This window comes from Nonomuraea sp. NPDC049624, assembly GCF_040675255.1.
Taxonomy (GTDB): domain Bacteria; phylum Actinomycetota; class Actinomycetes; order Streptosporangiales; family Streptosporangiaceae; genus Nonomuraea.
In genome coordinates, this window is record NZ_JBFAOR010000002.1 from 1,069,855 (window position 1) to 1,151,445 (window position 81,591).

Sequence of the window (81,591 nt, forward strand, 5' to 3'; positions counted from 1 at the left end):
CCGACCCGATGACCAGAACGTCGAACGTCACTTGATCCGCAGCTTCCGCATCGCCTTGAGGGTGCCGGCCAGGACGTCGGCCCACGTCTCGTACGTCAGGTCGAAGGGCGGCTCGAAGCCCAGCCAGGACGCCTGCGAGGCCACGGTCTTGGACTCGGTGTAGCGCAGCAGGCCCTCCGCGCCGTGCCGGCGGCCGAGCCCCGAGGCCTTCATGCCGCCCATGGGCGCGTCGTAGGAGGCGTAGGCCGAGCCGTACCCCTCGTTGATGTTGACCGTGCCGGCCTTGACGCGGGCGGCCAGGGCGCGGCCGCGGGCCGGGTCGGTGGTCCAGATGGAGGCGTTCAGGCCGTAGATGGTGTCGTTGGCCAGCTCGATCGCCTCCTCCTCCGAGTCGAAGGGGTAGAGGGCGACCACCGGCCCGAACGTCTCGTTGCGGCACAGGTCCATGTCGTCGCGCACGCCGGTGAGCACGGTCGGCTCGTAGAACAGCGGGCCGAGGTCGGGCCTGGCCCGGCCGCCGGTCAGCACGGTCGCGCCCTTGGCCACGGCGTCGTCCACGTGGGCGCTGACCGCGTCGAGCTGGCGTTGCGAGGTGAGCGAGCCCATCTGGACCGACCAGTCGTGGCCCGCGCCGAGCTTGAGGTTGCCGACCTGCCTGACCAGGCGCGCGGCGAAGTCGTCGAACACGGACGTGTGCACGTACAGCCGCTCGATGGACAGGCAGAGCTGGCCGGCGTTGGTGAAGCAGGCCCGGATCGCCCCCTGGACGGCGAGCGGCACGTCGGCGTCTTCGAGCACCACCATCGGGTTCTTGCCGCCGAGCTCCAGCGAGCAGCCGATGAGCCGCTTGGCCGCCTCCTCGGCGATCTTCCTGCCGCCCCTGGTCGACCCCGTGAACGCGACGTAGTCGGCGTCGTCGAGCAGCGCGTCGCCGATCTCGGCGGGCTCGCCCAGCACGACCTGCCAGATCTCGCGCGGCATGCCCAGCTCGGCCAGCAGGTCGATGGTCCACAACGTGGACATGGCCGTCTGGGTGTCCGGCTTGTGCACCAGCGCGTTGCCGGCCAGCAGCGCGGGCACGGCGTCGGTGACGCCGAGCGAGAGCGGGTAGTTCCACGGGGAGATCAGCGCGACCACGCCCTTGGGCTGGCGCAGCTCGGTCACCCGGGTGGCGCCGGGGAAGATGCCCTTGCGCGTGCGCGGCGCGAGCAGCCCGGAGGCCCGCCGGGCGTAGTAGAGGCTGCACCCGGCGACGTCGAGCACCTCCTCGAAGGCGTGCTTGCGGGCCTTGCCGGTCTCGTTCTGGACGATGTCGAGGATCTCGTCCCTGCGGTCGAGGATGGCGTCGTGCAGCAGCAGGAACGGTCTGGCCCGCGCCGCGGCGGGCCTGGCCGCCCACTCGGCCTGGGCGGCCCTGGCTCGCTCGTAGGCCAGGCGTACGTCGTCGGCCGTGGAAATGGGCAGCTCGGCGAGCGGCTCGCCGGTGAAGGGGGCGGTGATCTCCCGGGTCTTGCCGCTGGACGTGACGTGCATGCCCGAAGGATATTCCGCTTGGCTACCGGCGGGTAGTTTTTGCGGATTCGCGGGGTGGGGTCAGAATCCTCTTATGCCATCGTTCGCTCCGCTACGCCCGGGAGATCCGGCGAGTCTGGCCGGCATGGATCTCCTCGGCCGGCTTGGCGAGGGCGGCCAGGGCGTCGTCTACCTCGCGAAAGATCATTCCGGCGCGCACGTCGCCGTCAAGTGGCTGCGCCCCGACCTGTCCGGCGACGACGTGAGCGTCGAGCGGTTCCTGCGCGAGGTCCAGGTGGCCCAGCAGGTGGCGCCGTTCTGCACCGCGGCCGTCCTCGGCACCGGCGTCGAGCAGGACCGGCCCTACATCGTCAGCGAGTTCATCGAGGGCCCCTCGCTGCAGCGGGTGGTGCAGGAGGAGGGGCCGCGCACCGGGTCCACGCTGCACCGGCTGGCCATCGGCACCGCGACCGCGCTGGCCGCCATCCACCAGGCCGGCATCGTCCACCGCGACTTCAAGCCCGCCAACGTCATCCTGGGCGCGGACGGCCCGCGGGTGATCGACTTCGGCATCGCGCGGGCGCTCAACGCGACCTCGACGATCAGCAGCATGGTCGTGGGCACGCCGTCGTACATGCCGCCCGAGCAGATCATGGGCCACACCGCCGGGCCGGCGGCCGACATGTTCTCGTGGGCCAGCGCGATGGTCTACGCGGCGTCGGGACGGGCGCCGTTCGGCAGCGACACCATGCCGGCGGTGATCAACCGGGTCCTCAACCAGCAGCCCGACCTCGGCGTGCTCGACGGCGCGCTGCGTGACGTCGTGGCCGCGTGCCTGGCCAAGGACCCGGCGCAGCGGCCGACGGCCGAGCAGGTGATCATGCGCCTGCTCCAGCACCCAATGCCGGCGAACTCGCCCATCCTCGCCGCGGCCGCCGCCGAGGCCGTCCCGGCCGGGCCGGTAGTGGGCCCGATGACGGCGCCGCCGCAGCAGCACCCGCAGGGACCGCCCCAGGGAGCGCCCCACGCGCCGCCGCAGGGACCTCCACAGGGGCCTTCACAGGGGCCGCCGCAAGGGCCTCCGCAAGGGCCTCCGCAAGGGCCTCCGCACGGGCCGATGACGGGGCCGGTGCCGGGAGGCCCGCAGCCGTACCCGCAGCAGCAGTGGCACCCGCCCGGCCCGTACGCGCAGCCCACCCACCCGGGCGTGCACCCCCGGCGGCCGGCCGGGAAGAGCAGGGCGCCGCTGGTCATCGGGGCCACGCTGGGCGTCGCGTTACTCGTGCTGGCCGGGCTCGCCGTGCTCATCGCCAACAACAGGACGACCCTGGCCGCCGACGGCGGCGTCACGACGTCGGCGTCCGGCCGGCCGTCCGGGCGCAGCGTGCCGCCCGCCACGCCGTCGGTCACGGCGTCGGTCGCGCCGGTCGCCGTCCCCGAGGAGGGGCCGCGCAAGACGCTGCCCGGCGCCGCGATCGACCTCTACGAGAACACCTCCGACGCCATCGTCCTGACCTCCTACGAGATCTACGACAAGAAGAAGGACGACTGGATCGACCACGCCAGGGACTCGCTGCGCGGCCCGTTCCGCAAGTACGCCGGCAACTGGGAGTCGAACGTCTCCCCCGGCGGCCGCTACCTGGCCACCCGCGGCCGCAAGTACACCGACGACAACTACGACTACATCATCGTCAGCGACCGCCAGACGGGCGGGCGCACCACGATCAAGACCGTCCGCGGCCCGCTGATCGCCAGCATCCGCAGCTGGTCCGAGGACGGCTCCAAGATCCTGCTCAACATCGAGCGGAAGAGCGGCGACACCTGGACCTACCCCGGCTTCGTCATCGTGGACGTCGCCACGATGAAGGCGAAGACCGTCATGGTGGACGACTCCGCCGTCCGCAAGACCGCCTTCGGCTGGGACGGCGAGGGCACCGGCGTGATCAACGTCTTCGGCCCGGAGAAGAACCGCAGCCTGCGCTTCTTCGACGCCGACGGCAAGGCCACCCGCGACCTGCGCTCGATCGGCACGCTGCCCGCCGGCACCCAGGACGTCTTCTCCCCCTCGGGCGAGTCGTTCCTGTCCGACTGCCCCAACGGCAGCGACGGCGACACCTGCGTGTGGGACGTCAAGTCGGGCGACCGCACGCACAAGTTCACCTCCGACTGCGACAAGGTGCTCGGCTGGTACGACGACACCCACCTCTACTGCTGGGAGCAGGACAACAACACCAAGGACGAGATCCAGGTCGTCGACCTCAAGGGCACCCTGCTGCGCAAGATCCTCGACGTGCCCGGCGACGTCGACTTCAGCCCGGTCTTCACCGCCAACCCGGCCAAGGGCTCCTGAACCATCCGGCCCGCGCAGCCGTCATGGAGGTCATGAAGACGCTGTTCCGTACGGCCGTGACCGCCGCGGCCCTCGCCATGGCCGCCACGGCCTGCACCTCGGCGGCCACGGGCCAGGCGCCCGTGCCGAAGGTCACGCTCGACGCCGTCCGCCTGGTCGCCTACGACAGTTGCGACGACATGCTGTCGGGCCTGCGGGAGCACGCCGCGGAGAACGTCGGCCCGTGGGGGTTCGGCGGCCCGCAGATCATGTACATGGAGGACACCGCCGCCACCGCGCGGGCGAAGACCACCTCCAACACCCCGGAGCACTCCACCACGAACGTGCACGAGGCGGGCGTTGACGAGCCCGACCTGGTCAAGACCGACGGCAACCGGATCGTCACGGTCGTGGACGGCACCCTGCGGGTCATCGACACCGCGACCAGGAAGGTCACCGCGTCGCTCAAGCTCACCAAGAAGGACGAGCCGACCTTCACCCCCGCCGACCTGCTGCTGTCCGGCGACCGCGCGCTGGTGCTGTTCCGCGGCGGCGACATCATGGTGAAGTCCTTCGCGCCGCCCGGCGAGACCCGTTACGTCGTGGTCGACCTGGCCGGGCAGCCGAAGGTGCTCAGCACGATCCGGGCGCAGGGCTCGTACGTGGACGCCAGGATGATCGGCTCCACGGTCCGGCTCGTCACCCGCAGCCAGCCCGACATCACCTTCCCCGAGCCCAAGAACCCGGACGCCTCCGAGGCCGACCGCAAGAAGGCCAACCAGGACGTCGTGCGGCGGGCGCCGCTGTCCGCCTGGCTGCCCACGGTCGAGATCACCGGCGGGTCCGGCGCGGTCAAGAAGGACACGGTCAAGTGCGAGCGGGTCAGCCACCCCGCCGACTACACCGGCACCTCGCTGCTCACCGTCCACAGCATCGACCTGACCCAGGACGTCGCCGCGACCGGCACCGAGCCCATCAGCCTGGCCGCCGACGGCGACACCGTCTACGGCAGCGGCACGAGCCTGTACGTCGCCAGCAACCCCCGCTGGTGGTTCCCGGTGGTCACCGAGCCGATGCCGGTCGAGCCCGTGCCGACGGCCACCGACGGCGCCGCCCCGGCCGTCGAGCCCACCCCGAGCGACCCGCCCGTGACGAGCGACCCGCCCGTGACGAGCGACCCGCCCGTGACGAGCGACCCGCCCGTGACGAGCGACCCCGCCGTGACGAGCAGCGCCCCTGCCACGCCCGCCACGCCCACCGCCGAGCCCGTGCCCACTCCGACGGCGCCGCCTGAGGAGACCGAGGTCCACCGGTTCGACATCAGTGCCGCCGGCGCCCCCTCGTACGTGGCCTCCGGCAAGGTCCCCGGCCGCCTGCTCAACCAGTACTCGGTGTCGGAGTACGAGGGCCACCTCCGCGTCGCCACCACCCTCACCTCCCCCGACGGCAGGAACAGCGCCAGCAGCGTCTACGTGCTCGACGCCGCCACCATGGCCAAGGCCGGCGAGGTCGGCGGCCTCGGCAAGGGCGAGCGCATCTACTCGGTCCGGTTCATCGGCCCGGTGGGCTACGTCGTGACGTTCAAGCAGGTGGACCCGCTCTACACGCTCGACCTGCGCGACCCGGCCGCCCCCAAGGTGACCGGCGAGCTGAAGATCACCGGCTACTCGGCCTACCTGCACCCCGGCGCGGACGGCCGGCTGATCGGCATCGGCCAGGAGGCCAGCGACAAGGGCAGGACGCTCGGCACGCAGGTCTCGCTGTTCGACGTCGGCGACCCGGCCGCCCCGCGCAGGCTGTCGCAGCTCTTCCAGAAGGAGTCGGGCTCCGAGGCCGAGTGGGACCCGCACGCGTTCCTGTACTGGCCGAAGACCGGCCTGTCGGTGCTGCCGCTGATGACCCCCAAGGAGTCGGGCGCGCTCGTGCTGAAGATCGACGACTCGGCCGTCAAGAAGCTCGGCATGATCAAGCACCCCACGCACCAGGACAAGGACTACGCCTACCAGCCCGGCATCCAGCGCTCGATCGTCATCGGCGACGCCCTCTGGACGCTGTCCTGGGACGGCCTCCAGGTCAACGACGCCACGACGCTGGCCCGTCAGGCGTGGATCCCGCTGCGCTGACCCCCGTCGGGGCGGGTGGCCGGTCCGGCGGGCCGGTCACCCGCGCTCGGGCGCGACCACGGGCACGATCTCGGGGGCGCCCAGCCGGATGGCGTCGGCCTCCTGGTCGGAGTCCTGCTCCTGGGAGCGCCGTTCGGCCTCGACGCGCTTGGTGTAGTACTCCACCTCGCGTTTCACCTGTTCGGCGTCCCAGCCGAGCGGCCCGGCCAGCAGCTCGGCGGCCTCCTGCGCCACGGCCAGGCCGCGGTGGAAGGTCTCGATGGAGATGTGCGTGCGCCTGGTCAGCACGTCGTTGAGGTGCCTGGCGCCCTCGTGGGTGGCGGCGTAGACGATCTCGGCCCGCAGGTAGTCGTCGGCCCCGGCCAGCGGCCGGCCCAGCGACGGATCGTCCTCGATCAGCTGCAGCACCTCGTCGATGAGCGAGCCGTAGCGCTGGAGCAGGTGCTCGATGCGGGCGACGTGCAGGCCCGAGGTGTGGGCGAGGCGGTAGCGGGAGTTCCACAACGCCTGGTAGCCCTCGGCCCCGGCCAGCGGGATGCGGTCGGTGCACGAGCGCGGCACCCGCTGGTCGAGCCCGTGCGCCACCGCGTCCACCGCGTCGCGGGCCATCACCCGGTACGTCGTGTACTTCCCGCCGGCGATCATCACCAGCCCCGGCACCGGATGCGCCACGACGTGCTCGCGCGACAACTTCGACGTCTCGTCGGACTCCCCCGACAGCAGCGGGCGCAGCCCGGCGTAGACGCCCTCGACGTCGTCGCGGGTCAGCGGCACCGACAACACGGCGTTGACGTGGTCGAGCAGGTAGTCGATGTCGGCCCGGGAGGCCGCCGGATGGCCCTTGTCGAGCGTCCACTCGGTGTCGGTGGTGCCGATGATCCAGTGGCGGCCCCACGGGATCACGAACAGCACCGACTTCTCCGTGCGCAGGATGATGCCGGTGCGGGAGTGGATGCGGTCGCGCGGCACCAGCAGGTGGATGCCCTTGGAGGCCCGTACGTGGATCTGGCCGCGGCCGCCGACCAGCTCCTGGATGTCGTCGGTCCACACACCCGTGGCGTTGACGACCTGCTGGGCGCGTACGTCGAACTCGGCGCCGGTCTCCAGGTCGCGCGCCCGCACGCCGGTGACCCGCTCGCCCTCCCGCAGGAACCCGACCACCTGGGCGCGCGGCGCGACCCGGGCGCCGTACGTGGCGGCGGTGCGCAGCATGGTCATCACGTAACGGGCGTCGTCGACCTGGGCGTCCCAGTACTGGACGGCGCCGGTGAGCGCGCTCTTCTTCAGCGCGGGGGCCAGCCGCAACGCCCGTGACCTGGACAGGTGCCGATGGCCGGGCACCCCGCGGGTGAGCCCGGAGGCGAAGCCGAGCGTGTCGTAGAGCGCCACGCCGGCGCCCACGTAGCCGCGTTCCCAGCCGAAATGGGTCATCGGGAACAGGAACGGCACCGGCCGGACGAGGTGCGGCGCCAGGCGCTGGAGCAGCAGCGCCCGCTCCTGCAGCGCCTCGCGCACCAGGTCGAAGTTGAGCTGCTCCAGATAGCGCAGGCCACCGTGGATGAGCTTGGACGAGCGCGACGAGGTGCCGGAGGCGAAGTCGCGGGCCTCCAGCAGGGCCACGTCGAGGCCCCGGGTCGCGGCGTCGAGCGCGGTGCCCGCCCCCACGACGCCGCCGCCGACCACGACCACGTCGAACTCCTGGGCGGACATGTCCGCCAGCGCCGCCGCGCGCTCGGTGGGCCCGAGCCGGGCCACGCTCCTACCCGCCGTCATCATCTCCCCTTGCGTCGTCTGCGTCAGTACCTACCCGTACGCCCGGTTCCATGTAACGCAGGGACGGCTCAGGCGCGTACGACCTTGACGCCCGCGTCGGTGAGCCGGCCGGTGAGCTCGTCGGACAGCCGCTCGTCGGTGACCAGCGTGTCGATCTGCTCGATCGGGCAGATGCGGGAGAAGGCCCGCCGGCCCACCTTGGAGGAGTCGGCCACCACCACGACCTGGGCGGCCCGGCTGATCAGCAGGTTGTTCACGCTGGCCTCGCCCTCGTGGTGGGCCGAGGCGCCCAGCTCGACGTCGATCGCGTCGACGCCGAGGAAGGCCACGTCGAGGGTGACCTGTTCGAGCACGCCCGAGGCCAGCGGCCCGATCAGCTCGTACGACTGCTGCCTGGCCACCCCGCCGGTGACCACGATCTTGACGTGCTGCCGCACGGTCAGCTCGGCGGCGATGTTCAGGGCGTTGGTGACGATCGTGAATCCGCTCTCCAGCGTGGACAGCGTGGCGAGGGTGCGGGCCAGCTCGGAGGTCGTGGTGCCGCCGTTGAGCCCGACCACGGCGCCCGGGCTCACCAGGTCGGCCGCCGCGGCCGCTATGCGGTGCTTCTCGTCGGCGTGCCTGGCCGTCTTGTAGCGCAGCGGCAGGTCGTAGCTGACGCTCTGGGCGACGGCCCCGCCGCGCGTGCGCATGAGCATCTGCTGCTGGGCGAGCTGGTCGAAGTCACGCCGGATCGTGGCGGTCGAGACGTCGAGCGCCTGGGCGGCCTCCTCCACCGACAGCCTGCCCTCCTGGGCGAGCAGCTCCAGGATGGCGTTCCAGCGATCGTAGCGGGACACGAAGCCTCCAATGAGATCCGGACGGGATCAAGCGTGGCACAGGCAGGCAGGTGAGAGCGACCACTGCACAAAACTGCGCTTTTACTGTATAAAAAAGGCAGAAACAAACACCAACGGGGAGGAACGTGGTGACCACCCATACCGAAGCCGAGATCGAGTCCCAGCCGTCCTGCTGGCGCCGCGCGGTGGCCGACGTGCCTGCGGGCGCGCTGCCCGAGCCAGGCGAGCGGGTGGCCGTCGTCGGCTGCGGCACGTCGTGGTTCATCGCGATGGCCTACGCCACGCTGCGCGAGCGGGCCGGCCTGGGCGAGACCGACGCGTTCGCCGCGTCCGAGGCGCCGGTCGGCCGCTCCTACGACAGGGTGCTCGCGCTGACCCGCTCCGGCACCACCACCGAGGTGCTGGAACTGCTGTCCAGGACGAGCGCCCGCACGACGGCCATCACCGCCGACCCGAAGACGCCGATCATGACGGCCGCCGACGAGGTCATCGTGCTCGACTACGCCGACGAGACGTCCGTCGTGCAGACCCGCTTCGCCACCACCCAGCTCGCCATGCTCCGCGCCAGCCTCGGCGAGGACCTGACCGGCGCGATCGCCGACGCCGAGCGGGCCCTGGCCGAGCCGCTGCCCGCCGGGCTCGTCGAGGCCGAGCAGTTCAGCTTCCTCGGCAGCGGCTGGTCGGTCGGCCTGGCCCAGGAGGCCGCGCTGAAGATGCGCGAGGCGTCCCGGTCGTGGACGGAGGCGTACCCGGCGATGGAGTACCGGCACGGCCCGATCAGCATCGCGGGCCCCGGCCGCGTCACGTGGATGCTCGGCACCGCCCCGGAGGGCCTGCGCGAGCAGGTCGAGGCGACCGGCGGCACGTTCTTCGACAGCGGCCTCGACCCCATGGCCGAGCTGGTGCGCGCCCAGCGGGTGGCGGTCGCGCGGGCCTTCGCCCGTGGGCTGAACCCCGACGAGCCCATGCACCTCACGCGATCTGTGATCCTTTCTTCATGAGCCTTACTCTCGCCGACGCCCGGATCGTGACCCCCGAAGGGGTGCACGAAGGGTGGCTGACCATCGAAGACGGCCGCATCACGCATGTCGGCCACGGATCGGCCCCCAGCCCCGGCCTGAGCCTCGGGGGGCGGCACGTCGTCCCCGGGTTCGTCGACATCCACAACCACGGCGGCGCGGGCGGGTCGTTCCCCACCGGCGACCAGGACAAGGCCCGCGACGCCGTGGCCCTGCACCGGCGGCACGGCACCACCACGATGATGGCCAGCCTGGTCACCGACGCGCTCGACGAGCTGTCCAGGGCCGCCTCCTCGCTGGCCGAGCTGTGCGAGGAGGGGCTGCTGGCGGGCATCCACTTCGAGGGGCCGTACATCGCCAAGGCCCGCTGCGGCGCGCACAACCCCGCCCTGCTGCGCGAGCCGTCGCCGCAGGAGCTGTCGGCGCTGGTCAAGGCCGCGCGCGGGCACGCGCGCATGGTCACCGTCGCCGCCGAGCTGCCCGGCGGCCTCGACACGATCCGCACGGCCGTCGGCGAGGGCCTGATCGCGGCGCTCGGCCACAGCGACGCCGACTACGACCAGGCCATCGCCGCCATCGAGGCGGGCGCCACCGTCGCCACCCACCTCTACAACGCGATGCCGCAGCTCGGCCACCGCGCGCCCGGCCCGATCGCCGCCCTGCTGGAGGACGAGCGCGTCACGGTCGAGCTGGTCAACGACGGCGTCCACGTGCACGCGGCGATGTTGCGCCTGGCCTACGAGGTGGCCGGTCCCGGCCGGACGGTGCTGATCACCGACGCGATGGCGGCCACGGGCCTCGGCGACGGCGACTACGTGCTCGGCCCCATGCGGGTGCGCGTGACCGACGGCGTGGCCAGGCTGGTCGAGGGCGGCTCGATCGCGGGCTCCACCCTCACCATGGACGCCGCCTTCCGCCGCGGCGTGCGCGAGCTGGGCATGTCCCTGCCGGACGCCGTCCAGGTGGCCTCGCTCACCCCCGCCAGGGTGCTCGGCCTGGCCGAGGAGATCGGTTCGATCGCCGTCGGCAAGGCGGCCGACCTGGTGGTGCTCTCCGGCGAGCTGGAGGTCGACGGCGTGATGAAGAACGGCGACTGGATCACGGAGCCCTGATGATCATCACCGTGACGCTCAACGCCGCGCTCGACGTGACCTACGAGGTCCCGTCCGTCGCCTGGGACGGCGTCAACCGGGTCGGCGCCGTCCACCGGCGGGCCGGCGGCAAGGGCGTCAACGTGGCCCGCGTGCTGGCCGCCCTCGGCCAGGAGGTCCTGGTCACGGGGCTGGCGGGCGGGCCCACGGGCCGCGCGATCGAGCACGACCTGCGAGCCGCGGGGCTGCCCGCAGCGCTGACCGGCATCGCCGCCGAGTCCCGCACCACGCTGGTGGTCTCCGAGCCGGGCGCGGCCACGCTGTTCAACGAGCCCGGCCCCGAGGTGACGGCGGCCGAGCTGGCCGCGTTCGTGGAGCGGTACACCTCGCTGCTGGCCGGCGCCGACGCGGTGGTGGTCTCCGGGAGCCTGCCGCGCGGCGTCCCCACCGACTTCTACGCGACGCTGGCCGCCGCCGCCGCCCGCGCGGGCGTGCCGGCCGTCGTCGACGCCGACGGCGACCCCCTGCGGCACGCGCCGGAGGGCCGTCCTGCCGTCGTCAAGCCCAACGCCGAGGAACTGGCCAGGGCGGTTCCCGGCGGCACGCCCGAGGAGGGCGCCCAGGCGCTGCGCGAGCGTGGGGCCGAGGCCGTGGTCGTCTCCATGGGCGCCGACGGGCTGCTCGCGGTGACGGGCGAGGGCACCTTCCGGGCGCGGATGCCCTACACCGTGCGGGGAAACCCGACCGGGGCCGGCGACTCGCTGGTCGCGGGGCTGGCGCTGGGCCTGGTCGAGGGCTCCCCGTGGCCCGACCGGCTGCGGCGGGCCGCGGCGCTGGGCGCGGCCGCCGTGGCCGCGCCGGTCGCCGGCGACTTCGACGGCGAGGTCTACGCCGACATACACCCCCAGATCGTCATCACGTAAGGAGCTCGTCATGGCCCTCGCCGGAATAGGCGACATCGTCCGGCAGTCCCCCGCAGGGGTGGGCGCGTTCAACGTGATCCAGTTGGAGCACGCCACCGCGATCGTGGCCGGCGCCGAGGCGCTCGGCCTGCCGGTCGTGCTGCAGATCAGCGAGAACTGCGTGCGCTACCACGGCGCGCTCGAACCCGTCGCGCTGGCCGCGCTGGCCGTCGCGCGCCGCGCGGAGGTGCCGGTCGCGGTCCACCTCGACCACGCCACCGACCGCGCGCTGGTGGAGGAGGCGGTCGCGCTGGGCCTCGGCTCGGTGATGTACGACGCCTCCGCCCTGCCCGACGAGGAGAACGTGGCGGCCACGGCCGAGGTGGCGGCCTGGTGCCACGAGCGCGGCGTCTGGGTGGAGGCCGAGCTCGGCGAGGTCGGCGGCAAGGACGGCGTGCACGCGCCCGGCGCCCGCACCAAGCCGCACGAGGCCGTCGACTACGTCGCCAGGACCGGCGTCGACGCGCTCGCCGTGGCCGTCGGCACCTCGCACGCCATGACCACCAAGGACGCCGTGCTCGACCTGGAACTCATCGCCGAGCTGCGGGCGGCGGTGCCGGTGCCGCTGGTGCTGCACGGCTCGTCCGGCGTGCCCGACGACGTGCTGCGCGAGGCGGTGGCCAGCGGCATGAAGAAGATCAACATCGCCACCCACCTGAACAAGGCGTTCACCCGGGCCGTACGCGACTACCTGGCCCACGACGAGCGGGTGGTCGACTCCCGCAAGTACCTCAACGCCGGCCGCGACGCCGTGGCCCGCGAGGTGAGTCACCTGCTGGGCGTGCTCACCGGCTGAGCTCCTTGCGCATCACCACGGCCGACCGGCCGTCGAGGTCGGCCCGGCCGATCTCGGCGTAGCCGAGCGAGGTGTAAAGCGCGATGTTCGAGGCCATCCTGACGTTGGTGTAGAGGCGCAGGGCGGGCAGGCCGAGCCGGGCGGCCTCCCGCTCGGCGTAGGCCAGCAGCCCCCGGCCGATGCCCCTGCCGTGCAGGTCGGGCCGCACCGCCACGTTGTCCACCAGCAGCGTGCTTTCCTCGGGGATGAGCACGACCAGCCCTTCCAGGCCGTCGGTGACGTGCACCCGGCCGGCGGCGATGAGGGCCGCGTAGTCGGCCTCCATGGGCAGCGGCCGGGTGCCGATGATCTCGGCCCATGGCTGGTAGGCGTCATGGACGAGTTGCTCGACGGCGGCCCTGTCGGCCTCCTGCGCCAGTCTCATGCCCCCAATGATCGCAGCACCCTGTCGACCTGACGATCGAAGGTGCCGGGTGGGTTGCGCGGGCTGTCGTGCGAGAGCAGGAACAGCCAGATCAGGCTCTGCAGCCTGCGGCAGTCGCGCAGCCGGCGCGCCTGCGGCCCGCTCAGCTCGAACCGGTCGGCGATCTCCACCTCGCCGTCCACCCACATCGAGACGTGCTCGGCCAGCTCGGCCAGCTCGAAGGCCAGGTCGCTGCGCCCGGAGTCCTCGAAGTCGACGATGCGCACGCGTGTGCCGTCCCACAGGAAGTTCGCCAGGTTGCCGTCGCCCGCCCCGAACACCGGCCGGACGCCCGACTCCCCCGGACGCCAGCCCGCCAGCCAGCGCAGGCCCTCCCTGACCGCGTGGTCGGCCCGCGGGCCGCGCGGCCGCCAGGCGCCCAGCCATTCCCTGACCTGCCCCGCGACCGCCTCGGCCTGCCACGGGCGCACCGGGACGGCCGCCAGCACGCCCGGCGGGACGGCCTCGTACAGCTCGGTGAGCGCCGCGGCCATGGCGGCCAGGGGCGCCTGCCCGGCGGCCAGGCCGCGCAGGGGCACGCCGTCGATCCTGGTCATGCGGACGACGCCGTCCTCGAAGGCGATCGGCCGCGGGGACAGGCCCGGGGCGTGCTCGGCCAGCAGGGTGAGCGCCCGCCACTCGCGCTCGGCCGCGCCCGCCTTTCCGTCGATGTAGCGCTTGGTGACGACGTCGCCGTGGATGTCGAGGACGTGGGTGTGTACGAGATCGGCCATGCCACGGCAGGATACGGCCTGCCTCAGAAGCTCGCGCCCGTCACCACGGCAACGGCTCGCCGTCGCGGAAGAAGCCGCCGGCCGGCCCGTCGTCGGGCAGGTCCGCCGCCCACAACACGCTCCGCGCGCCCTCGGCGACCGGCCGCCCGCCGGGGCCGCCCATGTCGGTCGCCACCCATCCCGGGCAGACGGCGTTGACCAGGATGCCGTCCCCGCGCAGCTCGGCCGCGAGCATCCTGGTCAGCGCGTTCAGCGCGGTCTTCGACACCGTGTACGCGGGCGTGCCGCCGCCCATCGAGGCCAGCGAGCCGATCTCGCTGGAGACGTTGACGATCCGGCCGTGCGCGCTGCCGCGCAACAGCGGCAGCAGCGCGAGCGTGACCCGCCAGGCGCCCAGCAGGTTCGTCTCCAGCGCCTCCGACACCACGCCCAGGTCCGCGTCGCTGGCCCGCTGCCAGGTGTCGTAATGGATGGCGGCGTTGTTGACCAGCACGTCGACCCGCCCGTGGGTCTTCTCCAGCTCCCGCGCCAGGTCGGCCGCCGACCGCTCGTCGGCGACGTCGAGCCGCCGCGCCAGCACCTCGCCGCCGATCCCGGCCGCCGCCTCGGCGGCCTTGCGCTCGTCCCTGGCGGTCAGCACCACCGTGTCGCCCGCCGCCGCGAGCTGCCTGGCCACCTCCAGCCCGATCCCCCGGTTGGCCCCCGTGACCACGCACACCCGGTCCATCTCACGTCCCCCTCAACGTCGCGCGCCTGCGGCGCAGGAACTCCCGCTCGACCTCGTTGCCCGCACGGGCGATGGCCTCGCCGTACGCCCGCGCCGCCTCCTCGTCGCGTCCCAGCCGTCGCAGCAGGTCGGCCCGTACGGCGTGGAACAGGTAATAGCCTGTCACCTCCAGCCCCTCCACCAGCGCAAGCCCCGCCTCGGCGCCCTCCGCCTCGGCCACCGCCACCGCCCGGTGCAACGCCACGACCGGCCCCGGCGTGAACGCCAGCAGCAGGTCGTAGAGCTGGACGATCTGCCGCCAGTCGGTCTCCCCCGCGCTCGCCGCGTCGCCGTGCACGGCGTTGATCGCGGCCTGCACCTGGTAGGGCCCCGGCCGCCCCCACCGCAGGCAGCGCCGGACGATCGCCTGCCCCTCCTCGACCAGCGCGCGGTCCCACAGGGCGCGGTCCTGCTCGGGCAGCGGCACCAGCTCGCCGCCGTCCCCGGTGCGCGCCGCCCGGCGCGACCCAACCAGCAGCATCAGCGCCAGCAGGCCCCACACCTCGGGCTCGTCCGGCATCAGCTCGGCGAGCAGGCGGCCGAGCCGGACGGCCTCCGCGCACAGGTCCTCGCGCACCAGCCGCTCGCCCGAACTGGCCGTGTAGCCCTCGTTGAAGATCAGATAAATCACCGCCAGCACCGCGCGCAGCCGGTCGGGCAGGTCCGCCGCCGCCGGCACCCGGTACGGGATCCCCGCCTGCCGGATCCTGCTCTTGGCCCGGACCAGCCGCTGGGCCATGGTCGCCTCGGGCACCAGGAACGCGTGCGCGATCTCGGCCGTGGTCAGCCCGCCGAGCAGCCGCAACGTGAGCGCCACCCGCGCGTGCGGAGCGAGCGCCGGATGGCAGCAGGTGAAGATCAGGCGCAGCCGCTCGTCCCGTACGGGCCCCTCCTCCGCGGGCTCGTCCCGGGCGTGCAGCAGCGCCGCCTGCACGTACTTGTCGTGACGGCCCGACTCCCTGCGCAGCCGGTCGACGGCCCGGTTCCTGGCGGTCGTGATGATCCAGCCGGCCGGGCTCGGCGGCGGGCCGGCCTGCGGCCACTGCCGCAGCGCGATCGCGAACGCCTCCTGCACCGCCTCCTCGGCGACGTCGATGTCGCCGAACACGCGGACGAGCACCGCCACCGCCCGGCCGTACTCCTCCCGGAAGGCCCGTTCGACCTCATCGGACATCCTGCGACCACCTCGCCGGCACGTGCGTCACCCTTGCATGTCCTACACGAACGGCGGTGTCCCGATTCGACACGGCGAGCCGGCAGAGCCCCCGTAAAGCACTCGGTTCCGGCGGGCAGTTGAGGACCCCCGGAAAGCACTCGGCTCCCGGAGGCCGCAACCCCCGGGAGCCGTCGCGGACGTCGGTCGGCCGCCGCCTCAGCGCTGGATCGGCGCGACAACGACCTCGACCCGCTGGAACTCCTTGATGTCGGAGTAGCCGGTGGAGGCCATCGTGCGCTTGAGCGCGCCCATCAGGTTCATCGAGCCGTCGGCCACGCTGGAGGGGCCGTGCAGGATCTGCTCCAGCGTCCCGACCGTGCCGAACTCCACGCGACGGCCGCGCGGCAGGTCGGGGTGGTGGGCCTCGGAGCCCCAGTGGAAGCCGTGGCCGGGGGCCTCGGACGCCCTCGCCAGCGGCGAGCCCACCATGACGGCGTCGGCCCCGCACGCGATGGCCTTGGCGATGTCGCCCGAGGTGCCCATGCCGCCGTCGGCGATCACGTGCACGTACCGGCCGCCGGACTCGTCCATGTAGTCGCGGCGCGCCGCGGCCACGTCGGAGATCGCGGTGGCCATCGGCACGGCCACGCCCAGCACGTTGCGGGTGGTGTGCGAGGCGCCGCCGCCGAAGCCGACCAGCACGCCCGCCGCGCCCGTGCGCATCAGGTGCAGCGCCGCGGTGTAGGTGGCGCAGCCGCCGACGATGACCGGCACGTCGAGCTCGTAGATGAACTGCTTGAGGTTGAGCGGCTCAGCGCGGCCCGAGACGTGCTCGGCCGAGACGGTGGTGCCGCGGATGACGAAGATGTCCACGCCGGCGTCGATCACGGCCTTGTGGTACTGGACCGTGCGCTGCGGCGACAGGCGGACGGCCGTCGTCACCCCGGACGCCCGGATCTCCTCGATCCGGCGCCCGATCAGCTCCTCCTTGATCGGCGCGTTGTAGATCTCCTGGAGCCGCCGGGTCGCGGCCGCGGCGTCAAGGGCGGCGCACTCCTCCAGCAGCGGGGACGGGTCTTCGTAGCGCGTCCAGAGCCCTTCGAGGTCGAGGGGGGCCAGGCCGCCGAGCCGGCCGATCTCGATCGCGGTGGCGGGCGAGACCACGCTGTCCATGGGGGCGACGACGACGGGCAGCTCGAACCGGTAGGCGTCGATCTGCCAGGCGATCGACACCTCCTCCGGGTCACGGGTGCGTCGCGAGGGCACGAGCCCGATCTCGTCGAGCGCGTACGCCCTCCGCCCGGTCTTGCCCCGGCCGATCTCCACCTGCTGAGTCATGAACTTACCTTCTGTGATAGTTCGGAGCTTCCACGGTCATCTGGATGTCGTGGGGGTGGCTCTCCTTGAGGCCCGCTGCCGTGATCGGCATGAGCTCGCAGTCGGTGTGCATCTGCTCGATCGTGCGGCAGCCGGCGTACCACATGCCCTGGCGCAGCCCGCCGATGAGCTGGTGGGCGACGGCCGCGACCGGCCCGCGGTAGGGCACCTGGCCCTCGATGCCCTCGGGGATGTACTTGTCGTCGCCGCCGACGTCGGCCTGGGCGTAGCGGTCCTTGCTGAAGGAGGTGCCGCCGCGCTCGCGGTTGCGCACCGCGCCGAGCGACCCCATGCCCCGGTACGACTTGAACTGCTTGCCGTTGATGAAGATCAGCTCGCCCGGCGACTCCTCGCAGCCGGCGAGCAGCGAGCCCAGCATGACCGTGTCGGCGCCGGCCGCGATGGCCTTGACGATGTCGCCCGAGTACTGGAGGCCGCCGTCGCCGATCACCGGCACCCCGGCCGGGGCGCACGCCTTGGACGCCTCGTGGATGGCTGTGACCTGCGGCGCGCCCACGCCGGCCACCACGCGGGTGGTGCAGATGGAGCCGGGGCCGACGCCGACCTTGACCGCGTCGGCGCCCGCGTCGACCAGCATCTGGGCGCCCGCCCTGGTCGCGATGTTGCCGCCGATGACCTGGACCTTGCTGTTGGCCTTGAGCTTGGCAATCATGTCGGCCAGGCCCTTGGAGTGACCGTGGGCCACGTCGACGACGACGACGTCGACCCCGGCCTCGATCAGCGCCTTGGCCCGCAGCTCCGCGTCGCCGCCGACGCCCACCGCCGCGCCCACCAGCAGGCGGCCGTCGGCGTCCTTGGTGGACAGCGGGTACTGCTCGCTCTTGGTGAAGTCCTTGACCGTGATCAGGCCGCGCAGCCTGCCGTCGGGGTCGACGAGCGGAAGCTTCTCGATCTTGTTCTGCCGCAGCAGCGCGAACGCGTCGTCGCGCGAGACCCCCACCGGCGCGGTGACCAGCGGCATCTTGGTCATGACCTCGCGTACGGGACGGGTCTGGTCGGTCTCGAAGCGCATGTCGCGGTTGGTCACGATGCCGACCAGCGTGCCCGCCACGTCCGTCACCGGCACGCCGGAGATCCGGTACGTCGCGCACAGCCGCTCGACGTCGGCCAGCGTGTCGTCGGGGCTGCAGGTCACCGGGTTGGTCACCATGCCGGCCTCGGACCGCTTGACCAGATCGACCTGCTGGGCCTGCTCCTCGACCGACAGGTTGCGGTGGAGGATGCCGATGCCGCCCTGACGGGCCATGGCGACCGCCATGCGGGCCTCGGTGACGGTGTCCATGGCCGCGGAGATGAGCGGGATGGACAGCGTGATGTCCCGTGACAGACGGGATCTGGTGTCGGCCTCACCTGGTTGGAGATCGGAGTAGCCGGGCACCAGCAGCACGTCGTCGAAGGTCAAACCCATCTCGGTGAACTTGGACATGCCTCGGCCCCCTCCTGACCTCTGCGCTGATTGACCTAAGTCTAGGGCCTGCCTCCAAAACGCAACGAAGCCGGGAGCACGACGGCCCCACGCCCCGTCGTGCGCCCGGCCTCGCCGTCCGGAACGCGCAAAGTGCAGGGGGATGGGACGGTCGGTGATCCGTCCCATCCCCCGGCCACCGGCACCCAGGCCTGGCGGCGTGTTCACGCCACCGAACCCCCCTCCGCGTCCTGATGGCGGCTGCCGCAAGGCCCCGCTTCAGGGTGCCGACGCTAGGTAAAGCCTGCGTCACTCAACGGCACGACGCAATGTGAAAACGTGCAATTGCACGAAGTTGCACGTTCCGCCGACGATTCCGCGGCAAGCCCCGGACACGCAGGCGGTACGGGGTTATCCTCGCGGCACGCCCGTGTCCCCCCGACGGAGCCGCCCATAATGCGTAATCAGCCCAGGCGCGTTGCAGAGCCCTTCGAGACGCTGGGGCTCGACCCGGCGCAGACCGCCCTTTACACGGCGCTGCTACGCCTGCACAGGGCCACGCGCACCGACCTCGCCCAGGCCATGGACGGCCCCGTCGAGAAGGTCGGCCGCCAGCTCGACGACCTGGTCAGGCTGGGGGTGGTCGACGAGCAGTCCGGCGAGTACCTGGCCAGGCACCCGGCGGCGGCGCTCGGCCGGGTCATCGCCGAGCGGCTCGACCGGCTGGCCGAGGAGAGCCGCCGGATCGACTCCGCGCTCGGCTCCATCCGCGGCCTGATCCACGACTACGACGCCGGCCGCGATTATCAGAGCGGCACATTCCCGGTGGAGATGGTGAACGGCGCGGACGTCCTCTACGAGAGCGTCGTCGGCATAGCCGTGCAATCGCCGCCCATGGAGTTGTTGACCGCAATCCCGGACGAGCGCACAATGGCAGATTTTGTTCGTAAATTTGCGGACCCATGGATTGATGCGCAAAAACGGCAACTTCTTACCGTTCAGGCGATCATTCCGGTCTCCACGCTGAGCCTGCCGGGCGTACGCGAGCAGCTCACCCGGCTCCTCGACACCGGCGGCAAGGTACGCACGCTCGACCGGGTGCCGAGCTGGTTCATGACGGCCGGGCCCGAGGTCGCCGGCCTGCCCGCGCTGTGGGGCGGCAACCTGCCCGACCACGCCTACAACTTCTACCTGGTGCGCACGCCGATCGTCGTCGGCATGCTGCGCTCGCTGTTCCAGGAGCTCTGGGGCCGGGCCGTGCCGCTGCCCTGGGGGCGCAGGGGCGACGGCATGGTCCAGGTGCTCCGCCTGGCCGCGCAGGGCGTGTGCGACGACTCCATCGCCCGCCAGCTCGGCGTCTCGGTCCGCACGGTGCGCGCGAGGTTCGCCGACGCCATGGCCGAGCTGGGCGCCCAGTCGCGCTTCCACGCCGGTGTGGAGGCCGCCAGACGGGGATGGCTCAGCTAATACTCTCCGCCGGGGCCGCTTCGGTCATATGGTGGGAAGGTGCTGGAAGACGTCCCCCGCGACCCGTTCGCGGACGACCCGAACGACCCGTCCTCGGCGATGGGCGCTCTCGACGACGCCGAGCCACTCACCGCGGCCGAGCGCGACGAGGCCATCACCGACCTGGCAGACGTCGAGGTCTTTCGCTCCCTGCTCGAACCGCAGGGGGTGCTGGGCCTCGTGCTCGACTGTCCCGAGTGCGGCGAGCAGCACTTCTTCGACTGGGAGCTGCTGCGCGGCAACCTTCGCCAGATGATCGAGAAAGGCCAGCCCCAGGTGCACGAGCCGGCCTTCCACCCCGACCCCGCCGACTACGTCAGCTGGGAGTACGCCCGAGGCTACGTCGACGGCGTCATCGACACGGAGGAGCGCCGCTGATCGACTTCCTCCGAGACATCGTCCAGCAGCGCGCCCAGCAACCGCACCGCAGGGTCGGACGAATCCCGCGCCCGGCCCCGCGCGACCGCGTCGAGCAGCTCGTCGGTCTGGAGAAGCGCATGGAACTCGTCCTCCGGCGTCAAGCCGACTCCAGCTCGGCCATCTGCCGCAACCTGGCCAGCGCCCGATGCTGGGCTACGCGGACCGCACCTGGTGACATGCCGAGTACATTACCGGTCTCCTCGGCCGACAGCCCCGACACCACCCGCAACAGCAGCAACTCCCGCTGGTTGTCGGGCAGCCTGGCCAGCAGCCTGCGCGCGTGCTCGACCTCGATGTAGCGGACCACCGTCTCCTCGGGCCCGGGGCCGTCGTCGGGCCCGTCGGGCAGATCCTGGGTGGGCACGGCCGAGCGCACCGAACTGCGCAGCGCGTCGGCCACCTTGTGCGAGGCGATCCCGAACACGAAGGACGCGAAAGGCCGCCCCATGTCCCGGTATCGCGGCAGCGCGGACAACACCGCGATGCACACCTCCTGGGCTACGTCATCGGCAATGTGATATTGCCCTGAAACCCTGCCCAGCCTGGCGCGGCAATACCGCACCACCATGGGACGCAACTCCCCGAGCAGGGATTCGATCGCACTGCGATCTCCCTGCACGGCGAGGCTCGTCAGTTCCCTAAGGTCGGAGTCATCCGTCCGTGCCGGAAGTCTCGACGCGAGCCTTACCCCAATTTTGGCGTCGGCGACGCTTCCCTCGCTCACGATAGGCATGATGCCCGCACTGATCCGGCCTGTCCCCCTGGCGAACGGCTACGGATTGGTCACATTGAAGCGACGATAACTAGCAGTAATCGACTGACCACACTAAGCCTGATGAGCTGACATAATGTTTCACTCGATAAGCCGAAATGCAAGACAATTGCCAGACCCCGACGCTTAACCCGCACTGCCGGTTTACTCCAATAATCCACCTCTTCCCCCTTTTTCCCCGCCCCCACCCCCTTCCACCCCACAAGCCCCACCCACATTTCCAAGCCCCCAAAACCCATCAGTCCCCCACCGGCGCCCGCCCTGCCCAGCCGACGCCCCGATGAGGGGGCTTCCGGGAGGACCGGGGAACGCGCACAGGGAAGCGGCCCAGCAGCGCCGCCAGAGCACCCCATGGTGGTCGGGCCGCGACGCCGAGAGCATGCACGACGCACATCTTGGGCGCTCCCGAACCTGGCATCAGGGCCCCGAGATGGGCGGCGCCACGAGTTCAACGGTCGCCACCGACATGCCCGTACCTGGGCGATCCGGTCAGCCCACAGCAACGCGGCTCAACGGCCTGCCACCTCAGGACGTCCCCAAGGGCGCCGACCTGTCAGCCCACACTCGCGACCAGCTCGACGCTGTGGCCGCCGAGCTGAACGTCAGCCCCCGCAAGGCGCTCAACAGGGACACCCCGGCAGAGGTGGCTCGCCGAGCCCCTGGCACACCCACCTCGACCCCGCTTTCCGACCCGGGAGGCGGGGGTGTGAGGGATGCTCAGGAGGCCAGATCCGTGGCCAGGCAAGCATGAAGGTGTTCATCATGAAGCCGGCCGTCCCCGAACCTCTTCGCTGATCGCATCACGCCTTCCAGCACGAACCCCGACTTCTGCGCCACCCGGCACGAGGCGTGATTCTCGACGGCATGCGTGAGGACGATCCGGGCGAGCTGCAGCGTGGTCATCGCCCATGTCGTGACTGCCTGGACGGATGCGGTGGCGGCGCCTCGGCCGCGCGCCCAAGGCGCGATCCGGTATCCGATCCGGGCCTGGGCGTTCTCCAGGTCAAGCCCGTGCAACCCGATGTTGCCGACGTAACGCCCGGACTCGGCGTCGAGGATCGAGAATGTGGCGTGCGTTCCGTCTGACCAGTCGGCGCCCTTGAGGCAGTCCGCAACGGCTCCGGCCTCGTCCTCGATGCGGCAGCGGGGGTTCCAGAGAAGCACGTCCGGGTCCCTGGCAAGGCGCAGGACCTCCGGAGCGTCCGCCGTACTGGGCGGCCGGAGGACGAACTGCGCTGTGGACAGCTCGACCAACGCGGGCGGAAACGGTGGCATATCCCGAAAGGATGCCATGAAGATCGCCGAAAGCGCCCGTGCTTGGACATCCTTCGAGCGACCTGGTCGGCATCCGAAGACACCGAAAGTGCACACCATCGCCGGGCCGGCCGCCGACCAGGCCGAATCCACCAGGCCAGGGACGGGCCATGGAAAGCCGACGGCCCGCGCCGGAGGGAACCGGGGCGGGCCGTACGGGCGCGGGGGAAACAGGCGGGTCAGTGGCCGTGGCCGTGGCCGTGGCCCTGGCCGGCGGCCGGAGCCTCCTCCTCGGGCTTGTCCACCACGAGCGCCTCGGTCGTCAGGAGCATTCCCGCGATCGAAGCCGCGTTCTGCACCGCGGACCGGGTCACCTTGACGGGGTCGATGACACCCTGGGCGATCAGGTCGACGTACTCGCCGGTGGCGGCGTTGAGGCCCTGGCCGGCGGGCAGCTCGGCGACCTTGTGGGTCACCACGTAGCCCTCCAGGCCGGCGTTCTCGGCGATCCAGCGGGCCGGCTCGACCAGCGCGCGGCGCACGACGCCGACACCGGTGGCCTCGTCGCCGGTCAGGCCGAGGTCGTCGAGCTCCTTGCCCACGTGGATGAGGGCCGAGCCACCGCCGGAGACGATGCCCTCCTCGATCGCGGCGCGGGTCGCGGAGATCGCGTCCTCGAGGCGGTGCTTCTTCTCCTTCAGCTCCACCTCGGTGGCGGCGCCGACGCGCAGCACGCACACACCGCCGGCGAGCTTGGCCAGGCGCTCCTGCAGCTTCTCGCGGTCCCAGTCGGAGTCGGACTGCTCGATGGCAATCTTGATCTCCTTGACGCGGTCCTCGATCGCCTGCTGGTCGCCGGCGCCGTCGACGATGGTCGTGGCGTCCTTGGTGACGACGACGCGGCGGGCCGTGCCGAGCACCTCGAGACCGACGTGCTCCAGCTTGAGGCCGACCTCTTCGCTGACGACCTGGCCGCCGGTGAGGATCGCCATGTCCTGGAGCATCGCCTTGCGGCGGTCGCCGAAGCCCGGGGCCTTGACGGCCACGGAGGTGAAGGTGCCGCGGATCTTGTTGGTGACCAGGACGGCCAGGGCCTCGCCCTCGACGTCCTCGGCGACCACGAGCAGCGGCTTCTTGGTCTGGGCGACCTTCTCCAGCAGCGGCAGGAAGTCGGCGATGGAGGAGATCTTGCCCTGGGTGAGCAGGATGTACGCGTCCTCGAGGACGGACTCCATGCGCTCGGGGTCGGTCACCATGTAGGCCGACAGGTAGCCCTTGTCGAACTGCATGCCCTCGGTGAACTCGAGCTCCATGCCCATGGCGTTGGACTCTTCGACGGTGAGGACACCGTCCTTGCCCACCTTGTCGAACGCCTCGGCGATCAGCTCGCCGATCTTGGCGTCCTGGGCGGAGATGGTGGCGACGTTGGCGATCTCCTTCTTGTCGCCCACCTCGCGCGCGCTGGCCAGCAGCCGGTCGCTGATCTCCTTGGCGGCCTTGTCGATGCCACGCTTGAGCGACAGCGGCGAGGCGCCGGCCGCCACGTTGCGCAGGCCCTCGCGGACCATGGCCTGGGCCAGCACGGTGGCGGTGGTGGTGCCGTCGCCCGCGATGTCGTTGGTCTTGGTGGCAACTTCCTTGGCGAGCTGGGCGCCGAGATTCTCGTAGCGCTCCTCCAGCTCGATCTCACGAGCGATGGTCACACCGTCGTTCGTGATCGTCGGCGCACCGAACTTCTTGTCGATGACGACGTTACGGCCACGCGGGCCGAGGGTTACCTTCACGGCGTCCGCGAGGGCGTTGACACCGCGCTCAAGCGCGCGACGGGCGTCCTCGTCGAACTGCAGGATCTTCGCCATGCTGAAAGTCCTCTCCTGGCGTCGAAAGCCCCGGGCCCTCAAGAGCGCCCGGGGCTCGACACAACCGGCTTACTTCTCGATGATCGCGAGAACGTCGCGGGCGGAGAGCACGAGGTACTCCTCGCCGCCGTACTTGACCTCGGTGCCGCCGTACTTGCTGTAGAGGACGACGTCGCCCTCGGAGACGTCGAGCGGAATACGCTTGTCGCCGTCCTCATCCCAGTTGCCGGGGCCCACCGCGAGGACCTTGCCCTCCTGCGGCTTCTCCTTGGCGGTGTCCGGGATGACCAGACCGGAAGCGGTGGTCTGCTCTGCCTCAAGCGGCTGAACCACGATGCGGTCGCCGAGCGGCTTAACGGGAACCTTGGTGGCGGTCGTCACGATCGGACCTCCCCTTCAGATTTGAATGATCTAGAAGAGGCGACCAGCGGGGCCTGCCGTCGCGGGTGTCAGACCTGCCTCGTCGCACGTTGGCACTCTCAAGGTGAGAGTGCCAACAGGAAACATATGCAAGAGGGCCTTGACAGTCAACACGAACGCGTCTGCTCACAGCGATCAGACGTAGGAACCCTCGGTCAGATCGGCGACGACGCCGGGCCGGGAGGGGTTCCAGCCGAGTTCGGCGCGCGTGCGTGTCGCGCTGATGCGCTGGCCGAGCGCCAGGGCCTCGGCGAAGCCGGCCCCCAGCACCTGGGCCGCCTCGGCCTGCGGCCAGGGCTCGGCCTGCGGCTTGACGCCCGCGGACCGGGCCGCCGCCTCGGCCACCTCGGCGACCGGCACGGCCTCCTCGCTGATGCCGTGGTAGACGCGGGCGCCGCCCCTCTCCAGGACGGCCACGACGAGGTCGGCCAGGTCGTCGACGTGCACGAACGTCCAGGTGTGCGGCTCGCCGCCGTCGGTGACGTAGACGCCGGCGCCGCGCTCGGCGGCCTGCGCGCGCATCATGGCGGGAATGCCGCCGCCGCGCCCGTGGACGACGGCGGGCCGGATCACCGAGCCGCCGCCGTCGATGACCAGCTGCTCGATCTCGTGCCGGTACGCCACGAGCGGAATCGGGTCGGCCGGGCTTTCCTCGTGCCCGTCGGCGGTGGCGCCGAGCACCCACACGCCGCTGGTGAAGACGACCTTCCGGCCCGACGCGGCGAGCACGCCGATCGCGGCGAGGTCGGCTTCCTTGTCGCCGCCGAGCTGGGCGGCGACCACGATGGCGTCGATGTCCGGGGTGATCGCGGCGGCCAGCCCCGCGACGTCGGCCAGGTCTCCGTGACGCTCGTCCGCCACGCCCGGCACGCGCCGGGACCCGTCGGCGGCGGGCCGCACCAGGACGGCCACCTCGTGCCCCTGCTCGGCCAGCCGCTCGACCACCGCGCCGCCGATGTACCCCGTCGCGCCCAGGACCAGCACCTTCATGATGAACCTACCTCGAAAACTTCTACGTTGAACATTTCGACGTCGTGGACAGTACCGCACGATGCCGAACATTTCAACATCGAAGCTTTGGTAGGGTGATCCCCGTGGATGACGCGGTGGACGTGATTCTCGGACAGTGGGCGCGGACACGGCCCGACGTCGACGTGTCCCCGATGGGCGTGATCGGCCGGGTCTCGCGCGCCTCGCGCCTGCTGGAGCGCGGCGTGAAGGACTTCCTGGCCGAGCACGGGCTGGAGGCGTGGGAGTTCGACATGCTGGCCACGCTGCTGCGCAGCGGCGCCGACGCCATGTGCATGAAGGACCTGTCCGCCTCGGCCATGGTCAGCCCCGGCGCGCTCACCAACCGGATGGACCACCTGGTCCGGCGCGGCCTGGTCCACCGCTGGCCGGCGCCGAACAACCGGCGCATGACGCTGGTCGCCCTCACCGACGAGGGCAGGAGGGTCGCCGACGAGATGCTCGTCCTGCACGCCGCCAACGAGGAGCGGCTGCTCGCCGGGCTGTCCGGGGGCGAGCGCGAGGCCCTGGCCGGGCTGCTGCGCAGCCTGCTGGTCTCCCTGGGCGACACCTCCCTGTGAGCGAGCCCGAGTCGTGAGCGGGCCCCGGATCACGAGCGGTCCGGATCGCGAGTGGCCCCTGGTCGTGAGCGACCCTGAGTTGTGAGCGGAGTGCGTACATGGATCTCGACGCCTTCGGCGAGCTGCTGACCCCGCGCGGGCAGCGGGCGCTCGCCGAGGCCGCGGAGCTGGCCGGGACCGATCCGGTCGCGGCGGCGACCAGGCTGCGCCGCACCTACGACGCGGCGCTCACCTCCGCCGCGCTGACGCAGGCGGCGCTGCGCGAGCGCGCCGCGGCGAAGTTCGGCGCGGACGCCGCGGTCATGTACTTCACCCCGCACGGCCTGGAGCAGTCCACCCGCCGGGAGGTCGCCGACCACCGCGCCCGGCGCATGGGCGCCGGGCGGGTGATCGACGCCTGCTGCGGGGTCGGCGGCGACCTCCTGGCGCTCGCCCGCGCCGGTTGCGAGGTCGACGCCGTCGACCTCGACCCGCTGACGGTCGCCGTGGCGAGCGCCAACGCCGACGCGCTCGGGCTGGCCGACCGGGTGCGGGTGCGGGTGGGCGACGCGGCGCTGGTCCGGCCCGAGGAGTACGACGCGCTGTTCGCCGACCCGGCCCGGCGCAGCGGCAAGGGCCGCACGTTCGACCCCATGGCCTACTCGCCGCCCTGGCCGGTCGTGCTCGACCTGGTCGCGCGGGCGCCGCGGGCCTGCCTCAAGGTCGCCCCCGGCATCCCGTACGAGTTCATCCCCGAGGGGGCGGAGGCCGAATGGGTCTCCTACAAGGGCGAGGTCAAGGAGGCCACCCTCTGGACCGGCCCCCAGGTCGGCCCCGTCCGGCGCGCCACCCTGCTGCCCGGCGGCCACACGCTGGCCGCCACCGGGGTCCAGGCGCCGGTCGGCCCGATGGGCCGCTACGTCTACGAGCCCGACGGCGCCGCGATCCGGGCCCACCTCGTGGGCGAGGTGGCCGAGCTGATCGGCGGACGCCTGCCCGACCCCATGATCGCCTACATCACCACCGACGAGCCCAGCCACACCCCCTGGGCCTCCGGGTACGAAGTGGACGAGGTCATGCCGTTCTCGCTGAAAAAGCTGCGCGCCGCTCTCCGCGAACGCCGGATCGGAAATGTCACCATCAAGAAACGCGCGTCGGCGATCGACATCGAACGCCTGCGCGCCGATCTCCGGCTTTCCGGCGAGAACGCCGTCGTCATTATCCTGACCCGCATTCTCGATAAGCCTTCAGTTATCATCTGCAACCCCCTCCCACCTGCCTGAACAATCCAAAGCGGGCATTCTTCCGCTAAATACGATCTTTCACTTCGACGCCGCCTGACCTTGATCGAAAGGCTAAGGTGGACGGGCGGGAGTTCTCCCCCTTATGCGGTAACCCGCGTACTCGCCCTTTCATCTGCAAACCGGACCTATCCCACCGCTGCGCGGCAGACCGTCGGCGAGCGAAGGAGCCTTTCGGTGGACCATTCCAACCACACCACCCTTCTTCAGGCAGGCGGCCAGTCCGCCATCTCCGAGAGGATGCGAGACCTCCTCGCGCGCGCCGCCCAGGACCATGTCTACGAGCAGCGCACCCAGGGAGCCGTGCTCGACGAGATCCGCCAGCGTCTTGAAGGCATGGAGTGGCTGCTGCGCGAGGTGCGCGAACGCGAGCTCGGCGGCCTGAGCGGCACCCTTGAGGCGGTGAGCGGGCGGCTCGACGACATCACCGCCAAGCCGCCGATGTGGGCGGAGGGCCTGGCCCAGCACGTCGAGGCCGTGCGCGACCACGTCGACGCGGTCGGGGAGAAGATCGGCCACGTCGACGCCCGGGTCGCGCCGGTGGCCGAGCTGCCGAGCCTGTGGGCGGACCTGGGCACCGTGGGCGAGGCGGTCGACGAGGCGCTCAAACGCCTGCAGTCGGTGCTCGACACCACCGACGGCATCACCCAGAACATGTCCGGCTTCGCCGCCAAACTGACGCAGCTCAACTCCAGCATGGAGGCCGCGGCCAGCCGCTTCACCCGGCTGGACAAGTCGGTGGCCGACCTGTCGGGCCGCGCCGAGCGGGTCGAGAGCGTGGTCGGCGAGCTGGCCGAGAGCGTCGCGGCCACGTCGCAGCAGGTCGCCGTCAAGATCGACGCGGCCGAGCAGCGCCTGACCGGCCGCCTCGACGACACCGACCTACACATCGCCGCCCGCCTCGACGAGGCCGACAAACGCCTGGCCGGCCGCCTCGACGAGACCGACGAGCGGCTGACCCGGCGCCTGAACGAACGGCTCGACCGCGCCGACGAGCGCCTGGCCGCCAAGCTCGACGAGGGCGACCAGCGGCTCACGGTCCGGCTGGCCGACGTCGAGCAGCGCCTCACCGCCCGCCTCGACGAGGCCGACCAGCACCTCGCCGTCCAGCTCGGGGAGAGCGAGCTGCGGCTCAGCGGGCGGCTCGACGGCGTCGACTCCCGGCTCGACCGGGTCGAGGGCCGGCTTATGGGGCTCGACACCCGGCTCACCGGGTTCGACAGCCGGCTGGAGTCGGCCGACGAGTGCCTGGCCGACATCGACACCAGGCTCGACGGCGTCGACGGCCGCATCAGCGGCGTCGACAAGCGCCTCACCTCGGTCGACGGCCAGCTCGGCGGCCTCGGCAAGCGCATGGGCACCATCGACGGCCACCTCGTCCGCCACGACGACCGCTTCGACGCCCTCGACGGCCGCCTGAGCGCGCTCGACGACCGCGCCTCGGCCACCGACCAGCGCCTGGCCGAGACCGCCGTGCGCAGCGAGGGCCGCTTCAACAAGCTCGACAACCAGATGGAGTCGATCGACGAGCGGCTGGTCGAGGCGGAGGAGCACCTGATCACCCGGTTCGACACCCTCGACGGCCAGTTCAGCGGGCTCGACAGCCGCTTCAACGGCCTCGACACCCACCTCAACGGCCTGGCCGCCCGCGCCGATCAGGCCGGCGAGCACCTGGAGTCGGTCGACGACCGCATCGAGGCCATGAACCAGCACGTCAGCCAGCTCCCGGCCGCCCTGGCCATCCCCGAGCGGGTCGGCGAGCTCATCGAGTCGCAGGCCGGCGCGCAGGCCGACCGCCTGTCGGCCGCCGCCGACGCGCTGACCGAGCTGGTGCGCTCCCGGCCCGACCGCGACGAGCTGAGCGAGACGGTCAGCGGCATCGTGCAGCCGGCCACCGACGACCTCACCAAGCGGCTGGCCGCGCTGGAGGAGACCATGCTGGCGCTGGCCGAGGCCCTGCTCCGGCCCACCAGGACCAAAGACTGACCCGCCCGGCGGTGGGGCACGCCCCGCGCCTCACCGCCGGCCGCCGGCCCCGCCGGGGCTCAGACGTGGACCGTCGTGATCGGCAGCGACGAGTCCGCCGGGATCTCCAGCGTCGAGGGGGTGACCCCCGCCGCCACCAGGTCGGAGCCCAGGGCGGCGACCATGGCCCCGTTGTCGGTGCACAACCCCGGCCGGGGCACCCGCAGCCGCACGCCCGCCGCGTCGCAGCGCTCCTGGGCCAGCGCCCGCAGCCGCGAGTTGGCCGCCACGCCGCCGCCGATCAGCAGGTCGTGCACGTCGTACTTCTTGCACGCCTGCAACGCCTTGCGGGTCAGCACGTCGACCACGGCCTCCTGGAAGGAGGCGGCCACGTCGGGCACGTGGATCGACTGCCCGGACGCCTCGCGCGCCTCGACCCAGCGGGCGACGGCGGTCTTGAGCCCGGAGAAGGAGAAGTCGAGCGTGCCGTCGTCGATCTTGCCGCGGGGGAAGGTCACGGCCGTGCCGGAGCCCTCGCGGGCGGCCCGGTCGATGTGCGGGCCGCCAGGGAAGGGCAGCCCGAGCACCCGGGCCACCTTGTCGAACGCCTCGCCGGCCGCGTCGTCGACGGTCGAGCCGAGCGAGATGACGTCTTCGGCCACGTCGGGCACCAGCAGCAGCGAGGAGTGGCCGCCGGAGACCAGCATGGCGATGCACGGCTTGGGCAGCGGCCCGTGTTCGAGCTGGTCGACGGCCACGTGGGCGGCCAGGTGGTTGACGCCGTAGAGCGGCACGCCGAGCCCCAGCGCGTACGACTTGGCGGCGGCCACGCCCACCAGCAGCGCCCCGGCCAGGCCCGGCCCGGCGGTGACGGCGATGGCGTCGATGTCGGAGAACTTGAGCCCCGCCTCGGCCAGTGCCGCCTCGACCGTGGGCGTCATGGCCTCCAGGTGGGCGCGGGAGGCGACCTCGGGCACCACGCCGCCGTATCTGGCGTGCTCGTCCATGCTGGAGGCGATGGTGTTGGCGAGGAGCGTGTGGCCTCTGACGATGCCGATGCCGGTCTCGTCGCACGACGTCTCGATGCCCAGGACCAGGGGTGCGTCAGCCATCCAGCTTCCTTCTCATCATGATCGCGTCGGTGCCGTCGTCGTAGTAGCGGCGGCGGGTGCCGATCTCCTCGAACTCGAAATGCCGGTAGACGGCCTGGGCGCGCGGGTTGTCGGCGCGTACCTCCAGGAAGATCTCGCGCGCGCCCCTGCGCCGCGCCTCGGCCAGCAGCTCGGTCAGCATCGCGCTGCCGATGCCGGTGCCCTGATGCTTCTCCAGCACGGCGATGGTCTGCACGTCGGCCTGGTCGGCCGCGACCGCGATGCCGCTGTAGCCGACGATCTCGTCGTCGGCCAGGGCCACCACGTAGTGGCGCGAACGCGGCATGTCGGCCAGCTCGCCGCGCATCATGCCCTCGCTCCACGCGTCGAGCGGGAACGTGGCCCGCTCGATCGCCATGACCGCGGGCAGGTCGGCCTCGGTCATCGGCCGCAGTCTCACGCCGTCACCCTCTTGGGCGCGCCCGGCACCACGGCGTCGGGCCTGCGCAGGTAGATGGGCCGCGGCGGGTCGAGCGGGACGCCCGCGGCCAGCCGCTCGGCGGCCAGCGCGGCCAGCGCGCCCGCGTAGGGGTAGGGCGGGGCGTCGTGGCGGCCCAGGACGTCGGGGTAGAGCCCGGCGCCGGCGCCCACGACCGGCAGGCCCTCGACGGGCACCTCGGCGGGCCGGTCGACGAACGGGCCGTCGGCACGGGTGCGCATGTCCTGGTAGCGCGCCCAGAACACCTCCTTGCGCCGGGCGTCGGTGGCGACCAGGAACGGCTCGCCGAGCCCGCTGCCGTAGGCGACCGCGTCGAGGGTGCAGATGCCGTACGCGGGCACGGAGAGCGTCGTCGCGAGCCCCTGGGCGGTCATCAGCCCGACGCGCAGGCCCGTGTAGGGCCCGGGGCCGCTGCCCGCGACGACGGCCGTCACGTCGCGCAGGGCGGCGCCCGATTCGGTCAGCACGCGTTCGATGGTGGGGACGAGCAGCTCGCCGTGGCGGCGGGCGTCGATCGTCGTGGACTCGGCGAGCACCCGCTCGCCGTCGTGGAGGGCGGCGGTGACGGCGGGCGTCGCGGTATCAAAGGCCAGGACCAGCACGACTGTTTAGCCTACCCGCCGGACGGGTCAGACCCAGCCGGTACGCCGTTTCAGCCACTCCAGCGCGACCACTCCCTGCGCCCGCTGGAACGCCCTGAGCGTGGGCAGGCCGGGCGGATCGGGCAGCCGGCCGTTCCGGACGAAGTAGCCGCTGTGGGCCGCGACGACCGCGGTGACCGCCGGGTCGGGATCGTCGAACAGCTCGTGGGGGGCGGGACCGCCCTGCATGCCGACCGACGGCAGCATGGCCACCTGGTCGTACCAGGGAGCGGCCAGGCAGGCCCACGGCCAGTCGACCACGTACACGCGGTCGGACGTGAGCAGGATGTTGTCGGCCCGCAGGTCGGCGTGGACGAGGGTGTCGCCGGCCGCCGCCGTCTCCCAGCCGGACTCCAGCTCGGCCAGCTCGGGCAGGTGGCGCAGCGCCCACGGGTCGAGCCCGGCGGTGTCCTCGCCGAGCAGTTTGCGCCAGCCCTGGAAGGAGTCGCCCATGACCTCGCCGACCGTGGGAGCCTCGATCGGCGACGGGGTGAGCGCGGCGGACATCTCCTTCAGTGCCGTGAACACCCGGTCGAGCTCGTCGCGCCGCCACGGCATCGCGGGGTGCACGGCCTCGACGTCCTCGAAGACCAGGGCGACCCAGCCCTCCAGCTCGAACGCCGTCAGCAGCTTCGGCGCGGGGACCGACTCGGGCAGCGCGGCGGCGTTCCTGAGCTCGGAGCGGTAGATGCGCACGCTGTCGGGGTTGGGCTCGGGGCCGACGGCCTTGACGAACGCGCGCCGGCCGTCCTCGGTCCGCACGCGCACCGCGGCCGCCGGGGAGAAGCCGCCCTCCTGGGTGACGGCCGCCACGACGCGGCCGCCGAGGAAGCCCTCGACCGCCTCGCGCACCAGCGGGTGGACCTCTGGCCAGGGCACGCGGGCGCCGGACGCCGGCGGGTTGTGGTCAGTGCTCATCGTTCCATGATCAGGCTCGGGACGCGTAGACGATGATGTTGTCGACATATTCGCCTCTGGCGTAGTCGAACTTACCGCCGCAGGTCACGAGTTTGAGCCCGTCGTCGACGTACACCCGCCGGGCCGGGAAGTGGTCCTTGGAGACCTGCTCGATGGCGTCCACCTTGAAGCTGACGACCTTGCCGTCGCTGCGTTCCACCTTGACGGTCTCGCCCTTGCGCAACTGCCTGAGCTTGTAGAACACGGCGGGGGCGGTCTTGGTGTCGACGTGGCCGATGATCACCGAGGCGCCCTTCTCGCCGGGCACCGCGCTGCCGCTGTACCAGCCGGCCATCTTCGGCTTCTCGTACGGCGGCAGCTCGACCTCGCCGTCCTTGCTCAGCCCGAGCTTCATCAGCGGGGCCTCAAGGTCGAGCGACGGGATGTCGATGCTCTTGGGCACCACGCTCGCCGCCGGGGTGGAGGAGTTCTGCATGCTCTTGCCGAAGGCGACCAGCAGCAGGCCCGTGACGGCGCCCGCGAGCACCACCCGTCCTGGACGTGCCATCGGTCAAGCCCGGCTGCGCCGCTTGACCATCACGACCGCGCCGCCGACGAGGACCAGGGCCACCAGCGCGCCGGCCGGGCCCAGCGGGATCGAGGACTCGTCGTCGACGTCACGGCCGAAGGTGCCGCCGCCGCCCGCCCTGGGCGCCTTGGTGGGCACGCCGGTCGGATCGGCCTCGGCCCTGACCACCTTGAGCGTGGCCTTGCCGACGTCGTTGGTGCCGTCGCACTTGACGTCGACGGTGTACGAGCCGCGCTTGACCGTGCCGGAGACCGTCGCCTCGCCCCGGACCCAGGGCGAGCCGTTCGCCGGGCTGCCGGTCGTGGCCGGCGTGGCCGACCCGGCCGGCACGGGGTTGAGCGGGACGCCGTTGAGGAACGCCCGCGAGGTCGCGGTGCCGGTGTGGGCCGGGCCGCCGGACGGCAGCGGGCAGTTGGCCAGGATCCACACCTTGGACGTCTCCCCCGCGGTGACCCGGTCGGGGTTGACCTGGACCGCGATGCTCGGCCTCTTGGTGGGCGGCGGGGCGGTGGCCGTGGTCGTCGCCGTGGTCGTCGCGGTGGCGGTGGTGGACGTCGTGGCTGTGGCCGTCGGTGTGCCTGTCGGTGTGGTCTCGGCCGAGGCCGCACACCCGGTCAGCCCGACCACCATGATGGCACCCGCGTACGCGACTCGCCTGACCCTGAGCACCGCCGCACCCCACTTTGCCGTCTTGCACCCAGCATCCACCAAAAATGTGGATGTCGCCCCTCCTGATACCCAGAAATTCTGGGCAAATCCCTGACCAACGATCATGATTTATGTCTTCGGCCAGATACGTCAAGGGTGACAGCTTTGCCGGAAATTGACGGACGTTTTAGCCTTAGGCCGGATCAGACGGCGTGTCGGCCCACCGGTCGCCCACCCCGCGCAGGGTCACCAGGCGGGCGTCGTCGCCGGTCTCCCGGTCGATGTGGATCTCCAGCCGGTCTTCGGCCAGCCCCTCGACCAGGCCCTCGCCCCACTCGACCACGGTGACCGACTCCTCCAGCGAGGCGTCGAGGTCGAGGTCGTCGACCTCCAGGTCGCCGCCGAGCCGGTAGGCGTCGACGTGCACCAGGGGCGGGCCCTGCCGCAGCGACGGGTGCACCCTGGCGATCACGAAGGTGGGCGAGGTGATCGGCCCGCGCACCTTGAGCCCTTCGGCGATGCCCTGGACGAGCGTGGTCTTGCCCGCGCCGAGCGGGCCGGACAGCACGATCAGGTCGCCGGGCCGCAGGTGGGCCGCCAGGCGGGCGCCGTAGGCCCGCATGTCCTCCGCTGTCGCCAGTCGCACTACAACTCCACTCGCTTGATCAGGTCGCGCAGCGCGTCGTTGACGATCCCCGGGCGCTCCAGCTGGATCAGGTGGGAGGTGTCGGGGATCTCGGTGACCTGCGCCTTGGGCAGCGCCGCCGCGATGGCCCTGCTGTGGTCGGGCGGGGTCAGCCAGTCGCGCTCGCCGTAGACGATGGCGGTCGGGACCGGGTCGAGGACGTGCAGCGCGGACAACTTGTCGTGGTTCATCAGGGCCGGGTAGAAGGCGGCGAACACCTCGGTGGGGGTCTGCCTGATCATCGACTCGGCGAAGTCGACCACGGTCGGGCTCACGTTCGCGGAGTCGCCGAAGCCCATGTAGCGGGTGATCAGGAACGCGATGTCGCTGCCCGCGTGCCGGGTCTTGTCGATCAGCGAGCCCTTCCTGCCCAGCAGCGACACGGTGGACGGCGCGACCTTGTGCACGGCCTTGGACACCATCGCCGGCAGCCCCAGCGTCAGCTCGGCCAGTTTGCCCGCCGAGGTCGCGATGAGGGCGACCGCCCGGATCTTGTCGCCGAACAGCTCAGGGTGGCTGTCGGCGAGCGCCATGATCGTCATGCCGCCCATCGAGTGGCCGACCACCACGCACGGGCCGGGCACGAACTCCTCGATCACCTCGGCGAGGTCCTGGCCCAGCCGGTCGATCGTGCTGTCGTCGGCCGTGCCGCGCTGCGAGCGGCCGTGGGAGCGGATGTCCCACAACACCAGGCGGTGGTTCTCGCGCAGCTCCTTGCGCTGGTAGTGCCACGATTCGAGGTTGAGGCAGTAGCCGTGGCACATCACGATCGTCAGCGGCGCGTCCTCGGGGCCGTCGATCTCGACGTGGAGCGCCACCCCGTCGGAGGTGACGAGCGTGCGCTCCCTGCCGCGCAGCTCGCCGAACGGCTCGCTGGCCTCCTCGTCGGGCCGCAGCCTGATCCGGCCGACCGCGTAGCGCTTGGCCAGAGCCGCCGCCGCGACACCGGCCGACGCCGCTCCGACGATCGCGCCGGCGATTCCGACCCTGCGCCGCCGTGTTGTCGTCGTCATGTCCCCGATCCTTCTCCGCTCATGGCCGCTCCGGAGTGCCCGCCGTCACATGCTGGTGGACCCGCGGCACCCGGGAACCGATCCTGGTCACGATCTCATGCGTGATCGTGCCGAGGGTATCCGCCCATTCCTGGGCAGTCGGCTCGCCCCCGTCGCCGGGACCGAACAGGACCACCTCGTCGCCCGGCGACAAGGGGTCGTCGCCGACGTCGATCACGAACTGGTCCATGCACACCCGGCCCGCCACTTTCCGGCGGCGCCCGCCCGCCAGCACCTCGGCTCTTCCCGACGCGTGCCGGAGTATGCCGTCGGCGTAGCCGAGCGGCACGAGGCCGAGGGTGGTCTCGTGGTCGGTGACGTAGAGGTGACCGTAGGAGACGCCCGACTCCTGAGGGACGCGCTTGACGAGCGCGATCCTGGCCGTCAGGGTCATGGCCGGACGCAGCCCGAAGTCGCCCAGCTCGGGGACGGGGCTCAGCCCGTACATGGCGATGCCCGTCCTGACCAGGTCGAAGCGGGCGGCCGGCAGGGTCAGCACGGCGGCCGAGTTGGCCAGGTGCCTGATCACCGACGACCCGGCGGCGCCCGCCTGCTCGGCCTGCTTCAGCGCGCTCTCGAACGCCTCCAGCTGCTGATCGACCGACGGATGGCCGGGCAGGTCGGCGCAGGCGAAGTGGGACCACAGGCCGACGATCTCGACGACGCCCTCCGCCCGCAGCTCGAGCGCCCTGCTCAGCAGGCCCGGCCAGGCGGCCAGCGGCGCGCCGCCCCTGCTCATGCCGGTGTCGGCCTCCAGGTGCAGCTTGGCCGGACGGCCCACGCGGCGGGCGGCGGCCGCGATCTCGTCGAGCAGGCCCTCGTGGGCGGCTGACAGCTCGATGTCCTGGGCCACGGCCCGGTCGAGGGGCTCGCCGGGGGTGATCAGCCAGGCCAGGACGGGCGCGGTGACGCCGCCCTCGCGCAGCGCCAGCGCCTCGGCGACGAAGGCCGTGCCCAGCCTGGACGCGCCGCCCTCGAGGACGGCCCTGGCCGAGGGGACCAGCCCGTGGCCGTAGGCGTCGGCCTTGACGGCCCCCATCAACTCGGCGCCGCCCGCCCGCTCCTTGAGCAGGGCCACGTTGTGCCGGATGGCGGACAGGTCGACCCGCGCCTCGGCGGGGGTGGCCATCGAGGAGTACATCTCTCCAGTGTGGCAGCTCAGACGGGTGGTCGAGCGCGGTTCGCACCGCTCAGGGACGAGGTTCGCCGTGGACGGACCGGATGGCCTCAGGGACGGCCGCCGCCACCCCGGCCGCGGTGAGCGGGGCGCCGCGGGCGGCCAGCCGGCCGGCCAGCCCGTGCACGTACGCGCCGGCCGAGCCCGCGTCGTAACAGCACAGCCCCTGGGCCAGCAGCGCGCCCGCCACGCCCGACAACACGTCGCCGGTGCCCCCGGTGGCCAGCCACGACGTGCCGGTCTCGTTGACGCGGACCGGCCTGGCCTCCTCGGCCACCACCGTGGTCGAGCCCTTGAGCAGCACGGTCACGCCCAGCTCGGCCGCGGCGCGGCGGGCGTGCTCCAGCCGGGCGGCCTCGATGTCGTCGCGGCTCACGCCGATCAGCCGCGACAGCTCGCCCGCGTGCGGCGTGATCAGCACGGGCGCCCGCCTGCGCAGCAACGACCGGTCGCGGGCCACCAGCGTGAGCCCGTCGGCGTCGATCAGCACCGGGACGTCCGAGGCCAGCACGCGGGCGGCCAGCTCGTGCGCCCAGTCGCCGGTGCCGAGCCCCGGCCCGAGCAGCCACGCCTGGACGCGGCCCACGTCCTCGACGGACGGCCGGTCGAGCGGCGTGATCACCGCTTCCGGCCAGTGGGCGCGCACCTGCTGGACCGGCTCGTGGGTGCCCGCGTAGCGGACCAGGCCCGCGCCCGCCCGCAGCGCTCCGCCCACGGCCAGCACGGCCGCGCCGGTGTACTGGTCGCTGCCCGCGGCCACCCCGAGCACGCCCCTGCGGTATTTGTCGGACTCGTTGCCGGGCCTGGGCAGCAGGTCCTCCACGTCCGCCCGGGTCAGCGCCGCGACGTCGGGGTCGGGCAGGAAGGGGCCGAGCCCGATGTCCACCAGCTCGACCCGGCCCGTGTGCGCGGCGCCCGGATCGACCAGCAGCCCCGTCTTGTACGCCCCCATCGTCACCGTCACCCGCGCCCGCACCGCCGCGCCCGCGACCCGCCCGGTGCTCGCCTCGACGCCGCTCGGCACGTCGACCGCGACGATCGTGCCGTGGGCCGCGTTCGCCTCCTCGGCCAGCCGGGCGTACGGCTCGCGCAGCGCCCCCGTGGCCCCGATGCCGACCAGCCCGTCCACGATCAGGTCGGCGTCGTGGACGTCCTGGACGGCTGAGGGGCCGGCCACGCGGCCTCCCGCGTCGAGGAAGGCGCGCAGGCCGGCCTCGTGCGTCCTGGCGCCGGCCAGGACCGCCTCGACCCTGGCTCCCCGGCGGGCCAGGCGCTCGCCGGCGTAGAGGGCGTCGCCGCCGTTGTCGCCGCTGCCGACCAGCAGCACGACGCGGGCGCCGTAGACCCGGCCCAGCAGGCCGGCGCAGACGGCGGCGAGGCCGTGGGCGGCCCGCTGCATGAGGGCGCCCGCGGGCAGGCGCGCCATCAGCGTGCGCTCGGCGTCCCGGATCTGGTCGGCGGTGTAGGCGGTCTTCATGGCCTCACTCCGTTCGGCTGCTCGGTCGCCATATGCCGCCTTCCCCCGCTCCGGTCGCTCCGCTCCAGCTGCCGCTCCACGCGACGGCGCCGCCGCGCGCGCATGATCCGAAACTATCCCTCCGCGATCACGTAGGCCACGGCGACGCCCCCGTCATGGCTGAGCGACAGGTGCCAGCGCTTGACCCCGAGGCCGTAGGCCACCTCGGCGACCTTGCCCGACACGTGCAGCTCGGGCTTGCCCAGCTCGTCGCAGCGCACCTCGGCCTCCAGGTGCCCGAGCCCCCTGGGCGCGCCGAGCGCCTTGGCCACGGCCTCCTTGGCGGCGAACCTGGCGGCCAGCGAGTGCGCCGGCAGCGGCCGTTCGAGGTCGGTGAACAGCCGCTCGCGCAGCTGCGGTGTACGTTCGAGAGCCGCCTCGAAGCGGGCGATGTCGACGATGTCCACTCCGATACCCAGGATCATCGTCCCAGGCTACTCAGAACAGGCCGCGCTCCCACGGCCCCCAGATGGCGAACGACCGCCCCTGGACGGCCTGGACGTTGACATAGAGCGTCCGGCCGCCCGGCCCGAACGTCGAGCCGGCGAACTCGGCGCCCGGATCGCCGGGGATCGGCTGGAGGCGGCAGAAGTCGAAGATCTCGCCCGTCCTGGTGAGGCCGCGCAGGAAGTTGTCGCCGTCGCCGTCCTCGCAGAGCACCAGCGTGCCGCGCCGGCTGACGGTCACGTTGTCGGGCAGGTCGAGCGCCGACGAGCGCGGCGACTCGTAGACCAGCCGCAGCCGCCCGCTCCACGTCTCGTACGCCCACACCTGGCCCCGCCCGTCGCCGAACCCGGGAGGCGGCCGGTCGCCCGGCGCGGTGGCCCCGCCCTGGGTGGAGACGAAGTACACCACGCCCTGGTGGAAGACCGCGCCCTCCAGCCTGGCGAAGATCGCCGCGCCGCCCGCGCGCCCCTGCCGGCCCACCGCCTGGACGGCCTCCTCGTAGGGCGGCCTGCCGGTGAAGCGGGGGTCGGGCTCGTCGATGTGCACCCAGCGCGTGGCGTAGGAGGCTCCCGCCCGCTGCCCACGCGACAGGTCGGCGCGGTCGGCGCCGACGACGGCGAGCATCTGCAGCCGGCCGCCGTCGAGCAGCCGCCCCTCCCGCATCGGGTGCTTGGGCGGCAGGTAGCGGTAGAAGCCGGAGGGGAAGGAGAAGTTGTCCTCGGTGAGGTAGACGGCTCCGGTGGCGGGGTCGAAGGCGGCCGACTCGTGCGGGAAGCGGCCGGCCGACCTGATCGGCCGCGCGCTCGCGACCCCGTCGACCGGCACCTCGAACAGGTAGCCGTGCCTGCGCTTGAGCTTGCTGTTGTCGCTTCCGGACGGGTCGTCGCCCACGTCGGGGCCGTTGACCGTCTCCTCGCAGCTCACCCAGGCCCGCCACGGCATGGGGCCGCCGGAGCAGTTGGTCATGGTGCCGTTGAGCGAGGGACCGCTGCTGATCACCTCGCCGTGGCGGGTGACGTGCAGGGTCGAGGTGCCGCCGCCGGCGGCCGGGTCGTAGGCGGTGTCCTTGTCGCCGAACGCGCCGACCGGGCCGGTGACCTCGTGGTTGCGGACGAGGATCGTGCTGCCCTCGGGGCCGCTGAAGGCCGCCATGCCGTCGTGCCTGCCCGGGACGGTGGAGCCGTCGGTGAACCGCTCGCCCGCGGCGCTGAACGAGCGGTACCGGAAACCGTCGGGGAGGTGCAGGCGCACCTTGCCGTCGCGCAGGTCGGCGACCGGTCGCAGCGGCCCATAGCCGACGGCGGGCCGCACGCCGCCCCTGGCCCCGGCGCAGGCGACCCCGGCGAAGGGCCCGGCCACGGCCAGGGCGTTGGCGAGGAAGCGACGGCGATCCACAAGACCTCCCGGGAGGCTATGTCCGGAACAGTAGCCGCCCGCCGGTTCCGGCACGCCCGGATCGTCGGGACCGGTCTTTCTTCCCGGAATCATGCTTTGGTAATCCCATGTTTTTGTCCACAGGCTGTGGACGACCCCGCGCCGTACCCGCCCATGATCGCATTTGTCCCCCATCGCTACGCTGCCTAGGTGAACAACGGCTACGTGGAACTGAGCAGGGAGCAGTGGAGCGAGCTCCGCAAGAACACGCCCTTGACTCTCACCGCAGACGAGCTGGAAGACCTGCGCGGCGTCGATGACCCCATCGACCTCACCGAGGTCACCGACATCTATCTCCCCCTGACCCGGCTGCTCAACCTGCACTTCACCGGGTCCAGGCAGCGCAGCAGCGTGCTGAGCGCCTTCCTCGGCGACGCGGGGGCGCGCGTGCCGTACATCCTGGGCATCGCCGGGAGCGTCGCGGTCGGTAAGTCGACCACGGCACGGCTGCTGCACACCCTGCTGGCCCGCTGGCCCGAGCACCCGCACGTGGAGCTGATCACCACCGACAGCTTCCTCTACCCCAACGCGGTGCTGGAGGCCAAGGGCATCATGCAGCGCAAGGGCTTCCCGGAGAGCTACGACCGGCGCGCGCTGGTCAGGTTCGTGGCGGAGGTCAAGGCGGGCGCGCCCGAGGTGTACGCGCCGGTCTACAGCCATCTGGAGTACGACATCGTCCCCGGCGCCCGCCAGGTCGTGAAAAATCCAGACATCTTGATCATCGAGGGGCTGAACGTGCTCCAGCCGGCCCCGCCCACGTCCCTGGCCGTCAACGACTACTTCGACTTCTCCATCTACGTGGACGCCAAGGTCGAGGACATCCGCACCTGGTACGTCGAACGGTTCCACAAGCTGCGCCGCACGGCCTTCGAGGACCCGAAGTCCTACTTCAAGTACATCGCCGAGCTCACCTACGAGCAGGCCACGGACTTCGCGGTCAACGTCTGGCGCGACATCAACGAGCGCAACCTGGTCGAGAACATCGCCCCCACCAGGGGACGCGCCGACCTCGTCCTGCAGAAGGGCGCCGACCACGCGGTCAGGCGGGTACGGCTTCGCCGGACCTGAACACCTCGTCGAAGACGTAGGCGGCGAACCGGCCCGCGCACTCCTGGTCGTCGATGTCGGCGAACCAGCAGTCCTCACCGTGATCGTGGCATCTGAAGCGAGTCATGTGAGGCAGCCTCGCGTACGGCGGTCAACACGACGTCAATGTCCGATGGACGACAATGGCGGAGTGCTGCATCTGCGACTGATCACCCCCGCCGACCGCACCGACGAGGCCGTCGCACTGTTGCAGGGGTGCACGGGCGTCACCAACGTCATCGTGCTGCCCGGGGCGGCCCGCGAGCCGGCGGGCGACGTCGTCCTCTGCGACGCCGCCCGCGAGGCGGCCAACGAGGTGATCAGCAGGCTCAAGTGGGTGGAGGACGTCGGCTCGATCGCCATCGAACAGGTGGACCTGTCGTTGTCCAGGGCCGCCACGGCGGCGGTCGAGGAGGCGCCCGGCGACCCCGACGACGCGGTGGTGTGGGAGGAGCTGGCCCACAAGGTCTCCAGCGAGTCCCGCATCACCTGGGCCTACCTGGCCTTCCTGGCCATCGCGACGCAGCTCGCGGGCATCGGCGTGCTGCAGAACTCGCCCATCCTGATCGTCGGCGCGATGGTGCTCGGCCCGGAGTTCGGCGCGATCGCCGCGATCTGCTTCGGCCTGCTGGGCCGGCGCGGACGCCTGATCACCACCGCTCTGCGGACGCTGGTCATCGGCTTCACCGTCGCCATCGCCATCACCTTCGCCTGCGCGCTGGTCTCCAACTGGCTGGGCTGGATCGACCTCGGCAACCTGAAGGTGAACGCGGAGGTGCAGTTCATCGTCAAGCCGGACAAGTGGTCGTTCATCGTGGCGCTGCTGGCGGGGGCGGCGGGCGTCCTGTCGGTGACGGCGGGCAAGTCCTCGGCCCTGATCGGCGTGTTCATCTCGGTCACCACCGTCCCGGCGGCCGGCTACCTCGCCGTCGCGCTGGGGCTCGGCGACTGGGCGGAGGTCGCGGGGTCGGTCTCGCAGCTCGCGGTGAACATCCTCGGCATGGTCATCTCGGGCACCGCCACGCTGTTGGTCCAGCGGAAATTCTGGCCTCAAGTAGGACAGCGTTCATCCGTGTGAACGAGGCCAGGCCCACCCCGCGACGGGTAGGGTCCGCCACATGCACATCCTCGCCACCGAGGGGCTGACCAAACGTTTCCCCACCGTCACCGCGGTCGACGGGCTCACGGTGACCGTGGGATCCGGCGTCACCGGGCTGGTGGGGGCGAACGGCGCGGGCAAGTCGACACTGATCAAGATGCTGCTCGGCCTGCTGCCGCCCAGCCAGGGCGCCGCGCGGGTGCTCGACCTCGACGTCACCGCGCAGGGCGCCGAGATCCGCCGGCTCGTCGGCTACATGCCCGAGCACGAATGCCTCCCTCCCGACGTCTCCGCGACCGAGCTGGTCGTCCACCTCGCCAGGATCTCCGGGCTGCCGCGCACGGCCGCCCGCGAACGCGCCGCCGACGTGCTGCGCCACGTGGGCCTGGCCGAAGAGCGCTACCGCCCGATCGGCGGCTACTCCACCGGCATGAAGCAGCGGGTCAAGCTGGCCCAGGCTCTCGTGCACGACCCCAAGCTCGTCTTCCTCGACGAGCCCACCAACGGGCTCGACCCGCGCGGCCGCGACGAGATGCTGACGCTGATCAGGCGCATCGGCACCGAGTTCGGCATCAGCGTGCTGGTCACCTCCCACCTGCTGGGCGAGCTGGAACGCGTCTGCGACCACGTGATCGTCATCGACGGCGGCCGGCTGCTGCGCTCGTCGGCGATCTCGGAGTTCACCCAGGCCACCCAGACGATCACGGTCGAGGTCGAGGACGGCCTGGAGCCCCTGGCCCGGCGCCTGACCGAGACCGGCCAGACCGTCTCCCAGCAGGGCCGCCTGCTGGTGGTCAAGGTGCTCGGGCCCGAGACCTACGACGCCGTCCGCGACGCCGCCGTCGACCTCGACCTGTGCCTGATCCGCCTCGAACAGGGACGCCACCGCATCGAGGACGTCTTCAGGGAGGAGGCGGCCAATGTCTGAGATCTACGACATCGGCTACCGGCACTACGACGGCCCCCGCATGGGCGGCGCGTACGCCACCCGCGCGCTCACCGTCCACAGCCTGCGCGGCATCTTCGGCCTCGGCCGTCCGGCGCGCAGCAAGATCGTGCCGTTCGCGCTGGTCGTCATCATGCTGCTGCCGATGGTGGTGTCGATCGCGCTCATGGCGCTGGCCAAGCAGCGCGGCATCCCCTACAGCGGGTTCGCGGTGCTCATGCAGGCCGTGGTGGCCATCTTCCTGGCCTCCCAGGCCCCCACGGTCGTCGCCCCCGACCTGCGCCACCGCGTGCTGCCCCTGTACCTGTCGCGGCCGATCTCGGTCTTCCAGTACGTGGCGGCCAAGGTGATCGCGATGACCGCCGCGTTGTTCCTGCTGGTCGCCGGGCCGCTGACGCTGCTGTGGATCGGCGAGCTGGTCGTGGACATGCCGGGGCCGCCCGCCACCGGCGAGTACGTCGGCGCGCTGCTCATGGCGCTGGTGCTGGCGCTGCTGCTGTCGGCGTTCGGCCTGGCCCTCGCCTCGTTCACGCCGCGGCGCGGGCTCGGGGTGGCCTCGGTGATGACGGTCTACCTGCTGTCCTCGGCGTCGGTGCCGCTGCTCTACGGCACGATGCTCAGCACCGGGAACGAGTCGTCGGCTCCCTGGGCCTGGTTGATGAACCCGTTCTGGCTGGTCGACTCCGTGCAGTCGTGGCTGTTCGGCACTCCGTCCCACGCCGACGGCCCGTACCCGAACGGTCCCGCCTCGGCGGCGATCCTGGTGGTGCTGATCGGCGTCGGCCTGGCCGCTCTCGCGCTGCGCTACAGGAAGGCGGCCTCGCGATGAAGATCGAGCTCTCCCAGGTGTCCCGCTGGTACGGCAACGTGGTGGCGGTCAACGACGTGACCATGACGATCGGCCCCGGCGTCACCGGCCTGCTCGGCCCCAACGGCGCGGGCAAGTCGACGTTGCTGCACATGATGGCCGGGTTCCTGGCGCCGTCCGGCGGCTCGGTCACACTGGACGGCACCCAGGTCTGGAAAAACCACCACATCTATCGAAATATCGGTCTGGTCCCGGAACGCGAGGGTGTGTACGGCTTCCTCACCGGCTGGCAGTTCGTCCTGTCCGCCGCCCGCCTGCACGGCCTCCCCAACCCCGTCGAGGCCGCCCGCAAGGCCCTGGCCACGGTCGAGATGGAGGAGCCGAAGGACCGCCGGGTGGAGACGTACTCCAAGGGCATGCGCCAGCGGGTCAAGGTGGCCGCCGCCCTCGTCCACGACCCGGCCGTGCTGCTGCTCGACGAGCCGTTCAACGGCATGGACCCGCGCCAGCGCCTCCACCTGATGGACCTCATCCGCGCCATGGGCACCGCGGGCAAGACGATCCTGTTCAGCTCGCACATCCTGGAGGAGGTCGAGCGGGTCGCCCAGCACATCGAGGTCCTGGTGTCCGGCCGGCACGCGGCCTCGGGCAACTTCCGCGAAATCAGGCGCCTGATGACCGACAGGCCCCACCTGTTCGTCATCCGTTCCAGCGACGACAGGAAGCTCGCCGCGGCCCTGATCCGCGACGAGTCGGCCGGCGGCATCACGCTGCGCCCCGACGGCCTGGAGGTCCAGGCGACGGAGTTGCGGCGCTTCGCCCGGCTGCTCCCGCGCGTCGCCCGCGACGAGGGTGTGCGCCTGCACCAGGTCTCCCCCGCCGACGAGGACCTGGAGAGCGTCTTCGCCTACCTGATCAACAGGAGCACCTGAATGAACACCGTGGTCGCGGGCATCACGTACCGCTCACTGCTCGGGCGTCGCCGCATCATCCTGCTCCTGCTGCTCCCGCTGGCGCTGATCGCCCTGGCCGTGCTGCTGCGCGTGGCGACCGGCGCCGACCAGAAACTGGCCGTGGACCTGATGCAGAAGTTCGCCGTCCAGGCCATGCTGCCCCTGCTGGGGGTCATCGCGGGCACGGGCGTCATCGCGCCGGAGATCGACGACGGCACCGTCATCCACCTGATGTCCAAGCCCATCTCCAGGCCCGTGATCGCCCTGACCAAGTTCGGGGTGGCGGCCTCGCTCATGGCCGTGTTCGGGGCCCTGCCGACGTACGTGGCGGCCTGGATCCTGGTGGGCGGCGAGGACGGCATCGCGGCCGGCTTCGCCCTCGGCGCCCTGGTCGCCGGCATCGCCTACGCCGCGCTCTTCCTGGTCCTCGGGGTCGTGACCAAGCACGCGGTCACGATCGGCGTCATCTACGCCCTCGTCTGGGAGGTCACCGTGGTCAACCTCATCCCGGCGGCGGGCAGGTACTCGATCCAGGCGTGGGCCGCGTCCATCGCCGACCAGATCTCCGACTCGCCGTTCCTGGAGTCGAAGGTCGCGATCGGCTTCGCCGTGCCGGCGCTGGTCGTCGTGACCGTGGGCGCGGTCTTCTGGGCCGGCCGCAGGCTGCGCGTGTTCGCCCTCACCGGCGACGAGTAACGGCCCGGCGGGTACGGCACGAGGCCGTACCCGCCCAGGCGCGTCAGGAGGCGCAGGCCGTACGGACCACGTCGGCCAGGCGGCCGGCCACCTGGTTGGCGTGCTCCTCGGAGGCGGCCTCCACCATCACCCGGATCATGGGCTCGGTGCCGCTCGGCCGGATCAGCACCCGGCCGGTCTCCCCCAGCTCCGCCTCGGCCTCGGCCACGGCGGCGATGAGCTCGGGCACCGACGCCTTGCCCTTGTCGACGTCCTTGACGTTGATCAGGATCTGCGGCAGCGGGGTCATCACCGAGGCCAGCTCCTTCAGCGGGACGCCCGACTTGGCCACCACGCCCAGCAGGTGCAGCGAGGTGAGCAGGCCGTCGCCAGTGGTGGCGTGGTCGAGCATGATGACGTGGCCGGACTGCTCGCCGCCCAGGTTGAACCCGTCGGACTTCATGCGTTCGAGGACGTAACGGTCGCCGACTGCGGTCTCGATCACGGTGATGCCGGCCTCGCGCATCGCCAGCTTGAAGCCCAGGTTGGACATGACGGTCGCGACCACGGTGTCCTTGGACAGCAGGCCGTCGCCGTGCATGGCGGCGGCGAGCACCGCCATGATCTGGTCGCCGTCGACGACCGTGCCGGTGTGGTCGACCGCCAGGCAGCGGTCGGCGTCGCCGTCGTAGGCCACGCCGAGATCGGCGCCCCTGGACACGACCACCTGCTGGAGCTTGTCCAGGTGGGTGGAGCCGTGCCCGGCGTTGATGTTGAGCCCGTCGGGTCTGGCGCCGATGGCCTCGACCCGGGCGCCCGCCCGCACCAGCGCCTCGGGCGCGACCATGTGGGCGGCGCCGTGCGCGCAGTCGACCACGACGTGCAGGCCATCGAGCGCAGCTGTCATTGTGGTCAGGACGTGCGAGATGTAGCGGTCGGCCTCGCCGTACGCGTCGCGCACGCGGCCGACCCCCGAACCGACGGGGAAGGACCAGCTCTCACCGAGCCGGCGCTCGATCTCGTCCTCGACCGCGTCGGACAGCTTGAAGCCGCCCCTGGCCAGGAACTTGATGCCGTTGTCCGGCGCCGCGTTGTGCGAGGCGGACAGCATGACGCCGAGGTCGGCGCCGAGCGCGGCGGTGAGATGGGCGACGGCCGGGGTGGGCAGCACGCCGAGGCGCAGCACATCCACTCCGGACGCCGCGAGGCCGGCGACCACTGCGGCCTCCAGGAACTCCCCGGAGGCTCGCGGGTCCCGGCCCACGACGGCCACGGGACGACGTCCCGTGGCCGCGAACGCGCCCGCATCACCGAGTACATGGGCGGCCGCCACGGACAGGTCCATGGCGAGCTCGGCCGTGAGGTCGCGACCAGCGACCCCACGGACCCCGTCGGTGCCGAAAAGGCGCGCCAATTTAGCGCTTGCTGTACTGCGGAGCCTTGCGGGCCTTCTTGAGGCCGTACTTCTTCCGCTCCGTGGCGCGGGCGTCACGGGTGAGGAAGCCGGCCTTCTTCAGCGGCGGGCGGTTGACGTCGACGTCCAGGATCGCCAGGGCGCGGGACAGGCCCATGCGCAGCGCGCCGGCCTGGCCGGTGACGCCGCCGCCGTCGATGCGCGCGATGACGTCGAACGCCTCTTCGGCGCCGAGCACCACGAAGGGCTCGTTGACGATCTGCTGGTGGACCTTGTTCGGGAAGTAGACGTCCAGCGAACGACCGTTGATCGTCCACTTGCCGGTGCCGGGGACGATGCGCACGCGGGCGATCGCCTCCTTGCGGCGACCGGTGCCGTACGAGTTACCCGTGGTGACGGGCTTGCGCACGGGCGCGTCAGCGCTGGCAGCGGACTCGGTGGTGTACTCGGACGGGAAGTCCTCGCCGGAGAATTCCTCCAGCTCGGTCTCGACGACCGTCTCGACACCGGTGGGCTCAGCCACGGTTCTCCTCTAACTCTTTCGAACTACTACTGGGCGATCTGGGTGATCTGGAACTGCACCGGCTGCTGAGCCTGGTGCGGGTGGTCGGAACCCGCGTAGACCTTCAGCTTCTTGGCCATCTTCCGGCCGAGGGAGTTCTTCGGCAGCATGCCCTTGACGGCCTTCTCGACGGCCTTCTCCGGCCGCTTGTCCATGAGCTCGCCATAGGTGACGGAACGCAGACCGCCCGGGTAGCCCGAGTGACGGTACGCCTTCTTCTGCTCACGCTTGTTACCGCTCAGCGCAATCTTGTCGGCGTTGATGACGATGACGAAGTCACCGGTGTCGACGTGGTTGGCGAAGATCGGCTTGTGCTTGCCGCGGAGCAGGTTCGCGACGTGGCTGGCCAGCCGGCCCAGCACGACATCGGTCGCGTCGATGACGTACCACTGACGCTGGACGTCGGCGGGCTTCGGTGAGTACGTGCGCACGGTCGTAGCCTTCTTTTGCTCGCGTCTTCGGCGCTGTCGGATGCGACAGCTACATGGGTCGGTCGGTGCGGGCACACGGCAGCCCGGACCTTCCGTCTCCCGAGCCCGATGGGCTTGACGATGGGAGATGACGCCGGACGCGCCGCGCATCGGTCACGCTGGACCTATGCACACAACGAACGATTAGGTTACCCGCCTACAGGCGCGCAGGTCAAAAGACCGGTAACCCTGCACGAGTCTACCTGACAGCAGAACGGTTCCATTTCGTTTCCCTGGGATCCCTTCTTTCGCAGTACCCGACATCTCTATCGTTAGCTGCGGTATGTGGCGGAACTCTCACACCCGGCAAACCCAGCGGGGCGCGCGGCGCCGGAACAGCCTGGGCGTGCTGGCCTGCCTGATGGCCGCGCTGTTCACCGGGGTGCTGCTCGGCCGGCTGTCCGACGACGTCGAGCCCACCGCCCACATCTACCTCAACGAGACCGCCCCGCCGGCCGCGGCCACCGCGCGTCCCGCCCCCACCGCCGGCCAGAAGGCCCAGCCCGAGCTGGACCGCATCCCGCGCCAGGCCAGCACGGTCAGGACGCCGCGCGGCAGGTCCACCCCCAGGCCCGCCAGGACCCCCGAGGGGCAGATCGCCGGCTTCGACGCCGACGACGACCCCACCCAGGTGTTCACCGGCGGCGGCGACCAGGCCAAGGTGATCCCCGGCATGGCCGCCCGGGTCGTCACGCTCACCAACGCCGCCCGCGCCGAGCACGGCTGCGGGCCGCTGCGGGTGGACGGCAGGCTGGGACGCTCGGCGCGCGAGCACTCGCTGGAGATGGCGCGCACCGGACAGCTCGCCCACAACTCCCCCGACGGCGCCTCACCCTGGGACCGCATGGACCGCGCCGGCTACCACTGGGGCGCCGCCGAGAACATCGGCAACGGCTACAGCACGCCCGAGCAGGCCGTACGCGGCTGGCTGGACAGCCGCGACCACCGCAGGAACATCCTGGACTGCACCCTCAAGGCCATCGGCGTCGGCGTCGCCGCCGGACCGGACGGCCCATGGTGGACCCAGGACTTCGGAACTCAATGACGAACATCACGGTAATGTCTCCGCATGGTTTCCAACGGCAATGAGGAACGTGGCACGGACAGCGGTCCCCGCCGTTCGCGCAGGGAGCGCGCCGCCGAGAGCGAGACCACTCAGCAGTCTCCGTTCCCGCCGCCGCCGTCCTCGCAGTCCCCTTTCCCCGGGCCTTCGCAGCCGCCGCAGTCCGGCCGCACCGGCCAGTTCCTGCCGCCCGAGCAGCCCGGCCAGCCGGGGCCGTTCGGTCAGTCCGGATCGTTCGGCCAGTCGGGGTCGTCCGGCCAGTCCGGATCGTTCGGCCAGCCGCCGTATTCGTCGCAGTCCGAGCAGTCGACGCAGTCGGGACAGCCGGGACAGTCAGGGCAGGCGGGGCAGTCCGAGCAGTCGCCGCAGCCGCAGCAGAGCCGGGTCGGCTGGAGCCCCTACGACGAGGGCCGGCGCTCGCGCGCCCCGCTGTGGTTCGCGATCGGCGGCGTCCTGCTGCTGGGCCTGCTCGGCGGCGGCCTGGCGCTGATGTGGAACGCCGACGGTCCCAGCACCGCCGCGGCCGGCGCCCCCACCAGGACCTCCGCGCCGCTCCCCTCGGCCCCGCCCGGCAAGTACGGCTTCGCGGCCGAGCGCAAGACCGACCCCGACCCGATCACGGTCAAGGAGATCTTCGGCTCGACCAAGAAGATCAACGTCTCGGGGCGCTCGTACGAGATGACGGTCACCAGCAAGGACAAGAAGTGCACCGACGGCGCCCTGGGCGACAAGCTCCAGAAGGCGCTCAAGTCGGGCAAGTGCACCCAGCTCCTCCGGGCCAGCTTCCGCGACAAGTCCGGCAAGGTGATCGGCACGATCGGCGTGGCCAACCTCAAGACGAGCGGCACCGCCAGCAAGGTGGCCAAGGTCGGCGACGCGAGCAACTACGTCAAGCCGCTGGCCGGCAAGGACAGCGTCACCAAGATGCTCGGCTCGGGCAGCGGCGGCGCCAAGATCTCGACCCACGGCCACTACGCGATCATGGTGTGGTTCCAGAACAAGGACGGCAGCAAGCCGGACAAGAAGGAATCGAAGCGCATCCTCGAAGCCATCAAGGACCTCAGCGACGCGACCGTCTTCAAGGCTCTGGACAACCGTTCGATGACGGGAAGCGCCCTCAGCTGAACCGGCATCCTGCCCGATAACCCCCCAAAGGGGACGGCGGATCCCGCGGGGAACCCCCATACCGACATAACGATCTCGCTACTCTCGCTAGGCTCGCCCTATGCGTGGCCAGGAACCCGGGTCCGAGCACGATCGCAGGGAAGCCGACCGTACGACCGCATCGCCGATGCCACCGCCGAGTTTCGGCCGCATCGGCAGCGGCGTCCCGTCGGCGTTCTCTCCGTCAGGTGAACCGACCGGCGACGAGGCGCGGGTTCCAGGTGGCACTCCACCGGAGCCCGCGGAGGCGTCCACCGGCGTACAGCCGTGGGAGGTGGCCGGCGACGACTCGGCCCCCTACGACTGGTTCGCCGACGACGCCCCCGACACCACCGCTCCCCCACCCCCGAGCTCCTCCGGGTCCGGCGCCTTTCCCGAGACCTCCGGCCCCCGAGCGGGCGGCCCCTCCGAAGCCTCCGGCCCCTTCAACGTCCCTGGGCCTCACGCCCCTTACGGAGCACCTGTCCCCGCCGCCGGCGCCCCCTTCGCGCCTCCCGAGGCGGGCGGCGCTCCGCAGGGCCCGGGAGTCGACGAAGACACCGTCGCCGCCCCTCGGTCCCCCCGCAGAAACACCGGCCGTTGGCCAACCGGCACGCCGAACACCCCCGCAGCCGCTTCCCCCACCCCCACGGGTGCTCCCCCCACCCCGGCCGCGCCCTCAGGCCCCCCGGCCGCCGGATCCGGCATCCCCGGCACTTCGGTCCCGGGAGCCCCTGGAGCGCCCGGAGCCCCCACCTCTGCCCCCGGCAGCTGGGGATCGCCTGCGTCCGCGTCCCGGATGCCCGGAACGCCCGTCTCGGCTTCCGACCCCGCAGGGGTTGCCGATGCCCCCGAGTGGGCTGTTGACGCCCCGACGAGGCCCGCCTGGGCCCCCCAGGTTTCCGACGCTGCGGGCGAGTCGTCCCGCTCGTCCGCCCGGCCCGCCTGGGCGTCCCAAGCTCCCGACCAAGCCGCCTCGCCGCCCAGAGCCGTCCCCGGCCCCGGACGCCCCCTCGGCACCCCCACCGAAGCCGGATGGGGCCCGAAGCCGTCCAGCGAGACCGGGCCGAGCGCAGGCGCCGCCGACACACCCGCCTGGACCCCTAGAAACGCCACCGAAGCCACCTGGGGCCCGCACCCCCAGGACGACGCCGGCCAGGGCCCGCGCCCCGGCAACACCCCTGCCCGGGGTCCGCAACCGGAGGACGACGTCTCCTGGACCCCTGACCCCGGCCAGTGGGCCGCCACCCCGGAGGAAGACCCTCCCGCCTGGCCGGGCCAGTCGGCAGCGCCGGGCACTCCGCAGTGGGAGCAGCCAGGGCCGGTCGTACCGGACGCGCCGCAGAGGGAGCAGCCGGAGCCGGTCGTGCCGGGCGCGCCGCCGTGGGAGCCGCCGCCGGCGTTCACAGCCGCCGCCGCGGGCCTTCAGGTGTGGCCCGCCCCGGTCGCCGACCCGCACACCATGCCTCCGTGGCCCGCCGCCACGGGCGAACTCGTGGCCGAGCCGGACACCGACGAGCCGTCCCTCGGCGACCCCACCGCCCGATTCCCCACCCCCCAGGCCGGTCACCCTGGGCCCCCGGCGGCGGCCGGCAATCAGCCCACGCAGTTCCCCACCCCGCCGACCGACACCCCGACCGGCCCATCGACCGGCCGCCCCACAGCGCCGCCGGTCCCCCCGTCGTCCGCCGCGGCCGCCACCTCCGCCACCGGCGTGCCCACCGACCCGAACGCCACCGCACCGGCGTTCCCCCACGACCCCGCAACGCCATACGACCAGGACGCCGCACCGTACGCCCCCGGCCGCCCGCCGTACCCCGCCGACGCCCTCGACACCCCGGACACCGCACCACACGACGCCCCTGACGCCGTACGGTTCGGCACCGAGCCCGGACACTCCGGCCCCGACGCCGGACGTTTCACCCCCGAGGCCGGCTCGTACGATCCCGAGGCAGGTTCACCCACCCCCGAGGCCGGTTCGTACGACCCCGATGCCACCCGCCCGGGCGGCATCCCCAAGGCGGCCCACTACTTCGACCCCGAGGCCGCCAAGCGCGACGCCGCCGCCACCGTCCAGCAGCACGCCACCCCGGCCGCTCCGCACGACGAGCACGACCCGGCAGCCCTGGACACCCCGCCCCAGGGCATGCGCGCGTCCGACCCCCGCGAGGAGCCCACCGGCCCGATGCGGACGGCCCACCACGTCGAGCCCCACCCCACCAACCCGACGGGCCGCCCCCCGGAGCCGGGCGACGTACCCGTCTGGCCTCCCGTGCCCCCCGCCGAGGAGAAGCGCCCTGAGGACAGGCACCCGGACGAAAGGCCCGACGCGGCGACGCAACGCGCACCCGGCCACGCTCCCGACACGCCTGCACAGACCGCCCACCCAGCGGAGCAGGACGAACCCCGGCGTTCACCGGAGCTGCGCCCGGACCCGTCCCCCACCCAGGAGAGACTCCCCGACCTGCCCTTCAACCAGGACCTGTGGACGAAGAGGCCCGGCACCGCCCTCGACCTCCCCACCCCGCCCCAAGGCACGCCCGCCTTCCCACCCGGCGCGTTCAGGCAGCCCCCGTTCCAGATCCCACCGCCACCGCCTCCGGCCCGCGGCAAGAGCAAGCGCGCCCTGCTCGTGACCCTCGGCGCCCTGGCCCTGGCAGGCGTCGCGACCGGCGGCTTCTTCGCCTACCGCGCGCTGAGCACCGCCCCGCCGGCCGCCACGACCGCGGGCGCCACCCCAGCCCCGCCCACGCTGCTGCCCACGACGGAGCTGACCACCAGCCCGCCCGCCGACGTCCCGGGCGCGTCCATGCTCAATTCGGAGGAGACCGACCCGAAGAAGATGTCCCTGACGGAGGCGTTCCCGAAGAAGAAGGTCTCCGCCGCCGGCACGACGTTCACCAGGGTCAAGACCGACACCGAGACGAGCTGCGACAAGGCGGCGACCGGCGCGTTCGCCGACGCGCTGCGCGAGCGCAAGTGCAGCCGGATCATCCGGGCCACCTTCGTCGACAGCAAGCGCCGCTACGCCGTGACCACCGGCATCGCGGTGCTGCCGACCAAGGAGGACGCCGTCCAGACCGACCTGGCCAAGAACCTTCCGCGCAACGTCTGGTTCCGCGCGCTGCCCGGCGCTAAGGGAAGCGGCGGCGAGCGGGTGTCCATCGCCGGCGGCTACGCGGCCGGTCTGGTGTGGGGCAGGTACATCGTCTTCAGCTACGCCACCCACGCCGACGGCCACACCCCGGACGCCGGCGACAAGACGCTGGCCAAGGTCAGCGGGGCGTTCCGGGACCAGACCTCACTCGTCCTGGAGCGCCGCGTCACCAAGGGCTGAGAGCGTGCGGACCCGGCGGGTGGCGGCGGCCCGGGCGGCGAGTTCGTCGGCCGCCGGGTAGCCCACCTCCTCCAGGCACAGCCCGTGCGCGGGCGCGACGTGCACCCCGGAGTCCCGTACGGCCCGCGTCAGCACCTGGCCGGGCCACTCCACCGGCCGCCGCCCGTCGCCCGCGGCCAGCAGTGAGCCCACCAGCGCCCGGACCATCGAGTGGCAGAACGCGTCGGCCACGACGGCGGCGACCAGCACGCCGTCCGCCTCGCGCGTCCACTCCAGGCGCTGCAGTTCCCTGATCGTCGTGGCGCCCTCGCGCTTCTTGCAGAACGCCGCGAAGTCGTGCTCGCCCACCAGCCGCCGGGCCGCCTCGTTCATGGCGTCGAGGTCCAGCGGACGGCTGTGCCAGACCACCTCGTGCCGCCGCAGCGGATCGGCCCCGCCCGCCGTGTCGCACACCCGGTACGCGTACCGCCGGAACATCGCGGAGAAACGGGCGTCAAAGCCCTCAGGAGCCATCGAGACCCGATGAACGCGTACATCCAGCGGCAGAATGCCACCCAGCCGCCGGACGAGCGCAGAGAGCCGCTCATCGAGTTCCAGCGGCCCGCGGTTGCCGTCGAGCTCGGCCAACGACGCGGCCGGCACGTCCACATGCGCCACCTGGCCGCGCGCGTGCACGCCCGCGTCCGTCCGCCCGGCCACGGTCAGCGCGGCGGGCTCGCCGAGGCGCAGGATCCTGGTGAGCGCCAGCTCGATCTCACCCTGGACCGTACGGCGACCGGGCTGCCTCGCCCATCCGGAGAAGTCGGTCCCGTCGTATGCCAGATCCAGGCGGAGCCGTAGCACGATCGTCCCTTTCGCGTTCACGGAAAAGGGCCCGGACCCCCGCGAAGGGGGTCCGGGCCCGATTCAACCAGCCTGAGAGATCAGGCCTCGTCCTTCTTCGCCTCGGCCTCGGCGGCCGGAGCCTCCTCGGCGGCAGCCGGGGTCTCCTCGGCGGCGGCCTCGGGGGCCTCGGGCGCCTCGGTCTCGGCGGCCTCGGTCTCCTCGGCGGCCGGAGCCGGAGCGGCAGCGGCGGCCGGAGCCTCGGTACGGCGGGTGGTGACACCGTTCAGCGGCTCGGACACCAGCTCGATGACGGCCATCGGAGCGTTGTCGCCCTTACGCGCGCCGACCTTGGTGATCCGGGTGTAACCACCCGGACGCTCGGCGAACGTCACCGCGATCTCGGTGAACAGGTGGTGAACCACGCCCTTGTCCTTGACCACGGTCAGGACCTGGCGACGGTTGTGGATGTCGCCCTTCTTCGCCTTGGTGATCAGGCGCTCCGCCAGCGGGCGAAGGCGCTTGGCCTTGGCAACCGTCGTGCGGATCTTGCCGTGGCGGAACAGGTCCGTGGCGAGGTTCGCCAGGATCAGCCGCTCGTGCGCCGGGCTGCCGCCAAGACGTGCACCCTTGGTGGGCTTGGGCATTGCTTTCTCCTCTTGGGTTAACCCGCCCCGGCCGTACCAGGTACCGGAGTCGGGCCGGCCGCAGTCACCACGACTGGGCCGTTACGTTCGTCACGCGCCGAGCGGCTGGGCCACTCGGCGCGTGCGGGGCACGTGCGGAGACGGGTCTCCGCACGAGGCTCAGTACTGCTCGGTCTCGACGTACGCGCTGTCGTCGTCGTCGTAGCCGCCGCCGGCCACCGCGCTCGGGTCGAACCCGGGCGGGGAGTCCTTGAGCGCCAGCGACATCTCGTGCAGCTTCTGCTTGACCTCTTCGATCGACTTGGCCCCGAAGTTCCTTATGTCGAGAAGGTCCTGCTCACTGCGGGCGACGAGCTCACCCACGGTGTGGATGCCCTCGCGCTTGAGGCAGTTGTAGGAGCGAACGGTCAGGTTCAGCTCCTCGATCGGCAGCGCCAGGTCGGCGGCCAGGGCGGCGTCGGTCGGCGACGGGCCGATGTCGATGCCCTCGGCCTCGACGTTGAGCTCACGGGCCAGGCCGAAGAGCTCGACGAGGGTCTTGCCGGCCGAGGCCACCGCGTCGCGGGGCTTCATGGCGGGCTTGGTCTCGACGTCGAGGATGAGACGGTCGAAGTCGGTGCGCTGCTCGACTCGGGTCGCCTCGACCTTGTAGGTGACCTTGAGCACCGGGGAGTAGATCGAGTCGATCGGGATGCGCCCGATCTCCTGGCCCGGCTGCTTGTTCTGGGCGGCGGAGACGTAGCCGCGACCGCGCTCGACGGTCAGCTCCATCTCCAGCTTCGCCTTGCCGTTGAGCGTGGCGATGCGCAGCTCGGGGTTGTGCACCTCGACACCGGCCGGAGGCGCGATGTCGGCGGCGGTGACCTCACCCGGGCCCTGCTTGCGCAGGTACATCACGACCGGCTCGTCGTGCTCGGAGGAGACGACCAGCTCCTTGAGGTTCAGGATGATGTCGGTGACGTCTTCCTTGACCCCGGGAACGGTCGAGAACTCGTGCAGCACGCCCTCGATGCGGATGCTCGTCACGGCCGCGCCCGGGATGGACGACAGCAGCGTGCGGCGCAGCGAGTTGCCGATGGTGTAGCCGAAGCCCGGCTCCAGCGGCTCGATGACGAACCGGGACCGGGTCTCGTCGATCGACTCTTCGAGGAGAGTCGGGCGCTGAGCGATCAGCATGGTGTGGGTTCTCCCCTTGTCGTGTGGCGCCCGCTATATGACGCCACTCCGATAAACAGTCTAGTTCGGGCACGGAAGACCGCGTATAGCGGTCTTCCGTGCCCGAACTAGGACGTCAGTGACTACTTGGAGTAGTACTCGACGATGAGCTGCTCTTGGACCTGGGTGTCGATCTGCTGGCGAACCGGCAGCTGGTGGACCAGGACGCGGAGCTTCTCCGGCACGACGCCGAGCCACGCGGGAACCGTGCGCTCGCCCGCGGTCGCCCGAGCGACCTCGTAGGGCAGCAGGTTGCGCTTGGTCTCGCGGACCTCGATGATGTCGTGCTCGCGAACGCGGTACGACGGGATGTCGACCTTCTTGCCGTTCACCAGAATGTGGCCGTGGCGCACCTGCTGGCGGGCGGCGTCACGCGACTGGGCGAAGCCGGCGCGGTAGACGACGTTGTCGAGACGGCTCTCCAGGATCTGGAGCAGCACCTCACCCGACTTGCCGCTCTTGCCCGCGGCCTCCTCGTAGTAGTTGCGGAACTGCTTCTCGAGGACGCCGTAGATACGACGGGTCTTCTGCTTCTCGCGAAGCTGAAGCTGGTACTCGGACTCCTTGGGGCGTCCGCGGCCGTGCTCACCCGGCGGGTAAGGACGGATCTCGATGGGGCACTTGGCGGACTCGCACTTGCTGCCCTTGAGGAAGAGCTTGGTCTTCTCGCGACGGCAGAGCTTGCAGTCCGCGCCCGTGTAACGAGCCATTTCTCAATATCTCCTGGGGAAATTCAGACGCGGCGGCGCTTCGGCGGACGGCAGCCGTTGTGCGGGACCGGCGTGACGTCCTGGATCGAACCCACCTCGAGGCCGGTGGCCTGGAGGGAGCGGATCGCGGTCTCACGGCCGGAGCCGGGACCCTTGACGAACACGTCGACCTTCCGCATGCCGTGCTCCATGGCGCGGCGGGCGGCGTTCTCGGCGGCCATCTGAGCGGCGAACGGGGTGGACTTACGGGAGCCCTTGAAACCCACGTGGCCGGCGCTGGCCCAGGAGATCACGTTCCCGTTGGGGTCGGTGATCGAGACGATCGTGTTGTTGAACGTGCTCTTGATGTGGGCGTGCCCGTGAGCGACGTTCTTCTTTTCCTTGCGGCGCACCTTCTTCGGGGCACCCTGACGGCTCTTAGGAGGCATTGTTTGCCATTACTCCTGAGATCTTCGGTCCGCGGCTGTGGACTACTTCTTACCGGGCTTCTTCTTACCGGCGACGGTCTTCTTCTTGCCCTTACGGGTACGCGCGTTGGTCTGCGTGCGCTGACCGTGGACCGGAAGGCCCTTGCGGTGCCGGATGCCCTGGTAGCAACCGATTTCGATCTTGCGACGGATGTCGGCCTGGACCTCGCGGCGCAGGTCACCCTCGATCTTGAAGTTCGCCTCGATGTAGTCACGCATCGGGACGAGCTCGGTGTCGGAGAGCTGGTGCACGCGGAGGTCGCCGCTGACACCGGTCGCCTGGAGGATCTCCTGAGCGCGGGTGCGGCCGATTCCGTAGATGTAGGTGAGAGCGATCTCCAGCCGCTTCTCGCGGGGGAGGTCGACGCCAACCAGGCGAGCCATGGTCGGGCATTCTCCTTCTTTTTGGCGGAGGTCTTGCGCCGCACTACCCCTCCCCATGCCCGGGGTGAGGGCCCCGGCCTCCGACCGGGGGTCTCCTGGGTGGTACGGAATGCTCCGCCTGCCCAGGTGTGGGACGCGATTACTGTCGCGGGCTCCTCATGCGTCGAGCCCGCTCCCTAAATCGGGGCGGACTCGGAGAAACCTTGCGTACGACTAACCCTGACGCTGCTTGTGGCGCAGGTTGTCGCAGATCACCATGACGCGACCGTGCCGGCGAATCACCTTGCACTTGTCGCAGATCTTCTTGACGCTCGGCTTTACCTTCATTGTCCTTCGTGTTCCTCAGACGTCTTACTTGTATCGGTAGACGATCCGCCCACGACTCAGGTCGTAGGGGCTCAGTTCAACGACTACCCGGTCGTCCGGCAGAATCCGGATGTAGTGCATCCGCATCCGTCCGCTGATGTGGGCCAGGACCTTATGGCCGTTGTCGAGCTGCACCCGGAACATGGCGTTCGGGAGCGACTCAACCACAGTGCCCTCGATCTCGATGGCGCCGTCTTTCTTGGCCAAAATCCCTCGCGTTTCACTGATCGGTCGTCTGAGGCTCCGGTTCACTAAGCAGCCGCGACCTCACGCTTCGAAGAGAGCGGCGATCGGCAAAGACCGCCGACGCGTGATAGTCATAGTGAGCCGACTAAGGAGTGTACGACACCTGAGCCCAAAACGCGAAACGCGTGCCAGGTGTCCTGACACAACCATGTAAGAGTCTACCCCACGGCCCCCACTCCTTCGACCGTACACCGAAGGGCCCGCCGGGCGGACCGGCGAGCCCTTCGGGGGGTGCTCCTAGTAGATGCGGTGCCGGTCACCGCAGTACGTGGACGACCCGCCCCAGCACGTCCAGGTGTAGATCTTCCTGATCCCCCGGCCCGACCAGGTCTCGTCGTGGCTCCCGTCCCACTTCCTGGAGAACTGGTGCCAGCTTCCGTTCGCGTAGTACCGGAACCACACGTAGCCGAACTTCGGCGTGGACTCCTTGCCGTACCAGTGGGTGTAGACCTTGCCGTGCGACCGGTACGTGCTGCCGTGCGTGAACGCCTTGTGGTTGGCCGAGCTGAACGTGCCCCACCCGCCGGACGAGGCCGCCTGGGCGGCGGGGGCGACGGCGAGACCGGTGACGGCGATCGAGCCGGCGAGGGCGGCGGCTGCGAGGACCTTGCGCATCTGATTCCTCCGTGAGTCGTGTTCCCGACACGGCACACGCTAGGAACCAGCGCCGTCCCGTACTGCGGAGGAATACACACAGTGCATTACGGCACACACGGCTCCGGGCTAACTGCGCTTCTGCCCGTTCCCGAAGATCGTGCTCATCAGCAGGATGGCGCCCCAGGGCCCCATGACCCACAGCGGCCACGGATAGATCATGTGACCGGACGAGACGCTCACGATCAGCCAGATCACCCAGTTGACGGCGCTGGCCGCGGCCCAGGCGCCCCAGGCCGCCCGCATGCCCGGATGCAGGTTGCCGCGCGTGGCGGGCACCGCCTCGGGCTTCGCCGGCCGGTGGCGCAGGTCGACGTCGGGCAGGTCGGCCGTCAGCTTGGCCAGGTCACCGTAGGTCTTGCTCTTGTAGAGCTCTTCGAGCCGCTCGTTGAACTCGTCCATCGTGATGCGGCCCTGCGCGGTGTGCTCCCGGAGGATGGCGGCGACCCGGTCGCGGTCGACGTCCGAGGCACGCATCTCGGGGCTGTTCGCCATTCCACCACTCCCGGGGGTCAGGGCTGAAGGTGACTCAGGCGCTCTTCGCCACCGTCCAGGGCGGTAAGCACCCAAGGTCCATTATGTGTCACGGCGACGCTGTGTTCGAAGTGCGCCGAGGCCTTCCCGTCGATCGTCACGACCGTCCAGTCGTCGGCCAGCACGCGGGTGCGCTCGGTGCCGAGGTTCACCATGGGCTCGATGGCCAGGCACATGCCCTCCTCCAGCAGCGGACCGCGGCCCGGCTTGCCGTGGTTGGCGATCCACGGGTCCATGTGCATCTCGGTGCCGATGCCGTGGCCGCCGTACTCCGGCGGGATGCCGAAGCGGCCCTGGGACTTGACGTAGCGCTCGATCTCGTAGCCGATGTCGGACAGATGCCGGCCGACCTTCAGCGCGGCGATGCCGCGCCACATGGCCTCCTCGGTGACCCGCATCAGCTCGGTCAGCTTCGCGTCGACCTCGCCGACCGGCACCGTGACGGCGGAGTCGCCGTGCCAGCCCTCCAGGATCGCGCCGCAGTCGATGGAGATGACGTCGCCCTCACGCAGCTTGCGGGCGTTCGTGGGGATGCCGTGCACCACCTCGTCGTTGACGGACGCGCAGATCGTCGCCGGGAAGCCCTGGTAGCCCTTGAACGACGGGATCGCGCCTTCGTCCCTGATCGCCTTCTCGGCGATGGAGTCGAGGTCGAGCGGCGTCATGCCGGGCTCGACGGAGCGCTTCAGCAGATCGAGCGTGCGCCCGACCACCAGGCCGGCGGCCCGCATCTTCTCCAGCTGCTCGGGCGACTTGATCTGGATTCCGTGTCGGTTTCTCTTGAACATCGTTCGGCACCCCCCGGGGTTTCTGACGGGCCTCGTGGGAGCCCTAATTCCCCCACAATAGCCGCACACAAAAAAGCAAGGTGGCACGGAGATCCGTGCCACCTTCGCAGGAGATCGTGTCCGGCGTCATCCCAGGTACGGGCGGATCGCCTCCATGGCCCGCTGCGTCACCTCTTCGACCGGCCCGGTCGCGTCGACGCCCACGAGGATGCCCTCGTCGACGTAGTACGAGACCAGCGGCGCGGTCTGCTCCTGGTAGACCTCCAGGCGGTGCCTGACGGTCTCTTCCTTGTCGTCGTCCCGCTGGAACAGCGCGCCGCCGCAGGCGTCGCACTTGTCGTCCTTCTTGTCGTCGAACTCCACGTGCCAGATACGGCCGCACTGACTGCACGTGCGCCGCCCCGCCAGCCGCCGGACGACCTCGTCGTCGTCCACGACCAGCTCCAGCACCAGGTCGAGCTCCAGACCCCAGTCCTTGAGCATGTCGCGCAGGATCTCCGCCTGCGCGACGTTCCTCGGGAAGCCGTCGAGCAGGAACCCGTCCTGCGCGTCGTCCTCGGACAGTCGGTCGCGGACCATGGCGATGGTGACCTCGTCGGGCACGAGATCGCCACGGTCCATGTAGGTTTTGGCCAGCTTGCCGAGGTCCGTGCCGCCCGAGACGTTGGCACGGAAGATGTCACCTGTCGAGATCTTCGGGATGGACAGGTTCGATGCGATGTACTGGGCCTGTGTCCCCTTACCCGCTCCGGGGGGCCCGACGAGAACGAGACGCACTACCGCAGGAAACCTTCGTAGTTACGCTGCTGGAGCTGGCTCTCGATCTGCTTCACCGTGTCCAGGCCGACACCAACCATGATCAGAATGCTCGTCCCTCCGAACGGGAAGTTCTGGCTAGCCCCGGCCACCGCCAGCGCGACGATCGGGATCATGGAGATCAGACCCAGATAGAGCGCGCCGGGCGCGGTCAGACGGGTGAGCACGAAGTTCAGGTATTCAGCCGTCGGACGGCCGGGACGGATGCCCGGAATGAACCCACCGTACTTCTTCATGTTGTCGGCGACTTCAGCGGGGTTGAAGGTAATCGACACGTAGAAGTACGTGAAGAAGACGATCAGCACGAAGAACGTGATCATGTAGACCGGGTGGTCGCCCCTGACCAGGTACTGGGAGATCCACTGGACGACCGCGTTGTTCGACGTCGGGAAGAGCGAGGTCAGCAGCTGCGGCAGGTAGAGCAGCGACGAGGCGAAGATGACCGGGATGATGCCGGCCTGGTTGACCTTGAGCGGGATGTACGTCGAGGTGCCGCCGTACATCCTGCGGCCCACCATGCGCTTGGCGTACTGGACCGGGATGCGGCGCTGCGCCTGCTCGACGAAGACCACGGCCGCGATCATGAAGACACCGACGACCATGACGACCGCGAAGGTGAACTTGTTCGCCTGGAAGATGTTGGTCAGCTCGGACGGGAAGACCGCGACGACCTGGGTGAAGATCAGGATGGACATGCCGTTGCCGACGCCGCGGTCGGTGATGAGCTCACCGAGCCACATGATCACCGACGTGCCGGCCGTCATGATGATGACCATCGTGACGATGCCGAAGATGTTGTCGGGGTCGAGCAGGACGTCCTGCTGGCAGTTGGGGAACAGCTGGCCGGACCGCGCGAGCGCGATGAAGGCGGTCGACTGGAGGACGCCGAGGCCGATGGTCAGATAACGCGTATACTGCGTGATCTTGGCCTGGCCCGCCTGGCCTTCCTTCTTGAGAGCCTCAAGACGTGGAATCACCACGACGAGCAACTGGAGAATGATGCTCGCGGTGATATACGGCATAATGCCCAGCGCGAACACCGACAGCTTCAGGAGCGCACCACCACTGAAGAGCTGCACCATCCCATAGATGTTGCCGGTGGCTCCGTTACGGGCCTGATCGAAACAGGCCGCGAGGTTCTGGACGTGAACTCCCGGAGTCGGAAGAACCGAGCCGAGACGGAACAGCGCGATGATGCCCAGGGTGAAGAGCAACTTCTTGCGCAGGTCCGGTGTCCGGAACGCCCGGGTAAACGCGGTCAGCACGGTCCCTCCTGCGCGCCTTTATGGCGATGTGAGTATGCGGTGGTGCGGGGATCTGCCATGTCAAGTCTCAAGTCAAACGAGCCGGACAGAATCCTGCCGTCTCGCCGAACTCTAACGCACTAAGGGCGTGGGGGCCCATTGTCGGAACCCCCACGCCTCGTCATAGCGGAGCTACAGCTCGGTAACGGAACCACCGGCGGCGGCGATCTTCTCCTTCGCGGCGGACGAGAAGGCGTGAGCCGTAACGTTCACAGCGACGGAGATCTCGCCGGTGCCGAGCACCTTCACGAGCTGGTTCTTGCGAACGGCGCCCTTGGCCACCAGGGCCTCGACGGTGACGTCGCCACCCTCGGGGAACAGCTCGCCGAGCCTGTCCAGGTTGACGACCTGGTAGGTCGTCTTGAACAGGGCGTTGGAGAAGCCCTTGAGCTTCGGCAGACGCCTCTGCAGCGGCACCTGGCCACCCTCGAAACCGAGGGGGACCGTGGTACGGGCGTGGCTGCCCTTGGTGCCGCGACCGGCCGTCTTGCCCTTGGACGCCTCGCCACGACCCTTGCGGATCTTGGACTTGTTGGCACCCGGAGCAGGACGCAGGTCGTGAATCTTGAGCGGAGCCTTGTCAGTCATGACTAGTCGACCTCTTCCACCTCGACGAGGTGCGTCACCACGGACACCATCCCGCGAATCTCGGGACGGTCCTCCTTGACGACGACATCGCCGATTCGCTTCAGGCCAAGCGAACGCAGCGAGTCACGCTGGTTCTGCTTGCCACCGATCTTCGAGCGAACCTGAGTGATCTTCAGGCGTGCCATGACTAGCTCACCGCCTTCGCGGCCGCGGCCTCGGCGATGCCCTCGCGCTGAGCCTTGAGCATGCGGGCCGGTGCCACGTCCTCGATCGGCAGGCCACGGCGGGCGGCGATCTCCTCGGGGCGGGAAAGGCCCTTCAGAGCCGCCACGGTGGCGTGCACGATGTTGATCGGGTTGTCCGAGCCGAGCGACTTGGACAGCACGTCATGGATGCCGGCGCACTCCAGGACCGCGCGCACCGGGCCACCGGCGATGACGCCGGTACCGGCCGACGCCGGACGCAGGAAGACGACACCGGCCGCCTCCTCGCCCTGCACGGTGTGCGGGATGGTGCCCTGGATGCGGGGCACCTTGAAGAAGTGCTTCTTGGCCTCTTCGACGCCCTTGGCGATGGCCGCGGGGACTTCCTTGGCCTTGCCGTAACCGACGCCGACCAGGCCGTTGCCGTCACCGACGACGACGAGGGCGGTGAAGCTGAAGCGACGACCACCCTTCACGACCTTGGCCACTCGGTTGATCTTCACTACGCGCTCGATGTACGAGACGCCCTTGTCGGCGGCGCCACCGCGGCGATCGTCACGACGGTCCCGCCGCTCGCCACCGGTGCCGCCACCGCGACGCGGAGCTGCAGCCATCAGTGGTTCCTCTTCTCAGTTGCCATCAGAATTCCAGCCCGCCTTCGCGGGCGCTGTCCGCCAGGGCCGCGATGCGACCGGCGTAGCGGTTGCCACCGCGGTCGAAGACGACCTTGGTGATCCCGGCTTCCTTGGCCCGCTGAGCGAGGAGCTCGCCGACCTTCTTGGCCTTCTCCGTCTTGTCCGCCTCGAGCGTGCGCAGCGAGGCGTCCATGGTGGAGGCGCTCACCAGCGTGTGACCGACGGAGTCGTCCACGATCTGGACGAACATGTGACGGGTCGAACGGTTGACGACCAGGCGCGGACGCTCGGCCGTACCGACGACGAACTTGCGGACGCGGCGGTGACGGCGAGCCCGCGAGACGGTGCGGGCAGCCGTGTGCTTGCTGAACGCAGTCTTCGGAGCCATGCCTACTTACCAGCCTTTCCGACCTTGCGGCGGATCTGTTCGCCCTGGTAACGCACGCCCTTGCCCTTGTACGGGTCAGGCTTGCGCAACTTGCGGATGTTGGCCGCGACCTCGCCGACCTTCTGCTTGTCGATGCCGTCCACGTGGAACAGGGTCGGCTTCTCGACGCGGAAGGAGACACCCTCGGGGGCGTCGACGATGACCGGGTGGCTGAAGCCCAGCGAGAACTCCAGCTGCGTCGGGCCCTTGGCCTGGACGCGGTAACCGACGCCGACGATCTCCAGGGACTTCGTGTACCCCTGGGTGACGCCCTGCACCATGTTGGCGATCAGCGTCCGGGACAGGCCGTGCAGCGCACGGACCTTGTTCTCGTCGTTGGGCCGGGAGACGGCGATGGCGCCGTCGTCGTCACGACCGACCGTAATCGGGTCCGCGACCGTGTGAGAAAGCGTGCCCTTCGGGCCCTTGACCTGGACATCCTGGCCGGTGATCGTGATGTCTACGCCACTGGGCACAGGGATGGGCAGCCGTCCGATTCTCGACATGCTGTGTTCCTCCCCTCTACCAGACGTAGGCGAGGACTTCGCCGCCCACGCCACGCTTGCCGGCCTGCTTGTCGGTCATGAGACCGGCGGACGTCGAGATGATCGCGACGCCCAGTCCGCCCAGAACTCGAGGCAGGTTGTCCTTCTTCGCATAAACCCGCAGACCGGGCTTGGAAACCCGGCGCAGGCCCGCGAGCGAACGCTCACGGGTAGGCCCGAACTTGAGCTCCACCACGAGGTTCTTTCCAACCTTGGCGTCTTCGACGGCCCAGGACTGGATGTAACCCTCCTGCTGGAGGATCTCGGCGATGTGCGCCTTGATCTTCGAATACGGCATCGACACGCTCTCGTGGTACGCCGAGTTCGCGTTACGCAGACGCGTCAGCATGTCTGCGATCGGGTCGGTCATCGTCATGGCCAGTGGCCTTCCTCGCCGCGGTTTCCAGTCGGCCAAGCAGCGCTCTGCCGGTGGACCTTCGGCGCGGTCATGGACGCGAAGCGTCCTGTCTTCTTCTGAACATGGACTCCGGGGGACGACGCGGAGCCGCCCCCAGAGTATCTACCAGCTCGACTTGGTGATGCCGGGCAGCTCGCCCCGGTGCGCCATCTCGCGGAAGCACACGCGGCACAGGCCGAACTTGCGGTACACCGCGCGCGGACGACCGCAACGCGAGCACCGGGTGTAGGCCCGGACCTCGAACTTCTGCTTGCGCCCCGCCTTGGCGATCAGCGACTTCTTCGCCATTGGATCAGGCCTCCTTGAACGGGAAGCCGAGGAGCTTCAGCAGCGCCCGGCCCTGGTCGTCGTTCGTCGCGGTGGTCACGACCGTGATGTCCATGCCCCGCGGACGGTCGACCTTGTCCTGGTCGACCTCGTGGAACATGACCTGCTCGGTCAGACCGAACGTGTAGTTGCCGTTGCCGTCGAACTGCTTCGGCGACAGGCCGCGGAAGTCCCGGATACGGGGCAGCGCCAGCGCCAGCAGGCGGTCGAGGAACTCCCACATGCGGTCGCCGCGCAGCGTGACGTGCGCGCCGATCGGCATGCCCTCACGCAGCTTGAACTGCGCGATGGACTTGCGCGCCCGGACGACGGCCGGCTTCTGGCCGGTGATCGCGGTGAGGTCGCGTACGGCGCCTTCGATGAGCTTGGAGTCGCGAGCCGCCTCACCGACACCCATGTTGACCTTGATCTTGGTCAGGGCCGGGATCTGCATGACGTTCTCGATGCCGAACTGCTCGCGAAGCTGGGCCGCGATCTCCTCGCGGTACTTCGTCTTGAGTCGCGGCGTCGGGCGCTCGGTCTCAGTGGTCGTGGCGGTCATCAGCTGTCCTCACCCGTCTCCTCGGCCTTGTCGGCCTTCTTGTCGGCGGGCTTCTCGTCCTTGAGCTTCTTCACGTTGGACACGTGGATGGGGCCCTCCATCGTCTGCACGCCGCCGGTCTTGGCGCCACGCGGACCCTGGAGAGACTCCTTGGTGTGCTTCTTGATCATGTTGACGCCCTCGATCACCACGCGGTCCTCGCGCGGGTACGTGGCGATGACGTGACCCTTGGCACCCTTGTCCTTGCCGGCGATGACCTGAACCAGGTCACCCTTCTTCACATGCAGCTTCGGCATTACAGCACCTCCGGGGCGAGCGAGATGATGCGCATGAACTTCTTGTCGCGCAGCTCGCGGCCGACTGGGCCGAAGATACGAGTGCCACGAGGGTCACCGCTGTCCTTGATGATGACGGCGGCGTTCTCGTCGAAGCGGATGTAGGAGCCGTCGGGCCGGCGGCGCTCCTTGACCGTGCGGACGACGACGGCCTTGACCACGTCGCCCTTCTTGACGCCCGTGCTGCCCGGCAGCGCGTCCTTGACAGTGGCGACGATGATGTCGCCGATACCGGCGTAGCGTCGGCCCGAGCCACCGAGAACACGGATGCAAAGGATCTCCTTCGCACCAGTGTTGTCGGCGACCTTGAGCCGCGACTCCTGCTGGATCACTTGAACTCCTGTTAGTCGCGCCGGTTCTCATCTCTGAGCCTGGCGGAACCTGTCGTTGTCTTGTTCCCACGGCCACAGTCCACGAAGGGGCCGCACCGCAGGCGACGCGAGGCCCGGAGGACCTCGCGTCCTTGGACGCCGTCATGGGGGCCCTGAGGCCCCCACGAGGCGCGGTATATCCGAGAAGAGCCTTACTTGGCCTTCTCGAGGATCTCCACGACCCTCCACCGCTTGGTGGCGGAGAGGGGGCGGGTCTCCATGAGCAGCACGCGGTCGCCGACGCCGCAGGCGTTGGCCTCGTCGTGTGCCTTGTACTTGGTCGTACGGCGGATGACCTTGCCGTACAGACGGTGCTTGACGCGGTCCTCGACGGCGACGACGACGGTCTTGTCCATCTTGTCGCTGACGACCAGGCCCTCACGGACCTTGCGGAAGTTCCGCGCGTCGTTAGCCTCGGTGGTTTCGGTGGTCTCGGTCTCAGCCATCGCTCGACTCCTTCTCGACCGTGACGATGCCGAGCTCACGCTCGCGCATCACGGTGTAGATACGGGCGATCTCGCGGCGGACGGCGCGCAGCCGCCCGTGGCTCTCCAACTGACCGGTCGCTGCCTGGAAGCGGAGGTTGAACAGCTCCTCCTTGGCTTCCTTGAGCTTCTGGACCAGGGTGTCCTGGTCCTCCACTCGCAGCTCGCCGGCGGTCAGGCCCTTAGCCATCACGCCTCACCCACTTCACGCTTAACGATCTTGCACTTCATCGGCAGCTTGTGGATCGCCCTGGTGAGCGCCTCACGAGCGACCGACTCCGCCACGCCGGACAGCTCGAACATCACGCGTCCGGGCTTGACGTTGGCGATCCACCACTCCGGCGAGCCCTTACCGGAACCCATGCGGGTCTCGGCCGGCTTCTTGGTGAGCGGACGGTCGGGGTAGATGTTGATCCACACCTTGCCGCCACGGCGGATGTGACGGGTCATGGCGATACGAGCGGACTCGATCTGGCGGTTGGTCACGTAGGAGTGCTCAACAGCCTGAATGCCGAACTCGCCGAACACGACCCTGGTGCCGCCCTTGGCGGCTCCGCTGCGGTCAGGCCGGTGCTGCTTGCGGTGCTTGACCCTGCGCGGGATCAGCATGGTCAGCTCCCTTCAGCACCCGGCTGCGCAGCCGGGCCGGTCTCGGGGGCAGCGCCCGCGGGCGCGGCCGATTCGGTACGGGGGGCGCGGTCGCCACGGCCGCCGCCACGACGCGGACGGTCACCGCCGCCACGACGCGGACGGTCGCCGCCGCCACCACGACGGTCGTCACGCTCGCGACGCTGACCGGCACGAGCGCCGGCGGCAGCCGCCTCACGCTCGGCGCGGCTGGTCGGAGCCTCGCCCTTGTAGATCCAGACCTTCACGCCGATGCGGCCGAAGGTGGTACGGGCCTCGTAGAAGCCGTAGTCGATGTCCGCGCGGAGGGTGTGCAGCGGCACGCGACCCTCACGGTAGAACTCCGACCGCGACATCTCGGCGCCGCCCAGACGACCGGCGCACTGGACACGGATGCCCTTGGCGCCGGACTTCATGGCCGACTGCATCGCCTTGCGCATGGCGCGGCGGAACGAGACACGGCTGGACAGCTGCTCGGCGACACCCTGAGCGACGAGCTGAGCGTCGATCTCCGGGTTCTTGACCTCGAGGATGTTGAGCTGGACCTGCTTCTTGGTCAGCTTCTCGAGGTCGCCGCGGATACGGTCCGCCTCGGCGCCGCGGCGGCCGATCACGATGCCCGGACGCGCGGTGTGGATGTCCACCTGCACACGGTCCGTGGTGCGCTCGATCTCGACCTTGGAGATGCCGGCCCGCTCCATGCCCTTCTGCAGCATGCGGCGGATCGCCACGTCCTCGGCGACGTACGACTTGTACAGCTTGTCGGCGTACCACCGGCTCTTGAAGTCGGTCGTGATGCCGAGGCGGAACCCGTGCGGGTTAACCTTCTGGCCCACTATCGGGTCCTTCCCTTCGGCTCGCGGGATTCCACGATCACGGTGATGTGGCTCGTCCGCTTGTTGATCCGATAGGCGCGACCCTGTGCACGCGGGCGGAACCGCTTCAGCGTCGGGCCCTCGTCGACCCAGGCGCGGCTCACGACGAGCGTGCTGGGGTCGAGGTTGAAGTTGTGCTCGGCGTTCGCCATGGCGCTGCTGAGCACCTTGTAGATCGGCTCGCTCGCCGACTGGGGAGCGAACTGCAGCACGGCCTGCGCCTCCGAAGCGGGCAGCCCGCGAATAAGGTCCACCACGCGGCGGGCCTTGAGGGGCGTGACACGGACGAACCGCGCCTGAGCCCTGGCTTCCATCGCTTACTCCTCTAAATGCTTCTGAAGGCGTCTATCGCCGGCTGCGCCGGTCTTCCTTGACGTGGCTGCGGAACGTCCGCGTGGGGGCGAACTCTCCGAGCTTGTGGCCGATCATCGACTCGGTGACGAACACCGGGACGTGCTTGCGGCCGTCGTGCACGGCGATCGTGTGCCCGAGCATGTCGGGAACGATCATGGAGCGCCGCGACCACGTCTTGATGACGTTCTTGGTGCCCTTCTCGTTCTGGGCGTCCACCTTCTTCTGAAGGTGGTCGTCCACGAAGGGACCCTTCTTAAGGCTACGTGGCATTTCGGCTGCTCCTACCGCTTCTTCCTCTTGCTCCGACGACGGATGATCAGCCGGTCGCTGGACTTGTTGGCCTGGCGGGTGCGGCCCTCGGGCTTGCCCTTGGGGTTCACCGGGTGGCGACCGCCGGACGTCTTGCCCTCACCACCACCGTGCGGGTGGTCAACGGGGTTCATGGCGACACCGCGGACGGTCGGGCGCTTGCCCTTCCACCGCATACGGCCGGCCTTGCCCCAGTTGATGTTGGCCTGCTCGGCGTTGCCGACCTGGCCGACCGACGCCCGGCAGCGCACGTCGACCATGCGCATTTCACCGGACGGCATACGCAGGGTGGCGTACTGGCCTTCCTTGGCGAGCAGCTGGATCTGGGCGCCCGCGGAACGACCGAGCTTCGCGCCGCCGCCCGGACGGAGCTCCACCGCGTGGATGAAGGTACCGGTCGGGATGTTGCGCAGCGGCAGGCAGTTGCCCGGCTTGATGTCGGCAGCGGGGCCGTTCTCGATTCGGTCGCCCTGCTTGAGGCCGGTCGGCGCGATGATGTAGCGCTTCTCGCCGTCGGCGTAGTGGAGCAGAGCGATGTTGGCGGTGCGGTTGGGGTCGTACTCGATGTGAGCGACCTTCGCCGGGATGCCGTCCTTGTCATGCCTACGGAAGTCGATGATCCGGTAGGCGCGCTTGTGTCCGCCGCCCTGGTGGCGCGCGGTCACCCGGCCGTGTACGTTCCGGCCGCCCTTGCTGTGAAGGGGCGCAAGCAGCGACTTCTCGGGAGTGCTGCGGGTGATCTCGGAGAAGTCCGAGACACTCGACCCGCGGCGACCCGGAGTCGTCGGCTTGTACTTACGGATGCCCATCTTTTTCGTTCATCCTTCGTCGGTTACATGGGCGAGCCCGCCGCACCGAAATGCGACGGTCTCGTCCCTCGCAGACCTTTCGGTCCGCTTCCTATCTATGGCGCTGCTAGCCGATCTGACCGAAGATGTCGATCCGATCGCCCTCGACCAGGCTCACGATGGCGCGCTTGGTGTCGGGACGCTTGCCGAAACCGGTACGGGTGCGCTTGCGCTTGCCCGTCCGGTTGATGGTGTTCACGCTGGTGACCTTGACCCCGAAGATCTGCTCAACGGCGATCTTGACCTGGGTCTTGTTCGCGGTCTTCTTCACCAGGAACGTGTACTTGTTGTTCTCATCGATCAGGCCGTAGCTCTTCTCAGAGACGACCGGCTTGATGATGATGTCGCGCGGGTCGGCGATCTTCTCCATCAGGCGTCTTCCTTCCCGCCCTGGCTCAGCCGCGCGACGACCTGGTCGTACGCCTCCTGGGTGAAGACCACGTCGTCGTGCACGAGCACGTCGTAGGTGTTGAGCTGCCCGGCGTCCAGCAGGTGGACCTCGGGAGCGTTACGCAGGCTCATCCAGGTCAGCTCGTCGGCCTCGTCGACGACGACGAGCACGCGGGGAGCCTGAGTGATCTTGCGCAGGGCCTCCAGGGCAGCCTTGGTCTTGGGGGTCTCCCCCGTCACCAGCGTGCTGACCACGTGGACGCGACCGCCACCGGCCCTGTCGGACAGGGCGCCGCGCAGCGCGGCGGCCTTCATCTTCTTGGGCGTGCGCTGCGAGTAGTCACGCGGCACGGGCCCGTGGACGGTGCCACCGCCGGTGAACTGCGGCGCGCGGGTCGAGCCCTGACGGGCGCGGCCGGTGCCCTTCTGGCGGTACGGCTTCTTGCCGCCACCGCTGACCTCGCCACGGGTCTTGGCCTTGTGGGTGCCCTGCCGGCGAGCGGCGAGCTGGGCCACGACCACCTGGTGGATCAGCGGAACGTTGACCGTCGTGCCGAAGACGTCTTCGGGCAGTTCGACGGTGCCGGCCTTGGCGCCGCTGGCGTCGAGGACGTCAATAGTGGTGCTCACTTGGCAGCCCCCTTCTTGGCAGCGGTGCGGACGAGGACCAGGCTGCCGTTCGCGCCGGGGATCGCACCCTTGATCAGGATGAGACCGTTCTCGGCGTCGACGGAGTGAACCTTGAGGCTCTGCACAGTGGTGCGGACGTTACCCATCCGACCGGCCATGCGCAGGCCCTTGAATACGCGGCCCGGGGTGGCGCAGCCACCGATGGAACCCGGCGAGCGGTGCTTGCGCTGCGTACCGTGCGACGCGCCCAGACCACCGAAGCCGTGCCGCTTCATGACACCGGCGAAGCCCTTGCCCTTGCTCTTGCCCGTCACGTCGACGAACTGGCCGGCCTCGAAGGTGTCGGCCAGCAGCTCCTGGCCCAGGGTGTAGTCGCTCGCGTCGTCGGTGCGGATCTCCGCGAAGTAACGGCGCGGGGTGATGTCGTGCTTACGCAGGTAGTCGCCGAGCGGCTTGTTGACCTTCCGGGGGTCGACCTGCCCGAAGCCGAGCTGAACGGCGGAGTAGCCGTCCTTCTCTGCGGTGCGGACCCGGGTCACCACGCACGGACCGGCCTCGACCACGGTCACCGGAACCATCCGGTTGTCCGCGTCGAAGACCTGGGTCATGCCGAGCTTCTTGCCCAGGACGCCCTTGATCGTCTTAGCCATGTCAGTGCGTTCCCTCAGAGCTTGATCGAAATGTCGACACCCGCGGGGAGGTCGAGCCGCATGAGCGAGTCAACCGTCTTGGGGGTCGGGTCGATGATGTCAATCAGCCGCTTGTGCGTGCGCATCTCGAAGTGCTCGCGGCTGTCCTTGTACTTGTGCGGCGAGCGGATGACGCAGTACACGTTCTTCTCGGTCGGCAGCGGCACCGGGCCCGCGACCTTCGCGCCAGTCCGCGTCACCGTCTCGACGATCTTCTTGGCCGAGCTGTCGATGACCTCGTGGTCATAGGCCTTAAGCCGGATGCGGATCTTCTGTCCCGCCATAGTGGCCTCGGTGTCCTTCGCTGTCGTCTGAAAAAGTATCGTGCGGCCTTGTGCCGCTGTGTTGGTGCAGGTCTGACCCTGCGTGACCCCACGAGACAGACACTGTTGATCTGTCTTTTCTTCCGTGATCCGGCAGTTACTTCGGTCACTATGGCCGAAGCGACTGCTGGATCACGGCGCTTTACGCGAGGCCCTTGACGCGGTACGGCGGTCGGCCCTGAATGTGGGGCCGACCGCCGCCCCGACGGTCGAGCTACTTGATGATCTTCACGACCCGGCCGGCGCCGACGGTGCGGCCACCCTCACGGATCGCGAACTTGAGGCCTTCCTCCATGGCGATGGGCTGGATCAGCTCAACGCGCATCTCGGTGTTGTCGCCCGGCATGACCATCTCGGTGCCCTCGGGGAGGTTCACAACACCGGTCACGTCAGTCGTACGGAAGTAGAACTGCGGGCGGTAGTTGTTGAAGAACGGCGTGTGGCGGCCGCCCTCGTCCTTGGACAGGATGTAGACCTGGCCGGTGAACTCGGTGTGCGGGGTCGTCGTGCCCGGCTTGATGATGCACTGGCCGCGCTCGACATCGTCGCGCTTGATGCCGCGGAGCAGCAGGGCGGCGTTGTCGCCGGCGTGACCCTCGTCGAGCATCTTGTTGAACATCTCGATGCTGGTGACGGTGGTCGTCGTCTTCTCCGGCTTGATGCCGATGATGTCGACCTGCTCGTTGACCTTGACGATGCCGCGCTCGATACGACCGGTGACGACGGTGCCGCGACCGGTGATCGAGAAGACGTCCTCGACGGGCATGAGGAACGGCTTCTCCGTGTCACGGGGAGGCTCGGGGACGTTCTCGTCCACCGCGTTCATCAGCTCGATGATGCTGTCGGCCCACTTCTCGTCACCCTCGAGAGCCTTGAGGGCGGAGACGCGGACGACGGGCAGGTCGTCGCCGGGGAACTCCTGCGCGGACAGGAGCTCACGGACCTCCAGCTCGACGAGCTCGAGGATCTCCTCGTCGTCGACCATGTCGGCCTTGTTCAGCGCCACGACGATGTAGGGGACGCCGACCTGGCGGGCCAGGAGGACGTGCTCCTTCGTCTGCGGCATCGGGCCGTCGGTGGCGGCGACCACGAGGATGGCGCCGTCCATCTGAGCGGCACCGGTGATCATGTTCTTCACGTAGTCGGCGTGACCGGGGCAGTCAACGTGAGCGTAGTGACGCTTCTCGGTCTGGTACTCGACGTGCGCGATGGAGATCGTAATACCGCGAGCCTTCTCCTCGGGCGCCTTGTCGATCTTGTCGAACGGGGTCGCCTTGTTGAGCTCGGGGAAACGGTCGTGAAGCACCTTGGTGATCGCCGCGGTCAGCGTGGTCTTGCCGTGGTCGATGTGTCCAATGGTGCCGATGTTCATGTGCGGCTTAGTCCGCTCGAACTTGGCCTTGCCCACTGGTTCTCTCCTTGAGAATCTGACTGACTTGTCTACACACTCGGGCCCGGGAGATCCCAGACCCCTAGGCGGCGGGGTGGCTCGCACCACCCCGCCAGGGACCGGGAAGTTATTCGCCCCGGGCCTTCGCGACGATCTCCTTGGCGATGCCCGGGGGCACCTCCGCGTAGGAGTCGAACTGCATGCTGTAGCTCGCGCGCCCCTGCGTCTTGCTACGCAGGTCACCCACGTAGCCGAACATCTCAGACAGCGGCACGAGCGCCTGGACGACACGGGCGCCGGCCCGCTCGTCCATCGCCTGGATCTGCCCGCGGCGACCGTTGAGGTCACCGATGACGTCACCCATGTAGTCCTCGGGCGTGGTGACCTCGACGGCCATCATCGGCTCGAGAAGAACGGCGTCCGCCTTGCGCGCGGCCTCCTTGAAGGCCATCGAGCCGGCGATCTTGAACGCCATTTCCGAGGAGTCGACGTCGTGGGCGGCACCGTCGGTCAGCGTAACCTTCACGCCCACCATCGGGTAACCGGCCAGCACGCCGAACTCCGCGGCCTCCTGGGCGCCGGCGTCGACCGAGGGGATGTACTCCCTCGGGACGCGGCCACCGGAGACCTTGTTCTGGAACTCGTAACCGTCGTTGCCCTCGCCCAGCGGCTCCAGGTCGATGATCACCCGCGCGAACTGACCGGAACCACCGGTCTGCTTCTTGTGGGTGTAGTCGACCTTCTCCACCTTGCGGCGGATGGTCTCGCGGTAGGCCACCTGCGGGCGGCCCACGTTGGCCTCGACCTTGAACTCGCGGCGCATACGGTCGACGAGGATCTCCAGGTGAAGCTCGCCCATGCCCCAGATGACCGTCTGGCCGGTCTCCTCGTCACGACGGACCTGGAAGGACGGGTCCTCCTCGGCCAGCCGCTGGATGGCGGTGGACAGCTTCTCCTGGTCGCCCTTGGTCTTGGGCTCGATGGCGACGTTGATGACCGGAGCCGGGAACGTCATCGACTCGAGCACGACCGGGTTGGCCGGGTCGGCAAGGGTGTCGCCGGTCGTGGTGTCCTTCAGACCCATGACGGCGACGATCTGACCGGCGATCGCCTGCGGGCGCTCTTCGCGCTTGTTGGCGTGCATCTGGTAGATCTTGCCGATCCGCTCCTTCTTGCCCTTCACCGAGTTCACGACCTGTGAACCGGTGTCGAGGGTGCCGGAGTAGATGCGGATGTAGGTGAGCTTGCCCAGGTGCGGGTCGCTGGCGATCTTGAAGGCCAGCGCGGAGAACGGCTCGGCCGGGTCCGCGTGACGCTCGATCACCTTCTCCTCGTTGCCGACCGCGTAACCCTTGAACGCCGGGATGTCGGTCGGGGCGGGGAGGTAGGCGACGATCGCGTCGAGCAGGGGCTGAACGCCCTTGTTCTTGAACGCGGTGCCGCACAGCACCGGGTTGATGGCGCTGCTCAGCGTGGCGCGGCGGATGGCCGCGATCAGCTGCTCCTCGGTGGGCTCGGTGCCCTCCAGGAAGAGCTCCATCAGCTCGTCGTCGTTCTCGGCGACCGTCTCGATGAGGCGGTCACGCCACTCGCGGGCGGCGTCGGCGTGGTCGGCCGGGATGTCGACGGTGTCGTACATCTCGCCCTTGGCCGCGTCGGCGCTCCAGATGAGCCCCTTCATCTTGATGAGGTCGATGACGCCCTTGAAGTCGGCCTCGACACCCCACGGAAGCTGGATCACAGCGGGGGTCGCGCCCAGGCGGCTGACCATCATCTCGACGCAGCGGTGGAACTCCGCGCCGACACGGTCCATCTTGTTCACGAAGCAGATGCGCGGGACCTCGTACCGGTCAGCCTGCCGCCACACCGTCTCCGACTGCGGCTCGACACCGGCGACACCGTCGAACACGGCGACGGCACCGTCGAGGACGCGGAGCGAGCGCTCCACTTCGATGGTGAAGTCGACGTGACCCGGAGTGTCGATGATGTTGATGGTGTGACCGATCCACTCACAGGTCGTCGCGGCAGACGTGATCGTGATGCCGCGCTCCTGCTCCTGCTCCATCCAGTCCATGGTGGCAGCGCCCTCATGGACTTCACCGATCTTGTAGTTGATGCCGGTGTAGAACAGGATGCGCTCGGTCGTGGTGGTCTTGCCCGCGTCGATGTGGGCCATGATCCCGATGTTGCGGACCTTGGCCAGGTCAAGAGCGGTCGTAGCGGCCACTTTAACTCGCGTCCTCGTCGTCTCGTCGAACCCGCCGGGTTACCAGCGGTAGTGGGCGAAGGCCTTGTTGGACTCGGCCATCTTGTGGGTGTCCTCGCGCTTCTTGACACTCGCCCCGAGGCCGTTGCTGGCGTCGAGGAGCTCGTTCATGAGGCGCTCGGTCATGGTCTTCTCGCGGCGGGCGCGGGAGTACTGCACCAGCCAGCGCAGGGCCAGGGTGGTGCTGCGCGCGGCGCGCACCTCGACCGGCACCTGGTACGTCGCGCCACCGACACGGCGGCTGCGGACCTCGAGGGTGGGCTTGACGTTGTCAAGCGCGCGCTTGAGGGTGACGACCGGGTCGTTGCCCGTCTTCTCCCTGCAGCCTTCGAGGGCGCCGTAGACGATCGACTGCGCGATGGAGCGCTTGCCGTCAAGGAGCACCTTGTTGATCAGGGCGGTCACCAGCGGCGAGCTGTAAACCGGGTCAGACATGAGCTGACGACGGCCAGGAGAACCCTTACGAGGCATTGTTAGCTCTTCTCCTTCTTCGCGCCGTAGCGGCTGCGGGCCTGCTTGCGGTTGCGGACACCCTGGGTGTCGAGCGAACCGCGGATGATCTTGTAGCGAACACCAGGCAGGTCCTTCACACGACCGCCACGCACGAGCACGATGGAGTGCTCCTGCAGGTTGTGGCCCACACCGGGGATGTAAGCCGTGACCTCGATGCCGTTCGTGAGCCGAACGCGGGCCACCTTGCGCAGTGCCGAGTTGGGCTTCTTCGGGGTCGTGGTGTAGACGCGCTGGCACACGCCGCGCCGCTGCGGACTCCCCTTGAGGGCAGGAGTCTTGGTCTTGGAGACCTTGTCCTGCCGGCCCTTGCGGACCAACTGCTGAATAGTGGGCACTGCCACTCCGTTTCGTGCCTTGGCCGGTGTTACGTCATTGGTCTTGCATTTCGCAGGTTCTGCCGGTGTCATGACCTGCTGGTTTTCCTCGTCTCGGTGCCCCCGCGGTCGGGCGTGTCGCGCTATTCGCACGGACACAGCCACGGAGACTGGCGAGCCTGAGAGTCCAGCCGACGCTCTCCCTATGGATATGAGCGCACAGCCGAAAGCCCGCTAGAGACGGGCACGATGCTCAAGACTACCCAGGCCCAGCCGACACGTCAAAACGGCACGGCAACGCCTGTCGGCATCGCCGCTCCGTGCCACCGGGGCCCGTCTCATCCAGCCCATCCGAAGCGCCGCCGCAATGATACCGGCCCCGGGGACCGACGTGTGCCGATTCGCCGGGGAGCCCCGCAACCGGCCCCCAGACCGTCATGCCGCCGGACCGGCCCCCCGGGGCCCGTCCACTCCTACAGGGCGTCAGGGGCCGTCTACGGCAGCGCGTACGGCCGGAAAAGCGCCGCGCCCGGGCCTCTCAGGAGAGAGACCCGGGCGCGGCGCCTGCGAACTGCTAGCGGTTGTACTGACCGAAGTCGTACTCCTCCAGCGGGACGGCCTCGCCGCTGCCCGTGCCGAAGGTGTAGTCGGCCGCGGAGCCGTCGTAACCGCCGACGGTGTACATGGCGGCCTTGGCCTCCTCGGTCGGCTCGACCCGGATGTTGCGGTACTGGGGCATGCCCGTACCGGCCGGGATGAGCTTACCGATGATGACATTCTCCTTCAGGCCCAGCAGCGAGTCGGACTTGGCGTGGATCGCCGCGTCCGTCAGGACCCTGGTCGTCTCCTGGAAGGAGGCCGCCGACAGCCACGACTCGGTGGCCAGCGACGCCTTCGTGATGCCCATGAGCACCGGACGGCCCGCGGCCGGCGAGCCGCTCTCGGCCACCGTCTCACGGTTCATCTGCTCGAAGCGCGGACGCTCCACCAGCTCACCGGGCAGCAGGTCGGTGTCACCGGACTCCAGCACGTTCACGCGCTTGAGCATCTGCCGCACGATGATCTCGATGTGCTTGTCGTGGATCGACACACCCTGCGACCGGTAGACCTGCTGGACCTCGGCCACCAGGTGCAGCTGCACGGCCCGCGGGCCGAGGATGCGCAGCACCTCGTTGGGGTTGACCGCACCGGCGATCAGCTGCTGGCCGACCGTCACGCGCTGACCGTCCTGGACGAGCAGGCGCGAACGCATCGAGACCGGGTAGGCGATCTCCTCCGACCCGTCGTCGGGGGTGATGACGATCTTCCTGGTCTTGTCGGTCTCGTCGATCCTGGCCCGGCCCTCGGCCTCGGAGATCGGGGCGACACCCTTGGGGATGCGCGCCTCGAACAGCTCCGTGACACGGGGCAGACCGTGGGTGATGTCGGCGCCGGCCACACCACCGGTGTGGAACGTACGCATCGTCAGCTGCGTGCCGGGCTCACCGATCGACTGGGCGGCGATGATGCCGACCGCCTCGCCGACGTCCACGAGCTTGCCGGTGGCCAGCGAGCGGCCGTAGCAGGTCGCGCAGACACCGATCTTGGCCTCGCAGACGAGCGCGCTGCGGGTGCGGACGGTCTCGACGCCGGCCTCGACCAGCTTCGTCACGTGGATGTCGTTGATGTCGACACCCGCCGGGACGATGACCTTGCCGTCGACCTCGACGTCCTCGGCCAGGATGCGGCCGTGCACGTTGGACTCGGCGTTCTCCGCCTTGACCAGGTTGCCGGACGCGTCACGCTCGCCGACGTGCAGCGGGACCGCGCGGTCGGTGCCGCAGTCGATCTCACGCACGATGACGTCCTGGGCGACGTCCACCAGACGACGGGTCAGGTAACCCGAGTCGGCGGTACGCAGGGCGGTGTCGGCCAGACCCTTTCGCTGACCGTGGGTGGAGATGAAGTACTCCAGCACCGACAGGCCCTCGCGGAAGGAGGCCTTGATCGGCCGCGGGATCGTCTCGCCCTTGGTGTTGGACACCAGGCCACGGATGCCGGCGATCTGCCGGACCTGCATCTTGTTACCACGGGCGCCCGAGTTGACCATCATCCAGACCGGGTTGGTCGCCGGGAAGGCGTTGACCATGTCGGTCTCGACGTCGGCCGTGGCGTGGGTCCAGATCTCGATGAGCTCCTGGCGGCGCTCCTCGTCGGTGATCAGACCACGCTCGTACTCGCGCTGGACCTTGTCGGCCCGGCGCTCGTAGTTCTCCATGATGTCGGTCTTGTTCGGCGGCGCGACGACGTCCTCGATCGAGATCGTGACGCCGGAGCGGGTCGCCCAGCGGAAGCCCGCGTCCTTGAGCGCGTCGAGCGAGTTGGCGACCTCGACCTTGGGGTAGGAGTCGGCCAGCTCGTTCACGATCGTGGACAGCTGCTTCTTGCCCACCTGGAAGTTGACGAACGGGTAGCTCTCGGGGAGCGTCTGGTTGAACAGGCACCGCCCGAACGTCGTCTCCAGCCGGATCGGGTCACCCTGCTCCCAGCCCTCCGGAGCGACCCAGTCGCGCGGCGGCAGGACGTCCTTGACCCGGATCTGGATCTTCGCCTGGATCTCCAGCTCACGGCGGTCGAAGGCCATCTGCGCCTCGGCGATCGAGCCGAACACGCGGCCCTCGCCGATCGCGCCTTCCTTCTGGGTGGTCAGCCAGTAGAGGCCGATGACCATGTCCTGGGTGGGCATCGTCACGGGCTTGCCGTCGGCCGGCTTGAGGATGTTGTTGGTCGAGAGCATCAGGATGCGTGCCTCGGCCTGGGCCTCAGCCGACAGCGGCAGGTGCACGGCCATCTGGTCGCCGTCGAAGTCCGCGTTGAAGGCGGTGCAGACGAGCGGGTGGATCTGGATGGCCTTGCCCTCGACCAGCTGCGGCTCGAACGCCTGGATGCCCAGACGGTGGAGCGTCGGAGCGCGGTTGAGCAGCACCGGGTGCTCGGTGATGACCTCTTCGAGCACGTCCCACACGACGGGGCGGGCGCGCTCGACCATCCGCTTGGCCGACTTGATGTTCTGCGCGTGGTTGAGGTCCACGAGCCTCTTCATCACGAACGGCTTGAACAGCTCCAGCGCCATCTGCTTGGGCAGACCGCACTGGTGCAGCTTGAGCTGCGGGCCGACGACGATGACCGAACGGCCGGAGTAGTCGACTCGCTTGCCCAGCAGGTTCTGGCGGAACCGGCCCTGCTTGCCCTTCAGCATGTCGCTGAGGGACTTCAGCGGCCGGTTGCCGGGGCCCGTCACCGGGCGACCGCGACGGCCGTTGTCGAACAGCGCGTCGACGGCCTCCTGGAGCATCCGCTTCTCGTTGTTCACGATGATCTCGGGGGCGCCGAGGTCGAGCAGACGCTTGAGGCGGTTGTTCCGGTTGATGACCCGGCGGTACAGGTCGTTGAGGTCGGAGGTCGCGAACCGGCCACCGTCGAGCTGCACCATCGGGCGCAGGTCCGGCGGGATGACCGGGATGCAGTCGAGCACCATGCCGCGCGGCGAGTTGGTGGTGTTCAGGAACGCCGACACGACCTTGAGCCGCTTGAGGGCGCGGGCCTTCTTCTGGCCCTTGCCGCTGCGGATGGTCTCGCGCAGGTTCTCGGCCTCGGCGTCGAGGTCGAAGCTGATCAGGCGGTCCTGGATCGCCTGCGCGCCCATGCCGCCCTTGAAGTAGCGGCCGAAGCGGTCGCGCATCTCGCGGTAGAGCAGCTCGTCGCCCTCGAGGTCCTGGACCTTGAGGTTCTTGAAGCGGCTCCAGACCTCGTCGAGCCGGTCCAGCTCGCGCTGGGCACGGTCGCGGAGCTGGCGCATCTCGCGCTCGGCGCCCTCGCGGACCTTGCGCCGCTGGTCGCCCTTGGCGCCGGCGGCCTCCAGCTCGGCCAGGTCGGACTCGAGCTTCTTCTGCCTGGACTCGACGTCGGCGTCACGGCGCTGCTCGATGTGCTGCCGCTCGACGGAGATCTTCGCCTCCAGCGAGGGCAGGTCACGCTCACGCATGTCGGTGTCGACGTGCGTGATCATGTAGGCCGCGAAGTAGATGACCTTCTCCAGGTCCTTCGGGGCCAGGTCGAGCAGGTAGCCGAGGCGCGACGGCACGCCCTTGAAGTACCAGATGTGCGTGACGGGCGCGGCCAGCTCGATGTGGCCCATCCGCTCACGACGCACCTTGGCCCGGGTCACCTCGACGCCGCAGCGCTCACAGATGATGCCCTTGAACCGGACGCGCTTGTACTTGCCGCAGTAGCACTCCCAGTCGCGGGTCGGACCGAAGATCTTCTCGCAGAAGAGTCCGTCCTTTTCCGGCTTGAGAGTCCGGTAGTTGATGGTCTCGGGCTTCTTGACCTCGCCGTGCGACCACTGACGGATGTCGTCGGCGGTCGCAAGACCGATCCTGAGCTCGTCGAAGAAGTTGACGTCTAGCATTGTGTGCGATCTCCCCCTCAGACTTCTTCCACGCTGCTCGGCTCACGCCGGGACAGATCGATACCGAGTTCCTCCGCCGCGCGGAAGACGTCCTCGTCGGTGTCGCGCATCTCGATGGACAT

At 70.0% G+C, this 81,591-nt stretch carries 91 protein-coding genes and 1 pseudogene (1 of these 92 only partly in view); 21 read left to right on the forward strand and 71 right to left on the reverse strand.

The window, feature by feature from the left end:
• Together AB0J76_RS11210 and AB0J76_RS11215 are read right to left on the reverse strand one after the other, a co-directional pair.
• Positions 1 to 31 carry the 5' end (the start) of a GMC family oxidoreductase gene (locus AB0J76_RS11210; RefSeq protein ID WP_352318718.1) on the reverse strand. The gene continues 1,628 nt to the left of window position 1, outside the view, so 31 of the gene's 1,659 nt are visible here — the first part of the coding sequence; the start codon lies at positions 29 to 31; the stop codon falls past the left edge of the window.
• Positions 28 to 1,533: a succinic semialdehyde dehydrogenase gene (locus AB0J76_RS11215; RefSeq protein ID WP_352318716.1), complete on the reverse strand. Its 1,506-nt coding sequence runs from the start codon at positions 1,531 to 1,533 to the stop codon at positions 28 to 30. The genes AB0J76_RS11210 and AB0J76_RS11215 overlap by 4 nt, the downstream gene beginning before the upstream one ends.
• A gap of 124 nt (positions 1,534 to 1,657) precedes the next feature.
• Here AB0J76_RS11215 and AB0J76_RS11220 point away from each other — a divergent pair, with 124 nt between their 5' ends.
• Both AB0J76_RS11220 and AB0J76_RS11225 read left to right on the forward strand, forming a co-directional pair.
• Positions 1,658 to 3,862 carry a WD40 repeat domain-containing serine/threonine protein kinase gene (locus tag AB0J76_RS11220; RefSeq protein ID WP_352318715.1) on the forward strand — a complete coding sequence of 735 codons (2,205 nt, stop codon included), beginning with the start codon at positions 1,658 to 1,660 and terminating at the stop codon, positions 3,860 to 3,862.
• A gap of 32 nt (positions 3,863 to 3,894) precedes the next feature.
• Positions 3,895 to 5,964: a beta-propeller domain-containing protein gene (locus tag AB0J76_RS11225; RefSeq protein ID WP_352318713.1), complete on the forward strand. Its 2,070-nt coding sequence runs from the start codon at positions 3,895 to 3,897 to the stop codon at positions 5,962 to 5,964.
• Positions 5,965 to 6,000: 36 nt separating this feature from the next.
• On the opposite strand, the gene AB0J76_RS11230 is transcribed toward AB0J76_RS11225, so the two are convergent.
• Both AB0J76_RS11230 and AB0J76_RS11235 read right to left on the reverse strand, forming a co-directional pair.
• A complete protein-coding gene (locus AB0J76_RS11230) occupies positions 6,001 to 7,737 on the reverse strand; it encodes a glycerol-3-phosphate dehydrogenase/oxidase (protein ID WP_352318791.1) in 1,737 nt (578 codons plus the stop codon).
• A gap of 68 nt (positions 7,738 to 7,805) precedes the next feature.
• Positions 7,806 to 8,576, reverse strand: a complete 771-nt coding sequence (locus AB0J76_RS11235; protein WP_352318712.1) for a DeoR/GlpR family DNA-binding transcription regulator — start codon at positions 8,574 to 8,576, stop codon at positions 7,806 to 7,808.
• Between the two features lie 128 nt (positions 8,577 to 8,704).
• On the opposite strand from AB0J76_RS11235, the gene AB0J76_RS11240 reads away from it, so the two are divergent.
• From AB0J76_RS11240 to AB0J76_RS11255, 4 genes are read left to right on the forward strand one after another with little or no spacing between them, the layout of a single operon-like run.
• Positions 8,705 to 9,577, forward strand: a complete 873-nt coding sequence (locus AB0J76_RS11240) for an SIS domain-containing protein (protein ID WP_352318710.1) — start codon at positions 8,705 to 8,707, stop codon at positions 9,575 to 9,577.
• A complete protein-coding gene (gene nagA, locus AB0J76_RS11245; protein ID WP_352318709.1) occupies positions 9,574 to 10,707 on the forward strand; it encodes an N-acetylglucosamine-6-phosphate deacetylase in 1,134 nt (377 codons plus the stop codon). The genes AB0J76_RS11240 and nagA overlap by 4 nt, the downstream gene beginning before the upstream one ends.
• Positions 10,707 to 11,609, forward strand: a complete 903-nt coding sequence (locus tag AB0J76_RS11250) for a 1-phosphofructokinase family hexose kinase (protein ID WP_352318707.1) — start codon at positions 10,707 to 10,709, stop codon at positions 11,607 to 11,609. The genes nagA and AB0J76_RS11250 overlap by 1 nt, the downstream gene beginning before the upstream one ends.
• A gap of 10 nt (positions 11,610 to 11,619) precedes the next feature.
• Positions 11,620 to 12,444, forward strand: a complete 825-nt coding sequence (locus AB0J76_RS11255) for a class II fructose-bisphosphate aldolase (protein WP_352318705.1) — start codon at positions 11,620 to 11,622, stop codon at positions 12,442 to 12,444.
• On the opposite strand, the gene AB0J76_RS11260 is transcribed toward AB0J76_RS11255, so the two are convergent.
• The 6 genes from AB0J76_RS11260 to guaB all read right to left on the reverse strand — a co-directional run bounded on the left by AB0J76_RS11260 (position 12,434) and on the right by guaB (position 18,387).
• The gene (locus AB0J76_RS11260) at positions 12,434 to 12,868 is read right to left on the reverse strand and encodes a GNAT family N-acetyltransferase (RefSeq protein ID WP_352318703.1); all 435 of its coding nucleotides are present in this window, start codon (positions 12,866 to 12,868) and stop codon (positions 12,434 to 12,436) included. The genes AB0J76_RS11255 and AB0J76_RS11260 overlap by 11 nt on opposite strands.
• A complete protein-coding gene (locus AB0J76_RS11265; protein ID WP_352318701.1) occupies positions 12,865 to 13,641 on the reverse strand; it encodes a phosphotransferase in 777 nt (258 codons plus the stop codon). Before AB0J76_RS11265 ends, AB0J76_RS11260 begins: the two co-directional genes overlap by 4 nt.
• A 40-nt stretch (positions 13,642 to 13,681) precedes the next feature.
• Positions 13,682 to 14,368, reverse strand: a complete 687-nt coding sequence (locus AB0J76_RS11270; RefSeq protein ID WP_352318699.1) for an SDR family NAD(P)-dependent oxidoreductase — start codon at positions 14,366 to 14,368, stop codon at positions 13,682 to 13,684.
• Between the two features lies 1 nt (position 14,369).
• On the reverse strand, positions 14,370 to 15,581 hold the full coding sequence (locus AB0J76_RS11275; RefSeq protein ID WP_352318697.1) for a sigma-70 family RNA polymerase sigma factor: 1,212 nt from the start codon (positions 15,579 to 15,581) through the stop codon (positions 14,370 to 14,372).
• A 198-nt stretch (positions 15,582 to 15,779) separates the two neighbouring features.
• Positions 15,780 to 16,901, reverse strand: coding sequence for a GuaB3 family IMP dehydrogenase-related protein (locus AB0J76_RS11280; RefSeq protein ID WP_352318695.1), 1,122 nt, complete (start codon positions 16,899 to 16,901; stop codon positions 15,780 to 15,782).
• Between the two features lie 4 nt (positions 16,902 to 16,905).
• Complete coding sequence (guaB, locus tag AB0J76_RS11285) at positions 16,906 to 18,387, reverse strand: IMP dehydrogenase (RefSeq protein WP_352318693.1); 1,482 nt, start codon at positions 18,385 to 18,387, stop codon at positions 16,906 to 16,908.
• Positions 18,388 to 18,822: 435 nt separating this feature from the next.
• Between guaB and AB0J76_RS11290 the strand changes: the two genes are divergently transcribed.
• On the forward strand, positions 18,823 to 19,833 hold the full coding sequence (locus AB0J76_RS11290; RefSeq protein WP_352318691.1) for a LuxR C-terminal-related transcriptional regulator: 1,011 nt from the start codon (positions 18,823 to 18,825) through the stop codon (positions 19,831 to 19,833).
• 39 nt (positions 19,834 to 19,872) lie between these two features.
• The gene (locus AB0J76_RS11295) at positions 19,873 to 20,250 is read left to right on the forward strand and encodes a DUF5319 domain-containing protein (protein WP_090930411.1); all 378 of its coding nucleotides are present in this window, start codon (positions 19,873 to 19,875) and stop codon (positions 20,248 to 20,250) included.
• On the opposite strand, the gene AB0J76_RS11300 is transcribed toward AB0J76_RS11295, so the two are convergent.
• Positions 20,211 to 20,393: a hypothetical protein gene (locus AB0J76_RS11300; protein ID WP_352318689.1), complete on the reverse strand. Its 183-nt coding sequence runs from the start codon at positions 20,391 to 20,393 to the stop codon at positions 20,211 to 20,213. The two genes, AB0J76_RS11295 and AB0J76_RS11300, sit on opposite strands and share 40 nt — an antisense overlap.
• Entirely contained in the window at positions 20,390 to 21,025 is a 636-nt protein-coding gene (locus AB0J76_RS11305; protein ID WP_090930520.1) for a sigma-70 family RNA polymerase sigma factor, read from the reverse strand. The genes AB0J76_RS11300 and AB0J76_RS11305 overlap by 4 nt, the downstream gene beginning before the upstream one ends.
• A gap of 550 nt (positions 21,026 to 21,575) precedes the next feature.
• On the opposite strand from AB0J76_RS11305, the pseudogene AB0J76_RS11310 reads away from it, so the two are divergent.
• Positions 21,576 to 21,815: pseudogene (locus tag AB0J76_RS11310) on the forward strand (hypothetical protein); the annotation flags it as partial.
• On the opposite strand, the gene AB0J76_RS11315 reads toward AB0J76_RS11310, so the two are convergent.
• The 4 genes from AB0J76_RS11315 to AB0J76_RS11330 form a co-directional block, all read right to left on the reverse strand.
• Positions 21,782 to 22,471: a GNAT family protein gene (locus AB0J76_RS11315; RefSeq protein ID WP_352318687.1), complete on the reverse strand. Its 690-nt coding sequence runs from the start codon at positions 22,469 to 22,471 to the stop codon at positions 21,782 to 21,784. The pseudogene AB0J76_RS11310 and the gene AB0J76_RS11315 overlap by 34 nt on opposite strands.
• A gap of 86 nt (positions 22,472 to 22,557) precedes the next feature.
• A complete protein-coding gene (groL, locus tag AB0J76_RS11320) occupies positions 22,558 to 24,177 on the reverse strand; it encodes a chaperonin GroEL (RefSeq protein WP_352318685.1) in 1,620 nt (539 codons plus the stop codon).
• 69 nt (positions 24,178 to 24,246) lie between these two features.
• Positions 24,247 to 24,561: a co-chaperone GroES gene (groES, locus tag AB0J76_RS11325; protein ID WP_226899011.1), complete on the reverse strand. Its 315-nt coding sequence runs from the start codon at positions 24,559 to 24,561 to the stop codon at positions 24,247 to 24,249.
• 171 nt (positions 24,562 to 24,732) lie between these two features.
• Positions 24,733 to 25,587 (reverse strand): NAD-dependent epimerase/dehydratase family protein, encoded by an 855-nt coding sequence (locus AB0J76_RS11330; RefSeq protein WP_352318683.1) that lies wholly within the window; start codon positions 25,585 to 25,587, stop codon positions 24,733 to 24,735.
• A gap of 104 nt (positions 25,588 to 25,691) precedes the next feature.
• On the opposite strand from AB0J76_RS11330, the gene AB0J76_RS11335 reads away from it, so the two are divergent.
• From AB0J76_RS11335 to AB0J76_RS11345, 3 genes are all read left to right on the forward strand, one after another.
• Positions 25,692 to 26,186: a MarR family transcriptional regulator gene (locus AB0J76_RS11335; protein ID WP_352318681.1), complete on the forward strand. Its 495-nt coding sequence runs from the start codon at positions 25,692 to 25,694 to the stop codon at positions 26,184 to 26,186.
• A gap of 98 nt (positions 26,187 to 26,284) precedes the next feature.
• A complete protein-coding gene (locus AB0J76_RS11340) occupies positions 26,285 to 27,448 on the forward strand; it encodes a class I SAM-dependent methyltransferase (protein ID WP_352318679.1) in 1,164 nt (387 codons plus the stop codon).
• 195 nt (positions 27,449 to 27,643) lie between these two features.
• Complete coding sequence (locus AB0J76_RS11345) at positions 27,644 to 29,452, forward strand: hypothetical protein (RefSeq protein ID WP_352318677.1); 1,809 nt, start codon at positions 27,644 to 27,646, stop codon at positions 29,450 to 29,452.
• Between the two features lie 59 nt (positions 29,453 to 29,511).
• Here the strand turns inward: AB0J76_RS11345 and tsaD are convergent, their stop codons facing one another.
• From tsaD to AB0J76_RS11405, 12 genes are all read right to left on the reverse strand, one after another.
• Positions 29,512 to 30,543 (reverse strand): tRNA (adenosine(37)-N6)-threonylcarbamoyltransferase complex transferase subunit TsaD, encoded by a 1,032-nt coding sequence (tsaD, locus tag AB0J76_RS11350; RefSeq protein WP_352318676.1) that lies wholly within the window; start codon positions 30,541 to 30,543, stop codon positions 29,512 to 29,514.
• Complete coding sequence (gene rimI / locus AB0J76_RS11355) at positions 30,536 to 30,967, reverse strand: ribosomal protein S18-alanine N-acetyltransferase (RefSeq protein WP_352318789.1); 432 nt, start codon at positions 30,965 to 30,967, stop codon at positions 30,536 to 30,538. The genes tsaD and rimI overlap by 8 nt, the downstream gene beginning before the upstream one ends.
• Positions 30,968 to 30,978: 11 nt before the next feature.
• The gene (gene tsaB / locus AB0J76_RS11360; RefSeq protein WP_352318674.1) at positions 30,979 to 31,623 is read right to left on the reverse strand and encodes a tRNA (adenosine(37)-N6)-threonylcarbamoyltransferase complex dimerization subunit type 1 TsaB; all 645 of its coding nucleotides are present in this window, start codon (positions 31,621 to 31,623) and stop codon (positions 30,979 to 30,981) included.
• Between the two features lie 27 nt (positions 31,624 to 31,650).
• Positions 31,651 to 32,580: an aminoglycoside phosphotransferase family protein gene (locus tag AB0J76_RS11365; RefSeq protein WP_352318672.1), complete on the reverse strand. Its 930-nt coding sequence runs from the start codon at positions 32,578 to 32,580 to the stop codon at positions 31,651 to 31,653.
• Positions 32,581 to 32,590: 10 nt separating this feature from the next.
• The gene (locus tag AB0J76_RS11370; RefSeq protein WP_352318670.1) at positions 32,591 to 33,127 is read right to left on the reverse strand and encodes a class F sortase; all 537 of its coding nucleotides are present in this window, start codon (positions 33,125 to 33,127) and stop codon (positions 32,591 to 32,593) included.
• Positions 33,128 to 33,130: 3 nt separating this feature from the next.
• Positions 33,131 to 33,778 (reverse strand): hypothetical protein, encoded by a 648-nt coding sequence (locus AB0J76_RS11375; RefSeq protein ID WP_352318668.1) that lies wholly within the window; start codon positions 33,776 to 33,778, stop codon positions 33,131 to 33,133.
• Between the two features lie 211 nt (positions 33,779 to 33,989).
• Complete coding sequence (gene tsaE / locus AB0J76_RS11380) at positions 33,990 to 34,442, reverse strand: tRNA (adenosine(37)-N6)-threonylcarbamoyltransferase complex ATPase subunit type 1 TsaE (RefSeq protein WP_352318666.1); 453 nt, start codon at positions 34,440 to 34,442, stop codon at positions 33,990 to 33,992.
• Entirely contained in the window at positions 34,442 to 35,494 is a 1,053-nt protein-coding gene (locus AB0J76_RS11385; RefSeq protein ID WP_352318664.1) for an alpha/beta hydrolase, read from the reverse strand. The genes tsaE and AB0J76_RS11385 overlap by 1 nt, the downstream gene beginning before the upstream one ends.
• A gap of 19 nt (positions 35,495 to 35,513) precedes the next feature.
• Positions 35,514 to 36,662, reverse strand: coding sequence for an alanine racemase (alr, locus tag AB0J76_RS11390; protein WP_352318787.1), 1,149 nt, complete (start codon positions 36,660 to 36,662; stop codon positions 35,514 to 35,516).
• A gap of 61 nt (positions 36,663 to 36,723) precedes the next feature.
• Positions 36,724 to 38,187, reverse strand: coding sequence for an NAD(P)H-hydrate dehydratase (locus AB0J76_RS11395; RefSeq protein ID WP_352318662.1), 1,464 nt, complete (start codon positions 38,185 to 38,187; stop codon positions 36,724 to 36,726).
• Positions 38,188 to 38,300: 113 nt separating this feature from the next.
• On the reverse strand, positions 38,301 to 38,651 hold the full coding sequence (locus tag AB0J76_RS11400; protein WP_352318661.1) for a holo-ACP synthase: 351 nt from the start codon (positions 38,649 to 38,651) through the stop codon (positions 38,301 to 38,303).
• Positions 38,652 to 38,664: 13 nt separating this feature from the next.
• Positions 38,665 to 40,068: an alkaline phosphatase PhoX gene (locus AB0J76_RS11405; RefSeq protein WP_352318659.1), complete on the reverse strand. Its 1,404-nt coding sequence runs from the start codon at positions 40,066 to 40,068 to the stop codon at positions 38,665 to 38,667.
• Positions 40,069 to 40,272: 204 nt separating this feature from the next.
• Here AB0J76_RS11405 and coaA point away from each other — a divergent pair, with 204 nt between their 5' ends.
• Complete coding sequence (coaA, locus tag AB0J76_RS11410; RefSeq protein ID WP_352318785.1) at positions 40,273 to 41,175, forward strand: type I pantothenate kinase; 903 nt, start codon at positions 40,273 to 40,275, stop codon at positions 41,173 to 41,175.
• On the opposite strand, the gene AB0J76_RS11415 is transcribed toward coaA, so the two are convergent.
• Positions 41,147 to 41,281 (reverse strand): hypothetical protein, encoded by a 135-nt coding sequence (locus AB0J76_RS11415; protein WP_352318657.1) that lies wholly within the window; start codon positions 41,279 to 41,281, stop codon positions 41,147 to 41,149. The two genes, coaA and AB0J76_RS11415, sit on opposite strands and share 29 nt — an antisense overlap.
• A 63-nt stretch (positions 41,282 to 41,344) precedes the next feature.
• On the opposite strand from AB0J76_RS11415, the gene AB0J76_RS11420 reads away from it, so the two are divergent.
• The 5 genes from AB0J76_RS11420 to AB0J76_RS11440 are packed head-to-tail and all read left to right on the forward strand — an operon-like array spanning position 41,345 to position 45,695.
• The gene (locus AB0J76_RS11420; protein WP_352318656.1) at positions 41,345 to 42,271 is read left to right on the forward strand and encodes a DUF389 domain-containing protein; all 927 of its coding nucleotides are present in this window, start codon (positions 41,345 to 41,347) and stop codon (positions 42,269 to 42,271) included.
• 40 nt (positions 42,272 to 42,311) lie between these two features.
• Positions 42,312 to 43,220 (forward strand): ABC transporter ATP-binding protein, encoded by a 909-nt coding sequence (locus tag AB0J76_RS11425; RefSeq protein ID WP_352318655.1) that lies wholly within the window; start codon positions 42,312 to 42,314, stop codon positions 43,218 to 43,220.
• A complete protein-coding gene (locus AB0J76_RS11430; RefSeq protein ID WP_352318653.1) occupies positions 43,213 to 44,067 on the forward strand; it encodes an ABC transporter permease in 855 nt (284 codons plus the stop codon). The genes AB0J76_RS11425 and AB0J76_RS11430 overlap by 8 nt, the downstream gene beginning before the upstream one ends.
• Positions 44,064 to 44,978, forward strand: coding sequence for an ABC transporter ATP-binding protein (locus AB0J76_RS11435; protein WP_352318652.1), 915 nt, complete (start codon positions 44,064 to 44,066; stop codon positions 44,976 to 44,978). The genes AB0J76_RS11430 and AB0J76_RS11435 overlap by 4 nt, the downstream gene beginning before the upstream one ends.
• Complete coding sequence (locus tag AB0J76_RS11440) at positions 44,979 to 45,695, forward strand: ABC transporter permease subunit (protein WP_352318650.1); 717 nt, start codon at positions 44,979 to 44,981, stop codon at positions 45,693 to 45,695. It abuts the gene before it with no gap.
• A 43-nt stretch (positions 45,696 to 45,738) separates the two neighbouring features.
• Here AB0J76_RS11440 and glmM read toward each other — a convergent pair whose 3' ends face one another.
• From glmM to rplM, 3 genes are read right to left on the reverse strand one after another with little or no spacing between them, the layout of a single operon-like run.
• Positions 45,739 to 47,088: a phosphoglucosamine mutase gene (glmM, locus tag AB0J76_RS11445; RefSeq protein WP_364389329.1), complete on the reverse strand. Its 1,350-nt coding sequence runs from the start codon at positions 47,086 to 47,088 to the stop codon at positions 45,739 to 45,741.
• Between the two features lies 1 nt (position 47,089).
• Positions 47,090 to 47,611, reverse strand: coding sequence for a 30S ribosomal protein S9 (rpsI, locus tag AB0J76_RS11450; protein ID WP_125644639.1), 522 nt, complete (start codon positions 47,609 to 47,611; stop codon positions 47,090 to 47,092).
• Between the two features lie 26 nt (positions 47,612 to 47,637).
• Complete coding sequence (rplM, locus tag AB0J76_RS11455; protein ID WP_352328322.1) at positions 47,638 to 48,081, reverse strand: 50S ribosomal protein L13; 444 nt, start codon at positions 48,079 to 48,081, stop codon at positions 47,638 to 47,640.
• 322 nt (positions 48,082 to 48,403) lie between these two features.
• Here rplM and AB0J76_RS11460 point away from each other — a divergent pair, with 322 nt between their 5' ends.
• The 3 genes from AB0J76_RS11460 to AB0J76_RS11470 all read left to right on the forward strand — a co-directional run bounded on the left by AB0J76_RS11460 (position 48,404) and on the right by AB0J76_RS11470 (position 53,663).
• Entirely contained in the window at positions 48,404 to 49,165 is a 762-nt protein-coding gene (locus AB0J76_RS11460; protein WP_352328321.1) for a CAP domain-containing protein, read from the forward strand.
• Between the two features lie 24 nt (positions 49,166 to 49,189).
• On the forward strand, positions 49,190 to 50,308 hold the full coding sequence (locus tag AB0J76_RS11465) for a hypothetical protein (RefSeq protein WP_352328320.1): 1,119 nt from the start codon (positions 49,190 to 49,192) through the stop codon (positions 50,306 to 50,308).
• A 1,384-nt stretch (positions 50,309 to 51,692) separates the two neighbouring features.
• Positions 51,693 to 53,663 (forward strand): hypothetical protein, encoded by a 1,971-nt coding sequence (locus AB0J76_RS11470; RefSeq protein WP_352328319.1) that lies wholly within the window; start codon positions 51,693 to 51,695, stop codon positions 53,661 to 53,663.
• On the opposite strand, the gene truA is transcribed toward AB0J76_RS11470, so the two are convergent.
• The 39 genes from truA to AB0J76_RS11665 form a co-directional block, all read right to left on the reverse strand.
• Positions 53,628 to 54,506, reverse strand: coding sequence for a tRNA pseudouridine(38-40) synthase TruA (gene truA / locus AB0J76_RS11475; protein WP_352328318.1), 879 nt, complete (start codon positions 54,504 to 54,506; stop codon positions 53,628 to 53,630). The genes AB0J76_RS11470 and truA overlap by 36 nt on opposite strands.
• An 80-nt stretch (positions 54,507 to 54,586) precedes the next feature.
• Positions 54,587 to 55,132 carry a 50S ribosomal protein L17 gene (rplQ, locus tag AB0J76_RS11480; protein ID WP_364389332.1) on the reverse strand — a complete coding sequence of 182 codons (546 nt, stop codon included), beginning with the start codon at positions 55,130 to 55,132 and terminating at the stop codon, positions 54,587 to 54,589.
• A gap of 159 nt (positions 55,133 to 55,291) precedes the next feature.
• Positions 55,292 to 56,308 carry a DNA-directed RNA polymerase subunit alpha gene (locus AB0J76_RS11485; RefSeq protein ID WP_043623495.1) on the reverse strand — a complete coding sequence of 339 codons (1,017 nt, stop codon included), beginning with the start codon at positions 56,306 to 56,308 and terminating at the stop codon, positions 55,292 to 55,294.
• A gap of 122 nt (positions 56,309 to 56,430) precedes the next feature.
• The gene (gene rpsD / locus AB0J76_RS11490; RefSeq protein ID WP_352327498.1) at positions 56,431 to 57,057 is read right to left on the reverse strand and encodes a 30S ribosomal protein S4; all 627 of its coding nucleotides are present in this window, start codon (positions 57,055 to 57,057) and stop codon (positions 56,431 to 56,433) included.
• A 23-nt stretch (positions 57,058 to 57,080) separates the two neighbouring features.
• On the reverse strand, positions 57,081 to 57,485 hold the full coding sequence (gene rpsK, locus AB0J76_RS11495; RefSeq protein ID WP_020542285.1) for a 30S ribosomal protein S11: 405 nt from the start codon (positions 57,483 to 57,485) through the stop codon (positions 57,081 to 57,083).
• A 42-nt stretch (positions 57,486 to 57,527) separates the two neighbouring features.
• Positions 57,528 to 57,908 (reverse strand): 30S ribosomal protein S13, encoded by a 381-nt coding sequence (rpsM, locus tag AB0J76_RS11500; RefSeq protein WP_125644650.1) that lies wholly within the window; start codon positions 57,906 to 57,908, stop codon positions 57,528 to 57,530.
• Between the two features lie 213 nt (positions 57,909 to 58,121).
• A complete protein-coding gene (gene rpmJ / locus AB0J76_RS11505; RefSeq protein ID WP_003956441.1) occupies positions 58,122 to 58,235 on the reverse strand; it encodes a 50S ribosomal protein L36 in 114 nt (37 codons plus the stop codon).
• A gap of 24 nt (positions 58,236 to 58,259) precedes the next feature.
• The gene (gene infA / locus AB0J76_RS11510; RefSeq protein ID WP_012887858.1) at positions 58,260 to 58,481 is read right to left on the reverse strand and encodes a translation initiation factor IF-1; all 222 of its coding nucleotides are present in this window, start codon (positions 58,479 to 58,481) and stop codon (positions 58,260 to 58,262) included.
• 276 nt (positions 58,482 to 58,757) lie between these two features.
• On the reverse strand, positions 58,758 to 59,135 hold the full coding sequence (locus tag AB0J76_RS11515; protein ID WP_352327497.1) for a hypothetical protein: 378 nt from the start codon (positions 59,133 to 59,135) through the stop codon (positions 58,758 to 58,760).
• 108 nt (positions 59,136 to 59,243) lie between these two features.
• A complete protein-coding gene (locus tag AB0J76_RS11520; protein WP_352327496.1) occupies positions 59,244 to 59,669 on the reverse strand; it encodes a DUF1707 domain-containing protein in 426 nt (141 codons plus the stop codon).
• A gap of 17 nt (positions 59,670 to 59,686) precedes the next feature.
• Positions 59,687 to 60,496 (reverse strand): type I methionyl aminopeptidase, encoded by an 810-nt coding sequence (gene map / locus AB0J76_RS11525; protein WP_352327495.1) that lies wholly within the window; start codon positions 60,494 to 60,496, stop codon positions 59,687 to 59,689.
• Positions 60,497 to 60,622: 126 nt separating this feature from the next.
• The gene (locus AB0J76_RS11530) at positions 60,623 to 61,273 is read right to left on the reverse strand and encodes an adenylate kinase (protein WP_352327494.1); all 651 of its coding nucleotides are present in this window, start codon (positions 61,271 to 61,273) and stop codon (positions 60,623 to 60,625) included.
• Complete coding sequence (gene secY, locus AB0J76_RS11535; protein WP_352327493.1) at positions 61,273 to 62,577, reverse strand: preprotein translocase subunit SecY; 1,305 nt, start codon at positions 62,575 to 62,577, stop codon at positions 61,273 to 61,275. The genes AB0J76_RS11530 and secY overlap by 1 nt, the downstream gene beginning before the upstream one ends.
• A 171-nt stretch (positions 62,578 to 62,748) precedes the next feature.
• Positions 62,749 to 63,204 carry a 50S ribosomal protein L15 gene (rplO, locus tag AB0J76_RS11540; protein ID WP_352327492.1) on the reverse strand — a complete coding sequence of 152 codons (456 nt, stop codon included), beginning with the start codon at positions 63,202 to 63,204 and terminating at the stop codon, positions 62,749 to 62,751.
• Positions 63,205 to 63,206: 2 nt separating this feature from the next.
• The gene (gene rpmD / locus AB0J76_RS11545; protein ID WP_080043226.1) at positions 63,207 to 63,389 is read right to left on the reverse strand and encodes a 50S ribosomal protein L30; all 183 of its coding nucleotides are present in this window, start codon (positions 63,387 to 63,389) and stop codon (positions 63,207 to 63,209) included.
• 2 nt (positions 63,390 to 63,391) lie between these two features.
• A complete protein-coding gene (gene rpsE, locus AB0J76_RS11550; protein WP_049572667.1) occupies positions 63,392 to 64,021 on the reverse strand; it encodes a 30S ribosomal protein S5 in 630 nt (209 codons plus the stop codon).
• 25 nt (positions 64,022 to 64,046) lie between these two features.
• The gene (gene rplR, locus AB0J76_RS11555) at positions 64,047 to 64,430 is read right to left on the reverse strand and encodes a 50S ribosomal protein L18 (protein WP_125644663.1); all 384 of its coding nucleotides are present in this window, start codon (positions 64,428 to 64,430) and stop codon (positions 64,047 to 64,049) included.
• A gap of 2 nt (positions 64,431 to 64,432) precedes the next feature.
• Entirely contained in the window at positions 64,433 to 64,975 is a 543-nt protein-coding gene (rplF, locus tag AB0J76_RS11560) for a 50S ribosomal protein L6 (RefSeq protein WP_352327491.1), read from the reverse strand.
• A 16-nt stretch (positions 64,976 to 64,991) separates the two neighbouring features.
• A complete protein-coding gene (gene rpsH, locus AB0J76_RS11565; RefSeq protein WP_125644666.1) occupies positions 64,992 to 65,390 on the reverse strand; it encodes a 30S ribosomal protein S8 in 399 nt (132 codons plus the stop codon).
• Between the two features lie 144 nt (positions 65,391 to 65,534).
• On the reverse strand, positions 65,535 to 65,720 hold the full coding sequence (locus AB0J76_RS11570; protein ID WP_020542298.1) for a type Z 30S ribosomal protein S14: 186 nt from the start codon (positions 65,718 to 65,720) through the stop codon (positions 65,535 to 65,537).
• A 4-nt stretch (positions 65,721 to 65,724) separates the two neighbouring features.
• Positions 65,725 to 66,300, reverse strand: coding sequence for a 50S ribosomal protein L5 (rplE, locus tag AB0J76_RS11575; protein WP_352327490.1), 576 nt, complete (start codon positions 66,298 to 66,300; stop codon positions 65,725 to 65,727).
• Positions 66,300 to 66,587, reverse strand: a complete 288-nt coding sequence (gene rplX, locus AB0J76_RS11580) for a 50S ribosomal protein L24 (RefSeq protein ID WP_352327499.1) — start codon at positions 66,585 to 66,587, stop codon at positions 66,300 to 66,302. The genes rplE and rplX overlap by 1 nt, the downstream gene beginning before the upstream one ends.
• 8 nt (positions 66,588 to 66,595) lie before the next feature.
• Positions 66,596 to 66,967, reverse strand: coding sequence for a 50S ribosomal protein L14 (gene rplN, locus AB0J76_RS11585; RefSeq protein ID WP_090769698.1), 372 nt, complete (start codon positions 66,965 to 66,967; stop codon positions 66,596 to 66,598).
• A 191-nt stretch (positions 66,968 to 67,158) separates the two neighbouring features.
• Positions 67,159 to 67,452, reverse strand: coding sequence for a 30S ribosomal protein S17 (rpsQ, locus tag AB0J76_RS11590; RefSeq protein ID WP_352327248.1), 294 nt, complete (start codon positions 67,450 to 67,452; stop codon positions 67,159 to 67,161).
• The gene (gene rpmC, locus AB0J76_RS11595; RefSeq protein ID WP_026214152.1) at positions 67,445 to 67,681 is read right to left on the reverse strand and encodes a 50S ribosomal protein L29; all 237 of its coding nucleotides are present in this window, start codon (positions 67,679 to 67,681) and stop codon (positions 67,445 to 67,447) included. The genes rpsQ and rpmC overlap by 8 nt, the downstream gene beginning before the upstream one ends.
• Positions 67,681 to 68,100, reverse strand: coding sequence for a 50S ribosomal protein L16 (gene rplP, locus AB0J76_RS11600; RefSeq protein WP_125644673.1), 420 nt, complete (start codon positions 68,098 to 68,100; stop codon positions 67,681 to 67,683). The genes rpmC and rplP overlap by 1 nt, the downstream gene beginning before the upstream one ends.
• Before the next feature lie 2 nt (positions 68,101 to 68,102).
• Complete coding sequence (rpsC, locus tag AB0J76_RS11605) at positions 68,103 to 68,954, reverse strand: 30S ribosomal protein S3 (RefSeq protein WP_352327249.1); 852 nt, start codon at positions 68,952 to 68,954, stop codon at positions 68,103 to 68,105.
• Positions 68,954 to 69,307, reverse strand: a complete 354-nt coding sequence (rplV, locus tag AB0J76_RS11610) for a 50S ribosomal protein L22 (protein WP_080043235.1) — start codon at positions 69,305 to 69,307, stop codon at positions 68,954 to 68,956. Before rplV ends, rpsC begins: the two co-directional genes overlap by 1 nt.
• Positions 69,308 to 69,338: 31 nt before the next feature.
• On the reverse strand, positions 69,339 to 69,617 hold the full coding sequence (rpsS, locus tag AB0J76_RS11615; RefSeq protein WP_030451498.1) for a 30S ribosomal protein S19: 279 nt from the start codon (positions 69,615 to 69,617) through the stop codon (positions 69,339 to 69,341).
• Between the two features lie 11 nt (positions 69,618 to 69,628).
• On the reverse strand, positions 69,629 to 70,465 hold the full coding sequence (rplB, locus tag AB0J76_RS11620) for a 50S ribosomal protein L2 (RefSeq protein ID WP_125644676.1): 837 nt from the start codon (positions 70,463 to 70,465) through the stop codon (positions 69,629 to 69,631).
• A 106-nt stretch (positions 70,466 to 70,571) separates the two neighbouring features.
• Positions 70,572 to 70,874: a 50S ribosomal protein L23 gene (rplW, locus tag AB0J76_RS11625; protein ID WP_352327250.1), complete on the reverse strand. Its 303-nt coding sequence runs from the start codon at positions 70,872 to 70,874 to the stop codon at positions 70,572 to 70,574.
• Positions 70,874 to 71,524: a 50S ribosomal protein L4 gene (rplD, locus tag AB0J76_RS11630; RefSeq protein ID WP_352327251.1), complete on the reverse strand. Its 651-nt coding sequence runs from the start codon at positions 71,522 to 71,524 to the stop codon at positions 70,874 to 70,876. The genes rplW and rplD overlap by 1 nt, the downstream gene beginning before the upstream one ends.
• A complete protein-coding gene (gene rplC, locus AB0J76_RS11635) occupies positions 71,521 to 72,174 on the reverse strand; it encodes a 50S ribosomal protein L3 (RefSeq protein WP_138694761.1) in 654 nt (217 codons plus the stop codon). The genes rplD and rplC overlap by 4 nt, the downstream gene beginning before the upstream one ends.
• A gap of 14 nt (positions 72,175 to 72,188) precedes the next feature.
• Entirely contained in the window at positions 72,189 to 72,497 is a 309-nt protein-coding gene (rpsJ, locus tag AB0J76_RS11640; RefSeq protein WP_012887830.1) for a 30S ribosomal protein S10, read from the reverse strand.
• A gap of 253 nt (positions 72,498 to 72,750) precedes the next feature.
• Positions 72,751 to 73,944: an elongation factor Tu gene (gene tuf, locus AB0J76_RS11645; protein ID WP_352327252.1), complete on the reverse strand. Its 1,194-nt coding sequence runs from the start codon at positions 73,942 to 73,944 to the stop codon at positions 72,751 to 72,753.
• Between the two features lie 109 nt (positions 73,945 to 74,053).
• Entirely contained in the window at positions 74,054 to 76,153 is a 2,100-nt protein-coding gene (gene fusA, locus AB0J76_RS11650; RefSeq protein WP_352327253.1) for an elongation factor G, read from the reverse strand.
• Between the two features lie 39 nt (positions 76,154 to 76,192).
• Positions 76,193 to 76,663, reverse strand: a complete 471-nt coding sequence (gene rpsG, locus AB0J76_RS11655) for a 30S ribosomal protein S7 (RefSeq protein ID WP_043623423.1) — start codon at positions 76,661 to 76,663, stop codon at positions 76,193 to 76,195.
• Between the two features lie 2 nt (positions 76,664 to 76,665).
• The gene (gene rpsL / locus AB0J76_RS11660; RefSeq protein WP_020542315.1) at positions 76,666 to 77,040 is read right to left on the reverse strand and encodes a 30S ribosomal protein S12; all 375 of its coding nucleotides are present in this window, start codon (positions 77,038 to 77,040) and stop codon (positions 76,666 to 76,668) included.
• Between the two features lie 553 nt (positions 77,041 to 77,593).
• The gene (locus AB0J76_RS11665; RefSeq protein WP_352330499.1) at positions 77,594 to 81,469 is read right to left on the reverse strand and encodes a DNA-directed RNA polymerase subunit beta'; all 3,876 of its coding nucleotides are present in this window, start codon (positions 81,467 to 81,469) and stop codon (positions 77,594 to 77,596) included.
• Between the last annotated feature and the right edge of the window lie 122 nt (positions 81,470 to 81,591).

Excerpts from the sequence above, each read along its gene's own strand:
- AB0J76_RS11215 (WP_352318716.1), bottom strand. The coding sequence starts at position 1,533 with ATGCACGTCACGTCCAGCGGCAAGACCCGGGAGATCACCGCCCCCTTC.
- AB0J76_RS11220 (WP_352318715.1), top strand. The coding sequence starts at position 1,658 with ATGGATCTCCTCGGCCGGCTTGGCGAGGGCGGCCAGGGCGTCGTCTAC.
- AB0J76_RS11225 (WP_352318713.1), top strand. The coding sequence starts at position 3,895 with ATGAAGACGCTGTTCCGTACGGCCGTGACCGCCGCGGCCCTCGCCATG.
- AB0J76_RS11230 (WP_352318791.1), bottom strand. The coding sequence starts at position 7,737 with ATGACGGCGGGTAGGAGCGTGGCCCGGCTCGGGCCCACCGAGCGCGCG.
- nagA (WP_352318709.1), top strand. The coding sequence starts at position 9,574 with ATGAGCCTTACTCTCGCCGACGCCCGGATCGTGACCCCCGAAGGGGTG.
- AB0J76_RS11250 (WP_352318707.1), top strand. The coding sequence starts at position 10,707 with ATGATCATCACCGTGACGCTCAACGCCGCGCTCGACGTGACCTACGAG.
- AB0J76_RS11255 (WP_352318705.1), top strand. The coding sequence starts at position 11,620 with ATGGCCCTCGCCGGAATAGGCGACATCGTCCGGCAGTCCCCCGCAGGG.
- AB0J76_RS11260 (WP_352318703.1), bottom strand. The coding sequence starts at position 12,868 with ATGAGACTGGCGCAGGAGGCCGACAGGGCCGCCGTCGAGCAACTCGTC.
- AB0J76_RS11265 (WP_352318701.1), bottom strand. The coding sequence starts at position 13,641 with ATGGCCGATCTCGTACACACCCACGTCCTCGACATCCACGGCGACGTC.
- AB0J76_RS11270 (WP_352318699.1), bottom strand. The coding sequence starts at position 14,368 with ATGGACCGGGTGTGCGTGGTCACGGGGGCCAACCGGGGGATCGGGCTG.
- AB0J76_RS11275 (WP_352318697.1), bottom strand. The coding sequence starts at position 15,581 with ATGTCCGATGAGGTCGAACGGGCCTTCCGGGAGGAGTACGGCCGGGCG.
- AB0J76_RS11280 (WP_352318695.1), bottom strand. The coding sequence starts at position 16,901 with ATGACTCAGCAGGTGGAGATCGGCCGGGGCAAGACCGGGCGGAGGGCG.
- guaB (WP_352318693.1), bottom strand. The coding sequence starts at position 18,387 with ATGTCCAAGTTCACCGAGATGGGTTTGACCTTCGACGACGTGCTGCTG.
- AB0J76_RS11290 (WP_352318691.1), top strand. The coding sequence starts at position 18,823 with ATGCGTAATCAGCCCAGGCGCGTTGCAGAGCCCTTCGAGACGCTGGGG.
- AB0J76_RS11305 (WP_090930520.1), bottom strand. The coding sequence starts at position 21,025 with ATGCCTATCGTGAGCGAGGGAAGCGTCGCCGACGCCAAAATTGGGGTA.
- groL (WP_352318685.1), bottom strand. The coding sequence starts at position 24,177 with ATGGCGAAGATCCTGCAGTTCGACGAGGACGCCCGTCGCGCGCTTGAG.
- AB0J76_RS11330 (WP_352318683.1), bottom strand. The coding sequence starts at position 25,587 with ATGAAGGTGCTGGTCCTGGGCGCGACGGGGTACATCGGCGGCGCGGTG.
- AB0J76_RS11340 (WP_352318679.1), top strand. The coding sequence starts at position 26,285 with ATGGATCTCGACGCCTTCGGCGAGCTGCTGACCCCGCGCGGGCAGCGG.
- tsaD (WP_352318676.1), bottom strand. The coding sequence starts at position 30,543 with ATGGCTGACGCACCCCTGGTCCTGGGCATCGAGACGTCGTGCGACGAG.
- rimI (WP_352318789.1), bottom strand. The coding sequence starts at position 30,967 with ATGACCGAGGCCGACCTGCCCGCGGTCATGGCGATCGAGCGGGCCACG.
- AB0J76_RS11365 (WP_352318672.1), bottom strand. The coding sequence starts at position 32,580 with ATGAGCACTGACCACAACCCGCCGGCGTCCGGCGCCCGCGTGCCCTGG.
- AB0J76_RS11370 (WP_352318670.1), bottom strand. The coding sequence starts at position 33,127 with ATGGCACGTCCAGGACGGGTGGTGCTCGCGGGCGCCGTCACGGGCCTG.
- AB0J76_RS11375 (WP_352318668.1), bottom strand. The coding sequence starts at position 33,778 with ATGGTGGTCGGGCTGACCGGGTGTGCGGCCTCGGCCGAGACCACACCG.
- AB0J76_RS11385 (WP_352318664.1), bottom strand. The coding sequence starts at position 35,494 with ATGACGACGACAACACGGCGGCGCAGGGTCGGAATCGCCGGCGCGATC.
- alr (WP_352318787.1), bottom strand. The coding sequence starts at position 36,662 with ATGGCCACCCCCGCCGAGGCGCGGGTCGACCTGTCCGCCATCCGGCAC.
- AB0J76_RS11395 (WP_352318662.1), bottom strand. The coding sequence starts at position 38,187 with ATGAAGACCGCCTACACCGCCGACCAGATCCGGGACGCCGAGCGCACG.
- AB0J76_RS11400 (WP_352318661.1), bottom strand. The coding sequence starts at position 38,651 with ATGATCCTGGGTATCGGAGTGGACATCGTCGACATCGCCCGCTTCGAG.
- AB0J76_RS11415 (WP_352318657.1), bottom strand. The coding sequence starts at position 41,281 with ATGACTCGCTTCAGATGCCACGATCACGGTGAGGACTGCTGGTTCGCC.
- AB0J76_RS11425 (WP_352318655.1), top strand. The coding sequence starts at position 42,312 with ATGCACATCCTCGCCACCGAGGGGCTGACCAAACGTTTCCCCACCGTC.
- AB0J76_RS11430 (WP_352318653.1), top strand. The coding sequence starts at position 43,213 with ATGTCTGAGATCTACGACATCGGCTACCGGCACTACGACGGCCCCCGC.
- AB0J76_RS11435 (WP_352318652.1), top strand. The coding sequence starts at position 44,064 with ATGAAGATCGAGCTCTCCCAGGTGTCCCGCTGGTACGGCAACGTGGTG.
- AB0J76_RS11440 (WP_352318650.1), top strand. The coding sequence starts at position 44,979 with ATGAACACCGTGGTCGCGGGCATCACGTACCGCTCACTGCTCGGGCGT.
- AB0J76_RS11460 (WP_352328321.1), top strand. The coding sequence starts at position 48,404 with ATGTGGCGGAACTCTCACACCCGGCAAACCCAGCGGGGCGCGCGGCGC.
- AB0J76_RS11465 (WP_352328320.1), top strand. The coding sequence starts at position 49,190 with ATGGTTTCCAACGGCAATGAGGAACGTGGCACGGACAGCGGTCCCCGC.
- rplQ (WP_364389332.1), bottom strand. The coding sequence starts at position 55,132 with ATGCCCAAGCCCACCAAGGGTGCACGTCTTGGCGGCAGCCCGGCGCAC.
- AB0J76_RS11485 (WP_043623495.1), bottom strand. The coding sequence starts at position 56,308 with ATGCTGATCGCTCAGCGCCCGACTCTCCTCGAAGAGTCGATCGACGAG.
- rpsD (WP_352327498.1), bottom strand. The coding sequence starts at position 57,057 with ATGGCTCGTTACACGGGCGCGGACTGCAAGCTCTGCCGTCGCGAGAAG.
- rpsK (WP_020542285.1), bottom strand. The coding sequence starts at position 57,485 with ATGCCTCCTAAGAGCCGTCAGGGTGCCCCGAAGAAGGTGCGCCGCAAG.
- rpsM (WP_125644650.1), bottom strand. The coding sequence starts at position 57,908 with ATGGCTCGCCTGGTTGGCGTCGACCTCCCCCGCGAGAAGCGGCTGGAG.
- rpmJ (WP_003956441.1), bottom strand. The coding sequence starts at position 58,235 with ATGAAGGTAAAGCCGAGCGTCAAGAAGATCTGCGACAAGTGCAAGGTG.
- AB0J76_RS11515 (WP_352327497.1), bottom strand. The coding sequence starts at position 59,135 with ATGCGCAAGGTCCTCGCAGCCGCCGCCCTCGCCGGCTCGATCGCCGTC.
- AB0J76_RS11520 (WP_352327496.1), bottom strand. The coding sequence starts at position 59,669 with ATGGCGAACAGCCCCGAGATGCGTGCCTCGGACGTCGACCGCGACCGG.
- map (WP_352327495.1), bottom strand. The coding sequence starts at position 60,496 with ATGTTCAAGAGAAACCGACACGGAATCCAGATCAAGTCGCCCGAGCAG.
- rplO (WP_352327492.1), bottom strand. The coding sequence starts at position 63,204 with ATGACTGACAAGGCTCCGCTCAAGATTCACGACCTGCGTCCTGCTCCG.
- rpmD (WP_080043226.1), bottom strand. The coding sequence starts at position 63,389 with ATGGCACGCCTGAAGATCACTCAGGTTCGCTCGAAGATCGGTGGCAAG.
- rpsE (WP_049572667.1), bottom strand. The coding sequence starts at position 64,021 with ATGGCTGCAGCTCCGCGTCGCGGTGGCGGCACCGGTGGCGAGCGGCGG.
- rplR (WP_125644663.1), bottom strand. The coding sequence starts at position 64,430 with ATGGCTCCGAAGACTGCGTTCAGCAAGCACACGGCTGCCCGCACCGTC.
- rplF (WP_352327491.1), bottom strand. The coding sequence starts at position 64,975 with ATGTCGAGAATCGGACGGCTGCCCATCCCTGTGCCCAGTGGCGTAGAC.
- rpsH (WP_125644666.1), bottom strand. The coding sequence starts at position 65,390 with ATGACGATGACCGACCCGATCGCAGACATGCTGACGCGTCTGCGTAAC.
- AB0J76_RS11570 (WP_020542298.1), bottom strand. The coding sequence starts at position 65,720 with ATGGCGAAGAAGTCGCTGATCGCCAAGGCGGGGCGCAAGCAGAAGTTC.
- rplE (WP_352327490.1), bottom strand. The coding sequence starts at position 66,300 with ATGACCGCCACGACCACTGAGACCGAGCGCCCGACGCCGCGACTCAAG.
- rpsQ (WP_352327248.1), bottom strand. The coding sequence starts at position 67,452 with ATGGCTGAGACCGAGACCACCGAAACCACCGAGGCTAACGACGCGCGG.
- rpmC (WP_026214152.1), bottom strand. The coding sequence starts at position 67,681 with ATGGCTAAGGGCCTGACCGCCGGCGAGCTGCGAGTGGAGGACCAGGAC.
- rplP (WP_125644673.1), bottom strand. The coding sequence starts at position 68,100 with ATGCTGATCCCGCGCAGGGTCAAGCACCGCAAGCAGCACCGGCCTGAC.
- rplV (WP_080043235.1), bottom strand. The coding sequence starts at position 69,307 with ATGGAAGCCAGGGCTCAGGCGCGGTTCGTCCGTGTCACGCCCCTCAAG.
- rpsS (WP_030451498.1), bottom strand. The coding sequence starts at position 69,617 with ATGCCACGTAGCCTTAAGAAGGGTCCCTTCGTGGACGACCACCTTCAG.
- rplB (WP_125644676.1), bottom strand. The coding sequence starts at position 70,465 with ATGGGCATCCGTAAGTACAAGCCGACGACTCCGGGTCGCCGCGGGTCG.
- rplW (WP_352327250.1), bottom strand. The coding sequence starts at position 70,874 with ATGGAGAAGATCGCCGACCCGCGCGACATCATCATCAAGCCGGTCGTC.
- rplC (WP_138694761.1), bottom strand. The coding sequence starts at position 72,174 with ATGGCTAAGACGATCAAGGGCGTCCTGGGCAAGAAGCTCGGCATGACC.
- rpsJ (WP_012887830.1), bottom strand. The coding sequence starts at position 72,497 with ATGGCGGGACAGAAGATCCGCATCCGGCTTAAGGCCTATGACCACGAG.
- rpsG (WP_043623423.1), bottom strand. The coding sequence starts at position 76,663 with ATGCCTCGTAAGGGTTCTCCTGGCCGTCGTCAGCTCATGTCTGACCCG.
- AB0J76_RS11665 (WP_352330499.1), bottom strand. The coding sequence starts at position 81,469 with ATGCTAGACGTCAACTTCTTCGACGAGCTCAGGATCGGTCTTGCGACC.